This window comes from Reinekea sp. G2M2-21 (assembly GCF_015687175.1).
Classification (GTDB): Bacteria; Pseudomonadota; Gammaproteobacteria; order Pseudomonadales; family Natronospirillaceae; genus Reinekea.
The window spans coordinates 576,058-691,400 of sequence record NZ_JADPQG010000001.1; the positions used below are offsets into that span (position 1 = coordinate 576,058).

The following is a 115,343-nucleotide window of genomic DNA, read 5'->3' on the forward strand; positions in this document are numbered from 1 at the left end:
CATATTGCATCCATGGATCTGGCAACGCGAGATATTCGGGTGCTGACAGAAACGAATCTTGATGAATCACCTTCTATTGCACCAAATGGCACAATGTTGGTGTATGCGACTCAACGAGGGAACCGAGGTGTACTTGCCTGGGTATCACTTGATGGACAGGTCACGAATCAAATGAAGTCAGACTTTGGTGATGTAATTGAGCCTGCATGGTCTCCCTACTTGAACTGATCGTAAAAGCAGTTCAAGATAGGCACGATTGCGGGACTTAGAATAAAGTAACGGAACAAACAATAAACCTGAATAAATGGGATAGGAAAATGGCTAAATCCAAACTGTTAACAATTGCTGCTTTAAGCTCAGCTTTAGTCCTGGTTGCATGTGGTGGTAACACTGACACGTCTGATCAAGGTGCTTCTGAAACAACAGAACCAACGGTTGAGACGGTAGACAATCTAACGCTTGAAACTGATGATTCAATCGACCTGGTCGTTGAAGATGTAGAGCCTGTGGCCGTCATCGAAGACACGATGGACGACATGTACAACGAATTGCTGGATCTGACTTTGGTTTATTTCGATTTCGACCAGTCTAACATCCGCTCTGAGTTCGTCGAAATGCTGGACGCCCATGCTGCGTTCCTGGTAGCGAACCCTAACCAAATGGTTGTATTGGAAGGTCACGCCGATGAGCGCGGTACCCGTGAATACAACTTGGGTCTGGGCGAGCGTCGTGCTAAGCAAGTAGCCACCTTCCTGCAAATCAAAGGTGTTTCTGCTGCACAGATCGATACTGTGAGCTACGGTGAAGAGAAGCCTTTGGCAATCGGTAAAACTGAAGCGGAATACTCACAAAACCGCCGTGTGGAAATTGTTTACAAGTAAGACATATTTGATGATTAATAAGTCTCTGATAAGTGCTGCCCTATTGGGCGGCACTTTTGCGTTTATAAACCCGGTTTTCGCGGCCGGAGTACCGGTGGTTCAATCTCAGGCCGACCATGTCGCAACCTCCGCGGGTGCCGTGCCCTTGAATCGGCAACAAGAGGTGAATGCGGCAGACTCGGCACTAATCGAGTCACTTTTATTTCAATTGCAAGATTTGCAGGCGCTGGTTGCTGAACAGCGTGGCATTATTGAAGAGCTGTCGTATCAGGTTCAGGTCATGCAGCAAGAGCAAAAGGAGCGCTATGTCGATTTAGACAAGCGAATTCAAGGGCTGCAGGACAAAGTGAATAGTGGGGGTGTCGCCAGTGGGCCCACCTTAACCGTTGAAGACCAGTCTGCGTTAACCGATGAAGAAATACTGGCAGAATACAATGCTGCCAAGGCGCTGATGCTGGATAAAAAGTTCGACGAATCTATATCTCAGTTGGCTATTTTTGCCAAAAAATACCCGGCACATCCGTTAACCCCAAACGCCTGGTACTGGATAGGGGAAATATACCTGGTGCAGCGCAATACGAACGGTGCCAAGCAAGCCTTTGGGAATATCATCAATGAATATCCCGAACACGATAAAATGCCAGATTCTCTGTATAAGCTTGGTGTGATCGCGCAACAGGCCTCGGATGTCGCCTTGGCGAAACGCTATTTTGAGCGGGTTCTGAATGAATTCCCGAATACGCAGTCTGCTAAATTGGCCAAAGCGCGCCTGGAAAGCAATTAAATCTCCTGTGTCGGCAACCCCGGCACTGTTATCGTAAGTGAGTTTCTCATGACAAAAAAAGCTGTCGTTCTGCTAAGTGGCGGCCTCGATTCGTCGACCGTATTGTCAAAAGCAAAAGCAGATGGATACGAGGTCTATGCACTGAGTTTCGATTATGGTCAGCGCCATGACTCTGAACTGGATGCCGCGCGAGCCATTGCCGCCAAAGAGCAGGTTGCAGAGCATAAGATTGTGCCCATGAATTTGCGCAACATTGGTGGTTCTGCCCTGACCGATGACGCCATTGATGTACCTGAGACCGAATCTGAGGGAATTCCGGCGACCTATGTGCCAGCGAGAAATACCGTGTTCTTGTCGATCGCCTTGGGCTGGGCTGAAGTGCTGGACGCCGATGCGATTTTTATTGGTGTTAGCGCGGTGGACTACTCTGGTTATCCGGATTGTCGTCCGGAATACATAGCTGCCTTCGAAACACTGGCTAATCTGGCCACAAAACGCGGTGTTGAAGGTCGTAAGGTGGCCATTGTCACGCCGTTGATAGACCTGACAAAGGCTCAGACAGTGCAACTTGGGCATATATTAGGCGTCGATTACGCCCTGACCGTATCTTGTTATCAGGCGAATGAGCAGGGTGAAGCGTGTGGTGTGTGCGATTCCTGTCGGTTACGCAAGAAAGGCTTCGAAGAAGCCGGTGTAGCAGACCCAACCCGATACGCCGCGAAACCCTGAGGAAAAGCGCCTCTGGCCCAATATGTGGCGGATTTCTTTGGAAAAACAATAACTTGGCGATATTTTTTTTAAATAAAGGGTTGCCAAGCGACAAAATTTCCATATTATATGCGCCTCCTTCGGGTCGTTAGCTCAGTCGGTAGAGCAGTTGGCTTTTAACCAATTGGTCGTGCGTTCGAGTCGCACACGACCCACCAATCTTTTTCAGGGTTGTGGGTGAAGGAAATTTGGGTCGTTAGCTCAGTCGGTAGAGCAGTTGGCTTTTAACCAATTGGTCGTGCGTTCGAGTCGCACACGACCCACCAAATTCTTAGAAAGGAGAGCATTGCTCTCCTTTTTTACGTCGGTAAGAAATGCCGGAAGGTTGAACACTGGCATTGATGCCCTCATTAAACTGGCTATTATGTATCGCTGGTCACCACGGTCGAACCTTTCTATGACAGATTCCGCAACGCTTTCAGATTTGAAGATAAATTTTGATGTTCCGCTGACTGAGCGTGAAACAGTGATGTCTGGCGAAGAAGTGGCCAGATTGGAAGCTGAAATCATTGAACTATTGAACGCGCAAAATGCGACCTTGGTTGCGCATTATTACTGCGATCCGCTGGTGCAGGCATTAGCGGAAAAGTCTGGCGGCTTTATTGGTGATTCGCTGGAAATGGCACGCTTTGGTCGCGATGTTGAGGCTGAAACGGTCGTTGTTGCGGGCGTTAAGTTTATGGGTGAGACCGCTAAGATTCTGAGCCCCGAAAAACGTGTGTTGATGCCAACACTGGAGGCGACCTGTTCTCTGGACCTGGGGTGTCCGGTGGATGAATTTACTGCTTTCTGTGACGCGAATCCCGACCGAACTGTGGTTGTCTACGCTAATACCAGTGCGGCCGTTAAAGCACGAGCTGACTGGGTTGTCACCTCCAGTATTGCGCTGGATGTGGTGGACTACCTGGACCGGCGGGGCGAGAAAGTCCTCTGGGCGCCGGATCAGCATTTGGGCGCTTATGTTCAAAAGCAAACTGGGGCAGACGTTCTGTTGTGGAACGGTAGCTGTATTGTTCACGAAGAGTTCCGCGCAAAAGGGCTGCAAGATATGAAGGCTATGTACCCGGATGCTGCGGTTCTGGTGCACCCAGAGTCTCCTGAATCTGTTATCGCGCTGGCCGATGTTGTCGGGTCTACAACCCAGTTGCTGGATGCGTCTCAGTCTATGCCAAATCAACAATTTATCGTCGCTACCGATCGCGGCATTTTTTACAAAATGCAGCAACGCTCGCCAAAGAAGACCTTCATTGAGGCGCCTACTGCTGGACAAGGAGCTCAATGCCGATCCTGCGCACATTGCCCGTGGATGGCCATGAATGACTTGCAGCGCATAAAGCAGGAATTACTGGCGCCAGCCAATGAAGTAACGGTACCGGCGGAACTTATCGCAAAAGCCGTAGAGCCGCTGAATCGCATGTTGAACTTTGCGGATCAGTTAAAGCGCTCATAACGGCTGGTAAATTGGCTGAGCAACGTTTTTAGTAGAGCCGCTTGGTTGGTTTCCTTTTCATTTTTAAGGCTACGCCCTAAGAAGGCGATAGCCTCGGCTTCCCGGCCCGATTGCCACAGAAATTGTCCGTGCCAGTAGTAGGTCGCTGCCCGATGCTGGCATCTTTCAGCAGCTCTTTTCATGTTCTCGATGACATTCAGTGTCAAAAATTCTTTCTGCGCACGGTTATTGAGCTGATTGAATGTATCGCATACGGCAGAGCTGTCTTGGCTGATTTGCAGATTTAAAAGCTCAAAATGTGCCGGTAAAAAGCTTGGAAATATCTGAGTAATCTTCTTGAATCGTTGGGAATTGGTGGCAGTATCTGATTCTTGGCTGACCTGTTTAATCGCGTGCGCAAAGTGCAGATCGGGGTTTGCAGGATCAGACTGTATAGCCGGCAGCGGCAAATCAGCGACATCACTGTTACCCTGAACGTACGCTTTTAAAAAGAGGTAGAGTCGTTCATCTGGTTTGCTTGACGGGGCCGATGTGTTGGCGGAAAGCTTGGAAGAACGTGTATTGCCGAGCGGATGGGTCATTAAAAATTCATACGCTGAGCTGGCATTGTCATCCAGCTTCTGGAAAAAAACGCGGCCAGCTTCGGTGTCGTAGCGAGTATTGGCCATGATGCTTTGTGCGAGCTGGTCGGCTTCTACCTCCATTGCGCGGCTGAAGGTCAGACGGCTTTGTGCCGTGCCGGCAAAGGTGGATATCAATGCAGCGTTGGCTACTTCGGGGTTTTCCTGTGCAAGCAGGATTGACACTAAAATGCCCGTGGCCAGGGTCAATGCTTGCTGATTGGACTTTTGCGTCAGGCGACTGAAATGATCCAGCGCGATATGTGCCATTTCGTGCGCCAGTACGGATATCAGTTCACTTTCATTATCGGTGGCACGCCAAAGTCCGGTATGGATAGCAATGACATTGCCTGGAATGGCGAACGCATTGATGGTCGGATCCTTCAAAATGAGCGGCAAGGTCGAGTCAACGGGCGAAGGGCTGGCAAGATTGAGTTTCAGGAAGCGTTGATTAAGCCAGTAATGTGCCCAGTAATTTTGGACAATCGCATTTTGGCGATTCAGGCTCCGCACAACATAGTCCTGAAAATCAACCGATTCACTGCTTGACCAGTTCACGGGTTTGTCGCCAAAGGCAGCGAAAACAGACAGCGGAAAAGACCAAATAAACAATAACGAAACTAGCTTTCTCATAACCCGGGATAGCAGACCTGATGGATGTCGGTTAACATCATATAGTGATATTTCTCAGTAAAATTAATCAACTTGTAATTGACGTGTAAAACAATGAAGCGAACTTTAGTAGACGCACGTAAGCTGCGGTGCCCGTTACCTTTGCTGAAGTTAAAACAGGCATTAGCGCAGGTAGAGGTGGGTGACGAAGTAGGTATTGCCGCAACGGACGCGGGTTCCTGGCGAGACATTCCGGCTTTTGTTGAGCTGACTGACCATTTATTAATTGAACAGCAAAACGAAAACGACGAGTTTTGGTTTGTTGTTCAAAAAGGAGACTCAGATTGAAAATCTATAGGGTGGTATCGGACTTCCTGCATCGATATTTTTCTGATGAAGAAGCCGTCATTCTGTTTTTGTTATTCGTGATTGCCATTGCGCTGATTTACGCTTTTGGCAGTATTCTGACCCCGTTATTCGCAGCTGTGATACTTTCTTACTTGTTATCCCCGTTGGTCGACAAGTTGCAGGCTTATAAAGTCCCGCATTGGCTAGCAGTGACCATTGTCTTTCTGATCTTTTTCGGGTTTTTATTTGTTGCTCTGTTGATTCTGGTTCCAGCGTTGATTAAACAGATCAGCAGCCTGGTGAGTGACGTGCCTAGAATGATGCGCTTGTTCCAGGACCAGCTTGCACTGTTGCCAGAAAAATACCCGGATATCTTGTCTGATGAACTAGTAAGTCAATGGGTGGGAAGCCTGGATCTCAGTCAGGTCGGGCAACAATTGTCTGGCTGGTTGCCTAACGTCGTTTCATTTTCGCTGAATACTTTGCCAAGTATTATCGGCGTGCTCATTTACGTTGTTGTCGTGCCGTTGATGGTGTTTTTCATCCTGAAAGACCGCGATCGACTCTGGGCGGATTTTAAATCTTTGTTGCCTGCGCAACGGCGATTGATGAATCAGATTGCCCTGGAGATGAACCAGCAGATTGCCAACTACATTCGCGGCAAGGTGATCGAAATCATCATCGTGGGTGGTGTCAGTTTTATCACGTTCACTTTGCTGGGGCTGGATTACGCGGCATTGCTAGGCGTTTTAGTTGGTTTTTCAGTGCTCATTCCCTATATTGGGGCTACCGTAATTACCATACCGGTCTTTGCCATTGGGGTGTTTCAGTGGGGTTTTGGCCCAGATCTCTACTGGGTGTTGTTTGCCTATCTGGTGATTCAGATGTTGGACGGTAATGTTCTGGTGCCCCTGCTGTTTTCAGAAGCGGTCAATCTGCACCCCGTCTCCATTATTGTGGCCGTGCTCATTTTCGGAGGTTTATGGGGATTTTGGGGGATTTTCTTTGCGATACCTCTGGCTACCTTGGTTAAAGCCATCGTTAACGCGTGGCCAAACGCAACGGCATCCATGGCGGGGCCGGAAACGGCAGAAGAGTAATTTTCTGTGTAATGTGTGTCGCCACTAAACTTTGGTGTGGCGACCAAAGGAGAGGTAGAGGGTGGCACTCCGCCCTCAACCTGTTTTTTGCGATTTAACGCCAGCACCTGCTTCAATAAAATCAATCACTTCATGAACGTGGTTTCGCACATCAATATCCCGCCATTCTTTGATCATGATGCCGTCTTCGTTGATCAGAAAAGTCGAGCGACTCAGGCTGATAATCGTCTTGCCAAAAAACTCTTTTTCTCTGAGTACACCAAATAATTCACAAAGTCGGCTGTTTTCGTCCGAAATCAATTCGAATGGCAGAGCCTGCGCCTCTTTGAAGCGTTCGTGATTGTCCAGCGAATCGCGACTGACACCGAAAACCAGGGTGTTTTTATCTCTGAAACGGCGGTAGTTGGCTGCAAAATCCTGATTTTCGATCGTGCAGGCCGGCGTGTTGTCTTTCGGGTAAAAATACAGAATGATTTGAAACCCTGCCAGTGCGCGCAATTGCACATTTTTGTGACTCGTGGCCGGAACAATAAAGTCAGGTACCGTGTCCCCTTCTCGAATCATACATTTGCCTCCTGATGGATATTCCTTCGTTTGGTTGAAATTTGAACAGACGAAGTTTAAGTATGGCCCATAATTTGTAATTCGCCAGTATTACGTCTTGTACAAGGTAAAAGCCGCCAGTACCATTGCGCCAACGTGTTATTGAGTATGAATTATGATTACCGGCAGTATGGTTGCCCTTGTTACACCGATGCAGACCGACGGAACCATTGATTGGGACAGTCTGGCAAATCTGATTGAATTTCACATTGAAAATGATACAGCAGCGATTGTTATTGTCGGCACGACAGGTGAGTCCGCGACACTTGATATGGCCGAACATGAAAAGGTGATTCAGTACACCGTCGAAAAAAGTGCCAAACGAATACCCATAATCGCCGGAACGGGCGGTAATTCCACCTCTGAAGCCATACATTTAACCTCTGCAGCCAAGCGTGTTGGTGCCGATGCAGCCCTGATAGTGACACCTTATTACAATAAGCCTTCACAAGAAGGACTGTACCAGCATTTCAAAGCTATTGCCGAAGCGGTTGACATCCCACAGATCCTTTATAATGTGCCAGGTCGTACAGCGTGCGATTTGTTGCCCGAAACGGTTCTGCGACTAGTCGATATCCCCAATATTGTGGGCATTAAAGAAGCCACTGGAGATCTGGAACGCGCCCGTTTTCTGATTGACAACGTACCGTCCGATTTTGCGGTTTACAGTGGTGACGATGCGACAGCATTGGAATTGATTTTAATGGGTGGCCACGGCGATATCTCCGTGACGGCCAATGTGTCTCCTAAAGCAATGGCGAGCATGTGTGCGGCTGCCGCAACTGGTAATGAAGAGCTTGCTCGGCGTTTGAACGACTCGTTAATGCCATTGCACAAAAAGCTGTTCGTTGAGGCAAATCCGGTGCCGGTAAAATGGGCTTTACATCTGATGGGGTTGATACCGAATGGTATCCGCTTACCTCTGGTTTGGCTGGATGAAGAATTTCATGAAGCGGTGACCACCGCCATGATGGAATCGGGAATCATATAACCTATGAAACGCCTTACCTCTTCGTTGTTCGTTATTGTCCTGCTGGCGGGCTGTTCAGCCAAGCCGGTATTGGTGAATTACACAGCGCCAGTCGCGACACCGTCAGATTGGTACCCAATACCTGCAGATGCTCCAGCACAGGCTGAGCTGACGTCGCCAGAAGTACCGCGCATTTATCCTGAACTCGAAACATTGGCATCTGTCGCGACAGATCTGCCTTTAACAGTGGACTGGGTTAGCGATAGCCTTGGCAATCGCAGTCTTTTGCTCAACCGCCCCTCTGGCGCTACCTGGGAGTTGCTGGAATCTGCAATGGATCAGCTCGATATAGCAATCTTTGACAAAAATCGCGACGAATACCGGTTTGAATTAGCAATGGACAAACCCAGAAAAGGCTTATTCAATCTGTTCAAAACCAGTGAAGAGTTGAATGTTGTGCTTATTCCAAGGGGTAATTCCACAGTTGTTGCGGTTGAAGGTAAGGACGATATTGCGCCGGAAACGAAAGATGTTGACCGAATACTGAATCAGCTGATGAATCATTTTCAAGCGAACGGCTAGTATGCGGATTGCTTCTTTAGGCAGTGGAAGCAAAGGGAATGCGACACTGGTACAGGCGGCGGATAAAACCTTCTTAATAGACTGCGGCTTTGGCTTGAAAGAAATTGAAGGCCGGCTCAGAAACAGAGGGATCGCGCCTGAATCGTTAAGCGGTATTTTTGTGACCCATGAACATGGAGACCACATTAAAGGCGCGCCTATGCTGGCAAACCGTTACAGCATTCCTCTATGGGCGACACACGGTACTTCTCGGCATTTTAAGCGGGAAGTGCCTTCCAGTATTGTGATGATGCCGAACCAACGATTACAGGTGCACGGCGTCGACATTGAATCCGTTACCGTCCCTCACGACAGTGCTGAACCAAGCCAGTTCATTTTTAGGCACAATGGCTTGAGTTTTGGCATTCTGACTGATTTAGGTTCAATCACCAATCGTGTCAAAAAGGCCTATAACGAATGTCAGCTGCTGATGTTAGAATGCAACCACGATCCTGAGTTGTTGGAAAAAGGACCCTACCCACCCAGTTTAAAACGTCGGGTAGGGGGTGATTTTGGTCACTTGAGTAATGCGCAAGCTGCTCAGTTGCTCGGAAGCATTAACCGAACGCAATTGAAGCAGGTGTTGATTTCGCACATCAGTGAGCAGAATAACGACCCGAATTTAGCCATGGACACTCTCCAACCCGAATTGGATGGTTTCCATACAAAAGTCGAATTATTAACGCAAAATGAAGGCTGCGACTGGATTACGCTGCGCCACCGCGATTAGTCAAAGGCAAAGATAGTCCGGAAACAGAATGTGAGGCTTCACTATGGAAAAAACAGGCGTTCTTTACGCTGGTAAGGCAAAAACGGTTCATACCACGGCGGACCGGGATTTGATGGTTCTTGAATTCCGTAACGATACATCAGCCTTTGATGGGGAAAGAATTGAGCAGTTGGCAAACAAAGGTCGGGTAAATAATCTGTTTAACGCCTTTGTCATGCAGAAATTACAGGGTGCTGGCATTGAAACCCACTTTGTCAAAACCTTATCGGACCACGAATCGCTGGTGCGAAATTTAAAAATGCTGCCGGTTGAATGTGTCGTGCGTAACCGTGCTGCCGGAAGTCTGGTCAGACGATTAGGCGTAGAAGAAGGGCAGGAGTTGAATCCACCTATCTTTGAATTCTTCCTGAAAAATGATGCGTTGCATGACCCAATGGTGAATGATTTTCATATTGAAACCTTTGGTTGGGCCAGTAAAGATCAAATCGCTCAGATGAAAGATCTGACGTTCAAAGTGAATGAAGTGCTGAAATCGCTCTTCGGACAAGGTGATCTGATTTTGGTGGATTACAAACTTGAATTCGGTGTGTTTGATGGTCGGGTTATCCTGGGCGATGAGTTCTCGCCCGATGGTTGCCGGCTATGGGATGCGAAAACCATGGAAAAGATGGATAAAGACCGTTTCCGTCAGGGTTTAGGAAATGTCGTCGAGAGTTATATGGAAGTTGGTCGTCGCATTGGTGTTGAGTTCTGAATGAACCATAGATGAACGGACCGTGTACCCTGGCAGGTATTGCGTTGCAAGGTGAGCTGAATGGTTCTACATTTAACCGGGTGTACTTACTATAAATTCCTAACAGAGAGGAAATGAAAATGAATAAATGGATTGTTGCTGCTGCGATGACCCTGGCGGTGCCGATGGCTTCCGCAAAAGTCCTGATTTCGATCGATGCTGGCGCTGGCTATAACCTGAATGGCATGGGTGAAGGCAGTAATATTGCAAACGACCTGTTTGTATTGGATTCTGACACGGTTGACGCTGGTGCTCCATCTTTTGGTTTGAACCAGGAAGCAAAAAATGGTTTCTATGGCTGGGCGAAAGTGTCAGTACCTCTGTTGCCTGATGTGAAAGTTAAATATGAGTCTTTGGTATTGGAAGGTACGAACAATTTCTCTGTTAGTCAGGATGTGTTTGGTGAAACGTTCACCATGAATGGCGATATTACTTCAAAGCTGGATCTGTCCCATCTGGATTTAGCATTGACTATTGGCTTGCCTCTTCCTGTGGTCGATATCGATTTCGGCATTAACGCTCGCTCCATGTTAGGTGGCTTTAGTGCATCTGAATCGACTGGCACAACGGACCCTGTCGACGCACCATTTTCCATATCTGACAGTGGTGCACCTTTGATCATCCCAATGGGCTATCTCAGTGTTGCTGGAACCATTCCAGGCGTCGGCGTTAAAGTTGGCGGCGAAATCAGTACATTGCCACTGGGAGATACAAACTTTACCGACTGGAATGTGAAGGGCACGTGGTATGCGCCATTACCTACCAATATGCTGGTGAAGTTGGGAGTTGAAGCCGGTTTTCGCAGCTTTAACATGACAATTGGTGATTCCACCGTTGGCATGGACACATCAGACCTGGCGTCAGAAGTCAGTGTTAGTGGCTTCTTCTTAGGCGCAGCAATGCATTTCTAAGCCGGTTTGAAAGCCAATTCAGAAACCCGCCAGTGCGCGGGTTTTTTTGTGTCATTGATTTAGGGCACGCCTGAATTCAGGTTCGTTCAGTAGATCCGTCAGCAGAAAAATAAAGGCCGCTGCGTCCAGTTTGAGTGTACTTGCAACAGCCTCTATTGTTTTCTGAAGTGATTGCAAAGGGAAATCACAGGCGGTGAGATTCAGCGGTTCCATATTCCAATCAGACAAGCTGTAAGAGTCGATCGTGGTGTCATAGAGCACGGTAATATCTGTATGGCGTTTATCGGTGCGGATTTTTTTCAACAAAGAGGTCAGCTCTTCGGATGGACCTTCTAAAACTTGCACGAAACACTTGCCCGTAAAAAACAGCACGCCATGAATGTTATGAGCTGAATTATAGCCCCGGGATCTGTTAAAAATATCGTTCAGCACTTTGTCGATATCGATCCCCGGGGCGGGTTTGCTTTTGTAAGCAAGTAATTTCATGAGGGCTTTCTCTTTGTCTTAGGGATTCATGCTCACCATTGTTTCTGATTAATCAGCATAGCATCAATTAGGAATCCGTCTTCGCGCCTGTGCTAGTATTTGGCTGGTGATTGTCGGCAATTTCAATGGAGTGCCCTTATGCAGCCCGTATTGTTGAGCCAACAGGTCCGGGACACTGAGCAACGCTGGGCAAATCAACATAGGCGAGAAACCTGGCCGTTGATGGCGAGGGCTGCGACCAGTTTCGTGCGCCAATTCCTTCCGGCGATATCCCCTGGTCCCGTTCTGATGTTGGTGGGCAGTGGTAACAACGGTGGCGACGGCTACCTGATTGCCAAAATGCTCCTTGATGAGCGGGTCAAGGTCCAGTTGGTTAACCCTTTGGGTCCGCCTGCTGCCCATCTGGATGCCGCCAAAGCCCGTGAATTGTTTTTAAACGCCGGTGGTCAGGAGAACACTGAATTACCTGGCAGGACGTTTCATTGCGTGATTGACGCGTTATTTGGCAGTGGGTTATCGCGCGTTTTAAGCGATTCGATGGTTGCGCTTATAGAGCGAGTGAATGCCTTAGAGTTGCCGACTTATAGTGTGGATGTGCCCTCGGGTCTGAATGCCGATACTGGTGTTGAAATGCCGGTTGCGATCCGTGCCCGAGCAACACATTCCTTTATTGCCTTGAAGCCGGGGTTGCTGACAGCGCAAGGTCCCTCAGTGTGTGGGCAACTGACGCTCGATACACTAGGAGTGCCAGTAGATTCTGCTTGGTACTACGATACACAGGTCACTTTACCCGCTCGAGTGGGTAATACGTACAAATCGCAGCACGGAATCGTACGTGTGATTGGTGGCCGTCTGAACATGGCGGGTGCGGCCATTATCTCGGCATCCTCAGCGCTGAAGGCAGGCGCGGGGCGAGTTTATGTCTGTTGTGATCCGGTTTACTTTCCAGCTGCAATTGCCACCGCCCCTGAATTGATGATGCAGGATGATGTCACCGAGTCGACTCTCTCGGACAGCATAACTGTGATTGGTCCTGGACTTGGCCGAGATGACTTTGCAAGCCAATTACTGCAGAAGGTGATTGGGCATCCTCAGGCGAGGGGTATATTAGATGCGGACGCCTTGCGCTTGGTGGCAGGCCAGGATCTACCCTTTAATGGAGCCAACTGGGTACTTACTCCGCATGAGGGGGAGGCCGCTGCATTATTGAAATGGCCGGTTGATCAAGTTCAGCGGGATCGGGTCAAGGCAGTCCTTGCCTTGCAGGAAAAGTTTCAGACAACGGTCGTTTTGAAGGGCGCCGGGTCACTTGTCATTGCCAACGATAGTACACTGAACTTCTGCCATGCGGGGAATCCGGCGATGGCGACACCCGGTATGGGCGATTGCCTGGCCGGTGTAATCGGGGCTTTGGCTGCGCAGGGCATGCCATTAATCGCCGCTGCCAAAACGGGTGTTAATTGGCACGCAAGCTTGGGGGCAGAGTTGGCGAAAACGCGTCGAGTGGTATTAGCGACCGACATTATTCAGCGCTTAGGCGCGTTTCTCTAATTATTGGAAGGGCATGAGGAAAATTGTTTTACCTTCGCACATTCGCACCAATACCTTCGTGGGTAACGTTCGACATAGCACGATAGTGCTTTCACTTTTCCGCCTTGCCCCCTGCGCGAATGTTTTGCGCTTTACTTATCTCATGTCACACACGGACCACTAGGGTGTTGCAGACCAGGTGCCACCTAAGTTATTGGTGCATTGACCGCGGACTCTTGCCTGTTTTTCTTCGAATGTCTCAACATTGTTCGGCCGTAGTGGGTTTACATACTGAAAAATCCGCACTTCATTACTGATAATCGTGCAAACACCCAGCAATTCACCGTCATTCTGAGTCTGGTGCGCGCAGGGGGCCGGTGATTGTTCCAAAATCACGGATGACGAGTTCAGAATATCGCATTCGCCCAGAGTGGAGCCGTTTTGCGCTTCTTCGCAAAGGTTTTGCGTGTTTGCATTCATGGCCAAAGCCGGTGTGATACAGCTCCCTTCGCCGCCAAAAACGGGTTCATCGGTGTCATTTGCCCAGAGTTGGATGATATACCCCTGCGTCCGGGATAGGCCGGTAGGGTCGGTGGCGGTTATCACCCAAATCTGTTGGCCGCTGAGTTCGATGGTCGTGGAGACTATAGCGCCGTCAAAAGACTGTGTTGTTCCATCAGTCAACGTGAGCTCGTGGCGGAACGTAAGTTCGCCATTCAAACTGGAACTGCCGGAGGCATTCACGGAGACGGTTGTTGGCGCATAAGTAGGCTGACTCGGTGAGATGACCGCCGCCAAACTGATTGCGCTTCGACTGGGGACATTGGCAGGGATTCCTAGGGCATTTTGATAATCGGAATTGGACAATGTGTAGCCTTCCAGGCTGACGGAGCGGTCAAGGCGTGACAGAGGCGCCCGGGTCAGTTCATTTCCGTTGTTGTCAAACAGGATGACATCATCCTCTGTCACCACAAACTGGATATGGTCAAATAACTGGTCTAGCGCATCAATGGTTGGGTCGGCCACATAGACATCATCAAACGGGCTGCGGCCAGGTGGCCAAGCATCGCCTGCGAGGGCATCAAGCTGGTCGACAATCTGGCTCTCCACGCTGGATGAAAAAGCTTCCAAAACGCTGCCAGCGCAATCTGAGTCTTGAGCGCAAGCATCGATAGAAAGGTTCTTCTGGCTGCGCGACCAGATATCCAGAACAGTGTGCGTTCCGGGGTTGATATTCACTAGGGTGGTGGTTATGGCTTCGTCCAGTCGGTATCGACTATAAAGGCGCACGGTGGAACCGTCAGCCTCGGGTATATCCGTCCACATAAGTGAACTGTTACTTACCGTGGATGCGAGTAAATAATTGCCATCCGCATCTGCTCGGGCGCAGACATCGGCGATGCAGTTTGCCGACCAGCTGCCAGCTCTCCCTAGAGCGCTGGTGCCTGCAATGGTTCTGCTTACAGCCGGGGTCTCATCGCCGGTTGGGTCTGAGTCGGCCGCATTGCCGCAGCCGCTCATCATTGTGACCGTGTAATATAAGGCGAGGAATAGCGTCAATAACTTGTTCATATTTCAACTCTAGCAATAAACTTGCCGGTTCAATCCGACTATTTTGGTTTTTTTTGTCATTATTTGAACTCAATAACAGTCAAAGCATGAAATGGCTGTAATACTTAGCGTTCTGTATCGGGCATTGCGTCATCTCTTTCACCAGACATTCATTTAAACAACTAACAATTATTGACTGAGTTTTAAGCCGAATTGGCAGACTCAGGCTAGCAGGAGACTTTTTTATGGATTGGTGGGTTTTTATTGAAGGCCAACCGGTATTGACCGGATTTATCTGGGTAATCTTTATCATCATTCTCTTATATTTTGCTCGAAACGCGGTACATACAGCCTTGTTCCGCATTTCGAGACTGGCGGCCGCAATTTTGCGATTGCAAGCCAAAGCCTTGGCGCGCGTTATTCAGAACCTGCGGGAACGCAACCGGGAGGTTTTGCTTGAAATGGGTAAAGGACAGCTGGAACGTAAATTGAACCGCGATTTTCATCGGGTTAATGAAATTGTGACCAACGATTTAGGCAACTACCCCGATCTGCAGAAAACGATGTCGGCATTGGTCACCAAGCTAGAGGAAGACTATCACCGCTCCGCCGAAACGCCGCCTCCGTCACCGGATTGGATTGAAGCCATAGAGGCTATTGTTAATCTCAAAGAGGCGCAAAAAGGTAATCCGGTCATCGTGAAAGTTCTTGAAGACCTATACGCCAGCTTGGAAGGGCAGCAGAAGAAAACGCTGGATTCCTATCGGGATGGGGTGTCAGCCCGGCATAAGTTGCTGCATGCCATGATGCCGCAGTGGCGTAAACTGAATAATGCCGTCGAGCGGGTCGGTGGATCGATGAAAAACCTGATCATTCAGGCGGAAGAAATTGATAAAAACATGGACCAGTATCGGGAAATCAACGCGGGATCAGACAAAGCTCAGCGTATGTTGCGCGTATCGTCCCTGCGTGAGTTTTCTGTGTCCGTCTTTTGGATGGCGATTTTCGCCGGTGGGGCTTTTTTCAACTTCCACCTGATTTCCTTACCGATGTCTGAAATGGTCGGGGCAGGCTCACGTATTGGCGCTTTCACGGTCGCAGAAGTCTCAGCCTTAATGATCGTTCTCATCGAAATCGCTATTGGTATGCTGTTAATGGAAGTCCTGCATATTACGCGTATGTTTCCGGCTTTTGGTACGTTAGATGAGCGCAAGCGCCGTATTTTGTTCTGGACCTTGCTTGGCTTTATTTTTGTGTTTGCTTCCATTGAATCTGGTCTTGCTTTCATGCGGGATCAGATCGCGAGTGATAATGCCGCGCTGAGAAGTCTGTTAGTTGGAGGGGAATCGGTTGCTATTGAGTCGAGTACGGCCATTTCTACCTTTATTCCGCAAGCTGCTCAGATGTTGTTGGGCTTTCTGCTGCCGTTTGTCCTGATATTTGTCGCGATTCCTTTTGAAACGTTTGTGGAAAGTGGCCGGATATTGCTGGCTGACCTCGCAATTCAGCTACTGCATGTGGTTATTTTGGTCATGCGCTTGCTGGCGACGGCGTTGCGCTATACCACCGATATTCTGTTAGCACTGTATGACATTATCGTCAGCATTCCGTTATGGATCGAACATAAGTTGTCCGGCAGAACGGAAAAACAACCCGACACAGACACCAAAACCAAACTGGCTAAGGAAGTATGATGAAGCGTATTTTATGGTCCATCTTTTTGACACTGGTGTTGGTCTCTTGCAGCAGTGAGCAGGCAAACCCTTACCGCGGTGTGTATCTGCTGTTGGATACATCGGGTACTTATACAGAAGAGTTGAAAAAAGCACAGCAGATTATCAATTATTATCTTGGTACTCTCACCGCAGGGGACTCTTTTGCGGTTGCGCGCATCGACAGTGGCAGCTTCAGCGAAAAGGACATCATTGCGAAAGTCACCTTTGATGGCCGTCCCAGCCAGATGAACGCTCAGAAAAGAGAGTTTGCCAACGCGGTAAACAACTTCGTTGAATCGGTTGAAAGTGCACAATATACGGATATTTCCGGAGGTTTGCTGCAAGCGGTAGAGTTTTTGAATGAGACCGGAGCCGGGCAAAAGTATATTCTGGTTTATTCAGACCTTCGCGAAGAGTTGCCGGATGGCTACAAACGGGATTTTGACTATGACCTGGAAGGGTTTAACGTGTTCGCACTGAATGTGACGAAACTGCGTGAAGATAATGTTGATCCGACCATTTACCTGAATCGCTTGGGTGATTGGCAACATAAAGTGGAATCTGGCGGAGGCGTTTGGCATGTCGTCAATGACCTCGACCGTACCGAAGCGCTGGCACTGAACTGAGCGTCAGGGTCCGGTAAACCTACTGGTTTGGTTGGCTGTCAGTCGGTAGACTCCGGCAGATTTTATTGAAAATAAACACAGGGCTCAGCCCTGTTTTTTTACGAAGAAAGGATAGTGAATGAAATTTTCTAAAGTTAAGCATCTGGCCTATGTCGCCGGTCTGACGATGGTCATTACTGGTTGTGCTCAGGCGGTCGATAAAGACGTTGCACTGGATACTGACGAACAGAAGGCTGCGTATGGTATTGGTTATGGTTTCGCAGCGAACTTAAAAAGTCAGACTGAGGGTTTGGAACTGAGCACTGAAGCGCTGATCAAAGGCATTTCCGATGCGATGGCAGAAGCAGACATGGCAGTAACCGAAGAAGCCATTCAAGCATCCATTTCTGCTTTGCAAACCAAGCAGATGGAAACTCAACAGGCTGCTGCAGCAGAAAAATCTGCTGCCGCTCGTGCTGCTGGTGAAGAGTTTCTGGCCGAAAATGGCAAAAAAGATGGTGTTGTGACCACTGAATCTGGCTTGCAGTATGAAGTTATCACTCGTGGGGACAGCGACAACCGCCCAACCGCGGACAATACTGTGAAAGTGCACTACCACGGCACCTTAATCGACGGTACGGTTTTTGACAGTTCTGTTGAACGCGGTGAGCCTATCGAGTTTCCGCTCGGTGGTGTGATCGCTGGTTGGACTGAAGGTGTGCAGTTGATGGCTGTCGGTGACAAATATCGCTTCTTCATTCCAGCGAATCTGGCTTATGGCGACAACCAGGCAAGTCCTCTTATTCCGCCTGGTTCAACGTTGATTTTTGAAGTTGAATTGCTTGATGTAATCTAATCGGCAAGTGCTGATGTAAAAGCCTCCGTTATGGGGGCTTTTTTTTGTCTCACGCCTGGCCATTGGTCGTTCTGTTCCTGAAAACGAAATGAGTTATCTGAAATTCTTGCGTTGATTGAAACGAAGGCCAATCTACAATGCCATCACCTGAATCGTTAAAACGGAGTCTGAATGACAGTTCTGCAATTTGTCAGCGCGTTAATGCCAGTCCTGGCCGTATTTGGTTTGCTGGTTGTACTGCGCATGCCCGCGACCCGCGCCATGCCATTGAGCTTGCTCGCAACCGCTGCGATGGCTTTCTTTGTATGGCAGGTGCCCGCTGTGCAATTAACGGCGTCAGTATTAGAGGGTTGGGTTATCGCGCTGACTATCGTCTGGATCGTGTTCGGTGCGATCTTGTTGTTGAATACGCTGCAGTACAGCGGCGCTATCAGTGTCATACGGGCTGGGTTCACGCGCATTACCGCAGATCGGCGCATTCAAGTGGTGATTATTGGCTGGCTTTTTGTGTCCTTCCTGGAGGGCGCATCGGGATTCGGAACCCCTGCAGCGATTGTTGCGCCGCTGCTCGTGGCCTTGGGCTTTCCGCCATTGGCGGCTGTTGTTCTGGCGCTGATTGCGGACAGTTCCTCGGTGTCTTTTGGTGCCGTTGGGACCCCAGCAATTGTCGGAATTGGTCGCGGCGTGGAAGGTATATCGGCAGAGATGATTCAACAAATTTCTGTGCAGGCAATGGCGCTGGATATTCTGGTCGCCTCGTTTTTACCGCTTATCATGGTCGTGATTTTGACGCGGTTTTTCGGCCCGAATCGATCTGTTCTGGAAGGCTTGGCTGCAGCGCCATTTGCCCTGTTTGGTGGTCTCGCTTTTACCGTTCCTGCTTGGTTCGTCGCTAAGTTTTTGGGGCCGGAATTTCCGTCTATTTTTGGCGCGCTGGTCGGTATGGTGCTGACCACGGTAGCGGCAAGAGTCGGGTTTCTGATGCCCAGGAAAATCTGGTCATTTGAGCAAGACGCGGAGTCGACGTCAGCTAACATAGAGGCAGACAACATCCCGTTGTGGATGGCCTGGGTGCCTTATTTGCTGGTGGTCGCACTCTTGGTGATAACTCGATTAGACTTTCTTCCGTTGAAAGGGTGGCTGGTTGCCACAGCGGTATCTTGGCCGAACATCCTCGGTACAGACGTCAGCGTCACCGCCCATACACTATATTTGCCCGGCACGGTCTTCGTGTTGGTGTCCCTAATGACTATATTTCTGCATCGCAAGCGAATTGATCAGGTAAAGCAGGCGTGGGTGAAGTCGGTAACGTCACTAGGTCCCACCCTGATCGCTCTGGGCGCTTCAGTCCCTATGGTGCGAATCTTTTTGAATTCGGCTGAAAACAGTGCGTCTCTTTCTAGTATGCCCATTGAATTGGCCACACTGGCGGCTGAAACGTTCTCGGGTGCGTGGCCATTGTTTGCGCCACTTGTCGGCGCGTTGGGTTCTTTCATTGCAGGCAGTGCCACATTCTCCAACATGATGTTTGCAGGGTTGCAACAGTCGACCGCCGTCGAGTTGGGATTGAGCGAGCAGGTGATGTTGGCGTTGCAGATGATCGGAGCGAATGCGGGCAATATGATTTGCGTCGTTAATGTGGTCGCTGCAGCCTCCGTCGTTAATCTGGTGGGTAAAGAAGGGCAGATTATTCGGTTTACTTTGGTGCCGATGCTTTATTACAGCTTTGGTGCTGGCCTGATTGCTATGCTGTTTCTGGCTTGAATGGGCAAATAATAATGGCCGAGGTCCGCTGATGGACTTTGGCCAAGTTGTCTGAACTGCTAGATTTATGAGGCATAAAAAAGGCGTATCCGAAGATACGCCTTTTTATTTGGCTCCCCGAGCTGGACTCGAACCAGCGACCAATAGATTAACAGTCTACTGCTCTACCAACTGAGCTATCGAGGAACAACGGAGGCGTATTTTAGAGATGCGCGCCAAAGTGTCAATACCTAATTTATTGTTTTTTTTAGGTTTTTCCGAAATAAGTGGCTTGTCGGTTAATAAATATACGACGCAGGAGTAACCCTATGGTTTCGGTTCCTTCGTCCGTAATAAAGGTTCTGCCTGAGCCAAGGATTCAAACAGAGAAATCCGGCATTGTTTTTGCTCTATCTCTAACAGAGTACTTAAAACGTCAAAAATTCGATGAGGTAGGCTATGGTAACTCTGGAAATGGTGGATGCTGGTGTCAAAATCGCGGCAGGTATGATTGTCAGTGGTTTGTTGTTTCTGGTGTATTTGCGTCGTCATCAGGCGATTGACAGCCGCGCGGAGGCGGAAATTCGTCGTCGACGCGAATTGTTTGAGCAGGTAGCCGCCAATGTTGGGCGGGTACATTATGTGTATCAACACTATCTTGCCCTTGCGACTGAGTTTACTCGCTATGGTCAACACTGGCCTAAATCGCGACGCGACGAATTGGCCCGGGTAGGGGATGAACTGGCCGAGGTATTTCATGCTCTGACTGAGGCCGAAAGTACCCTGTTGTTGTTGGGTGAAAAGCGTTTGGAGCGTTCCTTACGTATTTACGGTGCCAAAATTGTGAATCTCCGCCGTCAGATCTATGCCGAAAAACAGACCCTAACCGGTGAAGAGATACATCTACTGGATGACGTTAAGAAGGAAATCTCCCAGTTGAAAGAGAGTTTCTTTGACGCTTTGAGTGTTCGATACATGCCGAAAAAGGCCGTGAATTGATGGCCGAAAAGCCCTGTAAACGCTGCCAGCAGATCCGCTACGGTTCGTTTTTGTTCGTTATTCTGCTATTGCTCGGTTATGGTTTACTGAAGACTGCAGGGTAAATGTTTCCGTTCGGGCATGTGGCTGTTGGGTACCCGTAGAAAGTACCGTGCAGAGTTAGACGGTCTTTCTCGAGGTGCCCTTCAGTATTGGGCATGATTTCTCGCTGATGACAGGGTATCATGCCGCCCCAATTTGCTTCAGCAGGCATCCGTTCGTGACGCAAGCCTTATTTGATTATCCTTCCTATTCTCCGGGATTTGGCCTGGCCAATGGCCATTTGCAGTCGATTTTACCGTCCTTGTTCCGGCAAGTTGAGGTTCCTTTTGTTCGATCGGTATTGGAATTGGATGATGGGGATTTTCTGCTGTTGGATACCCTGACCCAAACGCAAAAGGATGCCCCGTGGGTGGTTATCAGCCACGGGTTAGAAGGGTCAAGCAGGCGCCATTACGTTACCGGAATGGCGAAGCACTTTTATCAGGCAGGTTGGAATGTACAGGCCTGGAATTTTCGGTCTTGTGGCGGTCAATTGAATCGCCTGCCTCGGTTCTATCACAGCGGTGCCATTGACGATTTAAAACGGGTTATCGCTCATGTGATCACTTCCCATCAGGCTCAGCGGGTTTTCTTGGTCGGGTTCAGTATGGGGGGGAATCAAACCGTTTTGACTCTGGGTGATGCTGAGTTGCCCGACCAGGTTATTGGGGGTGCCGGGTTCAGTGTGCCTTTAGATCTAGCCAGTTGTGCCGATGAATTGGCCAGGCCGGCCCAGGCTGTCTACATGCGTCGGTTTTTGAAAGATTTGAAACCAAAGATTGCCGCCAAAGCCGAACAGTTTCCTGAACGTGTGTCCTTGGAGGGTTACGAAGAGATTAAAAGTTTTCATCAATTTGATGACCGCTATACTGCTCCGTTACATGGCTTTAATGATGCGCAGGATTATTGGACTCAGTGCTCCGGCCGAAATGCGCTTCCGTACCTTCGCAAACCAACCTTAATTGTTAATGCGGCGGACGACCCATTTTTATCGGGGCGTTGCTATGACTGCAATCTGAGCAATCGTTCGACCCATCTGTTTCTTGAAACACCGAGTAGCGGAGGTCATGTCGGCTTTGCGCGATGGAGGCTCAACAGCGAACTGTGGTCTGAACAGCGCGCGCTTGCCTTTGCTAATCACCTATTGGAGTAAACGAATTGATGTCAGCCTTGTTACTCTACTGTCGACCGGGATTTGAAAAAGAATGTTTGGCTGAGTTGACCGAAGCAGCCAGCACCAAGGGTGTATTTGGTTGGGCAAATTTGGAAACTCATTCCGGATTCGTATTGTATGAAACCGAGTCCGCCGATGTTGTTTATGACCTGGTGCCTGAGCTGGTATTCAGTCGCGATGCCTGGCCTGTTTTTTCTCGATTACATGACCTGGACCCGGTCGACCGGCTGTCGCCTATTATTGAAGCAGTCAAGGCGTTTCTCGCCGAGCAAAACTATAATCAGTTTGGCGATGTGAGTTGTGAGTTTGCGGAAGGCGATGTTTATCGGGCAACGTCGAAGTTTGCTGGAAAGTTCGTCCATCCGGTACGTCAGGCTCTGCGCAAAGCGCACCTGCTCAGTAAAAAAGAAGACTCTTCCAAGCCAGCGTTGCATCTTTTTTTCAAGGATTCATCTCAGGTTTTGATCGGTGCTGACAAACCCAGGTTACGTACTGTGTGGCCTATGGGAATCGCTCGTTTAAGGTTTCCATCGAGCGCACCAAGTCGCAGTACATTGAAGCTGGAAGAAGCCTTCATTTATTTTTTGGGTAACGATTGGCGCCAACAATTGGAAAACTGCCACACCGCTGTAGATTTGGGTGCTTCGCCGGGAGGCTGGACCTGGCAATTGGTCAATCAGAAAATGAATGTGTACGCGATCGACAACGGTCCGATGGATCAGGCGTTACTGGATACTGGGCTTGTGGATCACTTGCTTGAAGACGGCTTTGTTTGGAAACCGGCTAAAACCGTCGACTGGTTGGTATGTGATATGGTTGAGAAGCCGCTGCGGGTGGCAAAACTGATGTACGAGTGGTTACATCAACGGCATGCGCGATACGCGATTTTTAACTTGAAACTTCCCATGAAAAAGCGCTTTCACGAGTGGGCGGACATTAAGGAACAGCTCGAATCCCAGATGGCCGTTCAGCATCCGCGCGCAATACTGCGGGCCAAGCACCTGTACCACGATCGTGAGGAAATAACCGTGTTTCTTGATTTGAGGAATCAAAACGGATGACGACACCTGATTCTAAAGTGGTTCTGGATACTCGTGGATTACGTTGCCCAGAACCGGTCATGATGCTGCACCGCCAGATACGTAAAGTGGAGGTCGGTGAGGTGATTTTAGTGTTGGCAACTGACCCGGCAACTCAGCGTGATATCCCGCAGTTCTGTGAATTCTTACCTCACCTGTTATTAGCGCAGGCCAATGATCAGGGTGAATTTCAATACTGGATTCAGAAAGGTGCCCGCGACTGATTTTGCGGGCGTTGTCCATTGTGTTAGTTCGGGTCGGCAGCGGCTTTTAACGTCGTGCTTAGATCCCGGCCGCTGAAAATATAAAGTCGGATTAATAACCAGAACGCAGCGTGCGACAGTCCGGCGATCAAACCAATCCAAAAGCCGGGTGCGCCCATGGCTGGAACCAGCCAATCTTTATAGGCCAGCGCGTAACCCAAAGGAATGCCAATTCCCCAGAATGAAGCCAGCATAATGTACATCGGTATGCGAGTGTCTTTGTATCCCCGCAGGGCGCTGATCGCGACGACCTGTAAGACATCGGCAATCTGAAACATGGCTCCAAATGCCAGCAGCGTAACAGCAACCGCGATGACATCCGCTTCTTTGGTATATACCCCGGCAATGGGTTCAGCGAACAGATACAGCAAGACGGCGTAAAACACGGCGATGGCCAATATCAGTATCACAGAACTGCGTGCCCCCAATTTTGCAGACTGAATATCCCTGGCCCCAATCAGAAAAGAGATACGAATGGTCAGTGCCATGCCTAAACTGAGCGGCACCATAAACAGGATGCTGACCACATTCAGCGCAATCTGATGGCCCGCGACAACGACGGGTCCCAACGAAGCAAGCAGCAAGGCGACCACCGCAAACATCACTGATTCTACAAAGATGGTAAACCCGATCGGGATGCCAAGGTGAAGGATTTCCCGGACCATTCCCCAGGTTGGCAGCATTCTTTGTTCCCAAATATGGAAATTGCGAAACGCCTTATGGTAATGCAGGTAGGTTGACATTAACGCCAGAGTTATCCATTGGGAGATTGCCGTGGCCCAGCCACAACCTATACCGCCCATCGCCGGTAACCCAAATTTTCCAAAAATAAAAATATAATTTAGTGGTGCATTAATGCAGGCAGTCAGAATGGAAAACAGCATAAAGACCTTAGTTTGTCCGATGCCGTCGGTTAACCCGCGCAAGGTTATCAGGATAAAAATTGCGGGTAGGCCAAAGGCAAACGCCGCCAGATAGCCACTGGTGATGGCAGCGGGTTTGTCTGCCAGTTTTATCAAGGTCAATACCGGGTCTATATGAAACAGTAGCAGCATACCAATGCCGGATGCGACGATTGCTATGTACAATGCATTCCAGGTGACCGGCATAACCCGGTGCAGCTGTTTGGCGCCCATGTGACCGGAAATCATAGGTTGTGTGGCGTTCAATATACCCATCATAAACAGAAAGATAGGTACCCACAGGCTGCCACCGATGGCGACGCCCGTTAAGTCTTCGGCGCTCGCTCTGCCAGCCATTACAGTATCGATGACACCATTGGCCATTTGCGCAAGTTGACTGATTAATATCGGTGAACCTAGAGTCAGAATGGTTTTCCATTCGGTCTTCACCCGGGTCAGTAGTGGCAGTCGGGCATCACTGATCGGTTGGTGAGTTTCATCGATGGGGGTGTTGGTCATTTTGCGAAGTCTCTCTCTATGGCTCGCTAGAATAACAAAAAAACCTTTGATTTTATTTCGATTTTTGAGTCATCTCTTTATACTGCCGCGCTTTGTTTTTGTGTGAGTTATAGAAATTGATAACACATCCGCTAGCAGCTGCCCATTGGGAACCAGGTGTAGAGCAATTGTTGGCTGTACTGAATCCTTGGCTTGTCGAGCAATGGCAAACCTGTCTGGTTGCTGCAGTCAATGAACCGTATTACGCTCCTGCGGACGATGCGAACGGCTTACATCAGATCCAGTTTGCTCACGGATACTTTAACAGCGCTTTGCACGAATTGGCTCATTGGTGTGTTGCAGGAGAGCAGCGTCGTTTGTTGCCGGATTTCGGTTATTGGTATGCCCCTGATGGCCGAGACGCTGCGCAACAGGCTGCATTTGAGAAAGTAGAAGTAAAACCGCAGGCCATAGAATGGCATTTTGCCAAAGCCTGTGGTCGTCATTTCCGTGTCAGTGTTGATAACTTGTCGGGTGAACCCACAGACTCAAGACCATTCCAAGAGGGCGTTCGGGTGCAGGCCAATCAATATCTTCGCGATGGATTGCCAGCACGAGCTAATGCGCTGGTGGTATTGATGTGTCAGGCCTATGGCACAGACCGACACAAGTTTCGGTTTCAGTAGATGGCTGATGCAAAAAAAACGCGAGCCTGCGCTCGCGGTTTTTAACTTACACCTCTCAGATTTACTGGGTCAGGCCATCTTGGGCTTCAGCATCTTTTGTTTCAGCGTCTGTTAGTTCTGTTACTTCAGGTGCTTCCGTTCTTTGTTCCGCATGGGGTTCCTCAACGTCGGTTACAGATTGCTTTGCTGCCAGCCATTGTTCGAACAGTTTTATGTCCTTCGCTACCTGTGTAAAAACGACACCGATGACGAAAATGTCATCCAGGTATCCCAGCACCGGAATGAAGTCAGGGATCAGATCGATAGGAGACAACAGGTACATTAAACCAGCCACAATGGCGATGATGCTGGTCACCGGAGCCTCTTTGTAGTCTCCGGATATCCATGCTTTCACCATCTGTACCATTAACTTAAGTTGGTCCCAAACCTGTGCCAGAGGCTCTTTCAGTTCTTTGGCCTTTTCCCATGCGTTTTCGGCTACTTTCTTAACCTTATCCGGATCGTCTATAACGTCTTCGGCTTTCTGTTTCATTTTTTCAAATTGTGCTTTCAGTTTTTCTTCGTTAATCGGGGCGGTCATGGCCATCTCCTTGATTGCGTTCATGATAACTCCAGCATTGCATTTACCGTGCCCACTTGTAGAGCCCGCTATTTTGGGGGTTTCGCGAGTTATGAGTTGATCGGGTGGCGTATTTGACGAAACGATTTGGCGATTATGACAAGTCGCTATCACTCGAAAGTCGACTGCAAAAACACCGGCATTCGAGTAGTCTAGCGAGATCAATTTCAGAGGGGTGTGACGACAACATGAAAGCGGCATTTATCGGATTAGGGGTAATGGGTTACCCGATGGCGGGCCATTGTCAGCGAGCTGGCATTGAGATGACAGTCTATAACCGCACGGCAGCGAAAGCCCAAGCTTGGGCAGCAGAGTTTGGTGGTCAGTGGCAGAAAACACCGCGAGAGGCTGTTCAAAATGCCGATATTGTTTTGGTGTGTGTTGGTAATGATGATGATGTCCGTTCCGTGTTTTATGGTGATGATGGTCTGTTAGCCTCTCTCAAGGCCGGCGCCATTGTTGTCGATCACACCACAACGTCAGCGGAACTGGCGCGAGAGTTAAGCGCTGCCGTAGCACAACACGGAGGTTCATTTCTGGACGCGCCGGTGTCCGGTGGGCAGGCTGGGGCAGAGAATGGTCAATTGTCGATTATGGTGGGTGGTACACCACAGGCCTTCGCAGCAGCAGAACCGGTATTCAAGTGTTACGGCAAGGTTTGGCAATTGTTGGGAGAAGCAGGCAGTGGGCAATTGTGCAAAATGGTGAATCAAGTCTGTATTGCCGGTATTTTGCAGGGATTGTCGGAAGGGCTTGCCTTGGCGCTTAAGTCGGGTCTTGATATCCCAACTGTGCAGCAGGTTCTGGCTGGTGGGGCCGCACAATCCTGGCAGTTGCAGAACAGAGCCTTAACCATGGCCGAAGGTGAGTACGACTTTGGTTTTGCTATTGATTGGATGGTAAAAGACCTTGGTTATTGTTTGCAGGAGGCGCAAAGCAAGGGTGTCGATATGCCCGTCGCCAGCCTGGTCAGAGGGTTTTATCAGGAGTTGCAGAAACAGGGGTTGAATCGCTGCGATACCTCGGTGTTACTGAAGCGGTTGACTGACCAGTAAGGCGCGTGACCTTTGCGGCCCGATCCCTGCGGCACCTGTCATTGTGAATTCGATGTGGGTGCCGGGATTTGCCCGGGAGGCGACTGCAAAAGTCGTGAATAGCTAAAAAATAGGCTACAATCGCGCACCTATTGTCTGGTGGATAGCAAGACGGATAATTTATACGTCAATTGATGCCAGAACGAGCTCTGAAGTTCTGATTTCCAGAGTGTTCATCGCCTGTTTGCAGGTTATTAAACTAAACCCGGGTTTATGGGCTTGCAGTCTACATCGAAAATGACTCGCCCACCCCACAACGAAAGAAGTGATACTACGTGACAAACCAAAATAAACGATACCGCCGTCCCCGCTGGCATATTGCCCAATTCAAAGTTGAAGAAGTTCCCGGTAAAGTTCGTTTCCATGATCTGTTCCTGCCCATTGCTCTGATGCGTGCCATACAGGAAGTGGGCTATGAGTACTGCAGTCCGATTCAGGCCATGACATTGCCCTACGCTTTGGCCGGGCATGACTGTATTGGTAAAGCGCAAACCGGTACCGGAAAAACAGCCGCATTCCTGATTACCGCTATTACCGACCTGCTTGAGCACCGTCTGGAAGAACAATACGTCGGTGAACCCCGCGCATTGATTTTAGCACCAACACGCGAACTGGCACTGCAAATCGCCGAAGACGCGAACTCATTGACCAAATACAGCCGTCTTAAAGTAGCGGCCGTTGTCGGTGGGATGGATTTCGATAAGCAACAGAAGCAATTAACGGAACAGCGGGTAGATATTCTGGTAGCGACACCGGGCCGTTTGATCGATTTTATGAACCGTAAGGCGGTGTTTTTGGATCAGATTGAGATTCTGGTGATTGATGAAGCCGACCGTATGCTGGACATGGGCTTCATTCCAGATATCAAAACCATTGTTCGGGCTACCCCGCGCAACGAAAACCGCCAGACTCTGATGTTCTCGGCAACCTTTTCATACGACATTCTCAACCTTGCTGAGCGATGGACCAATGAGCCCGTGCGCATTGAAGTTGAACCGAAAGTAAAAACGTCGGACGATGTTGAACAGCATGTGTACCTGGTGTCGTCAGATGAAAAATATCACGCGTTGCGTCGTATTGTGTCTCAGGAAGAAGCGGACCGCGTGATGGTATTCGCTAACCGTCGCGATATTGTCCGTGATCTCACTGACAATCTGAAAGCCGATGGTATTGCTTGTCAGGCATTGTCTGGTGAAGTACCACAGAATAAGCGAATCCGTACACTCGACGGCTTTAAAGAAGGCAAATTCAAAGTGTTGGTCGCGACCGACGTCGCTGGCCGTGGTATTCATGTTGATGGCGTGTCGCATGTGATCAACTTTACGCTACCAGAAGATGCTGAAGACTACGTGCACCGCATCGGTCGTACAGGCCGCGCGGGTAAAAAAGGTGTCTCAATCAGCTTTGCCTGTGAAGACGATTCGTTCCAGATTCCGGCTATTGAAGAATACATCAAGCGGAAAATTGAACTGGAACAATTGCCTGAAGAACTGCGGTCTGACGAAGCAGTGGTTGCCTCTGAAAAGGTGAAAGCTCAGGCCAAAGTCGATAAAGCTGAAGCCGAAGCGGTTGCAGACGCTGAAGCTGAAGCTCTGGAAGCGCAGGCCGCTGACGCTCAAGTGCAAGACAACGCTGTCGATGCTGAGCCGGAAGTTGACGGTGAAGCCCCTGTGGGTGAAGTTACCCGGGTTGAAGTCCAAGACTCGGAAGACGGTCCTGAAATTACCGTTGAAGTGTTTGTGCAAGATCCCGAAGATGAAGACGACGAGACTGAGTCGTCGGATGACTCTGAGATTGCCACTGCGTCTGCTTCTGACGATGAAGCCGAACAGAAGAAAGACGAAAAAGGCAACGTTTGACCCCTATGACGTTACGCGTGGTTGCAGATGAAAACATGCCTAACGTCGACGCCTGGTTTGCGCCGATCAGCTCGACGATTGTGCGCAAGCCGGGTCGCTCCTTAACGAGTTCCGACTTGCGCGACGCTGATATCCTGTTGGTTCGATCTGTGACTCAGGTAAACGAGGCGTTATTGGCAGGTACAAACGTTAAGTTTGTCGGCAGCGCTACCATCGGTACCGATCATGTTGACCAACCCTACCTGAACCAACAAAAAATTCCTTTCCATTTCGCGCCTGGTTGTAACGCCCAGTCAGTAGCCGATTGGTTGTTGTCCGTGTTATCCCGCTTGCATCTGGATGCTGACCTTGACTGGTGGAATAAAACCATCGCCATTATTGGTGTTGGTAATGTTGGTCGCAAAGTGGTGGCGTCGCTGAATCGGTTCGGGTGTAACCTTCTGTTATGCGATCCGCTCAAACACGAACAAGGTTTGTTGCCAGAGCATTGTGACCTGAATACCGTATTGAAGTCAGCAGACGTTGTTTGTTTTCACACACCTCATACTCGCACCAGTGATTACCCGACTCATGGGCTGTTAGACGCTGATCGGCTGTCATTAATGAAGCCAGGCGCTTGGTTGATCAATGCGGGCAGGGGGCCTGTCTTTCAGTATCAGCCTTTGTTGGAGGCTGCCCGCGCCGGCTCTGTTAACCTGGTCTTGGATGTTTGGCCAAACGAACCCAGTGTAGAACAAGAGCTTTTGGATCATGTGCATTTGGCGTCTCCGCATGTTGCCGGATACAGTCTGGAAGGCAAATACAAGGGCACGGAGATGTTAGCGCAGGCAGTGAGTTCGGAATTTCATCTGAACCTGACCGCTCAGGTGGCTCCGCCGAAAATTGTACCAATTGATGCGCAGCTCTATCGCCAAGAAGATGTCCGCCGCTGGGCGAGCGAGTTGGTTTTACACGTGTATGACCCTGCGCGTGACACTGTCGCCTTGCGGGCGTCAGTACTGAATGGAGTTGTTTCGGCAGCAACATTTGATGAACTGCGAAAACACTATCCAGAAAGGCGTGAGTTGGCGTCGGTACCCGTCATCAATGTTGACAGTGAGTTAGAGGCCTGGCTGGCTCGGTTCGGTTTTGTCTGTCAGTAGTCAATAAACGGCACCCCAAAATGCTCTCCATTCTCCTACGCATAGCGATCGACGGATTTTTTGGATGTACCTTTAGATATAGTGACGGCGTGCCTGTGCGTTGAGGAGGGATTTTATCAGTGCCTCAACATCATTTGATGTTCCCTGAGTAATTGCGATATGCAATTCATCGATGAACTTCACCCCCCCTTCTACAGCATCGAAACTGGACAGCCAGCGAAAAGCATCGAGCGTTAATACGCAATGATTAAAAGCCGTTTGCCGTTCTATGTCCCCGTAACGGATTAAACCTTCTTCGCTCAGCCACAAAAAAGTATTGAAGCAGGCTAGATGTCGTTCACTGTGCAGACCGTATTCGTCTGGGGTGTCCAACCCGCTGATGTCTTCCACGTACATGGATATCTGTCGCGGAAATGCCCGGTACAGCGACAGCAGAATCCGGGCGGTATCGTTATAAAACTCAGTAATGTGAATATCCAGCATCACAAATCCTGACCTGTTAATCTTGGCGATAAGTACTGAAGAAGCGTTCCATTCGAGCGGTCGCTTCATTCAATACTTCCGTCGGGGGCAGGAACACCATCCGGAAGTGGTCGACGTCGGGGTAGTTAAAACCGCGACCGTGCACCACCAGAATTTTTTCCTGACGCAATAAATCCAGAGCCATTTGTTCGTCGTTGGACAGCGCAAATTTCTTTTTGTCCATTTTGACAAAGAGATATAGTGCACCTTTCGGTTTAACGACAGACAAACCATCGATCGCGTTAATGGCATCAACGGCCAGGTTACGTTGTTCATACATGCGGCCGCCGGGGCTGACCAGATCCTGAATGGTTTGGTAACCACCCAGTGAGGTTTGAATCGCGTATTGCGCCGGAACATTGGGACATAATCGCATACTGGCGAGCATATTAAAGCCCTGAATTAAATCGCTGGCGCGATGCTTGGGGCCGGAAACCAACATCCAGCCGGATCGCCAGCCACAGAGTCGGTAGGCTTTGGACAAGCCATTAAATGTCAGCGTTAAAACGTCTGTCGACAAGGACGACAGGCAATGAAACTCAGCGTCGTCAAAAATGATTTTGTCGTAGATCTCATCCGCGAGAATGATTAGGTTGTTCTGTCGTGCAATGTCGACCAACTCCAGCAACAGTTCTTTGGAGTAAACAGCACCGGTCGGGTTATTGGGGTTAATGATGACGATGGCTCGGGTGCGTGGTGTAATCTTCGCGCGAATGTCGTCTACATCGGGAAACCAATCTGCCTGTTCGTCGCAGGTGTAGTGGACCGCTTTGCCGCCCGAAAGCGTCACCGCACCGGTCCAGAGCGGATAGTCGGGTGATGGGACCAAGACTTCGTCACCGACATTGACGATACCCGTACAGGCTAAATGAATCAGTTCGCTGGCGCCGTTACCGAGGTAAACATCGTCGACTTCAACATTGTGCACGCGTTGCTTCTGATAATGTTGCATCACTGCTTTGCGCGCCGAATAGATGCCCTTGGATTCAGAATAACCTTCTGAATGTGGCAGGTTTTTGATGACATCGGTGATGATTTCATCTGGTGCATCAAAACCGAATGGTTTTGGGTTGCCAATATTCAGTTTTAAAATACGATGACCCTCATCTTCCATACGGGCCGCTTCATCGAGGACCGGTCCGCGGATCTCGTAAAAAATATTGGCCAGTTTGTCGGATTTCAAAATGTCTTTCATGGGTCACTCGTTGGTAAAAGTTAATTTTTGCTGAATTGTTTCAGGGTCAACCATGTTTTTATTGGCAGAATAATGACTAAAATGGGTCATCCACGTCCAAGGAATTTGAGTATAGAGTTTTGGTCGTTTAAATCCTATCGGAGAAGCTGTATGAGTGAAAAAATAATTAAGAGTGATGAGCAATGGCGACAGGAGCTGGATGAAGAGCAATATCTGGTGACGCGGCATGCCCATACCGAGAGACCCTTTACCGGAATGTACTGGGACGAAACAGCGGATGGATTGTATCGGTGTGTTTGCTGTGGAACGCCGTTATTCCGTAGTGAGACAAAATTCGACGCAGGCTGTGGTTGGCCGAGCTTTTACGAGTCACTGGACAAGTCTGCCATTGTCGAGAAGGTCGACCACAGTCATGGCATGGTGCGCACTGAAGTCCTTTGCGCAAACTGTGACGCGCATTTGGGGCATGTTTTTCCCGACGGTCCGGAACCGACGGGCGTACGTTATTGCATAAATTCAGCTTCCCTGAACCTGGAAAAAGACGACGGATGACTTTTGAACAACATTGGCAGAATGCCTTAATGCACCATCAGGATGATGCGTCGATACGGGCACGGTTTCCTTCCGTAGCCTCCGATGCTGAACTGCTGGCGCAGACAGACGCACAATATCTGAGTTTAATTTGCCGACGGGTCTTCCGGGCTGGCATGAAACACTCGGTGGTCGACAGTAAATGGCCTGCTTTTGAAGAAGCGTTTTGGTCCTTCGATCCCATGGCCTGTCAGTTAATCGATGACTCGCGTTTCGAAGAATTGATGCGCAATACCAGCTTAATTCGGCACTGGGGCAAGATGAAAACCGTACCGATCAATGCAATGATGGTCAGTGATATTGCTCGTCAGCATGGCAGTGTTGGAGCATTTCTAGCAAACTGGCCTGAACACGACATTGTTGGACTTTGGCTGTATTTAAAGAAGCATGGCGCCCATCTTGGGGGGGACGGTGCCTCCCGGTTCTTGAGAATGGTCGGCAAAGACACGTTTGTCCTTACCGATGATGTGGTCCGGGCGTTGCAAAACGCCAATGTAGTCAGCAAGAAGCCAACCAGTTTACGAGACCTTAAGCTGACACAGGAATATTTCAACCAGCTTCAGGCAGAATCTGATTTGCCTCTAAGCGCTATCAGCATGGTGCTGGCGTTATCGATCGGTCCGTCCTAAACAGCCGTTGATCAGCATCCACTGCGCTGCGTAATAGGTGATCATGATCCAGTAGCTGCGCAGCGGGATTGGATGGATGAAGCGATCAATCGCAATCAGTGAATCCGAACTGATAAATACCAATGCACCCAAAACAGCCCAGCGGACAGGATAGTGACTCTGAATTGCCATCAGGCCCATAAAAGTGATGGCAATAAGGTAAGCCAATACGGGTATCTGCAAATCGCCCAAATTTGGCAGAAGCCAGAATGCCATCACAAATACATAAAGAATCAGGGCTGACGACATTGGCCACCGATGCGCCAATCCTTGCCAACGGCGAACGAACAGGGTGGCGTAACTTAGCTGTGCCAGTAAAAAAGCGGCAATGCCGATAATAAACAAATCCAGTTCAAGCAACGTATCGCCTGTGGCACTAAATGCCAATGCAAACAATAAAAAGGGTTTCGCTGTTTGGTTAGTGTGTTTGATGACGGCCAATGCCAGAACACCGATTGGAATTATTTTCAATAACCAAGACAGACTGTTGGGGAAAGACAAGCTTGCTAAATAAAGAATGGAGAAGCCCAAAAAGGCGACGGTCAGGTGTTTTTTCATGGTGTGCTTATTATTGTGATTTGGGCGCAGAATTTACGCAATAACCGAACGGATCGCAAATCGAAACGGCTCCCGTTTAGGGAGCCGTTTGAAGAAACGGTGTTAATTCAGAATCAGAAACTCCAATAATGCTTTTTGAGCATGCAGCCGGTTTCCAGCCTGTTCAAAGACTACTGAACGAGGGTCGTCTAGCATATCTTCACTGACTTCTTCACCTCGGTGGGCGGGCAAGCAATGCAGGAATACAGCCTCTTTATCGGCAATGTCCATAAGGGTAGGGGATACCTGATAGTCCTTGAAAGCGGCCATGCGAATTTTAGTTTCTTCTTCCTGGCCCATGCTGGCCCAGACATCGGTCGTAACCAGGTGAGCGCCTTGGGTTGCTTCTTCAACTGAGCTTGTGACCGTAACCCGGTCGCCAGCTTCGTCCAGCAAGCTTTGCATTGGTTCGTAGCCGGTTGGGCAGGCAATATTGAGTTTGAAATCAAACAGCATAGCGGCGTTAATATAACTGTTGCACATATTATTGCCGTCGCCAATCCAAGTCACGGTTTTGCCTTTGATGTCGCCACGGGCCTCCGTATATGCCTGTACGTCCGCAAGTAGCTGACATGGGTGGTAATCATCGGTGAGCGCATTGATCACTGGCACGGAGCTGTATTGCGCGAATTTCGTGATTTTCTCATGCTCAAACGTGCGGATCATTACGGCATCGACCATTTGAGACAAGACACGAGCGCTGTCCTCAATGGGTTCACCACGACCCAATTGCGTATCTCTGGGTGATAAAAAAATCGCACTGCCGCCCAGTTGAGTCATGCCCGCTTCAAATGAAACACGAGTCCGTGTTGACGACTTTTCAAATATCATTCCAAGAACGCGGTTTTTTAGCGATTCGTGAATCGTCCGGCTCTTGTGCAACTGTTTCAGTTCTGTTGCCCGCTTAATGATTTGAATGGCTTCTTGAGAGGTTAAGTCACTCAGTGTTAGAAAATGTCGTATTGACATGCGCAAGCTCCATTTTATTATGGACAGGAAAACTCACAGGCTATCATGCCTTACCTCAGTCCTTCAATGCGGCCTGCGCGCGAATTCAGCTATAAAGCACACCAAAAATTGCAATAAAAAAATGCGAATGGTCCCAAGTGTCTTGAGTTGGACGTTCGTATGTATTTAGCGTGCCATTCAAGTTCTATAGCTAGGCGTGTCTCGCTGTCAATAGTTATTCCATTGACAATAGACGGAACGACGCTAGAGAGCTTGAATGTCGGGCCCGAAGGGGGCTAATGGAAAACACTACTACGGCGTTGCTCTTCTTAAAAAGATTTCGATATTCTCTACCAAGAGCGCCTTGTACTAGCGCTTTCCATTAGCTCTGGACCTATACGAACTTCTGACTCAGGATACTCGCCTTCGTCTCGGTATCTGAATGACGCTTTTTGCGTTGTTGGCTTGGCTGACTCTGGCGTCAGAGACTGAAATCCGTACAATAGGCAAAAATATCTGACTATTTTGGTAGGTTATATGAGCGACACCATCGAAAACATCAAAGAACAACTCAGCAGCAACGACATTTTGCTGTATATGAAGGGTAACCCTAATCAACCAATGTGTGGTTTTTCGGCACGCGCAGTTCAGGCGGTTATGTCCTGTGGTGAACGGTTTGCGTATGTGGATATTCTGCAACACCCAGATATCCGGGCTGAATTGCCAAAGTACGCTCAATGGCCGACTTTTCCACAATTGTGGGTGAAAGGCGAATTGATCGGTGGATGTGACATCATCACCGAAATGTTCGAAAAAGGTGAGCTGCAAGAGTTGATCAAAGAAGCGTCTGCGCCAGCCTGATTCGCGCTAGCTTGCTGATTGCATGTGTTCAAAGAGCCCCTATGGTTGTCATCCGGGGCTTTTTTACGCCTGCATCAAATGGGATTGCAGCCAGCATTTCCGTTTTCCGTTAAACTGAATCACTTTCCGCTGATTCAATCCCTGGCTGGACTTATTGATGAAACCCTTAACTGACGATCAATTGTTACGTTATGCACGCAATATCTTACTGAAACCTGTTGATATTGCCGGGCAGGAACGATTGTTGAGCTCACATGTCGTGGTGGTTGGTGCCGGTGGGCTTGGTGCGCCGTTAATACAATATCTGGCGGCTGCTGGTGTCGGTACCTTAACGATTATCGACGACGATGTAGTCGAAGAAACCAATCTGCAACGGCAAGTAATACACCGGTTAGATACAGTGGGTCGATTGAAAGTCGACAGCGCTGCCGAGTTTATAACCGGGTTAAACCCGGATGTTCGGGTGCAGTCCTATGCACAGCGGTTGACCGCAGAAAATATTTCGACATTGATACCGCGAGTCGATTTAGTCGTAATTGGAACCGACAATTTTGCCAGCCGATACCTGGTTAGTGACTTCTGCGCAGAACACAAAATTCCGTTGGTTACCGGGGCCGCGATTGGGACCAGTGGTCAGGTGACCAGTTTTGATTTCAAACATCAGGCCAGTCCTTGTTTTCGTTGTTTATATGAAGATGGCGAAGACGACAACCTGACGTGTGCGACAGCCGGTGTGTTAGGACCTGTCGTCGGTACCATCGGCTCGGTGATGGCGATGGAGGTCATCAAAATTTTACTGTCAATCGGGCAGCCTTTATTTCAACGGTTGATGACTTGGGACGCGTTATCCATGGAATGGCAAACCTTTACCTACCAAACATCGCAGCAATGCCCCGCCTGTCAAAAGAGATCTTTATGACGTCTGATCAAAAACAACGTGAACATTTTTTATTGTTGGTTGCGTTCGCCATGCCAATTGCCTTTTCGTCATGGATGGCCCTGCTCAACAATTTTACGATTGAAGTAGCGGCGTTTACGGGTCGCGAGATCGGCATCCTGCAAAGTTTAAGGGAAGTGCCGGGCTTTCTGGCTTTTACCGCCGTTTTCGTTTTATGGGTGTTGCATGAACAACGGTTTGCCGTCATTTCATTATTTTTGTTAGGGTTGGGTGTTTTCCTCACGGGTTTCTTTCCCAGTGCTTTAGGGCTATATGCAACCACGGTATTGATGTCGATTGGTTTTCACTATTTTGAAACCATTAATCAATCGCTGACCCTGCAGTGGTTGCCCAAAGACCGGACGGCGGAATTTATGGGGCAGGCGATGTCGATCAAAGCCGTTGCTGCCATCGCTTCTTTTGGCGGAGTTTGGTTTGCGATTGATTACTTTCAGTTACCGTATCAGACTGTGTACGGAATCTTTGGTGGTTTGACCTTGCTGATCGTGTTTTATATGGCTATCCGATTTCCGTTGTTTCCGGCGAAAACACCACAGTTGAAAAAATTGGTTTTGCGAAAGCGTTATTGGTTGTTTTATCTGCTGACATTTTTAAGCGGAGCCCGACGACAGATATTTGTTGTTTTTGCCGGTTTTCTGATGGTTGAAAAGTTTGGCTACAGTGCTGGTCAGGTAGCACTTTTGTTGTTGGTTAATCATTTTTTCAATATGTTTTTTGCCAAGAAAATTGGTGCCTGGATCGGGCGTATTGGTGAACGGAAAGCATTGACACTTGAGTACGTCGGCCTAGTTTTGGTTTTTACTGGTTATGCGATTGTCGAAAACGCTTGGATCGCGGCCGGTTTGTATATTGTCGATCATCTTTTCTTTGCCTTTGCGATTGCCATAAAAACTTATTTCCAGAAGATTGCCGACGATGCTGATATGGCATCAAGTGCCGGTGTCTCCTTTACTATTAACCACATCGCGGCAGTGGTATTACCTGCAGCGTTAGGTTTAGTTTGGCTCTTTTCGCCCGCTGCGGTGTTTTATCTGGGAGCGGCGTTGGCCGGTCTTTCTCTGCTGGCCAGTCAGTTAATCCCAGGGTCGCCCCAACCAGGTCGCGAAACTGCTGACTGGGCAAAACCCTCGATTGCGCAGTAGGCTAACAGGAACCCGATATGATATTGGATCATCATTTTCTCATCGCCATGCCTGAAATGGCCGACCCCATTTTTGCAGGAACAGTAACTTATATTCTGCAACACGATGAAGAGGGTGCATTTGGATTGATAGTGAATCGACCGATTAATCTCGATCTTGAATCGGTTTTCCATTCTGTCGATATCAAAAGCTTTAACACGAAAAGTGGGCAAAAACCGGTTTACCATGGCGGACCCGTGTCATCGGAGCAAGGTTTTATTCTGCATCAACCAACAGAGCGAGTGTGGGATTCAACTTTGTCGAACAATCAATTGTGCGTCACCACCAGTCAGGACATTCTGCAAGCTATTGCCTACGGTGAGGGGCCGGAAAAGTTTTTGTTTTGTCTGGGGTATTCGGGTTGGTCTGGCGGTCAACTGGAGCAGGAACTCAAGCAAAACGCCTGGCTCACGGTTGCCGCTGATTCGGATATTATTTTTGCCGACAATGAAACTGAGAAGTATCGGCAGGCGCTGACGTTATTGGGTGTGGACATCTCGGCTTTATCCGGCCATGGTGGGCTGGCCTGACCACTCATAGACAGTTCCGGCACGAATCTTTGCTGTGTTTCGCAAACCAGACTTGACCCGCCTGCGATCTGAGAAAAACGAGTTGAAGCGATTAGTCCGACCTTAATTGAAAGCGGCTGACTAATTCAGTTTGTTGTTCTGACAGCGCATTGAGTGATTCACTGTTTGTCGCGGCTTGTTCAGCACCGGCAGCAATACTTTCTGCCATGTCCGAGATATTGACAATATTCTCTGCGACCTCTTTAGCGACCGCACTTTGTTGCTCCGACGCCGTCGCAATTGATCGGCTCATATCATTGACATGAGCCAGGCTTTCAACCATGGCTTTCAGCGAGGCGTTGGTTTCTTGCGTTTGTAGAACGGATTTGTCTGCATGTTTCAGGTTGTCTTCTACCAGAGTAACGGCTTGGCTGGCTTTCTGTTGCAAGCTATCAATCATGTCCCGTATTTCGTTTGCCGATTGTTGTGAACGGTTGGCTAACGTTCTGACTTCATCAGCGACAACGGCAAACCCTCTGCCTTGTTCACCGGCACGCGCAGCTTCGATTGCGGCATTTAACGCGAGTAAGTTGGTTTGCTCTGAGATACTTTGAATGACGGTTAGAATATCGCCAATCTGTTGCGATTCTTTAGACAGTTCTTGGATGACGTCGGAGGCAGAATCCAATGAGGTTTTCAATTGGTTGATGAAGTCCAGGTTCCTATTCATGTTGACCATATTGGTCTGAGCTTGCTCCGTTACGATGGCGACTTCGCTGCTGGCATCGGCGGCATGGGTGGCCACTTCCTGAACGGCTGCTTCCATTTCTGTCACAGCGGTCGCGACCGAATCTGTTTGTGAGCGTTGTTCAATAACGTTTTTATTGGTTTCCTGACTCATTGCGTGGCTGTCAATGGCCACACTATTAATGGTTTTAGCAGATCCCTGAATTTGGCCAATCAGTTCACTCAATTGATCATTCAGGTCGTTGATGTTGCTGGCGACCAAGCCCATTTCTGATTGATATTTGGTGGTGATGCGCTGCCGCAGGTCACCAGAAGACAAGCGTTTCAGCGCCAACATGATATCCGAAAGCGGACGTTTTATTGCCAAGACGACTGTGGTGGTAATGACAACAGCAATGACGATTGAAGAGATTGCCAGCAGCGCATTGAGCCAGAGTGCGTTTTGAGCATCAGTTCGGGCGTCGGCGACCGCTTGCTTGGAAAGATTACGAATACTGCTGACCGAATTTGCCAGACTGTTGGCCGTCGTATCCATGAGCTCTGCAATGTCGGCGAGTAGTTCTTCAGACTGCTGGTTGAGCGTGACGAACTTGAGGTGCTGTTGAAACAAGCCATCTTGGCCTTCAATGGCACGGCTAAGCAAATCCCGGTAAAAAACGATGTCTTCCGCCAGACTGGGCATGTCCCGCTGAACATTAGCAACCTTCTCGTTAATCCGGCTTAAGTAACCCTGTAATTCCGTCAGGTAAGTTTGAATACCCTCTTCGTCGGTCACCGCGAGGGATTTCTGTAAGTAGATTTGTGCGCCAGAACCTTGTTTCGCAATGAAATCAATATCCCAACCGGTTTGCTGTAACCCATCGGCATCGGCGTCACCTTTGAAGTCCACCATGTCTTGTGCAAAAAACAAAAACTCACCTTCAAATCCGGTCAGTTCGTTAAACGCATTTTCACGCGCGGTAATGCGTTGGTCTTGAATCGAGAGATGCGAATCTGCTTGAACTAGTAACGTTTTACCTGTCGAAATTGCTTCATTAACCGAAGCGGCAATACTTGGGAAGCGGACGAGTTCACCCACCAGTTCATCCGAGAGGTCAATAAAATTGGCTTTTGCTTGTTCATAGTCGTTGCGAAGCCCATCCCGTTTCTCGATTGCTGCCGTATTCGCGTGCTGCATCATGGCGCGATTGGCATTTTGTAAGTGCAGTAACACCGTATTACTTTTATCCAGTAGTCCGGTGAGAGTGGAGCCAGTGAGTTCCAGCTGAGCAGCCATTTTGGCTTGCGACAGGTAGGCAGAGCCTGACAACACCAACATCAATGCTGAAACGATGCTGAAACCGATAATTACCCGCTGTATAAGTGATAACCGCATGTAAATCCTCGTTTTGGGGTAAGGTCTAAAGAATATGACTATAGTGGTATGTGTACATATCGGCCACATTATGGATTGCTTGAATACTTTGTGTAAGGACTTTTATCTGCTGATATTCAAGGTCCTTGGCGGATTAAATAGTGGTTTTCTGACCTGCCCGTGATTGCTCCCGATTCCTAATCGGTTATGCTTCAAGAAATTTTTTCAGGAGTTTTTAACATGGTTCGAATAGGTACGCCGGGCTCAAAAACAGCCAAAAAAGTGATGTTACTGGGATCCGGTGAGTTGGGCAAAGAAGTCGCCATTGAATGTAAGCGACTGGGTTTGGAAGTCATTGCCTGTGATCGTTACGAAAATGCACCCGCCATGCAGGTCTCGGATCGCGCCTACATGTTATCCATGTTAGATGGTCCCGCTTTACGTGAAATTATTGAACTTGAAAAACCAGATTACGTCGTTCCTGAAATCGAAGCGATCGCAACGGATGTACTGGTCGCGTTGGAAGCTGAAGGTGTCAATGTGGTGCCTTGTGCACGGGCAACACAATTAACGATGAACCGAGAGGGCATTCGAAAACTGGCCGCAGAGGAGCACGGCCTACCGACATCCGCCTACCAGTTCTGCTCAACACTGGAAGAGTTTCAAAAGGCTGTAGCTGCCATTGGTTTCCCCTGCGTCGTGAAACCTATCATGAGTTCTTCTGGTAAAGGGCAGAGCTTGCTGAAATCGTCAGAGGATGTGTTGCGAGCCTGGGAGTACGCTCAGGAAGGAGGGCGAGCTGGCGCTGGGCGCGTGATTGTGGAGGGATTTGTCGATTTTGACTTTGAAATTACATTGCTAACGGTCAGGCACAGTGGTGGCACATCTTTCTGTGCCCCAATCGGCCATCGGCAGGAAGATGGCGATTATCAGGAAAGTTGGCAGCCACAACAGATGTCAGCCGCTGCTACTGAGTTGAGCCAGACTATCGCCGAACAAGTCACGCAAGCGCTTGGCGGTTATGGATTGTTCGGCGTCGAACTCTTTGTCAAGGGCGATCAGGTGATATTCAGTGAAGTGTCCCCACGTCCACATGACACCGGTATGGTGACGTTGATCAGCCAAAATTTAAGTGAGTTCGCCTTGCACACCCGAGCTTTTCTGGGCTTACCGATTCCGATAATACGTCAACACGGCCCTGCCGCATCGGCGGTTATTTTGGCCGATGGAGAGAGCAAACAAGCTGCATTCAGTGGGTTAGAGAATGCATTAGTCGATGTCGATACGGAGCTTCGGTTGTTTGGTAAACCGGAAGTGCATGGCAAGCGTCGTATGGGGGTAGCACTCGCGTTGGGTGCAAATACGGACGACGCCAGACAGAAAGCTTTAACCTGTGCTGGCCAAGTCGAGATTTGCTACTAGCTGAATGGCTATTCAGGTGGTCGTAGCCGCGTGCTACAACCGCGGAGGTTTGTGATGGAAAGCTTAGCCAGAAAGTAAAAAAAACGGAACCAACGGTTCCGTTTTTTCGTTGAGATGGATCTTTACACGGCCAGAGTCGGTTGTGGTTTGCGGCGCCGGGCGGCAAAAAGGGCTGCTATACCAAAGCCAAATAACGCCAAGGTGGCCGGTTCTCGTACATTCGTGACAACCGTAAGGACGGATTCGCCAACGTAGAAATCTCCCCATAACGACGTGATGGTGACATCCAGTAATCCATTGCCGTTCAATGCCCCCAAGGCTTCAACTTCGAGATCATTATAGAAGCTGGTGCCAAACGAGAAACTGCCGGTATCAAAGTCAAAATCTTCGATGGTAAACAGGACGGCTTCAAAACTGTTCCACCATGAATCGCGATCATCGGACACCGATATAGACAACGTACCTGACACCGCACTGCCCAATACGAAGCCATCATCATTGATGTCGTGTGTGTAATCAAGGCTTTGCCAATGACCGACATACTCGTCGACTGAAATCGTGTCGACTATCGGGTTACTGAAAGCGGCGCTGGCGAAAACCACGGTCACCGCCAATGTGGCGATTTTTTTCATTAGTTTCATGTGTTGCTCCATTGATATTTAAAGTCCGTTAGGAATTTGGGATGAGCAAGAGTCGTACCGAAAGCAAAGAATGCCCGTAACATGGGGCGTATGAACAAGTGCTGGTGAAATGGGTTTGCAAGAGTGTAAAACGGGCTGACACTGTTTGAATTCTCTATAAATGATAGCCATTCTTGAGTGGGCGCTGTTTTTAGGTCATTGGATGGGTTAAGGATTCAAATAGCGTTCTAATTATTGGGATTGGGGAATTTAATGCATTAATGGGGCGTTTTTTAAGTACCGTTGAACGGCCCCAAAGATGTCTATGGTCATCCGCTGAGTTGTAAAAGAAACCGGCAGCTTATGTGATGATCGCTGCTGTTTCTTGAACCAGCCGCGTGTCCCCTGTATCCAAGCCACCGATTCAAAAATATCTCGCACATCAGCCGGGCTTCCTAGGTGAAAGCCCGGACGTAGATCGGTTAGTGTTCTTCCGCAGGCTTTTGGCTGGTCAACAGTCGGCCGAAAAAAGCGCCGATCGAATCAATATAGGTCAAGGCAACGGGTACCACGACCAGCGTCAGTAACGTTGAGCTGATCAACCCACCAATAACCGCATGCGCCATGGGCGCGTTTTGACCACTGCCGCCGTGCAGGTTCAACGCCATGGGTAACATACCGAAAATCATTGCCATGGTGGTCATAACAATAGGGCGGAATCGAATTCGGCCCGCCATAACCAAAGCCTCATAAAGGTGGAAGCCGGCTTTGCGTTGTTGGTTGGCGTTGTCTACCAGTAGAATCGCATTTTTCACCACCAAGCCCATCAACATAATAAAGCCGATAATGGAATACATGTTCAGTGTGGACCCACCGACCAGCAAACCGAGCAACACACCGACAAGGGCCATTGGCAAAGACATCATGATCGCGATCGGCTGCAGGAAGCTGCCGAATTGCGATGCCAATACAAGATAGATACAAATAATGGCCAACAACAGTGCCGACGCAGCGGCAATCGCGGTTTCGACCAACTGCTCTGTATCGCCACCGAACTGTACACGATAGCCGGACGGCAGCGGCAGTTCATCCAAAACGGCCTGCACTTTGGGGTTAATTTCCAACAAATTAGCGCCATCCAGATTGGCACTGATGACCACTTGGCGGGATAGATTCATCCGGTTCACCTGAGCCGGTCCGGTTGATGCGTTGATAGTGGCAACCTGTTCGAGATTCACCATGCCCTGCGTGCCGGTCATGCCGGAAAGGGTGATGGGTAATTTCTTCAATGTTTCAATGTTGTCGCGCGCGTCGCCTTGCAAACGTACGGCCACATCAAAGGTGTCGCCTGTGCGGTCCGTCCATTCCGTGACGGTTTCCCCGTTCACCATGGTGCGTAGTGTCGAACCGATATGCGCCAGACTGATCCCCAAGTCATTCGCCGCATCGCTGTTTACTTTCACGCCCAGAATCGGTTGAGCGCCTTCAAAGTTGGATTCCACATCGGCCAGGCCTTCAATCTGTTCCAGCCTGGCAACCAACTGCTGGCTGAGGCGATCAAGGGTGTCAAAATCGTCACCGTAGAGGTTGACCATAATCGGTGAGGCAACACCGCCAAAGCCGTTGGCAGCGCCCACTTTGAATTCAACGCCCGGGATTGCAACCAATGCCTCACGTACCATGTCAGCCATGTTGACCGCACTGCGTGCACGCTCAGTCGGTGGAATCAATTGCACCAGAATTGTGGCCGCGTTCTTTCCGGCACTGGTGGCGCCGCTGTTGATGGTGGCGTAAGTTCCTTTGACTTCGCTGTATTGGCTGACCAGATCGTGAACCTGTTTCACTTTCATACTGGTGTATTCAATCGATGCGTCGTCGGGTCCTTGCATGTCGACCTGAAACAGGCTGGTGTCGACAACCGGGACAAACTCACCACCGATTTTGGGAATCAGCGTCAAGCTGCCCACCAAAATGGCAAATGCCATAAGCAAAGTTGACTTGCGGTGCTTTAACGCCCATTGCAGCAACGTGGTGTAGCGCACGCCGAGGGCTTCGAAAAAATCATCAAAGTGTTGAATGAACTGACTAAACCAGCCCTTTTTGACGCGCGGATCAGCCGATGGGTCGTACCAGACACTCGACATCATCGGATCCAGGGTGAACGCCACGAACAGTGAAATCAGCACCGCTACAGATACGGTGACGCCAAATTGCAGAAAGAACTGCCCTAGAATGCCATCCATAAACGCAACGGGTAAAAACACCGCCACAATCGATAACGTTGTAGCCAGTACGGCGAGACCGATCTCATTGGTACCGTCTTCCGCTGCTTGCCGGTGTCCTTTGCCCATATGCAGGTGTCGCATGATGTTTTCGCGCACGACAATGGCGTCATCAATCAGCAAACCGACCGCCAGCGACAACGCCATTAAGGTCATCATGTTCAGGGTGAAACCCAGTGCCAGCAACACCATCATGGTCCCGATAATCGAGATGGGCAGTGTCAAGCCGGTTATCACCGTTGAGCGCCAGGAATTCAGAAACAAAAAGACAATAACGACAGTCAGCAGGGCGCCTTCAATCAGCATGTTCATGACCGACTCAAATGAGTTTTTGACTTCGATTGAGTTGTCCTGGACCACGTCAATGACAACACCGGGCGGCAACTGTTCCATCAACTCACTAATCTTCTTATGTACCGATTCCGCCACTTCAACGGTATTGGCGCCTTGAATTTTTACAATGTCGATCGCCAATGCCCGTTCGCCATGCAACATGGCGGCAGAGTCGACCGCGCCAATGCCATCATTTAATGTGGCAATGTCTCGCAGGTAAACGGGTTGACCCTGTTGGTAAGCCACTATCACGTCCATGAACTCATCTGGGTCGATTACTTCGCCATCGATTTGCAGAGTTTGAATGTTCAATGCTCCGGTTAAGTCACCAGCCGGGAAGTTCTGGTTTGTCTGGCGCAATGCCTGGGTCACCTGACTGAGGCTGATGCCGTAGGCGACCAGTTTGTCAGGATCCACTTCAATATTTAACTGACGGGAAACTCCGCCAATAACCGTCGCGCTGCCGACACCGGGGATAATCGACAACTCTTTGATGATGACGTTATCGACCAGAGTGGTCAGTTCGCGTGGTGCCATGTCCTGGGCGCTAACGGCCAATGACACAATAGGCATCGCGCCGGGATCGAAACGCAGGATATAAGGTTCTTCAGCGCCGGAGGGTAAAAAGCCTTTCAGCTGTGCCATTTTGTCGCGTACATCCTGCGCTGCCACTGTGGAGTCCACGTCCAGATCAAACATCATGACGACCATGGCGCGGCTGGGTACGGCCGTTGCCTGGATAGAGTCCAGGCCACTTAACGTATTGACCGAATTTTCAATGGGCTTCAGGATTTCACTTTCAACGGCTTCCGGAGAGGCGCCGGGGTACGACACCACAACCACCACAACCGGAAAATCAACGTCTGGCAAACTTTCAACAGAGAGTTTCTGATAGGAAAATAACCCAAACACCATTATTGCAGCCATGACCATGGTCGCAAACACCGGGTTATTGATGCTGACTTTGGTGATAAACATGATTAGCCCTCAATCAGTTGGACGGTGTCATTTACCTGCAAACCGGGCAAAGGCAACACGACGATTCGATCGCCACCGTTCAGACCCTGGGTGACTTCGCGCATCTGGTTTTGACCCCAGCTACCGGCAACGCTGATATCTTGTCTGACCACGGTTTCGCCGTCGATTTTAAACACATAGGGTTGGTTCTGTTCGTCGTAGCGAATGGCCGATGGCGGAATGACCAGGGTGTTGGGCTGTTCTTTCAGAGTGATCTGCCCCGTTGCAAACATGCCGCCCCGCAGCAGACCGCCGGTATTTTCCAGCACAATATACACGGGGATGGTTCGGGTGCCATTGGTTGCAACCGGGCTGATGCGGCTCACAGTGCCGGTAAAGGTGGCCGAAGGGAGCCCTTCGATGCTGATGTTAACCTTCATCCCCGTCACTATGTTGGCGCTGTCAGAGGCGGATACATTCACCCGCAGTTCCATGCGGGCGAGGTCGACAATGGTCAGTAATGGAGAACCAATGCCCACGAATTGTCCGGGCTCCGCCTGACGGAACGAAACAATGCCATTGATGGGGGCGAAAACGTTAGCATTGCGTAATTGATACTCGGTTGCCTTTATCTGGCTTTGCTGTGCTTGCAGGTTTGCCGCTTGGGCTTGAACGGTGCTTAATGCTTGCTCCAATTGTGCGGATGTCGCGATACCCTGAGCACTCATTTCCTGTGTTCGCTTCAGTTGGCTTTGTGCCAGCGCCAGTTGCGCTTGAGTCGCTTCTACGCTGCTGAGCTGCTGTTCTTTCTGGATATTCAGATTTTCAGTATCCATGGCAATTAACAATTGGCCTTTTTTCACGGCATCACCGGGGCGAACCGCGACCTGTTCTATCTGGGCGGATATCAACGCCGGCAGTTGCGCTTCAAAAAGCGGTTGGATGGTCCCCGTCACTTTGATGTTCTGACGGACGGTTTGCGCTTGAACAACTTGCGTTTCTTGTGCCGCCAGATATTTGGTGGTGACGGTCACGGGCGTTGACGCAGTTGCCTCGGCTTCCAGAGTGGCTTTGGGCTTGAGTAACGCTGCCGCAGCGAAACCGACGGCCAGCAGGAGCAAAATTAACCAAATTATCTGACCCACTCGTGAAGGTTTTTCACCTCGCTCGCGGCGTAAATCGGTTTTTGATTTTGCCCAATCCGGTTTCTCAGCGGTGTAGTCTGTGGTTGGTGTGTCACTCATTGGGATTCTCCACGGTCGGGTCGGTCTATCGGTTGATCGGCAAGTTTTTGCGCAATGTCGTTCAGAAAAATGGCGGAGCCCTGGTAAAACTTCTGCACTCCAGCAACACGTTCGCGTGCATCGGGTTGACTGTCGTCAAACAGACTCAGGCTCTGTTGGATATCTTCAGCGGCCTGCTGCATTTCTTTGCTGAGCAGGTCGAGCATGCTTTGAAAAGGGTTAGGGACAAGTTCGTAATAATCCTGTCTTTCACCGGGCACGGTGGTTAAACGTAACATGCCGCGGTCGCGTAACAGGCGCGCATTGGTACTCACACTGGCCTTGGAAACTTGCAATGTGTCGGCAATTTCCTGCAAGGCAACCGGTTCACCCCTTAAAATGAGCAAGCCTGAGATTCGGCCAGAGATGCGAGGGCTGCCGCTGCGTTGGGCAATGATGCCCATTTGTTCGATAAAGTTTCTGCTTGCGCTGTCCATGGTGAGGCCCGGTCATTCAGGTTGTTCAGTAAATACTGAACAAACTTAATGATCAATGGCCAGTAGTCACAATTCGGCTCCGTTTGGAGGGTGATCTTTCTCTTCAGGGTTGTTCGTGTATCGGAGGTTCGACATACTGCCGCAACGGCGGTCACCGAATGTCGATGTCATTTTCCCTGAAGGAATTGTGATGCTTGAAAAAGAAGATTTGTTAAATATTGCCCGGCAACCGATGCCTTTTGGTAAATACCAGGGTCGGTTATTGATTGATTTGCCGGAAGCTTACCTGCTCTGGTTTGCCAAAAAAGGGTGGCCGTCCGGAAAGTTAGGCCATTGGTTGCAGGTTGCGCTGGAAATAAAGATTAATGGTATGGAAAAAGTTGTTGAACCGCTGAAGCTTGCGCCGCAAACGCCACCGCAGCGGCCGAAGGTGCAGATTAAGTTTGATGAATAAGGCTTACCCTGACCGGTTTTTGTCTTGGTTTAGGGTGACGCTGTCGTTTCTGGTGTTAAATCGTCACCGTGACGCATCAACGAACCCGGCCGAAGCGGCAGCAGGTGTGCTATGCCGTGATGGCAATTGACACAGGTTTTATTGTTTTCAACCCAGAACACCACATCATGTTGGACTTGGGCCGCCGCAGATTGCTTTTCCAAACGCCAGTTTTCAGGGTTATGGCAATTTCGACATTCTCTTGAGTCTGTTGCTTTCATGTCTTCCCAAACAATCTGCGCCAATTCAAGCCGATGACTTTCGAAGTTTTCTAAGGTTACGGTGCCTTTCCAAGTCTCCAGAACATCGCCCAAGGCAAGAAATTTTACTCGCATTTTGGGCCAAAATTCGATCGGGACATGGCAGTCTGCGCAGCTGGCTACCACGCCGGAAGTATTTTCATAGTGAATGGACGCTTGATACTCCTCAACGATGGTATCCATACCGAGGTGACAGCTGTAACAGAATTCGTTTTCGTTGCTTAGATGAACGACCGTCTGGAAGGTTCCCAGCGCCAAGCCGCCTGCAAAGAACGCTAAGAGTGCTCCCAAGGGTAAATACAGCGTCCAACGACGATTGCTCGGATGCCAGAGACGTTGCCAACGGCTGCTCATAGAAACGCTCCTTTCACAATGCCAGAGGTCGGAGCCCGAAGGCTCCTGTCCGCTAAGGTTGTTACTCTGGCCGGGTGCTGGTATCAAATTCCGGGTCGAGGATTGAAATGGTGTCCATGAGTACCTGCACGGTATAAATCAGGTTATGCGCGCCCATACTTCGGTCTTCAACAAAGAATTTGTAATTGAACAGGGCCGCCATTTCGGCCGTGCTGCGTTCCAATTCCAGGTCCTGAATGACATTCCAATCGCCCGTCGCTGTGAATAAAGCTTGGGGTCCTTTCTGCAGCAAACCATTGCCTTCGGCATTCACCAATCTGGCAATTAAACCTTCGACTTCAACCTGGGCGGCTTCTATGGTGCCATCGCCATCGTAGTCATCACCGGCGGGCACATTAAAGAAACGGGTGCCTTTGAGTTGCTTAATGCCGGCATGGCAACTTTCACAGGGCGCAGTAAGCAGCGAGACATCGCCGTTTTCATGTCGATCCGATAAAAAGAAACTGTGACCGCCTAACGCTGGGGTGCTTCTGTAGCGTCCTTTCGGCAAGGCCATGTGGCAGTCAATACAGGAATCTTTGGCTTCTATCCTATGCCCGGAATTTTTGTAAACCTTTCCAGGGAATTCATAGGCACCGTTGCCGACAAAAAGATTTGCCTGCGGACCGTGGTGAGGTCCGAAATGACTGCTGACTTTCATGGCTAGAGTAGGTTTAACGACATTTTCCGGTGCGGTACGCGCCTGATGGCAATTCGCGCAAAAGGTACCCTTGCCAAGGTCGACCTGAACACCCGACACCAGCGTGACGGGTTTAGTGGTGCGCAATTCAAAATCGCCGTTTTCATGTGGGTTGTGACACGTAAAACAACCCGGCTGAGAGGGCCATTCGATGTAGTCACTTTCGATTTTTCCGAGTTGGGTAAACTCCAAAAAGCCTTCATGGGTATGGCATTTTTGACAGCCACCACCATTGGAGTACCAAGCGTGCGTGCCTTTTTTGGCAAACCCAAGATAGTGCCCGGAATTTAGATATTGTTCTTTGGCACCTTTTAATTGATAGCGAGGTTCGGGGCCGTGGCATGCGGTGCATTCTGCGGGAAAAGCAATAGCTTTGGCTTGCGCATCAGAACTGTACAGAATGGCAAGCAACCCCAAGAGTATCAGTAACAGGGTGTGCAACGCATGGAAGTTATGGGCGTTGTTGATCGTTTTCATAGCCTTCTCCTTCGCATATCGATGAGTCGACTATAGTCTTTTTCGTTTAAGGGCAAGAGTTTTGGGTTGATGTGGGTCAATCTTGGGCTGAATAAAATGTCTACCAATGGTAAAAATAATCAAATATTGGCTTGCCGGGTTAAAAGCGCTCTGTGGTACGCTTGCGGACATTATTTGGCCTGAACAGGAGCAAAACTTGACTGAATCGGAACAAAAAACACAACGGGTCGCGTTGGTAACGGGGTCGACGTCCGGCATCGGCAAGGCCATTGCGGAGCGGTTGGCCAACGACGGCTATCGAGTGATGTTTCATTCACGTCATTCCGTCGAAGCGGGGAACGTTTTGGCGGAGACTGTACCGAATGCGTGCTATATCCAAGCGGATCTTGCTCAGCCTGAACAGATCACTTCGCTGATTCAACAGATATTGGTTACCCATGGGCGCCTCGATGTTCTGATCAACAACGCGGCCATTAGTGCAGTGATCCCACATGGGGATATGCAGCTGGCGTCCGCCGATGTTTGGCGCAAAATGTACGACGTTAACGTGATTGCCCCATGGTTGCTGATTGCCGAAGCTGAGGCCGCCTTGCGCAATGCCGCCACTGAGCAACACAGCAGTTGTATTGTTAATGTCAGCTCGCACGCTGGCGTTCGCCCAAAGGGGGCGTCTATCCCCTATGCTGTCAGTAAGGCTGCATTGAATCACATGACGAAACTGCTCGCGGTGAATCTGTCGCCTTTGATTCGAGTGAATGCGGTGGCGCCAGGTCTGGTGGATACGCCAATGACCAAAGATTGGCATGACGCCCGAGCATTATGGCGAGATAAATCACCAATGCAGCGTGGCGCACAAGCGGAGGAAATTGCGGATATCGTCGCCATGTTGGTTCACAGTTCCTACCTTACCGGTGAGGTGATCTTATGCGATGGTGGTTTGAATCTTGTTTAGTGGAAGGTAATGGATATGACCCGGATACCGGGTCATCTTCTACTGCAACGTTTGAGCTGCCGTAACTTAAATGGAGCGTAAATGAAATACATGTTCGGTGTTTGCAATCGCATCCAACACCGATTGCGAGGGTTCCGTTTCAATATCCAAAATATTGTAGGCAATATCGTCCCGGCTTTTGTTCAGCATTTCCACCACGTTGATATTTTGGTCGGCCAGAAGATTTAGAACCTGACTGAGCACCTTGGGAACATTCTGATTGGCAAAACAAATTCGGAAGCCAGTGGTGCGTTCCAGTTCACAGGTAGGGAAGTTCACTGAGTTGCGGATGTTGCCATGCTCGATGAAGTGCACCAATTGTTGTGCACCCATGATCGCGCAATTCGCTTCCGCTTCGTAGGTGCTGGCGCCTAAATGTGGCATAGCAATCACATCGTCGCGATTGATCAGAGCCGGCGATGGAAAGTCCGTTACATAATAAGTCAGTTTGCCAGCGTCTAAAGCAGACAGCACATCATCGGTATTGACAATGGTTTCGCGGGCGAAATTCAATAACCGGGCGCCAGATTTCATGGCCGCCAACGTTCCCTGATTTATGAGATTTTCAGTCGCTTTTATAGCCGGAACATGCAGCGTCACGTAGTCACTTCGGTTCAGCAGTTGCTGCAGGTTTTCTGCTTTCTGAACCTGCGCCGGTAAACGCCACGCCGCGTCAATCGAGATGGCAGGATCATAGCCGATGACATTCATGCCCATGTGCAAGGCCATGTTGGCCACGTGGCTGCCAATAGCGCCCAGTCCGACCACGCCGAGTGTTTTTCCGGTCAGTTCCTGGCCTTTGAAATGTTTCTTTTTTGCTTCCAATAAAGGCCCCATCTGTTCATGGCTGGTGCCGGACAGCCCGGCGGTGAAGCGCATACCGGCGTAAATGCCACGTGATGACAACAGCAATCCGGCGAGCACTAACTCCTTTACGGCATTGGCGTTCGCGCCAGGGCTGTTGAACACGACAATACCTTCTTTCGTGCATCGCTCAACCGGTACGTTGTTCACACCGGCGCCGGCCCGGGCAATGGCTTTTAATTCGGAAGGGAACGTGAGTTCATTCAAATTTGCGCTGCGCACCAGAATGCCGTCCGGTTCTGCTATTTCGGAACTGATTTCATAGCGGTCGCGGGGGAATTGTTCAAGCCCTTCGACGGCAATCGTGTTGTAGGTTCGGATTTTATACATGAGGCTTCCTGTCAGTGTGACAGCTAACGCAGACATGATCTGACACCGAAAAACGTCATTCACAGAATGTCGATAATGCGCAGCTATTGTTGTTTTTGTTTTTGTTTTTGTTTTTGCGTTTTAAAAAAAAATGGCTCACGTTAGGTGAGCCATTCTTGTTCAGGCGACTTCGTTGTAAGCCCATTCCAACCAAGGCAGAAACGTTTCCAAATCAAACTTCTCAACCGTCGCACCGGCCCAGATCCGCAACCCGGCAGGCGCGTCTCGATAGGAACCAATGTCGTAAGCGACACCTTCGTCGGCGAGTAATTTAATTAATTGCTTTACTTTGTCCGCGGGCAAATCCAACGTAAAGCAAACGCTGGTGTTGGAGCGGATTTTTTCGTCCTTAGCCAGAAAGTGAATCCACGGGGTTTTGTCGACAAAGTCTTCCAGCGTGGAAAGGTTGCTCATCGATTTCTCGATTGCTTTACCCAAACCACCAATCGACTCGACCCAATTCATGGCGTCCAGATAATCGGCGACACACAGCATTGATGGCGTATTGATCGTCTCACCCCGGAAAATTCCGTCAATTAGTTTGCCATTGGCCGTCAGCCGGAAGATTTTTGGCATTGGCCAAGGTGGTGTGTAGGTTTCCAGTCGTTCAACCGCACGCGGTGACAGAATCAACATGCCGTGCGCACCTTCACCACCAAGTACTTTCTGCCAAGAGAATGTCACCACGTCGAGTTTCTCCCACGGCATGTCCATGGCAAACACAGCAGAAGTGGCATCGCAGATGGTTAAACCTTCGCGGTCATCTGCAATCCAGTCTCCGTTTGGCAGTTTTACCCCGGAGGTGGTGCCGTTCCAGGTGAACACAGCGTCGTGTTCGGGGTTTGCCTGAGACATATCAGGAAGTTCGCCGTAGTCAGCGGTGTAGGTATGCACATCCGCCAATTTCAGTTGCTTGGTGATGTCACCTACCCAACCGATACCGAACGATTCCCAACCAAACACATCGACGGGTCGAGAACCCAGCAGAGACCACATGGCCATTTCCATGGCACCGGTATCCGAAGCCGGCACCACACCAACACGATAACCCTCGGGCAGTCCGAGTAGTTCTGCGGTTCGATCGCAGACTCTTTCCAGGGCTGTTTTGCCGATTGCCGCTCGGTGTGATCGGCCCAGTGTCGATAAGTCCAATTTCGCAACATCGTAACCTGGCCGTTTACTGCAGGGGCCAGAAGAAAAGTTAGGGTTCTTGGGTTTTAACGTTGGTTTCATCTGTATTCAAGCATCCGCTGTGGGTTAGGAATTGCGAGCATTGGCTGCTCAGGATGGATGGCATCAGCAATGCATCTCTGCAGCTCAGACTTGCGGCTTTAAATGATCAACGGGGATGTTACGCCGAATACCCGGTTTATGAAATTGATCGTGCTGGCAAATTCCTGAACTATTGTTGCAAATATTGCAGTGCAGGATTGCAATGTTGGCAGGGCAACTGAGTTTCGGTGGCGGAAATAAAAAGCCTTGACCTTAAAGTCTGCTCTAAGGATTACACTCCGGGCAAAACGACGAGGGAAATTATGATGGAAAAATTAGAACTGAAAATACCACCGGTTGCCTGGGTGGTGATCTTTGCTTTGCTGATGTGGTGTGCAGCGCTCGTCACACCTGGCTGGGCTTGGTCTTGGTCTGTGCGCTTAGCCGCGTTCGCGGTCGCGTTCTTGTTGGCAGGCTTCATTGCGGTGGGTTGTCTGTTGGCATTCCGTCGTACCCGGACGACGCTAAATCCGATGGTACCCGAGCAGAGTTCAGCCCTGATCAGTGACGGTTGGTATCGTGTCAGCCGTAACCCGATCTATCTGGCCATGCTGGCGATGTTAATCGGGTTGGGTTTTCTGTTGGCCAATCCGGTGTCATTGGCACTTAGCGCAGGCTTTGTCTGGATCATGAACCGCCTGCAGATCCATCCTGAAGAAAGAGCCCTGCAAAAGATGTTCGGTGAAGACTATCGGGCATACTGCCAGCAGGTTCGTCGCTGGCTGTAATGCTGTCAGAGGCGATCCGTCAGCTGAATTTTTTCAGTTGACTGTCTGGCAGTACCCGCATGATCAACTGCATGGCTGCCCAAGGCCAGGACGGCGTATAGCTGACCGGTTTTTCTTTTTCAATGGCTTTCACTAACGCTTGGCAGCCGGTGTCAAGGTCGACGATGAAGGGCACTTTTTTTACTTTCTCATTCAGTTCCGTGCGGATGAAGCCCGGGTGGATGCAGGATACTTTTATTGGCGTGTTCATCACATCGATACGGATCCCTTCGGTTAAGGTCGTTAAGCCCGCTTTTGTTGCCGCGTAAACGTTCAGCGCGCGGCGAAAACCCCGTACCGCAGACACCGAGGAAATCGTCACCAGGTGCCCATCGTTCTGGGCGCGCAAAATCTCCATGGCCGCTTCGCACTGAGCGATGGCGGCGACAAAATTGGTCATGGCCGTTTGCAGGTTGGCATGAAAATAACCGGTGCCTAATGAGGCCCCTTTGCCCATGCCTGCATTCACGATGATGCGATCGAGCGTACCGAACTCATTTTTAAAGGCTTTGAACACAGCGAAAACGTCATCGTGATTGTTCACATCGAGGGCTTTTACGCTGACCCGAATACTGGGATGAGCTTGCTGAAGTATCGCTTTCAATTCTTCCAGCTTGTCTACGCGTCGGGCACACAGTGCCAGGTTGTGGCCGCGAAGCGCAAATTCTTTTGCCATGCCCAGGCCGAGACCGGAACTGGCACCTGTGATCAGAATGGTTTTTCTCATGTTGATGACTCACTTATAGGTAATGTTTTTCTTATAGGTCGCGTTATCCAGATGCGCGTATTCATTCACTGTGGAAACCTGAATCGTGTTGTGTCGTACAAGCAATTTGCTGATACCGGTGTTTACCAAGGACCAGTTCAATCGCATGCTCTGCTCCGCAGATAGGTGCCATTGCTGCCCGATCAGTGCCGAAATTACACCGCCAGAGGTAAACACCAAGGCGGTCTTGTGAGTACGCTCAAGGGTTGCGTTCAGCGCCAGGGTTACCCGTTGGTTAAATGCGGACCAGCTTTCGCTGTAGTGCTGTTCATTCGCCGGGTTAATCCAGTCTTTTATGGCGTGTTGAAACAGCTTAAACAGGTCGTCATCCGTGAGTGACTTGGAGGGCTGAATCCATGCCGGGTTGGCGGATCGCGCTCTTTTTATCAGCGCTTGGTGATCAAACTCATTCCAACGTGGATCGATAATTAGTTCCGCTTGTGTTCGTTCAAGCCAGGGGGTAGCGGTCTGTTGATGCCGCTGCAATGAACCACTTATCACTGTGTCAAACGACAGCCCCTTTGCAACCAGATAGTCGGCCAACCAATGACTTTGCTCGATGCCCAGCGGTGACAACTGGTCGTAATTCGCTTGTCCGAAGCTGGCTTGTCCGTGGCGGACCAGATAAATCACTTTCATGGCGCTTGCCTTATCGCTTTCCGGCAACGCCACAACAGGTAATGCACAAAAATCCAGAAATTTTTAAAGGCCGGGTTGCGTGTTTGTTTGTGGTGATAGCGGTAGTAAATCTGTTGCGCGATACCCGCGAGCCGGTACAAACCGAACACTTCGTAAAACCGAAAGTCAATGTTCGGTAAGCCTCGCGCCTGACAGTAATAATCAATGACCTGGCGTCGGGTCATCATGCCGGGTAAATGGGTGGGTTGTCGTCGGGTGGACTGCGCCAGAAAATCATCGTCAGCCTGAACCCAATAGGCGAGGGTATTGCCCAAGTCCAATAACGGGTCGCCTAAGGTCGCCAGCTCCCAGTCGAGCACCCCGAGGATTTCACTGGGTTGCTCGGGATTTAACACCAGGTTGTCGAAGCGGAAATCGTTGTGCGTCAGACAGATGGTTTCCTGCGCCGGTTTATTCTGCACGAGCCAATCAGCCACAAACTTACCTGAGGGCACATTCCAGGTTCGGGCTTGGTTATAGCGTTGCGTCCAGCCGGTAATTTGGCGGTCTATGTAGCCTTCACCTTTTGCCAGCGTTGACAAGCCTGCCTGGTGTATGTCGACACTGTGTAATTGCGCGAGGGTATCAATCATGTTCTGGCATAACTGTAATACCTCGGATTCACTCATCATCACGGAACGCGGCATATTTTTGCGTGGAATCATGCCCGTTAATTTTTCCATGACATAAAAGTCGGTGCCGATAATCGTTGCGTCCTGACACAGCGCGAGCATTTCCGGCACCAAGGCGAAGACGGGTTTCAACGCCTGCTGCAGGTGATATTCCCGCGCCATATCATGCGCCCCTTTCGCTTTTTTCCCCTTTGGTGCCCGGCGCAGAATAAGCTCTCGGTCGGGGTAGGTCAGGCAATAAGTCCAGTTGGAAGCACCACCGGCGTATTGACTGACGGCAGGTTGACCCGTCAGTCCCGGTATTTGCATTTTCAACCAGCTATCGACTGCGTTGATGTCCAGTTCCTCGCCCTGGCGCACCGGTTTTGCGGAGTCGACGTTATTGTGCCCGGTCATATCCGTATCCTTTGCGCGTGAACCGTTCGGTACGTTTGGTCATGATCCTAAAATACAAACTGGGCAGCCAACGCTTGAGTCTTAGTGCATTCCGACCTTCCCGGTGCGTCACAATCAGGAAGCGATTTTGGGCTACTGCGTCAAAGACCGCGACGGCGACCTGTTCTGCCGACACGTTGCCGGTTTGTACCAGTTTGGTCACAACATCCTGCATGGCTTTCTGCTCTTCATGCAAGGAAGTATGTAAGTTCGTACTCACGAAAGCTGGGCACAAAACACTCACGCCAACGCCGAAAGGGGCCAGCTCCAATTTCAGGGTTTCACTGAGGGCGATTACTGCGGCCTTGGTGGCATTATAGGACCCCATCAACGGCATCGATGTAAGACCCGCTTGAGAGGCTACGTTCACAATATGCCCAGATTGTCGTTTTCTGAAATCGTCGACATAAGCTTTGGTCACCCGAACGGTTCCCAGCAGATTGATGTCGAGGACCCATTGCCAGGCACTGATGGATTCGTCTGAAAAAGTTCCGGCCGTTGGCACGCCAGCACTGTTGATCAGAATGTCGACGGGCGGTAACTGAGCATCGGTAAACTGTTTCAGTTGCGTGACTTGTTCGTCACTGGTGACGTCACACTGAAAAAAGAACGCCTTACCGCCTGCGTTCTCTACGGCGGCAATGGCCGCACTCTTGTTGTCGTCAGCTCGGTCAACCAAGCATAAGGTTGCGCCGGTTTTGGCCCATTGAACGGCCATGGCCAAACCCAGACCGGATGCGCCTCCGGTGATCACCACAGTTTTCATGAGCGCGTCTCCTTCGGCAGATGCTTGGCGATTTCCAGGCGAGCGACCATATGCAGATGAACTTCGTCCGGTCCATCGGCCAAGCGCAGCATGCGCGCGGCTGCTGCATAAGACGCCAATGGGAAGTCGTCGGACACACCGGCACCACCGTGTAGTTGAATCGCCATGTCAGCGACCTGTTGCAACATGTTGGGGACCGCCACTTTAATGGCTGATATCTCGGTCATGGCTTGTTTGACTCCGACCGTGTCGATCTTCCAGGCTGCATTCAGGGTTAATAAACGCGCCTGATCGATCATGATACGGGCTTGCGCGATTTTTTCGGCATTGCCCCCAAGTTTCACCAGGGGTTTGCCAAAGGCAACCCGTTTCAAGCCCCGCTGAACGGCTAATTCCAACGCGCGTTCGGCGGCGCCAATGGCGCGCATGCAATGGTGAATACGGCCTGGACCCAATCGCCCTTGAGCAATGGCAAAACCTTTGCCCAGATCCCAGATCAGGTTGTCGCGCGGAACGCGTACCTGGTTGAATTCAATTTCACCGTGACCGTAAGGCGCATCATAATCACCGCTGGCGGTAAGCATGCGTTTGATCTCAATGCCGGGTGTATCGAGAGGCACCAATACCATGGAATGTTGCTCATGTTTGACAGCTTCCGGGTTGGACAGCCCCATGAAAATCGCGACTTTCGCGTTCGGGTGCCCCAGTCCGGTGGTCCACCATTTGCGACCATTGAGGACAAGTTCGTTGCCGTCCTGGGTGATGGTGGCCTGCATATTGGTGGCATCACTGGAGGCTACGTCGGGTTCAGTCATACAGAAGACCGAACGGATGTCGCCGGCGAGCAGCGGGGTCAGCCAGTTTTTTTTCTGGGCTTCGGAACCAAAGTGATACAACACCTCCATGTTTCCCGTATCGGGTGCGTTGCAATTGAATATTTCTGGTGCAAACAGAACTCGACCTGTCTCTTCAGCCAATGGTGCGTAATCGGTACAGCTAAGGCCCTGCCCAAGTTCAGAATCTGGCAAGAAAAGATTCCACAAACCCTGCTGTCTGGCCTTTTGTTTCAGAGCCTCTACTTCCGGTAGCAGGGACCAGGATTGCCAATCGCCTGTTGGGTTCAGCGCCCGGTTCTTATCAATGATCGTGCGTTCCATGGGCATGACGTCGTCGGCCATAAACCGCTTCAGACGGGTCAGATAATCCTGACACTGGCTGCTGTGTGAGAAGTCCATAATGTGTCCTTAATATTTTTATTAGCAATATGGTCGTTTACAGCAGTGTAGAGAAACTTTTATGATGAATGAAATGAAAGGTATTTAACTACATTGATGAATGAGGTTCATTTTTGGCGACGCTGAAGCAAATCACTCAACTGGATTTCAATTTATTGAAGGTTCTGGAAGCCTTATATCAGAACCAGAATATGACGCGGGCGGCCGAGCAGCTGAATATCACTCCCTCGGCCGTCAGCCACGCGGTTAAACGATTGCGCGAAGTACTGGACGATCCGTTGTTTGAACGTCGGGGTCATCAGATGCTGCCTACGCCGGTCTGTCGGCGGGTGGTGCCGGACGTATTGGCACTGTTGAGTCAGTTGCGAATGACATTGCAGAGTTTCGGCGATTTCGATCCAGCGTCGGTTAATCAGCATTTGCGACTGGCGATTCACGAAGCCATCGAACCGTTGTTTTTGCCGGAAATTTTAGCGCTGTTTTCTGAAACGGCACCGCAACTGCGGTTCGACAGTGTGGTGTTGGATCGCGATGTGCTGACGATGCAGTTGGAATCCGGTGAAGTTGATTTTGCTATCGACGTGGCACGGCCTCTGAGCTTTCCTATTCAACATGCGCGGCTGGTCACTTCTGAGTTTTGTTTGCTGGTGAGTGAGCGATTCTATGGTGACGACCGGATTTCGACCAAGCAGTATGGTTTAGGGCAACACATAACCGTGTCGAATAGACCCACCGGGAAGGTATTGGAAGACATCGCTTTTGCTCAGTTGGGCTTCAATCGCGATGTTCAGGTGCGCTGTCAGAATTACCGGACTGCCGTCGAAATATTGTTGCAGCAACCATTCTTGTTGACTCTGCCGCGCTCCATTGCGTCTGCCTATTTGCGGTCTGAACTGAAAGTTTTGGAATTACCCTTTAAGGTTCCCGTGGTTGAAACTCATCTTTACTGGCACGCGCAAAATCAATCTGATGGGTTGTTGAACTGGGTTGGGGAAGGCCTGTTACAGCACTTCAATACGATTTAAACGTCTGACGTCTTAAAGCAATATGCAACAGCCACAAAAAAGCCCCGTTAAGGGGCTTTTATGAATTGAGTTACTGGTGGTGCGTACTGTAGAGAAGTCCAGCTGACGCGTTCACCTTCACCGTAAAACGAATACTAAAACCCCATTGAGAGGTTTTAGTTCATTTTACGGAAAACCCGCGTTTTACCCACATTTTGAGTCGCCGCAGTTCAAGCAGGTCAGGCAACCGTCCATAACAATAGCGGCTTTGGTGCTGCATTTTTTACAGACCTGGGCATCGGGTGGGAAATCGCCATTGTCTGTTTCCGCCGCCGGCGTACTGTTTTTCGCTTCGTATTCGGCGCGTTTGTCAGCAATCAGTTTTTTCTGGTGTTCATCCAGTGAATCGTCCGCGATCATGCCGATCATCTTCAGGTGACGTTCAACCACTTCACCGATCTCAGCCACCAAAGATGGCATGAACTTGCCGCCTTTTTTGAAGTAGCCACCTTGAGGGTCAAAGACCGCGCTCAACTCGTCAACAATAAAGGTGATATCCCCACCTTTACGGAACACTGCGGATATCAACAGCGTTAACGCAACAACCCACTGATAGTGCTCCATGTTTTTCGAGTTAATGAATATCTCGAAAGGGCGGCGCTGTTCGTGTTCGGTGCCTTCATTGAGCAACATATCGTTGATGGTCACGTACATGGCGTGTTCCGACATCGGCGTCTTGATTTTATAGGTAGAGCCAATCAGCATTTCAGGACGTTGCACGGATTCGTGCATCTGAACAATACTGCTTTTCTCTTTTTCAGCTTTTTCGCTGGCTTGTTTCTCTTTGGAGACCACTTCGTAGCCAACGATTTTTTTCTCAATTTTTTTCATTGCAGTCATCCTTAAAACTTCCCGTAATAGCCTTCTTTTAATGCATCAAACAGGTTAGCCGCCGTGTGCGTTTCGCCATCGTATTCGATCATTTCGTTACCCTTCGCTTCCAAGACGGTGCCGTCCTCTAAATTGAAGCGATAGGTGGTATTTTCAAGGTCTTGTTCTTTCACAAGAACACCCTGGAAGGCTTCCGGATTAAAGCGGAAGGTTGTACAGCCTTTCAAGCCTTGCTCGTAAGCGTACAGGTAAATATCTTTAAAGTTATCGAACGGGTAGTCGGTCGGTACGTTGGCCGTTTTCGAAATGGATGAGTCGATCCATTTCTGAGAGGCCGCTTGAATATCAACATGTTCTTTGGGCGCAATACCTTCTGAAGACACGAAGTAATCCGGCAGGGCGGCGTCGGCTTCCTGACTGTAAGGCATCGCTTTTTCATTAACCAGCTTGCGGTAAGCCAGTAACTCAAAGGAAAAGACGTCGACCTTTTCTTTGGTCTTGCGACCTTCACGAATAACGTTACGTGAATAGTGGTGTGCAAAGCTTGGCTCAATACCGTTACTGGCATTGTTAGCGATTGACAGACTGATGGTGCCGGTCGGGGCAATCGATGAATGGTGGGTAAAGCGGGCGCCGGTTTGTGCCAGTTCATTAACCAGTTCAGGCGCTACCGTGGCCATTTGTTGCATGTAACGGCTGTATTTTGCGTGCAGAATTCGGCCCGCTAACTTGTCACCGACCTGATAGCCATCGCTGAGTAACTCTGGACGTTGACGGACCATTTCATGGGTGATTTCAAACTCTTCATCCATAATTGGGGCTGCGCCTTTTTCTTTCGACAATTCAAGCGACATTTCCCAGCCAGCCAGTGCCATGGTCTTGGTAATTTCTTCAGTAAAGGCAACCGATTGTTCGTCACCGTACTTCATGCGCAGCATGGTAATGGTGGAGCCGAGACCCAGATAACCCATACCGTGACGACGTTTACGTACGATTTCCTGGCGCTGACCTTCCAGGGGCAGGCCGTTGATTTCAACGACGTTATCCAGCATTCGGGTGAATATTTTCACCACTTCGCGGTATTTGTCCCAGTTAAATTTGGCGTTTTCAGTGAAGGGCTCTTCCACGAAACGCGTGAGGTTAACGGAACCCAGAAGGCAACTGCCGTAAGGCGGTAACGGCTGTTCACCGCAAGGGTTGGTAGCGCGGATCGTTTCACAGAACCAGTTGTTGTTGTACTCGTTGACCTTGTCTATCAGGATGAAGCCAGGCTCGGCAAAATCGTATGTCGACGTCATGATCACGTTCCACAGATTTCGAGCCTTTATGATTCGGTAAACACGGCAAGCGACCTGACCTTCGTCGTTTTGCAGGTAGTCTTTCTTAACGTGCCAATCTTTCCAGATAACCTGTTCCGGATTGTTCACATCCAGTCCATCACGTTTAACTTCCGCTTCAGACACTGGGAACACTAAAGGCCAGTCGGTGTCGTTTTTCACGGCTTCCATAAATTCGGTGGTGATGAGCAGTGACAGGTTAAATTGTCGTAACCGTCCGTCTTCACGCTTAGCACGGATGAAGTCGATAACATCCGGATGGCTGACATCAAACGTCGCCATTTGCGCGCCGCGACGACCGCCAGCACTGGATACGGTGAAACACATTTTGTCGTAGATATCCATAAACGACAAAGGACCAGAAGTGTAGGCACCCGCGCCAGATACGAACGCGTTGCGTGGACGTAATGTGGAAAATTCGTAGCCTATACCGCAGCCGGCTTTTAAGGTCAGACCCGCTTCATGAACCTTTTCCAGAATGCCGTCCATAGAGTCTTCAATTGTGCCAGACACGGTACAGTTGATCGTCGACGTTGCCGGCTTATGCTCTAACGCTCCGGCATTAGACACAATACGACCGGCTGGGATGGCGCCATTTTCAAGCGCCCAGAGAAATTTTGCGTTCCATTCTTCCTGCTTCTTCTTGCCTTTTTCAACAGAAGAAAGTGCATAAGCAACCCGGGCAAAGGTTTCCGTCATATCGCCGTCAACCGGATTACCCTGGCTGTCTTTAAGGCGATACTTCGCATCCCAAATGTCAACCGATGCGGGTTGGTGGTCAATGCTGATGCAGTTGTCACGTTCCAGTTGTGTGTTTCCTGTCATGGCTGAAAGGTCCTATCAATAAAATGGTTTAAAAAAGGGGCTTCAATACTTGAGCGGAAGCGTAATTTCTTCTTGTTTACCCTGCGTATAAAAAATGCCACAGATTGAGGCCGGAACAGCTCGGATCTGGTGCAGATTTGACCACAGGATATTGTGTCTCGCTTTCGCTCAGGCACTACCTATAGTGTCGAGGCGGATTCTAAAGCACAATTTGTAGTGGTGGAAGTGAATTTTCTTAGTTGGGGATGTTGACATTTCTTGAGCCTGTCAACCATGCCGGTTACGCTCAAATATATTTTTGAAAGGCCGATTTTCACGTGATTTTTCGATCATCATTAGACAATGAAGGCCCGCAAATGGGGCTCGCGTTCAGGCGATGTCGCTCTCTACTCGGTTCCGGCCTTTTTGCTTGGCACTGTATAAAGCGGCATCCGCTCGTTCGAACAGCATTTGCGGTGATTCGACCCGACTGACGGACAGTTCCGCGATGCCGAAGCTGGCGGTCAGGTAGATGTCAGGATGTTGGCCCGTGACAGGATGGCGGGGCAATCCGTCGCAGATTTCCTGTACGACCCGGGTAGCCATATCCAGGTTGGTATCGGTTAACAGGATGACAAATTCTTCACCGCCATATCTGGCGATCAGGTCCCTCTTGCGTAAATTGAGGCCGCGCAGGTAAGACGCCGCAAACACCAGACATTCGTCCCCCACGGTATGTCCGTATTTGTCGTTAATGGCTTTGAAATGGTCGAGATCCATCATCACCAACGACAACGGCTGGCCGCTCTGACGTGCCAGTTGGAAATGATGTTCGAATCGGCTGTCCAGCGATTGCCGGTTATAGAGACCGGTCAGATGGTCCGTTTCAGACAGTAATTTGACTTCCTGATGCTTCAATTCGAGGGAATCGGCTTTTTCTTCCAGCAACGTATTGCGCTTTTGCAGTTCGACCGTCTGCCGGTCGACTTCATTCTGCAAGTTGGTGGTCAGGTGCTCAGCGGTATCCAGTGCGACAATAAAACGGGACGCCTGGATCTGAGTCTGAATAAACATAAATAAGAAAAATGCGTATTCCGCTATGTAGAACGAGTATTGAGCAGACCGGGATGCATAGACATCATTCAAGATGGCCGCAATCAAGGGTAGGAAGCTGAACAGAAATGCTCGAGCGTTGGGCAACCGTAAAATCAAACCGCGGAAAATAAAGACCAGGCAAAATGAGGCAAAAAATGCCAGCGAATACTGATAGAAGCCAAGGTAGGCGGTCATTGTTGTGAGTGAGATGTTAAAGGTGACTAAGCCTAGCAGAAACAGGAAGACGTACCCCAAACTAGGGAGATAGCGCAACGCCGGAAACGGAAAGAAGGCACTGAGCATGTGCAGACCCGCAACAGCAGGCCAGACGATTAACAGATATTCAAAGCGAAGGGAGAAGTGGTGGAAATCGACCATTGGCACGAAAAAGTCAACGTAGCCTGAGGCAAATGCGGCTCTCAGCAAGCCGGTGAACGCAAAGATGGCCAGTAACAGAAGTGTGCGTTCTTTGGGCCGTTGGGCAAAAAACACCAGATTCTGGGTAATGATGTAAATGCCTATGCCGAGAATAAAAGCCCGACTGGCCAGATCTGCTATCGCTGTTTTGTAAACGTCGGCGTACTCGGCAATGGTAATGTCGCTGTACAAACCCGTTCGTACTGAATAGTAGGCTGATACATAAAACACCAGATAGCCTTCGCGGCTATTGTTCGGCAGAGAGAGCAGGTAATTCCTATTATTGAATTCCTGCTGGGTTTTGGTGGTTGCGATCCGGCCGGAACGGCCTAAAAATATGGCCTGCCCCGAGGTATCGACCCACCAGGCTTCCCAAGCTTCGCTGATATCACCAACATCGACTGTCGGGCGCAGAAACACGTCCGGTAAATTCTTGATCTTAATGAAATAGGTCATGATGCCAGTATTGTTACTGGCGTTGCTGTTCGCGACAGGCAGATCGGCCAGGTAATTCGGCAACGTGATGATTTGCGCTTGGTGATGTCCAGCCGCAATGTCATCGGTCGGTAACCATTGGCCCCAGACAAAGTTCCATTGACCACTTAAGCTGAGCTCACCCTGTTGCGTACTCAGGTTTGCGTCTATTTCTACTGGCGATTGTGCATCCGCTATCGTAGAGAACAGCAATGCCATGGCGACCGTGACGGCCAGACTGGGCAATAGTTGTAAGCTCAAGGAACACCTGAATTCTTGTTTTGGCTGTTTGTGTAGTGTGCAGTATAGCAATTTAAACAGTGTTTCCACTATAGCCGGGTGGGATTGGCGGTATTTCTCGAAGAAAAGGGGCATTTCTGCCCCGATACATGATGATCAGCCTTTGAGTTTCGACTGAATGATCTGATTGACCTGACCTGGGTTAGCCTGACCTTTGGAAATTTTCATGACTTGACCCACAAAAAAGCCCATCAGCTTGTCTTTACCCGCTTTCATTTCTTCAAACTGATCCAGATTGGCGGCAATGACTTCATCGACCATTGCTTCAATGGCGCCGGTGTCTGTTACCTGCTTCAGACCTTTGGCTTCTATGATCTGGTCTGGCGTTCCTTCACCGTCGGTCATCGCCTGGAAGACCGTTTTGGCGATTTTTCCGGAGATGGTGTTGTCTTTAATGCGCGCGATCAACTGTCCCAGGTTTTCAGGGGTGATGGGGTTGGCTTCTATCTCAAGGTTGTTTTGATTCAGGTATTTGGAAAATTCGCCCATGCACCAGTTGGCCGCTAACTTCGCATCGCCGCCGGATTTGGCGACACCTTCAAAGAAGTCGGCCATGGCTTGGCTGGCAGACAGCACATTGGCGTCGTAGTCAGTCAAGTCGTAGTCGCGGATGAAGCGGCTGACTTTTGCGTCCGGAAGTTCAGGTAAGGTGTCTCGAATCGCGTCAATATAGGATTCATCGATGACAACGGGCAACAAATCCGGGCAAGGGAAATACCGGTAGTCATTGGCTTCCTCTTTGCTGCGCATTGAACGAGCCGTTTTGGTGTCACCGTTGTACAGTCGCGTTTCTTGAATAATGGAGCCGCCATCTTCGAGGATGTCAATCTGGCGTTCAACTTCCAGATGAATGGCTTCTTCCATGAACTTGAATGAATTCAGGTTCTTAGTTTCTGTACGGGTCCCTAATGTTTCGGAACCTTTAGGGCGTACAGACACGTTAACGTCGAAACGCATGGAGCCCTGTGACATTTCGCCATCGCAGATGCCGATCGCAGTCACAATGGTGTGTAGTTTTTTGGCAAATGCGACTGCCTCTGCTGCACTTCGGATATCTGGTTCGGTGACGATTTCGATCAACGGGGTGCCTGCCCGGTTCAAGTCAATTCCACTCATGCCATGGAAATCTTCGTGCAGTGATTTGCCCGCGTCTTCTTCAAGATGGGCGTGATGGATTCGCACCCGCTTGCTTTCACCATTATCCAATAAAACGTCGACATGGCCGCGGCCAACGATGGGGGCTTCCAATTGAGTTGTTTGGTACCCCTTTGGTAAGTCCGGATAGAAGTAGTTCTTACGTTCAAAGAAAGACTGCTTGCCAATCTCAGCATCAATCGCCAAGCCAAAGGCCACCGCTTTCGCCAGCGCTTGTTCGTTAAACACAGGCAGGATGCCGGGCAAAGCCAAGTCAACGGCATTCGCTTGCGTGTTGGGCTCGGCCCCAAAAGCAGTGCTCGAACCGGAAAAAATTTTGGTTCGAGTGGAAAGCTGAACATGGATTTCCAACCCGATAACTGTTTCCCATTGCATATCAGATCTCCTTAAGCGTTCGGCTTTTTGGTGTGCCAATCAGTGGCAGTCTGGAATTGATGACCAATATTCAGCAGTTTCGCTTCGCTGAAATAATTGCCGATTACCTGTAACCCTACAGGCAGTCCATCGTGGAAGCCGCAAGGCAATGACATGCCTGGTAAGCCGGCAAGGTTCACCGACAGGGTATAAATATCCTCAAGATACATCGCTACCGGGTCCTGATTTTTGGCGCCAATGTTCCAGGCCGTCGACGGTGTCGTTGGTCCCATAATGACATCAACGTCGGCTAATGCCGTGACGAAGTCTTGCTTGATCATACGTCGCAACTGTTGCGCTTTGCGGTAATAGGCGTCGTAGTATCCTGCGGACAGGGCGTAAGTGCCGACCATAATGCGTCGCTTAACTTCGGTGCCGAACCCTTCTGAGCGGGTTCGGGTGTACATATCTTCAAGATCCTTCGGGTCTTCGCAGCGGTAGCCGTAACGCACACCGTCGAAGCGGGACAGGTTTGTCGACGCTTCGGCCGGGGCAATGATGTAGTACGCCGGAATGGAGAGCTCAGTGCGCGGCAGCGAAATTTCTTTCACTGTTGCTCCGAGCTTTTCAAACTGTTTTACGGCGTCGATGACCGCGTTGCGGATGCCATCGGACAAGCCGGAACCGAAATATTCTTTGGGCAGGCCAATTTTCAGACCGGTCAAAGGGGCGTTGAGTTGCGCTGTGTAGTCTTCTACCGGCTTATCCATAGAGGTCGAATCTTTCGGATCGAAGCCGGCAATGGTGTTCAGGATTAAGGCAGCGTCCTCAGCGGTTTGTGCCATTGGGCCGCCCTGATCCAGTGACGAACCGTAAGCGATCATCCCCCAGCGGGATACCCGGCCATAGGTCGGTTTCAGACCTGTGATGCCGCAAAACGCCGCCGGTTGGCGAATCGAACCGCCGGTATCCGTACCTAGGGCAACGGGCGCCATTCCAGCGGCAACAGCCACAGCAGAACCCCCAGAAGAGCCGCCGGGTACTGTATCGAGGTTCCATGGATTGCGTGTCGGACCATAAAAGCTGCTTTCTGTAGAAGAGCCCATGGCAAATTCATCTAGATTGGTTTTCCCCAGGCTGACCATGCCGGCGTCACTGAGTTTCTGAGTCGCCGTCGATTCATAAGGTGCGATGAAGTTATCTAACATTTTTGAACCGCAACTGGTCTTAACACCCTGTGTGCAGAAAATGTCTTTGATCGCAATCGGTACGCCGGTCAGAACCTCCGCTTTGCCGGCAGCGCGGCGTTCATCCGCGGTTTTGGCAGCGGCCAGAGCATGCTCATCCGTCACTGTAATGAATGCGTTGTATTTGGCATCTTCTGATTTGATTTTGGCCAGATAGTCCTGTGTCAGTTCGGTACTGGAAAATTCACCGCTGGCCAGGCCATCCGCCAGCTGTTTAATAGTCTTATTCAACATAAAAACGCCTTATTCGATAACCTTGGGAACCAGAAACAGGCCTTTTTCGGCCAAGGGAGCGTTTGCCTGAAGGGCTTCGCGATTGTTTTCTTCGGTCACAACATCGGCGCGCAAGCGTTGTGATGCATCGAGCGGGTTAGCCAGCGGTTCCACATCAGTCGTGTCCACGGCCTGCAATTGATCGACGAGATCCAGAATACTGGACAGACTGGAAAGGTAATCAGCCATTTCAGACTCGTCCACTTTCAGACGGGCCAAACGTGCCACTGTTTCAACCTGAGAGCGATCTAAGCTCATGGTCGGTTATCTCCTTGCTTCAAAAATGAATACAGAGCTCTAGTTGAACGGCAAGCGCCGGGCAACTGTATGAATGCTCGCATAAGATGTTGGTTTGTAAATGCCGGACGGGCGTGAATTGATTGAAAAGCACCCAATTCCCGGAAAAACCGTGATTGGGTCATACGTTATCACATTTACACCTTGCTCAAAAACCCCGCCGTTGATACATTGCGGGGCTGTTTACTAGTCTGTCACCTGTTTGAAAGCGATAATAAAATGTTTAAGAAAATCCGTGGTCTATTTTCAAGCGATTTGTCGATCGATTTGGGTACTGCCAATACTCTGATTTATGTTCGCGATCGCGATATTGTACTTAACGAACCTTCCGTTGTAGCGGTCCGCCAAACAGGTTCCACCAAAACGGTTGCCGCTGTTGGTGAAGAAGCTAAACGTATGCTTGGTCGTACACCAGGAAGCATTCAAGCTATCAGGCCTATGAAAGACGGGGTGATCGCGGATTTTCATGTCACTGAAAAAATGTTGCAGCATTTCATTGCCAAAGTGCACGAAAACAGCTGGTTCGCACCGAGTCCTCGGGTGTTGGTATGCGTCCCCTGTAAATCAACTCAGGTAGAGCGTAAAGCGATTCGTGAATCGGCTTACGGTGCGGGTGCCCGAGAAGTATATTTGATCGAAGAGCCCATGGCGGCCGCCATTGGTGCCGGTTTGCCCGTTGAAGAAGCTCGCGGCTCCATGGTGGTTGATATCGGTGGTGGTACCACGGAGATTGCGATTATCTCATTGAACGGCATTGTGTTCAGTGAATCGGTACGTGTGGGAGGTGACCGATTTGACGAAGCTATTGTTTCCTATATTCGCCGTAACTATGGCTCCCTAATTGGTGAAGCTACAGCTGAGCGAGTTAAGATTGAGATCGGGTGCGCTTATCCTGGTACCGAAATCCGGGAAATTGATGTTCGCGGCCGTAACTTAGCTGAAGGTATTCCCCGTAGTTTTACATTGAATAGCAACGAAGTGCTTGAAGCACTGCAAGAAAGTCTTTCAGCCATTGTGCAGGCTGTTAAAAGTGCATTGGAACAAACTCCACCTGAGTTGGCCGCAGATATTGCAGAGCGCGGTTTGGTATTGACCGGTGGTGGCGCTATGTTGCGAGACATAGATCGTTTGCTCAGCGAAGAAACCGGTTTGCCGGTATTGATAGCCGATGATCCGTTGACCTGTGTTGCCCGAGGTGGTGGCCGCGCATTAGAAATGATGGACGAAAGCACGTTCGATTTCTTAAGTTCAGAATGAGGAATATGCCGTGCTGAGCAGCACGGGTTCTTTCTTTAACATGGTGGTGACATGGATTAAGTGTAACCGCACCGAAAAAACGGCCTTAGTGGCCTTTTTTTTGAGTTATCGTTCTTGCTATTGTCTATGCTGACTTAAGTTTTGTTAAGCAGTATCAGAGCGATTTTCTAAACTTATCAGACTCTTGAGGGAGTTTTCTCATTAAAGCGTTATTTACGGCGGGCCCACAACACGGTTACCGGTTCGCAGTGGCAATATCAGTGTCACTGTTGTTGATGTTTCTGGACACCCGTTTTGTGCAGGTGGATCGTTTACGGCAGTCCATTTCTTATATTGTTTCACCGGTCCAATCCTTGGTTTCGTTACCCAGTGACATTGTCAGCTGGTCCACTGAAACCTTTGCAGAGCGAAACGAGCTATTGGATTCAAACCGGACACTGCGCAGCCAGATGATTATTCTGCAGCAGAAAGTACAGCAGTTGGCGGTTTTAGAAGCTGAGAATGATCGGTTACGACGCTTGCTGGACGCTACTGCACGGCTGGATTCCACCTTTATTACGGCGGAAATGGTCAGTGTCGATCCCGATCCTTTCAGTATCCAGGTCATTGTCAATCGAGGCGCAAATGACGGTGTCTATATTGGTCAAGCAGTTGTGGATGCCGATGGGCTGTTTGGTCTGGTGGTACAGGTTGACTCACTCACGTCGCGGGTCGCATTGGTAGCAGACGTTAACCTGGCGGTTCCGGTTTATGTTAACCGCAATGGGATGCGCAGTGTTGTTGTCGGTACCGGTGATCTGAAAGGCCTGGAAATGGAGTATGTACCGGACACGGCAGATATCCAGATTGGCGATATGTTAGTGACGTCTGGTTTGGGTAATCGCTTTCCGGCGGGGTATCCGGTGGCCGAAGTTGTTGCCATAGAGCATGACCCCGGTGAACCCTTTGCCCGTATTCGGGCTCGTCCGTTGGCCCAACTCGACCGCTCACGAAGCCTGTTAATGGTTTTTCAGCAGGAGTCAAAATGAAGCAAAAACCTGCTAACGGTCTTTGGTTTATCGTCATCACGTTTTTCGTTGGTTTCTACCTGGCGGCCGTACCGATGGGTCGTTTTGAAATGGCACGGCCCGATTGGGTGGGTATGTTGATAATTTTTTGGGTTCTGGTTATGCCCGAGCGTTTTGGTGTCTTCGTCTCGTTCGGTATTGGAATTTTATTTGATACGTTAGCCGGATCCAGCCTCGGTCTTTACGGTTTTGTGTATTCGGTCCTGGCCTATACAGTGTTGCTGCTGCATGCTCGCTTGAAGATGTATCCCTTGGGGCAGCAGGCAATGGTGATTTTTCTGCTGCTCGGCGTGACTCACATTATTGCGCAGTGGTTGAAGGTTTGGTTAATGTCTGTTGTGTCGGGCGAGATGCACATTTGGCCGGCATTGACTTCAGCACTTATCTGGCCGTGGGTCTATGGATTAGTGCGAACATTTCAATTGAAATTCAGGGTACAGTAATGACGCTTGTTTTAGCCTCGCAATCGCCACGACGCAGCGAACTATTGTCTTCCTTGGGCGTCGAGTTCGCAAGATTTGCCGTTGATATCGACGAATCACCGCATTTGGGGGAAACCCCTGAAGATTACGTTCACCGCCTGGCGCTGGAAAAAGCCAAAGCCGCGATGCTGGCTGGAAACTGGCCATCAGGTACCTGGGTGTTGGGGTCGGATACTACGGTTGTTGCGCAAGGGCAGATATTGGGCAAGCCGGAATCGAAATCGCATTTTACCCAGATGATGCAATTATTGTCTGATAGTACGCATCAGGTACTGACTTCGGTTGCACTGGTTTCAGAAAATCGTGACTTTGTTGACGTGGTGACGACGGATGTTTCTTTTATCAAACTTTCGCCAGAGCATATAGACGCCTATTGGGCAACTGGTGAACCGGCAGATAAAGCCGGTGGTTATGGTATCCAGGGTTACGCGTCTGTCTTTGTCAGACAGGTCGTCGGAAGTTACAGCGCGGTGGTGGGGTTGCCCCTGCATGAGACCGCCAAGATTCTTAGTAAGGCTGAGTTGCCGGTATGGCAAGGTGCTTTATTATTAAAGCCATGAGAACGAATTAACCCAAATTAGGAACAGACATGACCTCCGAAATATTGGTGAACGTAACACCCATGGAAACGCGCGTTGCATTGGTTGAGAACGGCGCCGTTCAGGAAGTTTATATCGAGCGATCACAAACCCGTGGCATCGTCGGAAATATGTACAAAGGGAAAGTGGTGCGGGTGTTGCCGGGTATGCAGGCAGCCTTTGTTGATATTGGTCTTGAACGTGCCGCTTTTATTCATGCCTCGGATATCGATCATGAACGTCACGATAATGAGTCCCACAAACCGATACAGTCATTGGTTCGTGAAGGTCAGTCGCTGGTTGTACAAGTTATTAAGGACCCGTTGGGAACCAAAGGTGCCCGTTTAACCACGGCGTTATCGATTCCGTCCCGATATCTCGTTTTTATGCCCAGTTCCAATCACATTGGTGTGTCACAACGTATTGATGGTGAAGAAGAGCGCGATCGATTACGGCAATTGGTTGAAGACAGTAAAACCGCAGAGGAAATCAATAGCGGTGGCTTCATCTTGCGCACGGCCGCAGAAGGCGCGGGGGACACTGAAATTCAGTCCGATATGAATTACCTGAAACGGGTGTTTCGGGTTCTGCAGGAACGAATGAAAGACAATAAACCGAGTACGTTGATATACGAAGATTTGCCACTGTATTTGAGGGTGGCCCGGGATATGGTACGTGCTGACGTCGAAAAGATTCGTATCGATTCCAAAGAAACCTTTATCAAAGTTCAGGATTTTGTCACTAAATACACACCCGAAGTTGTCGATCTGTTCGAATACTACCCCGGCGAACGTCCGATCTTCGACCTGTATTCAGTGGAAGATGAAATTTCCAAAGCGCTGTCGCGGAAGGTTGAACTGAAATCCGGTGGTTATCTGATAATTGATCAAACCGAAGCGATGACGACTATCGACGTCAATACCGGTGCATTTGTTGGGCATCGTAACCTCGAAGAAACGATTTTCAAAACCAACCTGGAAGCGGTCTCGACCATTTGCCGACAACTGCGATTACGCAATCTCGGCGGCATCATAATCCTGGATTTCATCGATATGGAAGACGAAGAGCATCGCCGACAAGTACATCGGATGCTCGAAAAACACCTGGAACGTGACCATGCAAAAAGTAAGGTGACGGGTGTTTCTGAATTAGGTCTTGTTGAGATGACCCGTAAGCGTACCAGAGAGAGTCTTGAACATATTCTCACGGAACACTGCAGCGTCTGTCAGGGGCGGGGTCGGCAGAAAACACCACAGACAATCTGCTACGAAGTTTTCCGCGAAATATTGCGCGAAGAACGTGCCTATAACAACGATCGGTACCTGGTTCTGGCTTCCCAGTCTGTGGTCGACCGCTTGCTTGATGAAGAATCGTCTAATGTAGCCGACCTGGAAGAATTCATCGGAAAGCCGATCCGGTTTCAGGTAGAACCGATCTACACGCAAGAGCAATTTGATGTCATTCTCCAATAATGTCTTGCTCTGTTGAGTCAGTGTTATACTGCGTGCACGACAGACGGATTCAGAATAGAGATTGCTAGGCTATGAGAGCGACCGGTTTTTGGGCAGCGGCACGTAATGCAGCGCTGAAAGTTGTCGCTTTCTGGGTGCTTGTGTTTGCAGCTTACCTTGCGCTCGGACGTCAGTTTTTTCCTTATATTGAACGATTGCAACCCGAGCTGGAAACCTGGTTGACCTCACAGTTGGGGACCGAAGTATCGATCGGTCAACTAAGTGGTGAGTGGGTACGTTTTAATCCGGTTATCCATATGCAGGATGTCCGGCTCGGCGATGCGTTGTCGGTGTCTGACATGACGTTGGCACCCGGCATTTACGAATCGATTTCTCGTGGTGGATTATCATTTATCCGTTTTGAAATTGCAGATTTTTCGGCGGAGCTCGTTCAAACTGTCGACGGCTGGCAAATGACGGGGTTGGCGACAGATACGGATCAGACCTCAATCTCGCTTCCAGATTTGCTGACTTTGCTCAGACGTCAGGAAGAAGTTTCATTTACCAACACTCATTTACGTATTTTCCCTCTGGAACTGCCATCATTTGACCTAACCTTGGATTCTGGTCGCTTAACCGGCTTTGAAGGTGAGAACGGTCTGGTTGCGCAGGCCACATTAACCGCAAACGCTATTAATATCCCGATCGAACTGCAAGTGGAAACATCCGACAACGCAGCAGGCCGCAATCGCATTTACTTCCGTCATGGCGAGATCGATATTTCACCATGGTTGAATGGCGTGAATGAGGGCGTGGAAAGCGCCAAAGTTGCAGGTGAGTATTGGGTGAATCTCAGCGGTGAACAGTGGCAAAACGCGACGGCACGTTTGTCTGTTCCGGCAATTGTTTTTCGTGGCGAGTATGACGAAATCCGTCTGCAAGAAGCAAAAATCGAATCCTATTTCGAGCGTGAGGCTAATGGTTTTGAGGCTTGGCTCAACGTTCTTGAGTATTCACTTAATGATCAGTCATTCGGATCGACACAAGCGAAGGTCAGTCACCGGGCTGATCGGCTTAAGGTACAATGGGACTCTTTGCCCGCCGAGTCCGTAGGGGCATGGCTTGCTCTGACGGATCCAAACCGTTTTTGGCAGGGCATAGCCCCCAGTGGGTTTGTGGAACAGGGCATAGTGACCATGGACCTAAACCAGCCCGATTCCATGATTTTGTCCGCTCAAGTCGCCGATTTGGCCATTCAGTCGCATCAATCTGTGCCGGGTATTTCCAACATGAACGGGGATATGCGCATCGAAGGAGCCTCTGGCGAATTGCGTTTAACAACCGAAAAAACGTCGCTGGAAATGCCGGGGCTCTATGACCGGAAACTTGATATATCGATCCCCACCTTAACATTGCGATGGAACAGCTCCAAAGATTTTGGCTTGTTTTCAGATGGCAAGGCGGTGATCAATCTGCAGCCTTTGCCGCAGGCATCGCCCATAATTCCCGTCACACTTGACTGGCGGTCTGTCTCGCCCACCAACTTGCAGCGAGTTGAGTTGGGTAGAGAAGCGACGTTTGAGATACGGGTAGCTTCGGAGTCTTTGGACAGAGAGTCTATGTTGTCACTGGCCGACAATCGTCTCGTCGATCCGAACACTGTTGCGTTGCTTAAATATCGTCTCGAACAAGCAATGTTCAAGGATGTTGCGCTGACTTATATGACCAGTACCGATGCCGAACGTCACACCGACAGTCAGTTTTTTCTCAATGCTCAGTTCGTTCAGGCTGAGATGTCCTTTCTCGACAGCTGGCGGTCGGTGACCAATATGAGTGGAAGCGTTGCCATGGATGGGCGCGGTGTCCGAGTTAGCGCGCGCGATGCTTATTACCCAGGGTTTGACTTGCCGAGATTGGGTCTGAATCTGAATTACCGTCGAGATGAATTAACGGTATCCTTCGACGGATTATCGAGCGGCGATCGCGTAATGACCTTTCTGACGTCAGGCCCGTTAAGACCAATGTATGGTGGCCGTTTAGACGATTGGTCGCTGACCGGTTCTGTTGCATTGACGGGCAAGGTTGTCATGCCGTTAGACGCACCTGAGCAGTTTAATGCACAGGTGGCTGCGCAGTTGACTGACAGCGAGTTCGTTCTGCGTGATCTGCAACTGGGTTTTACCGACGTGCAGGGTACCGTGATCTATGATACCCAGATCGGATTGCGATCTGAAGATCTGACGTTGCAGCATATGGGCTTACCACAGCAAGTCACGGTACGAGGGTTATCGTCAGATAGGGGTATTGATTTCACCATCGATGTTACGGGTGAGACGGACGTCGCCTATTGGGGGCAGCGTTTTGACGACGCCTATTTAGAGTCCATCGATGCAATCATTGAACATCAAACGCGTATCGACATCCAGCCTTCTCAGGTTCTTATCTTCAGTGAAAGTGACTTAAGGGGTTTGCAACTGGCGTTGCCGGAACCATTCTCGAAACCGGTTGAAGATGCTCTGATACTGTCACTGTCGGTCGATATGGATGCTCGTGATTGGACCGTTATTCGCGCAAATCTTGGTGATGCTCTATTTAGTTATTTTGAACTGAATCAGAATAATGTTATTCAACGGGGCACTGTCGCCATTAACCAGCCTCTGCAAGTGCGTGAAGATAATGGTGTTTACTTTGATGTAAATGTGTCATCCGCCGATGGTGACGATTGGTGGCAAACCGTGCAGGAAATAAGAAGTCTCTACGCACAGCAACAGTCCGATACCGATCAGCCTGGCTTTGAGGCTTTGATTCGGTCAATCCATATTACCGCAGATGCGCTGGACTACCTGGCACAACGCTGGACGCAGGTGGACGCAAATTTGTTGCGCAATGACGAGGCCTGGATTGTTGCGTTTTCGGCAGATGAAGGGCAGGGGCAAGTCTTGATTCCGCATTCTGAAGAAGTCATTTTCACAGAGTTGCAATGGCTGTCTTTGACCACAGGGGAAGAAGAGATTGCTTTTGAAGACAGTATAGATCCATTGCTGAACTACCATCCTAACGACGTGCCCAACATGCAGATTCAAGTCAACAAGCTGATCTGGAATAAGCGGGATATGGGTAGTTGGCGGGCAGAGCTGGAGAATGCGGAAAATCAACTGACTGTCGGGGAAATTCAGGGCGTCATGGCTGGTGCCACACTGACTGGCAATATGATTTGGCGAAATGAGAATAACAAACATCGGACTGCGTTTGTCGGATCCGTCGCGCTGGGCAATGTTCTTGATGTGCTGAATACCTGGGAGTATGCGCCGGTATTAAATAGCCGCAGTGGCGATGTGGAAATCGACGCATTCTGGCAAGGATCTCCGGCTCATTTCGACTTTAAGCGGCTGCAGGGCAAGATCAACCTAAGCTTGCGTAAAGGCGCGATATTGCAGGTAGAAGAGTACGAAGGCGTTAAACTAATTGGTTTGTTGAACTTTACCCGGGTTATCCAAAGGATCGCGTTGGATTTTTCAGATTTGCTGCAAAGTGGTATTTCTTTTGACAGTGTTGAAGGCGAGCTTTTGTTTGACCGAGGCTTTGCCCGGGTTGGTGAGAAGCTGATCATTGACGGTTCGGCGACGAAATTTAGATTTAACGGGGATGCGGATCTGTTGTCTGATGAATTGGACATTGATATGGTGTTGACTGTCCCGTTGTCATCGACCTTTCCTCTGGTGGCTTTGCTGGCTGGCGTGTCGCCGCAGGCGGCCGCTGCAATTTATGTCACCGAGCGGGTTTTTAACAATGAACTGGAACGGATAAGCTCAGCGCGGATGCACATAACGGGTTCGTTTGAAGCGCCAGAGACGAAATTTTATCGCGTTTTTGATAACAACCTGGGTGATCAAGCCCCTACCGTGGGTGATCGTATCAAAGAGGTTGTGCCCGAAGGAGTCTCTAACCCATGACGTCACAGATCCGTATGCACCTGGTGCAGATGACCAGCTCAAAAAAACTAGACGAGAACCTCACTTACATCGCAAAAGAATTGAGTTCCTTACCGGCAAACAGTGTGGATATGGTTGTTCTGCCAGAAATGTTCGCCCAGTTCGGTGTTTCGGATCAGCGTCCTTTGGCGCAAGGAGAAGAGCATTTTGACGGGAAGGTTGGTCAATTCATTCGTGATTGGGCTCGTCGGTTAAATGCCTGGGTGATCGCCGGTACGATTCCTGTCACTGTACCCGGCGATGCTCGTCCGGTTGCTAGGTGCCACGTCATCGATAACAACGGCACTTTGGTCATCCATTACGATAAAATTCATCTCTTTGATGCCTTAGTGTCAGACAGTCATGGACAATATCGCGAATCGGATTCTTATTCGCCTGGCCATGAAGCCGTCGTGTTTGATTCCCCTTGGGGCAAGGTTGGACTGGCTGTTTGCTATGATCTGCGTTTTCCAGAACTGTTCCGAATGTTGAATGATGCCGGTGCACAAGTTATCGTATTGCCTTCCGCTTTTACGGCAAAGACCGGACAGGCACATTGGGAAATCTTATGTCGTGCGCGAGCCGTAGAAAATGGCGTTTTTATGGTCGCGGTTAATCAATGTGGTTTGCATGATTGTCAGCGTTCAACCTGGGGGCATTCCATGGTTGTCGACCCTTGGGGAGACATCACGGATTTGGGTGGCCAGCAGACTAGCCAAACGGTGGTGTTGGATTTAGACCGTGTGCTTGCAGTTCGACAACAGCTTCCGGTTAACCACCATCGGCGACTCTGACAGCATTGCGAGGTTTTTTAGACATAGCGATTCAGGACTGCACTGCGCACCCATTCTCGGTTTGTCGTATTCCCAGACATGTTCAGAACTCAAAATACTGACTGCTGTAAACTGTTCCGTATTCGTTAATCTGCTCCTCAACCACACGAACGGCTAATTGATCATCGATCACAATGTTCGTCCGGCAACGCGTACCGTACTCCGTTCCGACAATGGTCTGTGCTGAAAGAATATTTTCCCATTCCTGGGGCACGCCTGTGGACGGTAACGATTGCTGTGAAGCTTGCTGGGTAGAATGCAAAACGGAATGCCCGGTCAGTTGATCGGTCGATATTTGTGAGGACTGGTCTTTCATCTGCTGTTTAGCAAGTTCGACCTTAGGCCATGGTGTATTCAATGAATCATTTGATAAGGCATGAATCCCAGGCGTAAGCCATTGGCCTTGCGGACAATGAGAACTGAACCAGAACAGGCGCAGTTGTGAGAACAGAACCAGATTGAATCCGCCGTAGGAATCCAAGTCAGCCAATACGCGTTGATGATAGTGTTCTATGCTGAAATTACCCGTCAGAAATTCGCTGACCAGTTGCCCTCGGCTTCGTGGGCGCTGCACGCCGACAAATCCGGGGCGGATGTTTGTCAGCAGAGCAAAGTCTTTATTGCGGTTAAAACCCAGCCATGTGCCACCTGCCAGTAAATCTTTGCCGGCGAGCAGTCCGTCGGCGGACCACCAATGCATGGCGTCGCTGGGGCGATTCCGGAATTCGTCGCGATTCGCGATAACCTTCAACGGCGTCGCGGAAGTGGGTGACCATTCAATGACAGCTAAGCACATATTGTTTTTTCCGTTGTTCAGGTGGCACTGTGCAATGCCAGACGATTGCCTTCAGTGTCTAGTATGACGGCGCGATAGCCAAAAGGTTCCATAGAGTGTTTACCCTGCAGAACAGTGCCACCGTTCTGAATGACCTGACTCAACGCCTGTTCTAGGCGGGCGTGGCAATTCAGGTAAGGAGTGACTGAACCACTACTGATGCTATCGGTTGCAATCAAGGTAATACCCGAACCCTGTGGACTGAGCTGCAGGGTCGCCGTTGCTTGTGCAGGCCGGCTGTCCCGAGCCGATGTCGCCAGTAAGCATTGATAGAAATTGATGGCTCGGTCAAGGTCCGTTACCGCGATATCCAGCCATAAAACAGTATTCAGGGGTGCATAGCTCATAGTGGGTCTGCGCTTGTGTATAAAAAAACGGAACGAGTGTAACAGGATTGAGGTGGCGGGTGATCCTGTGCGGATCTGTTCTGGTGAGTATCAAATCGCATTCGAGGGGTATCGGGTACCCCTCGAGCGCAATAACGAGTCGTCAGGATGCGTTGGTGGATTCGAAAATCTTATCTGCACTGGCGGCAACAAACCCTTGATACAACTTACCGCTTTCGTCGTAATAGCGTTTGGCAAATTCGTAGTAGCAGGTCGGGACGATGTGCGTTTTACCATCGGCAAATTCCATGGGTTGTTTGGAAGCCATGGTCGATGCCTGTTCCAGCAGCACGGCTGGCGACCCTTTTACTCTGCCACCGCTCTCATTGATGGAAAATCCCAGCCCCTCGATGAACTCATTCATTTCGGCAATTTCAGAGATTTTCATCAGCGCGTTCACGTCGATCGTGAAGTGGTTTGCTCGGAGTCCCATAATGCTCAACCACGCGGCGTATTCACTTTCGCTGGCCAGTATCTGATAGTCTTCGATTGTTGGTGCCTGCCATAGTCTACCTCGCCAGAATATGCTTGCATCGTTGATGTCTTCAGCTTTTACCTCATCAACCAGTTTGCGAATAATTGCCTGTGAGGGCTCGGACAGTTCCTCGACACGCAGTTCACTGATGAAAATTCTGGGCATGCCTTCCATTGGCGGAATGTAGCCCACAGCGTCAAGTTTTTTGGCTGGGAACTGATAGGGCTCATATCGGGTGTATCCGAGTTCCAGAATAAACGGTTCCAGATTTTCTAGTCGAATCGGGGATAGGTTGAATGTTCGGAAAGCGACGTGGTCATTGCTCACCGTCTCGCCTTGCTCGCGCAACGCGTTTGCAATAGTTTCAGCCTGAGGTGTACTCTGGATATAGTCTTGCCAAAGGCTGTTAAAGAATTCGTTGATATTCACTGAGGTCTCCCCGGTTGTGATTATTTTGTCGATTGGGATATGCACGGGCTAGCATACGTTTGGACCTGGAATTCAGTTATCAGGGTTACGTCGTGATCTTTTCCTAAAGAGACATGGCCCTTCTCATTTTTTACACTGTACGGGTTGGTTCTTGGGGGAAAGCTGGGGGGCGATGTTGCAGGCTATCCCAGACCAGCAGCGCAAGTGCCGTCCAGATAATCCCGAATGTAACCAATTTAGCCGGGCTGAACGACTCGTCATAAACGAAGACGGCCAATAAGAACATACCGCTTGGTCCAATGTACTGAAAGAAGCCCAACGCAGTCAGACTGATTCGATTCGCCGCCGCGGCAAAACACAATAAAGGAATCATTGTTACGGGACCGGCCAACATAAGTTTAAAGGTTGTAGACCAGTCGTGGGCAGGCAAGCTGATTGACGATATCGGTATGTTGAGCATGATAAGGGCGAAAGGAATGAGCAAGCCGGTTTCCAGAACCATTCCAATGAAGCTGTCTACTGCCAGCTTTTTCCGTACTAATCCATAGAGGGCAAAGGTTGTCGCCAGGATAATGGCGATCCAAGGCAGGCGCCCGAAATGCCAGATTTCAAAGAGCACCGCAATTACGCACAGTATTGCGGCGAGCTTTTGGGCGCGACGCAAGCGTTCAGCAAAGAATAACATCCCCAGCAAAATATTGATAAGCGGGTTTATATAGTAACCTAGGCTCGCACTGAGCATTTGATCACTGTTTATTGCCCAAATAAAAATTCCCCAATTTGCTGCGATCAATAACGTAGACAGAAACAAAAAGGTAAGGAGGCGGGCACTTCGAATCACGCTAAACAGAATTTTCAGGCGTTTTGACAACAAAACAATAACCAGGGTTAAAACAAATGACCAGATGACCCGGTGGGCAAGAATGTCCAAAGGATTAACCTGCTCAACCCACTTAAAGTAGATTGGTGCAACAGCCCAAAGGCCATATGCTGTTAAGGCGAAGGTGACACCTTGTCGGGTTTTGTGTTCCACAGTTCAGATTCTTGTCACATTGGAACTGCAAAATATCCGAACCGGGAGGATGAGATCAATTCTTTATTGATATTAATACGCTCGTTGATTGCTCGGTTGTAGTGCGACTGTCCAAAATGGGGCACAATACGGCGCAAAATTGGACGGATTTCCGGTGATGAGCCAGCTAAACCGGTGATTTTTAATGTTTAAGTTGGTTTAAGACTTGCAAGTCAACTTGTCTGACATAAAGGAAGGATTTAGCAGATGATTCGAAAGTGTTTGTTTCCTGTGGGTGGCTACGGCACTCGCTTTTTACCCGCGACCAAGGCCTTGCCAAAAGAAATGTTGCCTGTCGTCAACAAACCTCTGGTGCAATACGGCGTGGAAGAATCGATTGAGGCCGGTTTGAATTACATCGGGTTTGTAACAGGACGTGGTAAGCGCGCCATCGCTGATCATTTTGACATTTCTTATGAACTGGAACATCAGATCAATGGCTCAGCGAAAGAACAGTATTTGCAGTCAATCCGTCACGTGATGGATGAAGGCGTTTTTTCCTACACGCGGCAAAAAGAAATGAAAGGACTTGGGCATGCAATTTTGGCTGGCGAGACATTGGTGGGTAACGAACCCTTCGGTGTCGTCTTAGCTGATGACTTGTGCGTTAACGATGACGGAGAAGACAACGTTCTGGCGCAAATGGTGAAGGTTCATAAGCAGTTCCGTTGTTCCATTGTCGCGGTTATGGAAGTTCCAGATGATGAAATTCATAAATACGGTGTTATTGCTGGAGAAGCAATGAAAGACGGCTTGTACAGGGTGAGCGACATGGTGGAAAAGCCAGCGAAAGAGGACGCTCCAAGTAACCTTGCGGTAATTGGCCGTTATATTTTAACACCGGATATCTTTGATATCCTGAAGGTCACTGAGCCGGGTATTAACAACGAAATTCAGTTGACTGACGCATTAAAACAACAGGCGCAAGATGGTGTAGTGTTGGCTTATCGATTTAAAGGCACTCGCTTCGATTGTGGGTCAGTTCAGGGGTTTGTTGAAGCGACTAATTTCTGTTACCAGAATCTGTATCTGACCGGAAAAGGAAACTGAGGCAGTATAGCTGTTGGCGCTTGTTGGGTGTCTGGCATGACAAATTGGGCGAAGGAAATACCTTCGCCCAATTTATTTTTACGTCCTTGTATGTCGGTCCCTGTTCATTTCCCTGATGCACAATCCATTGTGCCTGCCGTCCCTCGGCTATCATCTCCCTTCACTCAAGCTCTTCATGCTTTGCCGCAGCGCCTTAAGTGGGTGTACTTTAACATTAGCTGGACAGCGGTGAAGTTTTATTGTCAAAGTATTGTCAGGGTTAACTGTTCGTGGCTTATAGTGCGACTATTGGATGTTGAGCCGGTCGGTCTTGATTTATAAAGGACCAGTAAGTGTTGAGCAGCCAATTCGCTAAGGCAATAAAAAGCCCGGCATTGCCGGGCTGAGTTACTTCAACTGGGTCTGCTTACAATACCAGACGACGAACGTCGCTGAGGACCTGCGTGAGATAGGTTGTGAATTTAGCAGCGTCCGCACCATTGATCGCCCGATGATCATAAGACAGCGACAGCGGTGTGAATGTGCGTGGTACAAATTCTTTACCATTCCAATGCGGTTTAACAGAATTTTTGGATATCCCGAGAATAGCGACTTCGGGTGCGTTAACGATCGGCGTGAAGGCCGTACCACCCAATCCACCCAAGCTCGATACCGTGAAACAGCCACCTTGCATTTCAGCGGGTTTCACTTTGCCATCACGCCCACGTTTGGCGAAATCAATGATTTCTTCAGCGATTTGCCAAATGGACTTTTTATCCGCATCTTTGATGACCGGCACAATCAACCCATTTGGAGTATCAACGGCTACGCCAATGTTAATGTAGTGCTTCTGCGCATAACGTTTGCCGTCAGCCAACAGCGATACATTGAATTTTGGATACTCCGCTAAACCAGAGGCGCAAGCCTTGACGATAAAGGCCAGCGGACTAATTTTCACGCCACGCTTTTCCATTTCTGGTTTAAGCGATTGACGGAAGCTCTCTGTATCGGTTACATCCGCTTCGTCGAACTGAGTGACGTGAGGAATCACCAGTGAATTTCGAACCATATTGACCGCGGTAATTTGCTGTATACGGTTCATTTCAACGATGTCGACTTCGCCGAATTTGGAGAAATCCTGATCCGGAACGGAGGGTAAACCAGCACCAGCCGTTGGTTGTTGAGGCTCCTGTAAGCGCTTTTTAACCCAACCGGCGACATCGTCTTTGATAATTCGTCCGCGTGGACCACTGCCCGGTACGAAGGCAAGATCAACACCAAATTCGCGGGCTAAGCGTCGCACAGCAGGCCCGGCGTGTACGTTTTTACTCGGCTTAGTCGGAGCTTTTTCGTAGGCATGTGCCAACACCGGTGCCGGCGGTGTTGCTGCTGCTTTAGGTTCGGACGTCGAGGATTGTGTTGTTGCCGGTGCTGGCGACTGCTTAGGCGAACTCGCAGCAGCCCCTTGGGCCTTAACGGTTAGCAGTAACACGCCCTGTGATACATCGTCCCCTTCGTTCACCGCTACTTTGATCACCTCACCTGCGACGGGAGAGGGGACATCCATAGAGGCCTTGTCCGATTCCAACACGACGATGGTGTCTTCTTCTTTCAGATAATCGCCTGGTTTTACAGCGATTTCGATAACCTTTGCGCTGTCCATACCGATATCCGGTACCTTAACTTCCTGTACTTCAGACGCTGTTGGCGGTGTCGTTGCGCTGGGTACTGGGGCTGTCGTTGCCGGACTGGCTGTGGCCGCTGCTGGAGCAGCAGATGCTGTTTTCAGTTCTAATAAAACAGACCCTTCAGAGACGCTGTCGCCTTCGGTTACTTTAATAGCGACGACTTCGCCTGCTTTTGGTGCTGGTACGTCCATTGATGCTTTGTCTGACTCCAACACTACAAGCGTGTCTTCTTCAGCAATGATATCGCCAACTTTGACGGCGATTTCAATCACATTGGCACTGTCCATGCCAATGTCCGGTACGCTGATTGTTTCCACTGCTGAACCAGCGGCAGGTGATGGCGCTTGGGCAACATCCTCGGATTTAACGGCAGTCGTCGGTTCGGCGGCTTCTGCGGCCACACCTTCCACTTCAAGGTAGATCAGTTCATCCCCTTCAGAGACGGAATCTCCTTCATTGATTTTGATCTGAACGATTTTGCCCGCGACAGGGGAGGGTACGTCCATCGAGGCTTTGTCCGACTCCAACACGATAATGGTGTCATCGACATTGACCGTATCACCGGGTTTAACGCTCACCTCGATGCAGGTGGCCGAATCCATACCGATGTCGGGTACTCGGATAATTTCAGTTGTCATGAAAAAACTCCTAAATCCGCAATTACACTGTCATTGGGTTTGGTTTGTTGACGTCCAGACCAAGCTTGTTAATTGCTTCAGTCACCACTTTTGCTTCGATCGTTCCTTCGTCTGCCAATGCTTTCAGCGCCGCAAGGGTGATCCAGTTCCGGTCAACTTCAAAGAAGTGACGCAACTGCGCACGGGAATCGGAACGTCCAAAACCATCCGTACCTAAGACATGGTAATCCTGAGGCACCCATTTGCGGATTTGGTTGCCGTAATTCTTCATATAATCGCTGGCTGAAACCACAGGCCCACGTCGCCCCTTGAGTAACTGGGTAACATACGCTTCACGCGGTTTCGCTTCAGGGTTAAGCAGGTTCTCCCGGTCTGCATCCAGACCCTCACGGGTCAGTTCGTTGTAACTGGTTACGGCCCAGACATCGACCTGCACGCCCCAGTCTTCACGCAACATTTCGGCAGCCGCTCGGACTTCCTGCATGATGGAGCCCGATCCCATCAACTGCACAGCCTTCTTACCTTTCTTGACACCGTCTTCCAGCAAGTACATACCTTTTTTGATGCCTTCAACCATGGTGTCATCGACCAAACCAGGGTGCTGGTAATTTTCATTCAGTGTGGTGATGTAGTAGAAGACATTTTCCTGGTTCTGCACCATGCGTTTCAGACCATCTTGAATGATGGTGGCAATTTCATAACCATAGGTGGCGTCATAGGTCACACAGTTCGGAATTGTGCCCGCCAGAATATGACTGTGACCATCTTGATGCTGCAAGCCTTCACCGTTCAGTGTGGTACGACCGGATGTGGCGCCTATCAGGAAGCCGCGAGCCTGCAAATCACCTGATGCCCAGGCCAGGTCGCCAATGCGTTGGAAGCCAAACATCGAATAGTAGACGTAAAACGGAATTAACTGATGGTTGTAAGTACTGTAAGACGTCGCCGCGGCAATCCAGGAGCTCATGGCACCGGATTCGTTAATGCCTTCTTGCAGAATCTGGCCTTTGATGTCTTCTTTGTACCACATGACCTGGTTTTTATCCTGCGGAATGTAAGTTTGACCCCAAGGAGAATAAATACCAAATTGACGGAACATACCTTCCATACCAAAGGTACGGGCTTCGTCCGGTACGATTGGCACAATACGATCGCCAATCTGTTTGTCTTTCATGAGCTGCGACAACATACGCACGAAACTCATGGTAGTCGAAATCTCGCGATCGCCGGACTCTTTGGTGATTGAATCGAATGCCTCCAGCGCGGGTACTTCTAATTGAGAATCCGCTTTCTGGCGACGAACCGGCAAATAACCACCCAGGCTGTTTCGGTGATTACGAATGTATTGCATTTCCGGGCTGTTTTCGTTCGGACGGTAGAACGGGATTTTGCCCGCTTCGAGATCAGCATCGCTTATAGGAACACCGCAACGATCACGGAACTGTTTCAAATCTTCAACAGACAGTTTTTTCAGTGAATGCGTCATGTTCTTCGCTTCACCGGCTTCAATTCCATAGCCTTTGACGGTATGTGCCAGGATCACAGTAGGTTGACCATTGTTGTCGTTGACCGCTTTCTGGAATGCTGCGTAGACTTTGTAAGGGTCGTGGCCTCCACGGTTCAAACGGAAAATATCGTCATCCGATAAATCCTTCACCAACTCAGCCAATTCCGGGTATTTGCCGAAGAAGTGTTCGCGGGTATAGGCACCGCCATGAGACTTGTAGGCTTGCAACTCACCGTCAACGACTTCATCCATGCGCTTCTGCAGCAGACCTTTCTTGTCGGCAGCAAACAGTTTGTCCCAATGACGACCCCAAACTACCTTAATAACGTTCCAGCCAGCACCGCGGAACATGCCTTCGAGTTCTTGAATGATTTTGCCGTTACCGCGAACCGGACCATCCAGTCGCTGAAGGTTACAGTTAATAACGAAGTTCAGGTTGTCGAGGTGTTCACGACCGGCAAGGGAAATCGCACCCAGAGACTCGGGCTCGTCCATTTCGCCGTCGCCGAGGAATGCCCAAACACGGCCACCTTTTTCGATTTTTTCATGGTTTTCCAGGTAACGCATAACGTGTGCCTGGTAAATAGCCTGAATAGGCCCCAAACCCATTGATACCGTTGGGAATTGCCAGTAGTCCGGCATTAACCAAGGGTGTGGGTAGGAAGATAAACCTTTGCCATCGACTTCGCGACGGAAGTTGTCGAGTTGTTCATCGGTGAGTCGACCTTCCACATAAGAACGAGCGTAAATACCCGGAGAGATGTGTCCTTGGAAATAAATCATATCGCCAGGGTGGGTTGCTGTAGGAGCTCGCCAGAAATGGTTGAAACCGATGTCGTATAAGGTTGCAGACGACTGGAAGCTGGAGATGTGCCCGCCCAGATCATCGCCTGATTTATTGGCACGTACGACCATGGCAACGGCATTCCAGCGAATCATCGCACGGATTTTTCGCTCCAGTTCGTTGTCACCGGGGTATTTAGGTTCTTGGTCTAAACGAATTGTGTTGCGGAATGGTGTATTGATCGCAAACGGGACATCTTCACCCGAATGAGACACTTCATCCGATAACCGCTTTAATAGAAACTGCGCGCGGTCATTACCTTCTTCGCGGACAACAGATGCCAACGCGTCAAGCCATTCCCGTGTTTCAATAGGATCTATATCGTGTTCCATAGAGTTAAACCCTCTTCCCCAATGGTAAACGGACTGCTGCCGTTATTAAGTGTGTAAAAAAAATTCAATAAAGCTTAGCAGGCTAAATTAAAACTTTCTGTGTTGAATTTGCTTCACAAGAGAGCAAATTCTTATTCCGTTATTAGCAATAATTCGGATTTAGCGAGACTTGGCTTTTGGGCGAAATTTCGCTTTTTTCGATGCCGGAACGGAAAACGGCAGCCGAAGCTGCCGTTGTTCATTAAATTGTCATGTGGGCGCCTTTTTACAGGATATTGCCGACACTTACAATCTTAAATGTGTTTGAGCCGCCGTGAACGCCCTGATGATCACCATAGGCGAGAATGACCAGATCGCCATCCTTCACGATTCCACGTTTCTTGACTTCATCTACGGCGAGTTTGTTGACCTGAGCACTGGCAAAGGAAGTATCGTCAAACGGTATGGCCTCAACGCCACGATATAAAGCAACCCGACGCTGAGTGCTTTCATGTCGGGTCAGTGCATAGATGGGGAGTCCGGAACTGATGCGCGACATCCACTTTGGCGAAGAGCCGGACTCAGTCATGCAGAGAATAGCCTTTACACCGCGCAGATGGTTAGCGGCGTACATGACGGACATGGCGATAGCTTCGTCAATTCGTTTGAACTCGCTGCCAATTCTGTGCCGTGACACGGTCGTCAGTTTGTGTTTTTCCGCACCAAGACAGATATCACTCATGTGTTTAACTGTTTCTACCGGGTAGTTACCGGCGGCAGTTTCCGCAGAGCACATGATTGCATCAGTCCCATCCAAAACGGCATTGGCCACGTCAAAAACTTCCGCCCGGGTCGGAAATGGATTGTCGATCATCGATTCCATCATTTGAGTGGCGGTGATGACAATTTTATCCAGAGTTCGCGCACGTTTAATGATGTGTTTCTGGACGCCAATCAGTTCAGGATCACCTATTTCTACCCCCAAGTCGCCCCGGGCAACCATGACGACATCCGAAGCCAGGATAATTTTATCCAGGTTTTCATGATCCAGCGTTGCTTCCGCGCGTTCCAATTTAGCCACCAATTCCGCCGTTGAGCCTGCGGCGTTGAGCAATTGTCGAGCTTCAACCATGTCTTCCGGACCACGGGGGAAAGAAACGGCTACATAGTCCACGCCAATTTCGGTGGCGGTTAAAATATCCTGTTTGTCTTTGTCAGTCAGCGCTGCAGCCGATAGGCCACCGCCCAGTTTGTTAATACCTTTGTTATTAGACAAAGGACCGCCTTGAGTCACGATGGTGTGCACCGCTTGGCCAACGACTTTTTCAACCTTGACCTTAACCCTGCCGTCGTCGAGAAGATAGACGTCACCAGGCGCACTGTCACTCGCCAGCGCCGGGTAGTCGATACCGACCCGTTCACTGTTACCATTGTTTTTGTCAAAGTCCACATCCAGGACGAATGCCTGGCCTTCAACCAGTTTAACTTTCTGATTATCCTTAAAGCGCGCAATTCGAATTTTAGGACCTTGCAGGTCGGCCAGGATAGCGACCGGTGGCAGCCCCAGTTTTTTAGTTATGGCGCGAACTTCGTCCGCGCGACGCTGATGATCTGCCGCGTTGCCGTGGGAGAAATTTAATCGAACGGTATTGGCGCCCGCCAGTATGAGTTGTTCTAACACACCTTCTTTATCGGTAGCGGGGCCTAAGGTAGTGACAATTTTTGTGCGTCTCATGACCATTATGGTGTCTCTCTTAAAAATGAAGTGACAGTCCGAATTGTGCTGTATTCGGATGGTTAACAGGAATTCTTTTCAAGCTGCGAGTCGTTGACCGCTGTTAACGTTTCGCCGAGTTATAATGCAAGATCGACTTATGTCCGATCTCAACGTAAAAAAGCCCGAATTGGGCTTTTTTAATGTCTTTCAGATCAGTCAGTCGGGCTGCTGCTAAACCGCATTTCGGCCAGTACGGTTTTTATTCGTTTCAAATGACTCTGGAATTCTGGTCCAAGCTTCAATGTTACACCTGTGGCCAATACGTCCAGAATCGTCAGATAAACAATACGTGACGTCATATTAATATAGATGTCTGTATTTTCCTGACTGTCGACGCCAAGCAGAATATGGCAGTTTTCCGCCAGGGGAGAATGCGGTGTGGTGAGAGCAATCACTGTTGCTCCAGATTCGCGAGCAATACGCGCGGTTTCCACCAGCGAAATGGTTCGCCCGGTAATGGAAATGATGACCACTACATCCCCGGGTTTTGCGGCTGCTGCGGCCATACGCTGTTGTAAGGCGTCTGTATAAGCCGAGCAGGGTGTATTTAACCGGAAAAATTTGTGATGGGCATCCATAGCCACGCTGCCAGATGCACCTAAACCGTAAAAGCCAATTCGCCGCGCCTGTGAAAGCGCATCTACCGTTCGGCTCAGCGCATTAATGTCGATGGATCGCTTGGCATCGCTCACCGCGCTCATCGTTGCTTCAAAAATCTTGCTGGTATAGTCCTCAACCCGGTCGTTTGGCTCAACGTTACGGTTGACGTAAGGCGTCCCGGTGGCCAGGCATTGCGCCAGTTTCAGTTTGAAGTCTGGAAAACCGGTACAGTCCAGGCTGCGACAAAAGCGGTTTACCGTTGGTTCTGAGACATCGGCTGACTTGGCCAAGCTGGCAATGGAGGAACGAATCGCTTTGTTTGGGTCATTTAGAATCACTTGAGCGACTTTTCGCTCACTTTTACTGAGGCAACTTGGGTTGGATTTTAAGCGATCTAGAATATTCGTTGTCATTGTAGTTTTTTTCCAAATGTACGATTGCTTCAGAATTGTAGGAAATTCACATCTTGCAGGTAAAGTGATCTAGCTTAAGTATTTTGCAGTTTTTTTGCTACAGTTGGCAGCCGAAGTAGACACTAATGGCATTACATTCAGTTTACCAGTCATTTTCAGAGTGAATTTTGTTGTCATATTGTAGTAAAATTACTTAAATTGGCAAATCTGGCTATTAATTAAACAAGATTTGTAAGGATGTTACGCACTTGGGGTTGGGTTATGCGCCCCAAGGAGCATGTTGGGCTGTTTCATGCTCAATTTTGTCGACAGTGATTTTAAAGCGGCCATTGGTCGGTTGGGTTGTTGATTCCCATTAAATCGGCTGGCTTATTGATCTGACGCAATAGGTCGGTGTGATGTAAGAGAATGTTACAAACGAAAACGACCGAACGTGGCAGAATTGTCACGTCTTGATATGAAGTCGTTCTGCCGGCATCTCCGATGATACGAGAGAGTGTAAGTCAGGCAGGATAGACGGTTTAAAACAAAAAATTAGATATGAGGAATGAAACATGGAACAGCTGGGCCTGATTGCCGATATCGGTGGAACCAATGCTCGCTTTGCTCTCACACCAATTCGGAATATTGAAGCGGGTGGCGATCTGGTGTTGGCGGAATCGGATCTGATTGCGCCTACCGCACTGAATGGGGCGGAATATGGCACTATCCTGGAGGCAATTGAGGCTTATCTGGCCGGTCCAGCCAAAGATTATCCGCGCCCTGAGCATTCCGTGATGGCGATTGCCTGCCCGACGGATCAAGATCAGATTACCATGACCAACCACACTTGGGCATTTAAAGTGTCGGAACTCAAAGCAACGCTTGGGTTTAACACCCTGAAATTTATTAATGACTACAACGCACTGGCCAATGCGATTCCTCAGCTGGATGAAAACAGTCTGATTAAGGTGGGCCGTGGTGAAGCGGTTAAAGGTAAGCCTATCGCCGTGACCGGCCCTGGAACCGGACTGGGCTTGGCGGCACTGGCGTTTAGTGATGTCGGACCGGTGACATTGGAAACCGAAGGCGGTCATGCTCATTTCGCGCCAACCAATCATGTGGAAATTGATATCCTTTCGTTTCTGTTGACCAAATATGAGCGAGTTTCTAATGAGCGTTTGATTTCAGGTATGGGGTTGGAAAACATTTATCAGGCTCTGGCCGCTAAAGCAGGTAATGAAAGCCAGCTTACCGCGCCTGAAATATCCAAAGCCGCACTGGACAAGTCAGATGCTTTATGTGAGCAGGCACTGGCCCATTTTTGTGCGATATGCGGCAGTTACGCCGGTGATGTCGCGCTGACCATTGGCGCCAAAGGTGGCGTGTACATTACCGGTGGTATCATTCCCCGGTTTATTGAGTATTTTAAGCTAAGTGATTTTCGCGCCCGTTTTGAAGCAAAAGCGCGTCTATCCGGATTTGTCGAGGATATTCCGACATTTGTCGTGGTCGCTGAACAACCTGGGTTATTGGGTTCCGCTGCTGTATTGAACCATATGTTGAACCACGCCTGATTAGACTGAACGCTCCGGCTGGTCTGTCAGTTTTTCGGCTGTTTAATTTAATTAATCAACGGAAGGACACGGCGACTCCGAGCACACTAGAAGCGACCCGCTCTTTATTTAGGCCACACGGAGTGATCTGTGTGGTTTTTTAACGTACGCAGTACTGACTCACCGAATTGATCGGCAGCAGAGGGATGCACATGTCTACTATCGAAATTGACCAGATCACAAACACTTTGGATAACTGGTTTGAATTGACCGAGAAAACCATACTCTGCCGACAGGATTCACAAACCGGGTTGTTCCCAGCCAGTACCGATGTGAATGGCCATGGCGATTATACTGACGCTTGGGTTCGCGATAACGTCTATTCCATTATGGCGGTGTGGGGGCTTTGGCTCGGGTATCGAAAATTCGATCATTTCCCCGCACGAAAAACCAAATTGGAAGACAGTACCATCAGTTTGATGCGCGGTTTGTTGACTGCGATGATGCGTCAGACTCACAAAGTTGAGCGGTTTAAATATACCCAAAATCCGTTGGATGCACTGCACGCAAAATACGACACTCAGTCTGGCCAAGTCGTCGTTGACGATGATAAATGGGGGCACCTGCAGTTAGATGCGACATCAATTTTCTTATTGATGTTGGCACAAATGACACGATCTGGTCTGGCCATTATCAAATCCGTTGAAGAAGTCAGTTTCATACAAAACCTGGTTTGGTATGTCGGGCGAGGGTATCGCACACCCGATTACGGTATTTGGGAACGAGGAAATAAAATCAACAACGGTCGTGTAGAAATAAATGCGTCCTCCGTCGGTATGGTGAAATCGGCTTTGCAAGCAATGCGGGGGCTCAATTTATTACCCGAACGAGGTGAAAAAATTGGCACCATTCATGTTATGGAAGATGAAATCGCTCGTTGCCGGACCACACTGGAAAATCTGCTACCCAGGGAATCGTTGTCTAAAGAGGTGGATGCCGCCTGTTTATCCATTATCGGTTTTCCTGCCTTCGCGATCGAAAACGAAAAACTAGTCGATAAAACGCGTCGTCATATTCTCGATAAGTTGGCAGGACCTTACGGTTGTAAACGGTTTTTATTAGACGGTCATCAGACGGTTCTGGAAGATCATGATCGTTTGCATTACGAATTGAATGAACTGCGCAACTTCGAGCACATCGAGTCGGAATGGCCATTGTTCTACGCCTTCCTGTTTTTGGAGAGCCTGTTTAAAGACGATGTTGCAGAGATGGATCGTTATCGGGAGCTACTTGATAAATTGCGGGTTGAAAAGGACGGCATGTTATTACTGCCAGAGCTTTACTACGTGGCGGCGGAACAGGTAGCTGCAGAGAAGGCCAATCCCGGCTCTCAGATCAGGCAGCCGAATAACAATGTTCCCCTAGTTTGGACTCAATCACTCTATACCTTGGGTTGTCTTGTTCATGACGGCATTCTGACCACTGCAGATATTGATCCTCTCGCGGTTCATGAGCGTGTCGGTCAGTCTTTTCAGCCTCGCGTTTCTGTCGTGATTCTGGCCGATTCAGAGACCACGAAGTCGCAATTAATAGAAGCAGGGGTTACGTCTTACACATCGTCAGATATCGAGCCGATTCGGGTGCACAGTGCCAGCGAGTTGAGTCGAGTTTTTCACGTGGTCGGGCAGAATCAGTCATTGGGTTTGACGGGCCGGCCGCAGAGAAATCCGAGAACGCTGGCGACCAGTAAGCTTTACGAGTTATCCGGGGAGACTGTTGCATTTTTACCGCAATTCATGAATCGGGATCGGTTTTATTTGGCCAGCGATAACCAATGGCTGGTGGAATTACTTAAAGCAGAAATAGCATACGTGTCTCGCCACTGGCAAGAGTTACAGGATCCTGTATTCGTACTGGACGTTAACGAGTCTATGCTCAACAATGCAAACGCAAAAGAGCTTTTACAGTTGTTTAAAGACATTGAAGCGGATGCTCTCGAATCGGTGCGTACACGGTTGGTGAATCCTTTGGTTTCCTTGCCTGAATTGACCATTGAGAAAATTGAAGATCTGAAGGACTACCAATTGCCCATCAGTTCGATTCAATTGGGTGTGCGCAGAAAAAAATGGTTACCGTTCAATCTAGGGGAAAGTAAGCCGGAAACGAAATCGGTGTTGACCCTGTTGCGACCAGAACAAGAAAGTGAAGAGTTACTGACTGAGCTGAAGGGGACCGCCAATTTATTTACCCAATGTGAACTGTTAAAGCAGCTGGTGGGGCGTCATGGCTTGGATTTCGAAAGCGGTATTGCGCCGTTAGTAACACTTCGGCTGTTAGTTACCGAGCTCTATGAAACGGCTTCTGAGCATCAACTTTGGAGTGTCATGCGCACCAGTGCCGGATTGCTGGGGAAGTACTGGAGTGGCTTAGAGGATAGCGTAGCTGAAATCTTGTCCCGACAGCGGATTATGGTTGTGGGGCGTGCCTTTTCGGATCAAGGTACTATTAGCACGCCGATTCAGAATAAAACCATTATCGAGATTATTCAGCAGAACACGGCGCAGGATCCACGTGAAGCCATTTTGAATCAAGAAATACTGATTATGCTGTCCGCCATCATGCGCGGGCAACCCGATTTACTATCCGGTATGAAAACGCTGCGCCCTGGTCATCTGGCCATGCTTATATTGGGGCAGTTGGCGGCTGAGCGATCACTGGAACCGGACTTTGCATTTGAGGCAATCGCGGCGCTGTCACCGCACGCGTTGCAGTCAAGAATCATTAATATCCTGGGGCACTATCAAGACGAGTTAGATCGTTTATTTGCCACAGAATCTCTGCACAGTCACGGCAAGGTAAACCTGAATGAAGCGCGGACCGTCAGCTCACAGGTTCCAACGCTTGGGTCTGCGCGCAACTGGATGCAGTGGCGAGAACAGCAGGGCGTAATGCCTCGTCTAGCGGATACTTTTTATGAACGGTTCTGGAACGTGCTCAAGCAATGTCGCGGGGTCGTGGTCGGTGATCGGTTTGATTCGCGTAGTCGCCTGGATGCCGCCAATGTGCTGGATTCCATGACCGCTGGCGAACCTCAGTTTGCGTTGTTGATAGAACGCTTGCTGAACAAGATTCAGTCTCCGTCATATCGTCAAATGACCATTGAGGCTCTGCAGGCCATAATGTCCTTGATGGAATCCAACCCTGATCTGAGATTAGAGGACTACCTAATTGTTGAAGTGGTCATAGCGCACGCCGTTCGGTTGAATTGGATCAATCAATATCCGGCGCAGGTCTCGAACTACAACCAATATCGAGGTCAGGCATGGCAAGCCTTTTACCAGAATCCACCGGAGCGGATTGCCAATCGCATTGTCGATGCCATGACTTATCTGATCGAGCAGGGGCACCATGAGCAGATGTCCGATGGTGGCATCGGTGAGTCGTTGAACTAGTTTGCGGTGGAAACCTCTAACTGAGGTCGAAGGAATGTGAGGTATGGCAGGAATAGGCCTAAGAAGTGGGTTGTAGGTTGATCTCAAACTACTTTCCACCCCGCTGAAAATCCTTCCTGACTTTTTAATTTCCAATGCGTGTAAGCGGTTGCCCTCCACTAAACTGAGCCGCAATTAAAACTGTCATGTATGACGTTGGTCCAGAACCAGGTCAGAAATTGTTAAGGGGTTTGCAATGGCGAATTATGAGCTTACGTCGAAAGTCGCTCATCTACGCAAGATTTCCAGGAGCTTTGTCGATTACCGCGGTGTTGAGGCTGAGGTTCCGTTTGAGAATATTGAATTAATACTGAAAGCGATGGGTTACGACCTGGATAATGATCAGAAGTTAGGTCATGACGCATGGCAGCTGGATACGCATCAATGGCACACTCTGTTGGAACCCATCACGGTCCTTTCGCCATTACGCGACTATTGGGGTATTAATGTCTATGTCAAAGACTATGAGTTAAGTAGTACGGGTAGCTGGCGAATAGAAACTGAGCAGGGTGATGTCCTTGAGGGTCAGTTCAATCTGGAGTTCTTAACGCAGACTGGCGACTATTGGATGGAAGGGGTGCAGCATGTTCGACGTATCGTACCTCTGCCGACAGATTTGCCATTGGGTTACCACACCATTCAAGTAACCGTGAATGACGCACAGATGGCTACATCGCTGATCGTGACCCCTAAGACCAGTTATCATAACGAACCCATGCATCGCGGTGACAAAACCTGGGGTACGGCAATACAGCTGTATACTCTGCGATCTCAGAATAACTGGGGCATGGGTGATTTCAGTGACCTTGCGCAGTTGATGAAAGATATGGCGGCGCAAGGTGCTGACGTGATTGGCCTGAATCCGATTCATGCGCTCTATCCGATCAGTCCCGAGCATTGCAGTCCTTATAGTCCCTCAAACCGAAGTTTTCTCAATGTTTTGTACACCGACGTAACCGCCGTCCCAGAGTTTGACGAATCAGCCGCGTTGAAGCGTAAAATCGCCAGCAAAACGTTCGCCGCACGCGTTGCACAGTTACGTGAAAGTGATGATGTTTTTTACCCAGGCGTCAGTGCACTTAAGTTTGAATGTTTTGAACTGTTGTTTGCTGCATTTAAGAAAAATCATCTTGGTCAGGGAACCGAGCGTGAGGCCGCTTTTAATCGCTTTGTTGAAGAGCAAGGTGAGCCTTTACAGAATCAGGCTTTGTTCGACGCACTTCTGGCACATTTTAAGGCGCTGGACATCAATGCCTGGGGCTGGCCTGTTTGGCCAGAGGCCTATAAAGATCATAAGTCCGCTGAAGTGGCTGAATTCGCAGCACAGAATGAAGAAGCGATCACCTACTGGATGTATCTGCAATTTATTGCCGATGAACAATTACAGCAGGTCGATCAGCTGGCGAAAGATCTAGGCATGAAAATTGGCTTGTACCGAGACCTCGCGGTTGGAGCCGATCGTGGAGGTGCTGAAGTCTGGGGAAATAAAGAAAACTTTTGTCTTGATGCAGCGGTGGGTGCTCCACCGGATGCATTGGGGCCCAATGGTCAAAACTGGGGCTTACCGCCGCTCGACCCGATTAAACTGAAAAATGAAGGATATCAGACCTTTATTACGCTTTTGCGCAATAATATGCGGGCTTGCGGAGCCTTGCGGATTGATCACGCCTTGGCTCTGTTGCGTCTGTGGTGGTGCCCGCCCGGGAAAACGGCAGCTTTTGGGGCTTATGTTTACTACGATTTGTTTGATCTTCTGGGTATTCTTAACCTCGAATCGCAGCGCAATCAGTGTATGGTTATCGCTGAAGACTTGGGGACGGTTCCGGACGAGATCACTGAATTTTTTCCGAAAGCAGAACTCTATTCAAACAAGGTCTTTTATTTTGAAATTGATGATGTGAGTTGTACCGAACCAGAGCAATACGCTCCTAAAGCCCTGGCAATCGTTTGCAACCATGATATGCCCACCGTTAAGGCTTATTGGAACAAGAGTGATCTTGATCTGCGCAAACAGCTCAATATGTTTGCCAGTGAGCAAGATTATCAGGACGAATGCGCTGCCCGTGAAAAAGCGAAGCGATTAATTCTTGAAGCGCTGGCAAAACATGGCCGCTTACCTACTGGTATTACCACCAATCCAGATGATCTTGACGAGATGACGCAAGATCTGTGTTTCGCCATTCACCAACATCTGGCCTCCAGCGCGTCGCAGATTATTGCTGTTCAGCTGGAAGATATGATGTTGATCAATAAGCCTGTCAATATCCCGGGTACCAGTGACGAATACCCAAACTGGCGACGAAAACTGTCGCAAAGCAGTGAGGAATTGTTTGAGCGAAGCGATATCCAGGCATTTTGCCAAAAAATTAACCAATTGAGAGCAAATTAGATCGCCGTTCAAGGCGAATTCTGATGTTGGTCGAAAAACAACCTGAATTAGGTCGATGCTCTGAAACCCAGGTATATCCTGGGTTTTTTATGGTTTTGAGATGACATATATCATTAACTCGCACTTTAGACTGGACATTGGTTGTATAATTACGGCTATAATGGCCTTCATCGACTGATTTCCAGATTTACGCTGAAATAAAACTACAAAACAGCGAAACAGGTGTTGATAATCCCTTGGGGTTTACATCTGCACGGTCCCAAAGCGCTGGCGCTATTGGGTAACGGTTAAGATTACGACAAAACGAGTGGAAGCTGATGGCAAGTATCAAATTTGAAAAAGTGATAAAAAGCTATGGTGATGTAAACATCATTAAAGGCTTGGATTTAGATATCCATGATAAAGAATTCATGGTTCTGGTTGGACCTTCTGGTTGTGGTAAGTCTACGACGCTACGGATGATCGCCGGCCTTGAAGAAATCACCGATGGTAAGCTCTACATTGGCGATCGTGTGGTGAACACTGTGCACCCTAAAGATCGTGATGTTGCCATGGTGTTTCAGAGTTACGCTCTGTACCCACACATGACGGTTTATGAAAACATCGCGTTCGGTTTACGTCTGCGCAAGATGGCCAAAGATGAAATCGATCGTTTGGTTACTGAAGCGGCAGAAACGTTAGGCTTGGCTCACTTGTTGGATCGTAAGCCAAAAGCTTTGTCTGGTGGTCAGCGTCAGCGTGTTGCTTTGGGTCGCGCTATCGTTCGTAAGCCTTCTGTGTTTCTGTTTGACGAGCCTTTATCAAACTTGGATGCAGAACTTCGTGTTCAGATGCGTGCCGAAATTGCGAACTTGCAAAAACGTCTGGGTATTACCTCTGTCTATGTTACGCACGATCAGGTTGAAGCAATGACTATGGGCGACCGTATTGCAGTATTGCATGATGGAAACCTGCGTCAAGTTGGCTCACCTTTGGATCTGTACGATACTCCGGCAAACGTATTTGTTGCTCAGTTCATTGGTACCCCTAATATGAACATTCTGAAAATGAATGTCTCTGAAGACGGTAAGCAGCTGGTGCACGCGGATGTCACCATCAATACTCCGGACAACTGGAAAGAAGGCGTTGAAGCCCGTAAGGGAAAAGAAGTCTTTGTTGGTTTCCGTCCTGAGCATGTGCGTGGTTCGGAAGAACATGAGTGGAAAAACACCGCCGTTATCAATGGTAAAGTGAGTATTGTCGAAACGTTGGGCCATGAAGTGGTCGTGCATATGTCTCTGGATCATGAGAAGAAAGAGTTTATCGCGAAGATGGACGTGCACAAGACGCCACAACTGGGTAGCACAGTAGAACTGCATATCAATACCGATAAGTTGCACCTGTTCGATGGTGAAACCGAAGAGCGACTGTAATCTGCCTCGGATTGCTTAGCGGAAAAAGCCGACGTTTATGTCGGCTTTTTTGTCCTTGTCGCCCGTACTTGTTTATATTTGCACAGTACTGACAAGCTGACTGTGAAAACGGGCACGCTCAATGTTAAGAGAAATGGTTACACTAGGTTGTATTCGACTTAATCTGAGGTAGGAATGAAATTTCAAATCGCGTCACCCAGTCACTATTTTACCGATCTCCGCTTACCTTGGTCCCGGCATCTGAACGATTGGCCGGAAGAGCATTTTGTCGAAGTCGCCCGTGGCATACATCGCAACGTAGTGAAGTTCATTTCCCACAAAGATCAGGTGTATGCGCTAAAAGAATTAGCGACACCCATTGCCCGCAATGAATATCGGTTGTTACGTGAACTGGAGGAATTGGGGCTGCCAGTAGTCGAGCCAGTGGGTTTGGTGACACATCGGGATGAAAACGTCAGTGCCGCGCAATCGAACGGCGCCGCACCGACCACGAGTGTTGAAAATCGTGGTTTGCTTATTACCAACTATCTTGTCGGTGCGCTTCCATATCGAATCATTATTCAGCAAGGCATTTCGCCGGAGCAAATGCATCAGATGTTGGACGCCTTGGCGGAACTGTTGGTTCGTTTGCACCTATCGGGTTTTTATTGGGGAGATTGTTCCTTTTCCAATGCGTTATTTCGCCGGGATGCTGGACTGATGGCGGCGTATCTGGTTGATGCGGAAACCGGTGAATTACTCGATGAATTGACTGATCGTCGGCGGGAATTTGATCTGGATTTAGCCCATACCAATATAGCTGGCGATTTAATGGACCTGGAAGCGTCAGTGGGCTTGCCGGGTCAATTAGACCCAGTAGATCTGGCAGATTCGCTGGTAGAGCGTTACCGAAATTTGTGGGCTGAGCTGACACGTTCAGATGTGTTTGATCCTGAAGATCAATATCTGATTGAAAAACGCATCAGCCGGCTTAACGAATTAGGCTTTGACGTTGAAGAAATGGAGATCACCACAGTTGATAACGGGAAGCAAGTTAAGATGGTCCCGAGAGTTGTGGAACACTGGCATCATAAGCGCCGACTGGCGTCGCTGACCGGCCTGCAGGTGCAGGAAAATCAGGCTCGTCGATTATTGAATAGCTTGAACCGATACCGGATTATCTTGTCTGAACAAGATGGTCGGGATGTGCCTTTGCCTGTTGCCGCCTATCGGTGGATTGCGGAAGTGTTTAACCCATCCGTACAAACCATTCCTCATGAGTTGAAAGGGGGGCTTGATGATGCTGAGCTTTTTCATGAAATACTTGAGCATCGCTGGTATCTCAGTGAAGCAAGCGGTTCAGATGTGGGAATGCCATTTGCCTCAAAGAGCTATGTCGAAAACGTCCTGAAGAAGCGCGTTTAGCTACCCCTGGCTGCGGCTACGAGAGGATATGGGTCAATGAGTCCTTTACAGTCGGGAATCTGAACTGGTAGCCGGTTTCCAGTAATCTGGACGGTAAAACAAACTGTCCTTCCAAAAACAGGGTTTTCATTTCGCCAACCGGTCTAAACATTATTTCCGGTATTTTGAAGTAAAGGGGTCTTCCCAGCTGAGTTGAAAGGGTCTTCATGAGTTTGTCATGGCGAACGGGGGCTGGTGACGTTAAATTAACTGCCCCCTCGATTTTGTGCGTTATGATGTGTTTTAAGCCACCAAGCCAATCCGTGTGATCAATCCACGACACGCCCTGCCCACCGGAACCCATAATTGCGCCAACACCTAATCGTGTACTCAGGATGAGTGGTTTCAGAAAGCCGCCAGCGGCCGAAAAAACCAAGCCAGTGCGCAGTACGGTTGTTCTCTGTGCAAAGTTGGATGCCCGAAGGGCTTCAGCCTCCCATTGCTGGCAAAGTTGGGCACTGAAATCATCTCCAGGCGGAGCCGTTTCGGATACTGCCTCGGCACCGGTACCGTAGAACCCGATCGCTGATCCGGAAATAAAGTGTTCACAAGTCACCTCATTGCGTTTCAGCGATTCAACCAGTTGATGAGTCAAGTCGATTCGGGAAGAGCGCAGTATACGTTTACGGCTAGGAGTCCATGGGAATCCGGCAATCGGGGCACCTGCCAGGTTAATCACTAACGCAAAATGTCGGGTCAGGGGACTGAGATCATCAAATGTGTTGACCTGATGATGGGCGAGGGTGTTAATTTTATGTTTTAGCGCAATGGTCGTATAGCCATCACTATTGAGCAGCTCGCAGACCGATTGGCCCAGCAATCCGGAGGCGCCAGTAATTAGTGCATAGGGTTTCGACATTGAATTTTTCTCCTGTTGCACCCACTTATACGGGCTGTTTCAAATGAACGTTCACTTTAATGAGGTAAGTTTATGGCAAATGCTCTCGAAATATCGAGTTTGGTGAAGGTATATGACAACGGCTTTACCGCATTGAAGGGGATTGACCTCACTGTTCAGGAAGGCGACTTCTTTGCTCTGTTGGGTCCTAACGGGGCGGGTAAATCCACTTCTCTGGGTATCGTTTCATCGTTAGTGAATAAAACCAGTGGTGATGTCAGAGTAAACGGCTATGACCTAGTCAACCAACGCGAGCAGGTTAAGCGAAGCCTAGGCGTGGTCCCTCAGGAATTTAATTTCAACGCCTTTGAGAAAGTGTTCGACATCATCGTGCAGCAAGCCGGTTATTACGGGTTGAATCGCAAGCAGGCTGCGGTTAAAGCCGAAGAATACTTGAAGAAACTGGATTTATGGTCAAAAAAGGACACTCAGGCACGCATGCTGTCCGGCGGTATGAAACGTCGGCTGATGATCGCCCGTGCATTGGTTCATGAGCCGAAAATTCTGATTTTAGATGAGCCGACGGCGGGCGTGGATATTGAGATTCGTCGTTCTATGTGGACTTTCTTGACTGAATTAAATCGCCAGGGCACGACAATTATCCTGACGACTCATTACCTTGAAGAGGCTGAATCCCTATGTCGAAATCTCGCTATTATCGGAAAGGGTGAGATTATTGCCCAGGGACCCACGAAAGAATTGTTGAAAGATAAGGATCGGTCAACTTTTGTCGCCGATTTTTCGCAGAGTCCTGAATCATTACCAGAAAGTTTCAGTCAATTTGATGCACAACTCACTGGCGATGGAAGTGTGGAATTTCATATCAAACGAGGAGAGAGCCTGAATCAGGTGTTCGCACTCTTCGACCAGTATAATTTACCCATATTGAGTATGCGGCCTAAGACCAATCGTCTTGAGGAATTGTTTGTGGATTTAACCGAAAATCAGCCAGAAACCGGGAGCAAAGTATGACACATCCGTATTGGGTAGCCTTTTCATCGATTGTTGTGAAAGAAGTAAGGCGTTTTCTGCGTATCTGGCCTCAGACTTTGTTACCACCTGCCATCACCATGGTGTTGTATTTCGTTATTTTTGGAAATCTGATTGGTAGTCGTATCGGGGAGATGGGCGGGTTCGACTACATGCAATTTATCGTCCCTGGTTTGATCATGATGACCGTCATTACCAACGCCTACGGTAATGTGAGTTCCAGCTTTTTTTCCAATAAATTTCAACGTTCTTTGGAGGAACTCATGGTTGCACCGGTGCCTAACTGGGTAATCTTATCCGGTTTTGTCATCGGCGGTGTTGCCCGTGGTCTGGCATGTGGGATTATTGTCATGTTGCTAAGCCTGTGGTTTTCAAAATTAGTCGTCTCCCACATATTCGTCACAATTTCCGTCATTTTGTTAACGGCTATCGTGTTTTCGATTGCGGGTTTGATTAACGCGATATTCGCGACGAAGTTTGATGATGTGACCATTGTGCCGACCTTCATTTTAACGCCATTAACTTATTTGGGTGGCGTTTTTTATTCTGTCAGTCTGTTGCCCGAGTTCTGGCAATGGGTCAGCAAGTTGAATCCGATTTTGTATATGGTTAATACCTTCCGATATGGCATTATCGGTGTCTCTGATATTCCGGTGGCAACCGCTTACGCCATGCTTGGTTTGTTCGTGATTGTGCTGGGAAGCTGGGCAATGTATTTACTTAACACTGGACGCGGTTTACGCACTTAAGGATCCGCTATGACTACACCTGAGAATTCACCACTGGGGAAAACCAGTGCCTATATTGATCAGTACGATGCAAGTCTATTGTTTCCAATTGCCCGACAGGAAAAGCGCGATGAGTTGGGCATTGAAAAGAAATTGCCTTTTCATGGCGTTGATATCTGGAATGCTTATGAACTGTCATGGTTGAATGACAAAGGGAAACCGGTTGTTGCCTTAGCGGAATTTTTTATACCTGCCAGCAGCCCGAATCTCGTTGAGTCGAAGTCATTTAAACTTTATTTGAATTCATTTAATCAAACGCGCTTTCAAAGCGTTCAACAAGTCCAGAAGTTACTGGAAAACGATCTGTCTGTCGCCGCAGGTGCCTCGGTGAAGGTCACCGTTGTCATGCTGCAACAAGCGGGTAGCAGTGCCGATATTCAGTCGATTGACGCTATTTGTATTGATGAGTTGGATGTTGAAATTTCAGACTACCAAACTAAGCCGGAACTGTTGTCCACGGAAACAGGGGTCGTTCATGAACGGTTGTGTTCGCATCTGTTGAAGTCCAACTGTTTGGTGACTGGGCAGCCGGACTGGGGCAGTGTGTTTATGGAATATCGTGGGCCTAAGATTAACCGTGAATCGCTACTGAAATATCTGATTTCATTTCGTCAGCATAATGAGTTTCATGAGCAGTGTGTCGAGCGCATTTTTATGGATCTGAAAGAGCGGTGCCATTGTGACGAGTTGACGGTTTACGCTCGTTATGTACGACGAGGCGGGCTGGATATTAATCCTTATCGTTCGGACGTTGCGGATGGGATAGCTGACAATACCAGGCTGGTACGTCAATAAAGCTTTGTCAGGAAAGGGGGGGGGGGCGTTTTGTGCCCCTTCCTGACGATTCCAATTATTGGATATCTTTGCTGGACAGCGATTTTTTGACTTTATCGAGGATGTCGAGAATTTTGTCCCGATCGTAATTTTTGATTTTTTCCATATCGAGGGACATGGAAAACCCTTCGAGATCCAGTTCAGTGAACGAGCGTCTCGCGCCCAAATCTTTTCGGAAATCAACCACTTGATACACAGGGATAGGTCGGCTGAAGCCTTTTGCCTTTATCTGGCCTTTTTCACGACACAGAATTCTATCCTGTACTAAGGAGTAAGTTTCGTAGGAAATTAAAATTTCGCTGGGTTCGGCTGAAGATTCCAATCGAGACGCTAAATTAACTTCTTTTCCGAGTAGGGTGTAGTCCATTCGGGTTTCAGCTCCGAAATTTCCAACAGTGCAGTATCCGGTATTGATGCCCATGCGTATTTCAAGGGGCTGTTGAATGCCCTGAGCTTTCCAACGTTGACGCAATACTTTCATATGTTTGCGCATTTCAATGGCCATGGCTACGCAGGCTTCAGCGTCTTTCTTCACTCCTTTGGTTTCCGGGTCACCAAAAAACACCATGATCGCATCCCCGATAAATTTATCGATGGTGCCGCCATACTTCATCACGATTTTACTCATCTCATTGAGGTAGGTGTTGATGAGTGCTGTCAGTGCTTCTGACTCCATTTGTTCAGACAGTTCACTGAACCCCTTGATGTCCGAAAAAAATATGACCAAACGTTTGCGTTGCGTTTCCAGCTTGGCATCGCGTTTACCGCTGAAAATATTTTCCCAGACCTGAGGTGACAGGTACTTTGACAGTTTACGCGATAGCGAACGGTATTTTTCATTTTGCTTGTACATTTCTAATCGCGCGGCTTTTAATCGGCGAGCAGATTGATTGGTGTAGTAGGCTGTTATGGCCACGTACAAGCCTGTGCCGAAACCAGCAATTAGTGATGTCATGAGCGGTGGTTCGGTAATTTTGAAGTCATTTAACAGATAGAATGTTGCAAAGGCACCGGTGGCCATAAAAGCAAGGCATAGCAGGTAAGCGAGGGCCTGCCCCATGGCGATAAAACTCGCGTTCGCCATAATCAGGATGAAAATGGAGGGCATGATGGGCATGCCCATGACGACAATTAGAACGCCGATCAGAAAAGCGTCAAACAGAATCAAGGTGTAACCCACCTGTTTAGGGTAGCGTCTGCGCAGAGGAAGGCTCAGATAGCGCATCATGGTTGGATACGCTAAACAAAAGGCGACAACCAGGGAAAAAAACTGGGAAATAGTTCCGGATGAGATCGTACTGACCAATGTTCCGGCCAAAGTTAAATAAATAATCGACCGCGAATTAAATTCAGCCGATATCGATAACACGGTAAAGTCATCAAATAATTCGAGTTCTTGTGTAGCGCTTTGATGTAGGCTTTTTACCGTCTTTTTTTGCGCGGATGGCCTCTTTTGGGCCTGCGGCTGTTTAGACATACTATTGCTCAACCTTTTATTATTCGTGCGCGAACTGTGCTGGAAAAGAAACTAGTGTGATAATGTACTGCAAAATGACAGCAAAATCATTGGCTTGGCGATGACTATTAAGAAAAAACTTACTTTGTTGGAAGGTCTGAAAAACCGGGTGTCACACCCTCGATTAACCGAACCAATGCCTACAGTCGAGGAGCTGGCTCATTGTTATGACGCTGCTTTCAGGGCCCCAGATCATGCCTGGTTACGTCCTTGGCGCTTTATTGAGTGTCGCGGGAATGAACGGGAGCAACTTGGAGCTATCCTGGCTAGTGGTTTGGAAAAGGAAATTCCTGGGCTATCTGAGCAGCAGATGGAAAAGGTTAAAAACGGCCCGTTGCGAGCGCCATTGGTTATTATCTGTTATGCGCACATCAGCGATCACCCCAAGGTTCCGGTTCTAGAGCAACAGATAGCCGCAGGCTGTGCCGCTCACAGTTTAATCATGGCGCTGTACGCACAGGGATATGGTGCTGTATGGAGAACGGGTGATGTGGCCTATTCGCAGTCCGTCAAAGAAGCGATGAAATTAGACGTCAATGAGCAGATCATCGGCTTTCTGTATGTTGGGACGCCATTGGCAGAAGATAAAGAGGTTCCAAAATTGGAAAAAGACGATTTTGTTACCTCACTTGCAGTGCAACTTGCGAAAAAGTAGACCGTAAGCTGTTGTTTTTACACGACAAAAGCCTTGAAATTCGCCATTTTTTTCGATAGAGTGCGCGCCTCGTTTGACAATACGCTGTTTTCTTCCGTTGTTTGTAGCTCAAACAACGGAAACAGAGTTGGCTAACGCAGCAAAACGGTGAGTTGTCCGAGTGGCTGAAGGAGCACGCCTGGAAAGCGTGTATACGAGAAATCGTATCGAGAGTTCGAATCTCTCACTCACCGCCAATTTGTCGGAGCATAGCGCAGTTTGGTAGCGCATCTGGTTTGGGACCAGAGGGTCGGGGGTTCGAATCCCTCTGCTCCGACCAACTTCCCTGAAAGAATTCAAAGAAAACGCGAGAGTCGGGCCGCCTGCGGACCAGGTCGAATCCCTCTGCTCCGACCAACTTCCCTGAAAGAATTCAAAGAAAACGCGAGAGTCGGGCCGCCTGCGGACCAGGTCGAATCCCTCTGCTGCGACCAACTTCCCTGAAAGAATTCAAAGAAAACGCGAGAGTCGGGCCGCCTGCGGACCAGGTCGAATCACTCTGCTCCGACCAACTTCCCTGAAAGAATTCAAAGAAAACGCGAGAGTCGGGCCGCCTGCGGACCAGGTCGAATCCCTCTGCTGCGACCAAATTCCCTGAAAGAATTCAAAGAAAACGCGAGAGTCGGGCCGCCTGCGGACTAGGTCGAATCCCTCTGCTGCGACCAACTTCCCTGAAAGAATTCAAAGAAAACGCGAGAGTCGGGCCGTCTGCGGACCAGGTCGAATCCCTCTGCTCCGACCAACTTCCCTGTGAGAATTCAAAGAAAAGACGAGTGTCGGGCCGTCTGCGGACCAGGTCGAATCCACTGCGCCGACCAACCTCTCAGTTAGAATCTAAACTTGCCACAATAGCAAGAAAATACGATAGACGGGCAGGCTCCCGACAAGCGCAGTTTGAACTTTAGGATGTCACTCGTCGGAGGGTCATGCAACCATCGGCGCTGTGTTCAGGGTTGTCGAGACTAGCAGGCGCCATCAGCCTTTAATGAATGCGTCAATTCGTTCCAATGGAATATGATCGCTAGTGTTGCGTCCATACCAGGTATCTTCGATTTGCCCTTTTTCGTTGATCAGAAAATCAGCTGGAACCAGTGTGACGTGAGGGTTTGGTTTTGGGCGTCCGCCTTTCATGATCCCTTTCAGAATGCGCGGAAATCGGAACAGTAGGGCTTTCCACAAAGCGCTGGCACTTTTTTCAACACCATATTTGTTGTAAATGGATAAATCTGGGTCAGAAACCAGTCGGAAAGGTCGTGGGTATCGGGCGACGTGTTCACGTACCTCATTCGCAGGCGAGCTGAATACCGCAATCACTTCAATGCCTTGTTGCTGCCATGCTTTGTATTTGTGCGTGAATTCATAGACTCGGAAGTTGCAGAAAGGACAGGCGGCGTCTCTGAAAAAACTCAGAATGACTTTTTTGCCTTTCAATTCCTGCAGTGAAAGGGCTTTTCCATAGACGTCTTTGGTGGCGAAGGTTATTGCGTTCAAGGGTGCGGTTAAGCGCATTTGATATATCCAAAATAGTAACGAAAAACAGCCTATTCGTACGCGATGCTGATAATTTCGGATGAGTTTTAGGTCGCTGAAGGTTACAGAGGTTTGTCAATTCTGGAATTATTGGTGGGAAAGTATGCCGCTAAGAGGCGTATGGGTAGCTATGTGCGTCGAAACAATATAGACGTATTTAGATAAAGTGACGTGGGCATTCATGGATTGAGCGGTAAAAGTTATGGTGCTTTAGCTGTGATGGTTGGTCCCGGATACTGCATGATTCCGGGTCCCAGAGTCCTTTCAAGAATTCCTTTTCGAGTCAGCATCCTGCTGCCTCTCCTTAAATATTCCCTAATCCTTGTATTTCTTTTATCAGCCTTCGGTTTCGCCTAAACGAATGGCTGCTCTATTGCTTTCAAGAGTTGACGGTCCAATGCCTGGTACATTCAGCAAATCTTCAACTGCGCTGAACGGGCCGAATTCTTCTCGATACTCGACAATCGCCTGTGCTTTTTTCAGACCAACACCTTTTAAAAGGTCTGCAATTTTTTCAGCACTGTCTGTGTTGATGTCGACATACAGCACAACCGCTTCAGATGAGCTTGCTGAGTCGTTGGCATCGGCAAAAACAGGTGCCGTAAACGCCAAGGTAAAGACAGCTAATAACAGGGTGATGACTTGTTTCATTTTTTCTTTGTCCTTAATTGAGTAGTGATTCGTACATTCAATGTTTTGCTACATCCTTAAAGCGAGATAAAGAATATTATTTAAATTCTTTTAAATAAAATATATATTGATAAGTATTAATATAGTGTTCCTTTGGGTGAGCATTTTGCTATTGGGCTGTTTTGTTGAGTCCAATATTGGTGTCGCGAAAAGCGTTAAGTTTTTTTCGAGAGTTCATTTGATGCGACTAATTGTTAACAATTTTGACTTGTTATTCCGTTCGATTCGTCGTATTTTGCGATTGTCTTGATAAATTGTTAACAATATGGAAATCACTCGCAGCGATAAAATTTATAAGCACCTGTTGGAGGCAATTGTCAGCGGGACTATTGCGCCCGGTAGTCGCCTGCGGGAAACCGACTTGGCTCAGGATCTGGATTGTGGACGAGGACCATTACGAGAAGCTTTGCAGCGGTTGGAAAGCCGAAAGCTGGTTAAAAAAGTGCCACATGTCGGGGCACAGGTAGTCTCTTTCGATATTGCTGAGTTGATCGAAATTTACCAGTTAAGGGAAAGCCTTGAAGCTTTGGCCTGCGAGCTGGCTGCTCAACATATGACGCAAGATGATATGGAGCATTTGCAGAGTCTGCTTCAGAGGCATCGTCAGTTTTTGACAGAGCACGATGGTGAAGCCTATATCGATCAGGATGCGGATTTAGATTTCCATTTTCAGATTATTCAATGCTCTCGAAATAGTTGGTTAATCCAATTGTTGTGCGATGAGTTGTATCACCGGGTCAGAATGTATCGGTTTCAGACCGCGCAATATCGCTCCCGGCCTTCAAAGGCTTTGCAAGAGCATCAACATATTCTAGATGCGCTGGTGAACCGAGATGGTGAACTGGCGTCCATGCTAATGAAACGTCACATTTCTGCTGCCCGACGGGCATTGGAGTCACGTCTAACAAGCGCTTTAACAGGAGAAAAAGTATGAATGCCGGAAAACGTTTTCGTCAAGCCATACACGACCATTCCATACTGCCTATTGTCGGAACAATAAATGCCTACACGGCCATGTTAGCGGAGCGCGCGGGGCACAAAGCGATTTACTTGTCTGGTGGCGGTGTCGCCAATGCCTCTTTCGGTTTACCGGATTTGGGTGTGACTTCCATGAACGACGTTGTCACGGATGCCAGCCGTATTACTCAGGCGACTGATTTACCTTTATTAGTGGATATAGACACAGGGTGGGGTGGGGCTTTCAATATTGCCAGAACCATTCGGGAAATGGAGCGTGCGGGTGTTGCCGCCGTTCATATCGAAGACCAGGTCGCGCAAAAGCGATGTGGCCATCGACCCAATAAAGAGATTGTGTCGCAAGCGGAAATGGTGGACAGAATCAAAGCCTGTGTGGATGCGCGGCAGGACAGCGACTTTTTCATTATGGCCCGTACCGATGCGTTTGCTCAAGAAGGGCTGGACGCAGCCCTTGCGAGAGCCAAAGCCTGTGTCGACGCAGGTGCCGATGGTATTTTTGCGGAAGCTGTTCATACCCTTGAAGATTATCAGGCTTTCACCAATGCACTATCGGTTCCTGTGTTGGCGAATATCACCGAATTCGGGCAAACACCGCTTTTTAATCAACAGCAATTAGCCGACGTTGGCTGTGCGATGGTGTTATATCCGCTCAGCGCGTTCCGAGCCATGAGTAAAGCAGCACTGAATGTTTATCAAAGCATTCTTGAACATGGTGATCAGAAAGCAGTCGTCGATACCATGCAAACAAGAATGGAATTGTACGATGTACTGAATTATCACGAATACGAACAAAAACTCGATGCGTTGTTCGCCAAAAATGACTGAGTTTCCGTCATAGAAAAGTTCGTAAAAAAATAAAAAAGAACGGGAGAGAAACATGGTAGCTAAATCAACCAGTACCGCCGGACTCAGAGGACAGATTGCCGGCGAAACATCACTCTGTACGGTCGGTGTGACGGGCAGTGGACTGACTTATTGTGGATACGATATTGCCGATCTGGCGGCGAATGCCAGTTTTGAAGAAGTTGCGTATCTGTTGCAATTCGGTGAGTTACCGACGCAGAAACAACTTACCGATTATCTGCAAGCGATAACCGCTCACCGTCAATTGCCTGAAGCCTTGTGTGAAATTTTGGAGCGAATTCCAAAGTCTGCTCATCCGATGGATGTTATGCGAACCGGATGTTCCGCACTGGGTACATTGGAACCTGAAAATGACTTTGCAGAACAGGATCAGCACATCATCAATATGTTGGCCAAGTTTCCGGGCATCATGGCTTACTGGTACCACTTTCATTTTCACGGCACCAGAATTTCAACCCTGTCCGAGGGACGCTCTATCGCAGAGCATTGGTTAAGATTGTTGACACAGAAGGCACCCTCAGAACTTCACATTCAGGCGATGCAGGCATCTTTAATTCTCTACGCTGAACATGAATTTAATGCATCAACGTTCGCGGCAAGGGTAGCGGCCAGTACCTTAACTGATATCTACAGCTCGGTAACGGCGGCCATTGGTACGTTGCGTGGTCCGCTTCATGGCGGCGCCAATGAGGCCGCCATGGCGCTGATCAGCTCTTTTAAAGACGCCGACGATGCCGAACAGAAGTTGATGGCCATGCTGGCACGTAAAGACAAAATTATGGGCTTTGGTCACGCTGTTTACCGCACAAGTGATCCTCGCAATGTCGTTATCAAAGAATGGTCGCGCAAGATTTCTGAACAGATTGAAGACATGACGTTATTTGATATTTCTGAGCGTTGTGAACAGGTTATGTGGCGCGAAAAGGAGCTGTTCCCCAATGCTGATTTTTATCATGCCTCGACCTACCACCATATGGGTATCCCAACCGATTTATTTACACCGATTTTTGTTATGTCACGGGTTTCCGGTTGGGCCGCTCATGTGAAAGAACAACGAGCCAATAATCGCATTATTCGCCCGAGCGCGGGTTATGTCGGTGCCGATGCCCGAGACTATATTCCAATAAACCAACGTTAAAGACCGGTGGAAACTATGAATTCACACTATCGCAAATCACTTGCCGATACCGGATTGGATTTTTTTGATGCCCGTGCCGCGGTCAACGATATTAAAGAAAATGCATATGACACTCTGTCGTATACCGCAAAAATTCTGGCGGAACAGTTGGTTCGACGATGTGAGCAGTCGTTGTTGCCAGATGCCCTCACACAATTGATCGAGCGTCGCCAGGATTTGGATTTTCCTTGGTATCCTGCACGCGTGGTTTGCCATGACATTTTAGGGCAAACGGCTTTAGTTGATCTGGCTGGATTACGGGATGCAATAGCTGAGCAGGGTGGCGATCCTTCACGGGTGAACCCTATCGTTCCGACACAGTTGATCGTCGACCATTCTCTGGCCGTTGAACATGGCGGATTTGAAGCTGATGCCTTTGACAAAAATCGGGCGATAGAAGATCGCCGCAATGAAGACCGATTCCATTTCATTGAGTGGACCAAAACCGCTTTTGAGAATGTCGATGTGATTCCGGCCGGCAATGGCATCATGCATCAAATCAATCTTGAAAAGATGTCACCTGTTGTACAAAGTCGCGGCGGTATTGCCTACCCGGATACCTGTGTAGGTACGGATTCACACACACCGCATGTTGATGCCTTAGGTGTGATTGCCATCGGCGTCGGCGGCCTGGAAGCGGAGACTGTCATGCTTGGGCGACCTTCGATGATGCGGATGCCCGATGTGATCGGTGTGAAGCTAACTGGCAAACGACAGCCGGGCATAACCGCGACCGATATTGTATTGGCATTGACAGAATTTCTGAGACAACAGAAGGTCGTCTCGGCGTATCTGGAGTTTTTTGGTGAAGGTGCTCGAGCGTTGACGATCGGTGATCGCGCAACCATTTCCAATATGACGCCTGAGTTTGGCGCCTCAGCAGGACTGTTTTACATTGATGAGCAAACCATTGAATACCTGAAGTTGACTGGACGCAGTGCACAGCAGGTCAAACTGGTTGAAACCTTCGCGAAAACCACCGGTCTCTGGGCTGATGATATGAACGGTGCGGTCTATGAACGCGTACTGGAATTTAACTTATCTTCCGTCGTTCGTAACATGGCAGGACCTTCCAATCCACATCGGCGTTTACCCACGAGTCAGTTACACGAACAGGGTATCGCCGGACAATTGGCGCAAGCTCAACGGGATGAACGTGACGGTAAATTGCCGGATGGGGCAGTTATTATTGCGGCCATTACCTCGTGTACCAATACGTCTAATCCCCGTAACGTGGTTGCTGCCGGGCTGTTGGCCCGTAACGCTAATAAACTTGGACTGGTGCGTAAACCTTGGGTTAAATCGTCCTTTGCACCAGGATCAAAAGTGGCACGGCTGTATTTGGAAGACGCTGGTTTGCTCTGTGAACTGGAGAATCTGGGTTTTGGCATTGTGGCCTACGCCTGTACCACCTGTAATGGGATGAGTGGCGCGCTGTCTCCCGACATTCAGCAGGAAATTATCGAACGCGATCTTTACACTACGGCGGTTCTTTCCGGGAATCGGAACTTCGATGGGCGAATTCACCCTTATGCCAAACAGGCCTTTCTAGCCTCGCCTCCTTTGGTCGTGGCGTATGCTATTGCCGGTACTATCCGTTTTGATATTGAGAAAGATATCCTTGGCTACGACTCAGAGGGGAAAGCGGTTTATCTGTCCGACCTTTGGCCGGACGACGAAGAAATCGATGCCATCGTGAATGCTCATGTTAAACCTGAGCAATTCAATGAAGTGTATATTCCAATGTTCAATCTGGACGCTGCACAGCGTGCTAGCAGTCCGTTGTACGAATGGCGTCCACAATCCACCTATATACGCCGGCCACCCTATTGGGAAGGCGCCTTGGCAGGCGAACGGACATTGCTAGGTATGCGACCACTGGCTGTGTTGGGAGACAATATCACTACGGATCACTTGTCACCGTCGAACGCTATCTTAGCGAACAGTGCGGCGGGGGAATATCTCACGCGTATGGGCGTACCAGAAGCGGATTTTAATTCCTACGCAACCCATCGGGGCGATCACCTGACCGCGCAACGCGCAACCTTTGCTAACCCGAAACTGCTCAATGAAATGTGTCGCGATGAGCAAGGTGACATCCTGCAGGGTTCCTTGGCGCGATTGGAACCGGAAGGTCAACAGGTGCGGATGTGGGAAGCCATAGAAACCTACATGGAACGTAAACAGAACTTAATCATTATCGCCGGAGCGGATTACGGTCAGGGATCGTCTCGCGATTGGGCCGCGAAAGGCGTTCGTTTAGCAGGCGTTGAAGCCATTGTTGCGGAAGGGTTTGAACGGATTCATCGAACCAACCTGGTGGGCATGGGCGTTTTACCGCTTGAATTTCAGAATGGTGATACCCGCCTTACGTATCGGTTAGACGGTACCGAAACCTACGATGTACTTGGCAAAATTGCACCACGAGAATCGGTGCATTTACGCGTGACCCGGAAAGACGGAGAAACTTTTTTGGTGAATGTGACTTGTCGTCTGGACACCGCGGAAGAACTTTCTGTGTACCAAGCGGGCGGGGTTTTACAGCGCTTCGCTCAGGACTTTTTGCAGTCATCAGAGGTTCAGTAAGATGGCAGATTCAGCACAGATTAAAATACCGGCGCTCTACATGCGTGGCGGTACCAGTAAAGGCGTATTCTTCGCTCTGGAGGATCTTCCTCCCTGGGCACAACAACCGGGACCTCTGCGTGATGCGTTGTTAATTCGCATGATTGGCAGCCCAGATCCTTATGCAAAGCATACCGATGGTATGGGCGGTGCTACGTCCAGCACTAGTAAGGTGGTAATCGTATCCAAGAGCAGTCGGGTCAACCACGATGTGGACTATCTGTTTGGCCAAGTCTCCATCGATAAACCGTTCATTGATTGGAGCGGAAATTGCGGAAACCTGACCGCAGCCGTAGGCAGTTTTGCCATTGAGAAACAGTTGGTGGATCTGCGCGATCAGCTTGAAAACGGCCATTTTCCGGTCCGCATATGGCAGGCCAATATACAGAAAACCATTGTGGTTCGAGTGCCGATATCCGATGGGGTTGTACAGGAAATAGGTGACTTTGAGTTGGATGGTGTTGCATTCCCAGCCGCTGAAATTGCCGTGGAATTCTTAGACCCGGCAGATGGCGAAGGCGCATTGTTTCCAACCGGTAATCTGCAGGATGAATTGGAGGTTCCCGAAGATATTGTACCGGGTGGGCGATTAAAGGTGACGCTGATTAGTGCCGGTATTCCGACCGTGTTTGTTTTAGCTTCAGATCTTGGATTAACCGGAACGGAGTTGCAGGAGGATATTAATTCCAGCCCGGAATGGTTAGAAAAGTTTGAAGTTTTGCGTGCCATTGGTGCCGTTAAAATGGGGTTAATTGCAACTCATGAAGAAGCCGCACAACGTCAACATACACCGAAAATCGCGTTTATCGGATCAGCTCAGGACTATGTTGCGTCCAGCGGAAAACCTGTGTTGGCAAAAGATATTGATTTGGTGGTCAGGGCGTTGTCTATGGGGAAACTCCATCACGCCATGATGGGCACGGCAGCCGTATCAATCGCGGCGGCTGCAGTCGTCCCCGGTACGCTGGTCAATGATGTTATCGGTCAGCAAACAATCCAGTCGGTCAGGTTTGGACACCCGTCAGGCACCTTGAAAGTGGGGGCGCAAGCGAACTTGAACAATGGAAAATGGCAAGTTGAAAAAGTTGTTATGAGTCGAAGTGCACGAATATTGATGGAAGGTGTTGTCAGAGTGCCAATGCCCGCTATCGATAGATCAAGACATAGATCGTCAGGACATTGGTCATCATTAGACATCCATTCATGAGCCCGCCTGCTGAGGCTTAGTTGTCGTGACTCACGTGCCTTACCATTGCTGGTAGCAACAGTTTTCGGGATTTGTTGAGCGATTTTCACGAATGAGCTGACGTAAAGTGTCTTGTGTTTTTTCCTATTCCAGCTAAGGTCGGTTTTTCGAATGACATTAGCTATAAGAAGACTCCCTATTCATGATTACCTCTGACGAAGCTTTGGAACGACTGCAATCTGGCAACCGGCGTTATGTCGATGGTCAATCTCGGTACAGTGAAGTTGTTAATGTGCAGCGCCGAACCGATTTGGTGGGTGGTCAGAGCCCATGGGCAATTATTCTTGGTTGTTCCGACTCCCGTGCACCAGCAGAG

At 49.3% G+C, this 115,343-nt stretch carries 100 protein-coding genes, 5 tRNA genes and 1 pseudogene (2 of these 106 only partly in view); 63 read left to right on the top strand and 43 right to left on the bottom strand.

Features of this window, described 5'->3' with window-relative positions:
- From tolB to nadA, 7 genes are all read left to right on the top strand, one after another.
- Positions 1–228, top strand: partial view of a Tol-Pal system beta propeller repeat protein TolB gene (gene tolB, locus IYN85_RS02685; protein WP_196157295.1) — the 3' portion only. It extends 1,077 nt beyond the left edge of the window; only the last 228 of its 1,305 coding nucleotides appear in the window; its start codon lies beyond the left edge, outside the window; its stop codon occupies positions 226–228.
- A gap of 89 nt (positions 229–317) precedes the next feature.
- Positions 318–881 carry a peptidoglycan-associated lipoprotein Pal gene (gene pal / locus IYN85_RS26315; RefSeq protein WP_196157296.1) on the top strand — a complete coding sequence of 188 codons (564 nt, stop codon included), beginning with the start codon at positions 318–320 and terminating at the stop codon, positions 879–881.
- Positions 882–891: 10 nt separating this feature from the next.
- Positions 892–1,665 (top strand): tol-pal system protein YbgF, encoded by a 774-nt coding sequence (gene ybgF / locus IYN85_RS02695; protein ID WP_196157297.1) that lies wholly within the window; start codon positions 892–894, stop codon positions 1,663–1,665.
- 48 nt (positions 1,666–1,713) lie between these two features.
- Positions 1,714–2,394, top strand: coding sequence for a 7-cyano-7-deazaguanine synthase QueC (gene queC, locus IYN85_RS02700; RefSeq protein ID WP_196157298.1), 681 nt, complete (start codon positions 1,714–1,716; stop codon positions 2,392–2,394).
- Positions 2,395–2,515: 121 nt separating this feature from the next.
- Positions 2,516–2,591 (top strand) — tRNA-Lys (locus tag IYN85_RS02705).
- Between the two features lie 32 nt (positions 2,592–2,623).
- Positions 2,624–2,699: transfer RNA gene (locus IYN85_RS02710), tRNA-Lys, on the top strand.
- 203 nt (positions 2,700–2,902) lie between these two features.
- Positions 2,903–3,883: a quinolinate synthase NadA gene (nadA, locus tag IYN85_RS02715; RefSeq protein ID WP_230390572.1), complete on the top strand. Its 981-nt coding sequence runs from the start codon at positions 2,903–2,905 to the stop codon at positions 3,881–3,883.
- Here nadA and IYN85_RS02720 read toward each other — a convergent pair.
- A complete protein-coding gene (locus IYN85_RS02720; RefSeq protein WP_196157300.1) occupies positions 3,865–5,136 on the bottom strand; it encodes a M48 family metallopeptidase in 1,272 nt (423 codons plus the stop codon). The genes nadA and IYN85_RS02720 overlap by 19 nt on opposite strands.
- Positions 5,137–5,229: 93 nt before the next feature.
- On the opposite strand from IYN85_RS02720, the gene IYN85_RS02725 reads away from it, so the two are divergent.
- Entirely contained in the window at positions 5,230–5,463 is a 234-nt protein-coding gene (locus IYN85_RS02725) for a sulfurtransferase TusA family protein (protein ID WP_196157301.1), read from the top strand.
- Positions 5,460–6,563, top strand: coding sequence for an AI-2E family transporter (locus IYN85_RS02730; protein ID WP_230390444.1), 1,104 nt, complete (start codon positions 5,460–5,462; stop codon positions 6,561–6,563). Before IYN85_RS02725 ends, IYN85_RS02730 begins: the two co-directional genes overlap by 4 nt.
- Before the next feature lie 75 nt (positions 6,564–6,638).
- Here the strand turns inward: IYN85_RS02730 and IYN85_RS02735 are convergent, their stop codons facing one another.
- Complete coding sequence (locus IYN85_RS02735; protein WP_196157302.1) at positions 6,639–7,127, bottom strand: peroxiredoxin; 489 nt, start codon at positions 7,125–7,127, stop codon at positions 6,639–6,641.
- A 154-nt stretch (positions 7,128–7,281) separates the two neighbouring features.
- On the opposite strand from IYN85_RS02735, the gene dapA reads away from it, so the two are divergent.
- The 5 genes from dapA (at position 7,282) to IYN85_RS02760 (ending at position 11,191) form a co-directional block, all read left to right on the top strand.
- Complete coding sequence (dapA, locus tag IYN85_RS02740) at positions 7,282–8,157, top strand: 4-hydroxy-tetrahydrodipicolinate synthase (RefSeq protein WP_196157303.1); 876 nt, start codon at positions 7,282–7,284, stop codon at positions 8,155–8,157.
- Positions 8,158–8,160: 3 nt separating this feature from the next.
- The gene (locus tag IYN85_RS02745) at positions 8,161–8,718 is read left to right on the top strand and encodes a hypothetical protein (RefSeq protein WP_196157304.1); all 558 of its coding nucleotides are present in this window, start codon (positions 8,161–8,163) and stop codon (positions 8,716–8,718) included.
- Position 8,719: 1 nt separating this feature from the next.
- Complete coding sequence (locus tag IYN85_RS02750) at positions 8,720–9,487, top strand: MBL fold metallo-hydrolase (RefSeq protein ID WP_196157305.1); 768 nt, start codon at positions 8,720–8,722, stop codon at positions 9,485–9,487.
- A 43-nt stretch (positions 9,488–9,530) separates the two neighbouring features.
- Positions 9,531–10,241 carry a phosphoribosylaminoimidazolesuccinocarboxamide synthase gene (purC, locus tag IYN85_RS02755; protein WP_196157306.1) on the top strand — a complete coding sequence of 237 codons (711 nt, stop codon included), beginning with the start codon at positions 9,531–9,533 and terminating at the stop codon, positions 10,239–10,241.
- A 119-nt stretch (positions 10,242–10,360) separates the two neighbouring features.
- Positions 10,361–11,191: a TIGR04219 family outer membrane beta-barrel protein gene (locus IYN85_RS02760; protein ID WP_196157307.1), complete on the top strand. Its 831-nt coding sequence runs from the start codon at positions 10,361–10,363 to the stop codon at positions 11,189–11,191.
- A gap of 51 nt (positions 11,192–11,242) precedes the next feature.
- Here the strand turns inward: IYN85_RS02760 and IYN85_RS02765 are convergent, their stop codons facing one another.
- Entirely contained in the window at positions 11,243–11,677 is a 435-nt protein-coding gene (locus tag IYN85_RS02765; protein ID WP_196157308.1) for a BLUF domain-containing protein, read from the bottom strand.
- Positions 11,678–11,815: 138 nt separating this feature from the next.
- Between IYN85_RS02765 and IYN85_RS02770 the strand changes: the two genes are divergently transcribed.
- Positions 11,816–13,228, top strand: a complete 1,413-nt coding sequence (locus IYN85_RS02770) for an NAD(P)H-hydrate dehydratase (protein ID WP_196157309.1) — start codon at positions 11,816–11,818, stop codon at positions 13,226–13,228.
- Positions 13,229–13,387: 159 nt separating this feature from the next.
- Here IYN85_RS02770 and IYN85_RS02775 read toward each other — a convergent pair whose 3' ends face one another.
- Positions 13,388–14,779, bottom strand: coding sequence for a hypothetical protein (locus IYN85_RS02775; protein WP_196157310.1), 1,392 nt, complete (start codon positions 14,777–14,779; stop codon positions 13,388–13,390).
- Between the two features lie 224 nt (positions 14,780–15,003).
- Between IYN85_RS02775 and IYN85_RS02780 the strand changes: the two genes are divergently transcribed.
- The 4 genes from IYN85_RS02780 to IYN85_RS02795 all read left to right on the top strand — a co-directional run bounded on the left by IYN85_RS02780 (position 15,004) and on the right by IYN85_RS02795 (position 19,698).
- On the top strand, positions 15,004–16,452 hold the full coding sequence (locus IYN85_RS02780; protein WP_196157311.1) for a hypothetical protein: 1,449 nt from the start codon (positions 15,004–15,006) through the stop codon (positions 16,450–16,452).
- A complete protein-coding gene (locus tag IYN85_RS02785; protein WP_196157312.1) occupies positions 16,452–17,099 on the top strand; it encodes a vWA domain-containing protein in 648 nt (215 codons plus the stop codon). Before IYN85_RS02780 ends, IYN85_RS02785 begins: the two co-directional genes overlap by 1 nt.
- A 166-nt stretch (positions 17,100–17,265) precedes the next feature.
- A complete protein-coding gene (locus tag IYN85_RS02790) occupies positions 17,266–17,934 on the top strand; it encodes an FKBP-type peptidyl-prolyl cis-trans isomerase (protein WP_304627151.1) in 669 nt (222 codons plus the stop codon).
- Positions 17,935–18,105: 171 nt separating this feature from the next.
- Positions 18,106–19,698 carry an L-lactate permease gene (locus tag IYN85_RS02795; protein WP_196157314.1) on the top strand — a complete coding sequence of 531 codons (1,593 nt, stop codon included), beginning with the start codon at positions 18,106–18,108 and terminating at the stop codon, positions 19,696–19,698.
- Positions 19,699–19,808: 110 nt separating this feature from the next.
- On the opposite strand, the gene IYN85_RS02800 is transcribed toward IYN85_RS02795, so the two are convergent.
- Positions 19,809–19,884: transfer RNA gene (locus IYN85_RS02800), tRNA-Asn, on the bottom strand.
- Positions 19,885–20,136: 252 nt separating this feature from the next.
- Here IYN85_RS02800 and IYN85_RS02805 point away from each other — a divergent pair.
- The 4 genes from IYN85_RS02805 (at position 20,137) to tusA (ending at position 23,234) form a co-directional block, all read left to right on the top strand.
- A complete protein-coding gene (locus IYN85_RS02805; RefSeq protein WP_196157315.1) occupies positions 20,137–20,676 on the top strand; it encodes an energy transducer TonB in 540 nt (179 codons plus the stop codon).
- Between the two features lie 259 nt (positions 20,677–20,935).
- Complete coding sequence (locus IYN85_RS02810) at positions 20,936–21,910, top strand: YheT family hydrolase (protein ID WP_370592148.1); 975 nt, start codon at positions 20,936–20,938, stop codon at positions 21,908–21,910.
- Between the two features lie 8 nt (positions 21,911–21,918).
- Positions 21,919–22,992 carry a 23S rRNA (cytidine(2498)-2'-O)-methyltransferase RlmM gene (gene rlmM / locus IYN85_RS02815; RefSeq protein WP_196157317.1) on the top strand — a complete coding sequence of 358 codons (1,074 nt, stop codon included), beginning with the start codon at positions 21,919–21,921 and terminating at the stop codon, positions 22,990–22,992.
- On the top strand, positions 22,989–23,234 hold the full coding sequence (gene tusA / locus IYN85_RS02820; protein ID WP_196157318.1) for a sulfurtransferase TusA: 246 nt from the start codon (positions 22,989–22,991) through the stop codon (positions 23,232–23,234). Before rlmM ends, tusA begins: the two co-directional genes overlap by 4 nt.
- Before the next feature lie 23 nt (positions 23,235–23,257).
- Here tusA and IYN85_RS02825 read toward each other — a convergent pair whose 3' ends face one another.
- The gene (locus tag IYN85_RS02825; RefSeq protein ID WP_230390446.1) at positions 23,258–24,694 is read right to left on the bottom strand and encodes an MATE family efflux transporter; all 1,437 of its coding nucleotides are present in this window, start codon (positions 24,692–24,694) and stop codon (positions 23,258–23,260) included.
- A gap of 167 nt (positions 24,695–24,861) precedes the next feature.
- On the opposite strand from IYN85_RS02825, the gene IYN85_RS02830 reads away from it, so the two are divergent.
- A complete protein-coding gene (locus tag IYN85_RS02830; protein ID WP_230390452.1) occupies positions 24,862–25,359 on the top strand; it encodes an elongation factor P hydroxylase in 498 nt (165 codons plus the stop codon).
- Positions 25,360–25,603: 244 nt separating this feature from the next.
- Here IYN85_RS02830 and IYN85_RS25760 read toward each other — a convergent pair.
- Positions 25,604–25,705: pseudogene (locus IYN85_RS25760) on the bottom strand (YkvA family protein); the annotation flags it as partial.
- Positions 25,706–26,052: 347 nt separating this feature from the next.
- On the opposite strand from IYN85_RS25760, the gene IYN85_RS02840 reads away from it, so the two are divergent.
- The 3 genes from IYN85_RS02840 (at position 26,053) to IYN85_RS02850 (ending at position 30,073) form a co-directional block, all read left to right on the top strand.
- A complete protein-coding gene (locus tag IYN85_RS02840; RefSeq protein WP_255533601.1) occupies positions 26,053–27,033 on the top strand; it encodes an NAD(P)-dependent oxidoreductase in 981 nt (326 codons plus the stop codon).
- Between the two features lie 314 nt (positions 27,034–27,347).
- On the top strand, positions 27,348–28,931 hold the full coding sequence (rhlB, locus tag IYN85_RS02845) for an ATP-dependent RNA helicase RhlB (RefSeq protein WP_196157322.1): 1,584 nt from the start codon (positions 27,348–27,350) through the stop codon (positions 28,929–28,931).
- A 5-nt stretch (positions 28,932–28,936) separates the two neighbouring features.
- Positions 28,937–30,073: a 4-phosphoerythronate dehydrogenase gene (locus IYN85_RS02850; RefSeq protein ID WP_196157323.1), complete on the top strand. Its 1,137-nt coding sequence runs from the start codon at positions 28,937–28,939 to the stop codon at positions 30,071–30,073.
- A 72-nt stretch (positions 30,074–30,145) separates the two neighbouring features.
- Here the strand turns inward: IYN85_RS02850 and IYN85_RS02855 are convergent, their stop codons facing one another.
- Positions 30,146–30,625: a hypothetical protein gene (locus IYN85_RS02855; protein ID WP_196158531.1), complete on the bottom strand. Its 480-nt coding sequence runs from the start codon at positions 30,623–30,625 to the stop codon at positions 30,146–30,148.
- Complete coding sequence (locus IYN85_RS02860; protein ID WP_196157324.1) at positions 30,573–31,790, bottom strand: pyridoxal phosphate-dependent aminotransferase; 1,218 nt, start codon at positions 31,788–31,790, stop codon at positions 30,573–30,575. Before IYN85_RS02860 ends, IYN85_RS02855 begins: the two co-directional genes overlap by 53 nt.
- Positions 31,791–31,940: 150 nt before the next feature.
- On the opposite strand from IYN85_RS02860, the gene msrB reads away from it, so the two are divergent.
- On the top strand, positions 31,941–32,342 hold the full coding sequence (gene msrB, locus IYN85_RS02865; RefSeq protein ID WP_196157325.1) for a peptide-methionine (R)-S-oxide reductase MsrB: 402 nt from the start codon (positions 31,941–31,943) through the stop codon (positions 32,340–32,342).
- Positions 32,339–33,010, top strand: coding sequence for a DNA-3-methyladenine glycosylase I (locus IYN85_RS02870; protein ID WP_196157326.1), 672 nt, complete (start codon positions 32,339–32,341; stop codon positions 33,008–33,010). The genes msrB and IYN85_RS02870 overlap by 4 nt, the downstream gene beginning before the upstream one ends.
- On the opposite strand, the gene IYN85_RS02875 is transcribed toward IYN85_RS02870, so the two are convergent.
- Together IYN85_RS02875 and argF are read right to left on the bottom strand one after the other, a co-directional pair.
- Positions 32,990–33,607, bottom strand: coding sequence for a lysoplasmalogenase (locus tag IYN85_RS02875; RefSeq protein ID WP_196157327.1), 618 nt, complete (start codon positions 33,605–33,607; stop codon positions 32,990–32,992). The two genes, IYN85_RS02870 and IYN85_RS02875, sit on opposite strands and share 21 nt — an antisense overlap.
- A gap of 102 nt (positions 33,608–33,709) precedes the next feature.
- Complete coding sequence (gene argF / locus IYN85_RS02880) at positions 33,710–34,615, bottom strand: ornithine carbamoyltransferase (protein WP_196157328.1); 906 nt, start codon at positions 34,613–34,615, stop codon at positions 33,710–33,712.
- A 516-nt stretch (positions 34,616–35,131) separates the two neighbouring features.
- Here argF and grxD point away from each other — a divergent pair.
- The 4 genes from grxD (at position 35,132) to IYN85_RS02900 (ending at position 38,124) form a co-directional block, all read left to right on the top strand.
- Positions 35,132–35,455: a Grx4 family monothiol glutaredoxin gene (gene grxD / locus IYN85_RS02885; RefSeq protein ID WP_196157329.1), complete on the top strand. Its 324-nt coding sequence runs from the start codon at positions 35,132–35,134 to the stop codon at positions 35,453–35,455.
- Positions 35,456–35,612: 157 nt separating this feature from the next.
- Positions 35,613–36,374: a HesA/MoeB/ThiF family protein gene (locus IYN85_RS02890; protein WP_196157330.1), complete on the top strand. Its 762-nt coding sequence runs from the start codon at positions 35,613–35,615 to the stop codon at positions 36,372–36,374.
- Complete coding sequence (locus tag IYN85_RS02895; RefSeq protein ID WP_196157331.1) at positions 36,371–37,555, top strand: MFS transporter; 1,185 nt, start codon at positions 36,371–36,373, stop codon at positions 37,553–37,555. The genes IYN85_RS02890 and IYN85_RS02895 overlap by 4 nt, the downstream gene beginning before the upstream one ends.
- Before the next feature lie 17 nt (positions 37,556–37,572).
- On the top strand, positions 37,573–38,124 hold the full coding sequence (locus tag IYN85_RS02900) for a YqgE/AlgH family protein (protein ID WP_196157332.1): 552 nt from the start codon (positions 37,573–37,575) through the stop codon (positions 38,122–38,124).
- Positions 38,125–38,215: 91 nt separating this feature from the next.
- Here the strand turns inward: IYN85_RS02900 and IYN85_RS02905 are convergent, their stop codons facing one another.
- Positions 38,216–40,225 (bottom strand): methyl-accepting chemotaxis protein, encoded by a 2,010-nt coding sequence (locus IYN85_RS02905; RefSeq protein ID WP_196157333.1) that lies wholly within the window; start codon positions 40,223–40,225, stop codon positions 38,216–38,218.
- Between the two features lie 219 nt (positions 40,226–40,444).
- Here IYN85_RS02905 and purT point away from each other — a divergent pair, with 219 nt between their 5' ends.
- Entirely contained in the window at positions 40,445–41,626 is a 1,182-nt protein-coding gene (purT, locus tag IYN85_RS02910) for a formate-dependent phosphoribosylglycinamide formyltransferase (RefSeq protein WP_196157334.1), read from the top strand.
- A gap of 122 nt (positions 41,627–41,748) precedes the next feature.
- Here the strand turns inward: purT and IYN85_RS02915 are convergent, their stop codons facing one another.
- From IYN85_RS02915 to IYN85_RS02930, 4 genes are all read right to left on the bottom strand, one after another.
- A complete protein-coding gene (locus IYN85_RS02915; RefSeq protein WP_196157335.1) occupies positions 41,749–42,267 on the bottom strand; it encodes a PEP-CTERM sorting domain-containing protein in 519 nt (172 codons plus the stop codon).
- Between the two features lie 461 nt (positions 42,268–42,728).
- On the bottom strand, positions 42,729–45,839 hold the full coding sequence (locus tag IYN85_RS02920; protein ID WP_196157336.1) for an efflux RND transporter permease subunit: 3,111 nt from the start codon (positions 45,837–45,839) through the stop codon (positions 42,729–42,731).
- A 2-nt stretch (positions 45,840–45,841) separates the two neighbouring features.
- Positions 45,842–47,062 (bottom strand): efflux RND transporter periplasmic adaptor subunit, encoded by a 1,221-nt coding sequence (locus IYN85_RS02925; protein ID WP_196157337.1) that lies wholly within the window; start codon positions 47,060–47,062, stop codon positions 45,842–45,844.
- Positions 47,059–47,538: a GbsR/MarR family transcriptional regulator gene (locus tag IYN85_RS02930; RefSeq protein ID WP_196157338.1), complete on the bottom strand. Its 480-nt coding sequence runs from the start codon at positions 47,536–47,538 to the stop codon at positions 47,059–47,061. The genes IYN85_RS02925 and IYN85_RS02930 overlap by 4 nt, the downstream gene beginning before the upstream one ends.
- Before the next feature lie 190 nt (positions 47,539–47,728).
- Between IYN85_RS02930 and IYN85_RS02935 the strand changes: the two genes are divergently transcribed.
- Positions 47,729–47,992, top strand: a complete 264-nt coding sequence (locus IYN85_RS02935; protein ID WP_196157339.1) for a DUF3820 family protein — start codon at positions 47,729–47,731, stop codon at positions 47,990–47,992.
- A 29-nt stretch (positions 47,993–48,021) separates the two neighbouring features.
- Here the strand turns inward: IYN85_RS02935 and IYN85_RS02940 are convergent, their stop codons facing one another.
- Both IYN85_RS02940 and IYN85_RS02945 read right to left on the bottom strand, forming a co-directional pair.
- The gene (locus tag IYN85_RS02940; protein ID WP_196157340.1) at positions 48,022–48,645 is read right to left on the bottom strand and encodes a NapC/NirT family cytochrome c; all 624 of its coding nucleotides are present in this window, start codon (positions 48,643–48,645) and stop codon (positions 48,022–48,024) included.
- A 61-nt stretch (positions 48,646–48,706) separates the two neighbouring features.
- Positions 48,707–49,861 (bottom strand): hypothetical protein, encoded by a 1,155-nt coding sequence (locus tag IYN85_RS02945; RefSeq protein WP_196157341.1) that lies wholly within the window; start codon positions 49,859–49,861, stop codon positions 48,707–48,709.
- Positions 49,862–49,967: 106 nt separating this feature from the next.
- Here IYN85_RS02945 and IYN85_RS02950 point away from each other — a divergent pair, with 106 nt between their 5' ends.
- Positions 49,968–50,813: an SDR family NAD(P)-dependent oxidoreductase gene (locus IYN85_RS02950; protein ID WP_196157342.1), complete on the top strand. Its 846-nt coding sequence runs from the start codon at positions 49,968–49,970 to the stop codon at positions 50,811–50,813.
- 66 nt (positions 50,814–50,879) lie between these two features.
- Here the strand turns inward: IYN85_RS02950 and IYN85_RS02955 are convergent, their stop codons facing one another.
- On the bottom strand, positions 50,880–52,046 hold the full coding sequence (locus IYN85_RS02955; protein WP_196157343.1) for a phosphoglycerate dehydrogenase: 1,167 nt from the start codon (positions 52,044–52,046) through the stop codon (positions 50,880–50,882).
- A 159-nt stretch (positions 52,047–52,205) separates the two neighbouring features.
- Positions 52,206–53,318 carry a phosphoserine transaminase gene (locus IYN85_RS02960; RefSeq protein WP_196157344.1) on the bottom strand — a complete coding sequence of 371 codons (1,113 nt, stop codon included), beginning with the start codon at positions 53,316–53,318 and terminating at the stop codon, positions 52,206–52,208.
- A 305-nt stretch (positions 53,319–53,623) separates the two neighbouring features.
- On the opposite strand from IYN85_RS02960, the gene IYN85_RS02965 reads away from it, so the two are divergent.
- Positions 53,624–54,085, top strand: a complete 462-nt coding sequence (locus IYN85_RS02965; protein ID WP_196157345.1) for an isoprenylcysteine carboxylmethyltransferase family protein — start codon at positions 53,624–53,626, stop codon at positions 54,083–54,085.
- A 19-nt stretch (positions 54,086–54,104) separates the two neighbouring features.
- Here IYN85_RS02965 and IYN85_RS02970 read toward each other — a convergent pair whose 3' ends face one another.
- From IYN85_RS02970 to IYN85_RS02990, 5 genes are read right to left on the bottom strand one after another with little or no spacing between them, the layout of a single operon-like run.
- Complete coding sequence (locus IYN85_RS02970; RefSeq protein WP_196157346.1) at positions 54,105–54,851, bottom strand: SDR family oxidoreductase; 747 nt, start codon at positions 54,849–54,851, stop codon at positions 54,105–54,107.
- 9 nt (positions 54,852–54,860) lie between these two features.
- Positions 54,861–55,529 carry a histidine phosphatase family protein gene (locus IYN85_RS02975; protein ID WP_196157347.1) on the bottom strand — a complete coding sequence of 223 codons (669 nt, stop codon included), beginning with the start codon at positions 55,527–55,529 and terminating at the stop codon, positions 54,861–54,863.
- On the bottom strand, positions 55,526–56,596 hold the full coding sequence (locus tag IYN85_RS02980; RefSeq protein WP_196157348.1) for a phosphotransferase family protein: 1,071 nt from the start codon (positions 56,594–56,596) through the stop codon (positions 55,526–55,528). The genes IYN85_RS02975 and IYN85_RS02980 overlap by 4 nt, the downstream gene beginning before the upstream one ends.
- Positions 56,580–57,401, bottom strand: coding sequence for an SDR family oxidoreductase (locus IYN85_RS02985; protein ID WP_196157349.1), 822 nt, complete (start codon positions 57,399–57,401; stop codon positions 56,580–56,582). The genes IYN85_RS02980 and IYN85_RS02985 overlap by 17 nt, the downstream gene beginning before the upstream one ends.
- Complete coding sequence (locus IYN85_RS02990; protein WP_196157350.1) at positions 57,398–58,636, bottom strand: acyl-CoA dehydrogenase family protein; 1,239 nt, start codon at positions 58,634–58,636, stop codon at positions 57,398–57,400. Before IYN85_RS02990 ends, IYN85_RS02985 begins: the two co-directional genes overlap by 4 nt.
- 113 nt (positions 58,637–58,749) lie before the next feature.
- Between IYN85_RS02990 and IYN85_RS02995 the strand changes: the two genes are divergently transcribed.
- Positions 58,750–59,661: a LysR family transcriptional regulator gene (locus IYN85_RS02995; protein ID WP_196157351.1), complete on the top strand. Its 912-nt coding sequence runs from the start codon at positions 58,750–58,752 to the stop codon at positions 59,659–59,661.
- Positions 59,662–59,844: 183 nt separating this feature from the next.
- Here IYN85_RS02995 and IYN85_RS03000 read toward each other — a convergent pair whose 3' ends face one another.
- The 6 genes from IYN85_RS03000 to gatC form a co-directional block, all read right to left on the bottom strand.
- Complete coding sequence (locus tag IYN85_RS03000; protein ID WP_196157352.1) at positions 59,845–60,531, bottom strand: NrdJb; 687 nt, start codon at positions 60,529–60,531, stop codon at positions 59,845–59,847.
- Positions 60,532–60,542: 11 nt separating this feature from the next.
- Complete coding sequence (locus IYN85_RS03005) at positions 60,543–62,693, bottom strand: adenosylcobalamin-dependent ribonucleoside-diphosphate reductase (RefSeq protein WP_196157353.1); 2,151 nt, start codon at positions 62,691–62,693, stop codon at positions 60,543–60,545.
- 369 nt (positions 62,694–63,062) lie between these two features.
- Positions 63,063–64,919, bottom strand: coding sequence for a diguanylate cyclase (locus IYN85_RS03010; protein ID WP_196157354.1), 1,857 nt, complete (start codon positions 64,917–64,919; stop codon positions 63,063–63,065).
- A gap of 135 nt (positions 64,920–65,054) precedes the next feature.
- Positions 65,055–66,488 (bottom strand): Asp-tRNA(Asn)/Glu-tRNA(Gln) amidotransferase subunit GatB, encoded by a 1,434-nt coding sequence (gatB, locus tag IYN85_RS03015; protein WP_196157355.1) that lies wholly within the window; start codon positions 66,486–66,488, stop codon positions 65,055–65,057.
- Between the two features lie 11 nt (positions 66,489–66,499).
- Positions 66,500–67,948, bottom strand: a complete 1,449-nt coding sequence (gatA, locus tag IYN85_RS03020; protein ID WP_196157356.1) for an Asp-tRNA(Asn)/Glu-tRNA(Gln) amidotransferase subunit GatA — start codon at positions 67,946–67,948, stop codon at positions 66,500–66,502.
- A 9-nt stretch (positions 67,949–67,957) separates the two neighbouring features.
- Positions 67,958–68,245: an Asp-tRNA(Asn)/Glu-tRNA(Gln) amidotransferase subunit GatC gene (gene gatC / locus IYN85_RS03025; protein WP_196157357.1), complete on the bottom strand. Its 288-nt coding sequence runs from the start codon at positions 68,243–68,245 to the stop codon at positions 67,958–67,960.
- A 258-nt stretch (positions 68,246–68,503) separates the two neighbouring features.
- Here gatC and IYN85_RS03030 point away from each other — a divergent pair, with 258 nt between their 5' ends.
- From IYN85_RS03030 to IYN85_RS03060, 7 genes are all read left to right on the top strand, one after another.
- Positions 68,504–69,541 carry a rod shape-determining protein gene (locus IYN85_RS03030; RefSeq protein WP_196157358.1) on the top strand — a complete coding sequence of 346 codons (1,038 nt, stop codon included), beginning with the start codon at positions 68,504–68,506 and terminating at the stop codon, positions 69,539–69,541.
- A gap of 200 nt (positions 69,542–69,741) precedes the next feature.
- Positions 69,742–70,569, top strand: coding sequence for a rod shape-determining protein MreC (gene mreC, locus IYN85_RS03035; RefSeq protein WP_196158472.1), 828 nt, complete (start codon positions 69,742–69,744; stop codon positions 70,567–70,569).
- Entirely contained in the window at positions 70,566–71,051 is a 486-nt protein-coding gene (gene mreD, locus IYN85_RS03040; RefSeq protein ID WP_196157359.1) for a rod shape-determining protein MreD, read from the top strand. The genes mreC and mreD overlap by 4 nt, the downstream gene beginning before the upstream one ends.
- A complete protein-coding gene (locus tag IYN85_RS03045) occupies positions 71,051–71,650 on the top strand; it encodes a nucleoside triphosphate pyrophosphatase (RefSeq protein ID WP_196157360.1) in 600 nt (199 codons plus the stop codon). Before mreD ends, IYN85_RS03045 begins: the two co-directional genes overlap by 1 nt.
- Before the next feature lie 29 nt (positions 71,651–71,679).
- Positions 71,680–73,140 carry a ribonuclease G gene (rng, locus tag IYN85_RS03050; protein WP_196157361.1) on the top strand — a complete coding sequence of 487 codons (1,461 nt, stop codon included), beginning with the start codon at positions 71,680–71,682 and terminating at the stop codon, positions 73,138–73,140.
- A 71-nt stretch (positions 73,141–73,211) separates the two neighbouring features.
- Positions 73,212–77,072, top strand: a complete 3,861-nt coding sequence (locus IYN85_RS03055; RefSeq protein ID WP_196157362.1) for a YhdP family protein — start codon at positions 73,212–73,214, stop codon at positions 77,070–77,072.
- Entirely contained in the window at positions 77,069–77,884 is an 816-nt protein-coding gene (locus IYN85_RS03060) for a carbon-nitrogen hydrolase family protein (protein ID WP_196157363.1), read from the top strand. Before IYN85_RS03055 ends, IYN85_RS03060 begins: the two co-directional genes overlap by 4 nt.
- An 82-nt stretch (positions 77,885–77,966) precedes the next feature.
- On the opposite strand, the gene IYN85_RS03065 is transcribed toward IYN85_RS03060, so the two are convergent.
- The 4 genes from IYN85_RS03065 to rarD all read right to left on the bottom strand — a co-directional run bounded on the left by IYN85_RS03065 (position 77,967) and on the right by rarD (position 81,081).
- Positions 77,967–78,719: an NRDE family protein gene (locus IYN85_RS03065; protein ID WP_196157364.1), complete on the bottom strand. Its 753-nt coding sequence runs from the start codon at positions 78,717–78,719 to the stop codon at positions 77,967–77,969.
- 17 nt (positions 78,720–78,736) lie between these two features.
- On the bottom strand, positions 78,737–79,105 hold the full coding sequence (locus IYN85_RS03070) for a VOC family protein (protein WP_196157365.1): 369 nt from the start codon (positions 79,103–79,105) through the stop codon (positions 78,737–78,739).
- Positions 79,106–79,247: 142 nt separating this feature from the next.
- A complete protein-coding gene (locus IYN85_RS03075; protein ID WP_196157366.1) occupies positions 79,248–80,048 on the bottom strand; it encodes a DUF1338 domain-containing protein in 801 nt (266 codons plus the stop codon).
- 130 nt (positions 80,049–80,178) lie between these two features.
- On the bottom strand, positions 80,179–81,081 hold the full coding sequence (gene rarD / locus IYN85_RS03080) for an EamA family transporter RarD (RefSeq protein WP_196157367.1): 903 nt from the start codon (positions 81,079–81,081) through the stop codon (positions 80,179–80,181).
- Positions 81,082–81,327: 246 nt separating this feature from the next.
- Here rarD and galU point away from each other — a divergent pair, with 246 nt between their 5' ends.
- Positions 81,328–82,170, top strand: coding sequence for a UTP--glucose-1-phosphate uridylyltransferase GalU (galU, locus tag IYN85_RS03085; RefSeq protein WP_196157368.1), 843 nt, complete (start codon positions 81,328–81,330; stop codon positions 82,168–82,170).
- A gap of 406 nt (positions 82,171–82,576) precedes the next feature.
- On the opposite strand, the gene aceF is transcribed toward galU, so the two are convergent.
- The 4 genes from aceF to hexR all read right to left on the bottom strand — a co-directional run bounded on the left by aceF (position 82,577) and on the right by hexR (position 89,927).
- Positions 82,577–84,475 carry a pyruvate dehydrogenase complex dihydrolipoyllysine-residue acetyltransferase gene (gene aceF / locus IYN85_RS03090; protein ID WP_196157369.1) on the bottom strand — a complete coding sequence of 633 codons (1,899 nt, stop codon included), beginning with the start codon at positions 84,473–84,475 and terminating at the stop codon, positions 82,577–82,579.
- 22 nt (positions 84,476–84,497) lie between these two features.
- Positions 84,498–87,158 (bottom strand): pyruvate dehydrogenase (acetyl-transferring), homodimeric type, encoded by a 2,661-nt coding sequence (aceE, locus tag IYN85_RS03095; RefSeq protein WP_196157370.1) that lies wholly within the window; start codon positions 87,156–87,158, stop codon positions 84,498–84,500.
- A gap of 265 nt (positions 87,159–87,423) precedes the next feature.
- Complete coding sequence (gene pyk / locus IYN85_RS03100) at positions 87,424–88,872, bottom strand: pyruvate kinase (protein WP_196157371.1); 1,449 nt, start codon at positions 88,870–88,872, stop codon at positions 87,424–87,426.
- Positions 88,873–89,066: 194 nt separating this feature from the next.
- Entirely contained in the window at positions 89,067–89,927 is an 861-nt protein-coding gene (hexR, locus tag IYN85_RS03105; RefSeq protein ID WP_196157372.1) for a transcriptional regulator HexR, read from the bottom strand.
- A 554-nt stretch (positions 89,928–90,481) separates the two neighbouring features.
- Here hexR and glk point away from each other — a divergent pair.
- The 5 genes from glk to IYN85_RS03130 all read left to right on the top strand — a co-directional run bounded on the left by glk (position 90,482) and on the right by IYN85_RS03130 (position 100,158).
- Entirely contained in the window at positions 90,482–91,483 is a 1,002-nt protein-coding gene (gene glk / locus IYN85_RS03110) for a glucokinase (protein ID WP_196157373.1), read from the top strand.
- A 191-nt stretch (positions 91,484–91,674) separates the two neighbouring features.
- A complete protein-coding gene (locus IYN85_RS03115; RefSeq protein ID WP_196157374.1) occupies positions 91,675–94,914 on the top strand; it encodes a glycoside hydrolase family 15 protein in 3,240 nt (1,079 codons plus the stop codon).
- Between the two features lie 235 nt (positions 94,915–95,149).
- Positions 95,150–97,342: a 4-alpha-glucanotransferase gene (gene malQ / locus IYN85_RS03120; RefSeq protein WP_196157375.1), complete on the top strand. Its 2,193-nt coding sequence runs from the start codon at positions 95,150–95,152 to the stop codon at positions 97,340–97,342.
- A 317-nt stretch (positions 97,343–97,659) separates the two neighbouring features.
- Positions 97,660–98,754, top strand: a complete 1,095-nt coding sequence (locus IYN85_RS03125) for an ABC transporter ATP-binding protein (protein WP_196157376.1) — start codon at positions 97,660–97,662, stop codon at positions 98,752–98,754.
- Between the two features lie 174 nt (positions 98,755–98,928).
- On the top strand, positions 98,929–100,158 hold the full coding sequence (locus tag IYN85_RS03130) for a DUF4032 domain-containing protein (RefSeq protein WP_196157377.1): 1,230 nt from the start codon (positions 98,929–98,931) through the stop codon (positions 100,156–100,158).
- Positions 100,159–100,174: 16 nt separating this feature from the next.
- On the opposite strand, the gene IYN85_RS03135 is transcribed toward IYN85_RS03130, so the two are convergent.
- Positions 100,175–101,056, bottom strand: a complete 882-nt coding sequence (locus IYN85_RS03135; protein WP_196157378.1) for a TIGR01777 family oxidoreductase — start codon at positions 101,054–101,056, stop codon at positions 100,175–100,177.
- A gap of 72 nt (positions 101,057–101,128) precedes the next feature.
- On the opposite strand from IYN85_RS03135, the gene IYN85_RS03140 reads away from it, so the two are divergent.
- Genes IYN85_RS03140 through queF form a run of 3 tightly spaced genes read left to right on the top strand, consistent with a single transcriptional unit; the run spans position 101,129 to position 103,668 of the window.
- Entirely contained in the window at positions 101,129–102,067 is a 939-nt protein-coding gene (locus IYN85_RS03140) for an ABC transporter ATP-binding protein (RefSeq protein WP_196157379.1), read from the top strand.
- Positions 102,064–102,834, top strand: coding sequence for an ABC transporter permease (locus IYN85_RS03145; RefSeq protein WP_196157380.1), 771 nt, complete (start codon positions 102,064–102,066; stop codon positions 102,832–102,834). The genes IYN85_RS03140 and IYN85_RS03145 overlap by 4 nt, the downstream gene beginning before the upstream one ends.
- 9 nt (positions 102,835–102,843) lie before the next feature.
- Positions 102,844–103,668, top strand: coding sequence for an NADPH-dependent 7-cyano-7-deazaguanine reductase QueF (queF, locus tag IYN85_RS03150; RefSeq protein WP_196157381.1), 825 nt, complete (start codon positions 102,844–102,846; stop codon positions 103,666–103,668).
- Between the two features lie 55 nt (positions 103,669–103,723).
- Here queF and IYN85_RS03155 read toward each other — a convergent pair whose 3' ends face one another.
- A complete protein-coding gene (locus tag IYN85_RS03155) occupies positions 103,724–105,184 on the bottom strand; it encodes an adenylate/guanylate cyclase domain-containing protein (RefSeq protein ID WP_196157382.1) in 1,461 nt (486 codons plus the stop codon).
- 100 nt (positions 105,185–105,284) lie between these two features.
- Here IYN85_RS03155 and IYN85_RS03160 point away from each other — a divergent pair, with 100 nt between their 5' ends.
- From IYN85_RS03160 to IYN85_RS03170, 3 genes are all read left to right on the top strand, one after another.
- Positions 105,285–105,878: a nitroreductase family protein gene (locus tag IYN85_RS03160; protein WP_196157383.1), complete on the top strand. Its 594-nt coding sequence runs from the start codon at positions 105,285–105,287 to the stop codon at positions 105,876–105,878.
- Between the two features lie 146 nt (positions 105,879–106,024).
- Positions 106,025–106,114 (top strand) — tRNA-Ser (locus IYN85_RS03165).
- A gap of 6 nt (positions 106,115–106,120) precedes the next feature.
- A tRNA-Pro gene (locus tag IYN85_RS03170) sits at positions 106,121–106,197 on the top strand.
- A 695-nt stretch (positions 106,198–106,892) separates the two neighbouring features.
- On the opposite strand, the gene IYN85_RS03175 is transcribed toward IYN85_RS03170, so the two are convergent.
- Positions 106,893–107,426: a peroxiredoxin gene (locus IYN85_RS03175; protein WP_196157384.1), complete on the bottom strand. Its 534-nt coding sequence runs from the start codon at positions 107,424–107,426 to the stop codon at positions 106,893–106,895.
- Positions 107,427–107,783: 357 nt separating this feature from the next.
- On the bottom strand, positions 107,784–108,098 hold the full coding sequence (locus IYN85_RS03180) for a helix-hairpin-helix domain-containing protein (RefSeq protein WP_196157385.1): 315 nt from the start codon (positions 108,096–108,098) through the stop codon (positions 107,784–107,786).
- A 304-nt stretch (positions 108,099–108,402) separates the two neighbouring features.
- Between IYN85_RS03180 and IYN85_RS03185 the strand changes: the two genes are divergently transcribed.
- The 6 genes from IYN85_RS03185 to IYN85_RS03210 all read left to right on the top strand — a co-directional run.
- Complete coding sequence (locus tag IYN85_RS03185) at positions 108,403–109,071, top strand: GntR family transcriptional regulator (RefSeq protein ID WP_230390455.1); 669 nt, start codon at positions 108,403–108,405, stop codon at positions 109,069–109,071.
- A complete protein-coding gene (gene prpB, locus IYN85_RS03190; RefSeq protein WP_196157386.1) occupies positions 109,068–109,940 on the top strand; it encodes a methylisocitrate lyase in 873 nt (290 codons plus the stop codon). The genes IYN85_RS03185 and prpB overlap by 4 nt, the downstream gene beginning before the upstream one ends.
- Before the next feature lie 52 nt (positions 109,941–109,992).
- On the top strand, positions 109,993–111,117 hold the full coding sequence (prpC, locus tag IYN85_RS03195; protein WP_196157387.1) for a 2-methylcitrate synthase: 1,125 nt from the start codon (positions 109,993–109,995) through the stop codon (positions 111,115–111,117).
- 15 nt (positions 111,118–111,132) lie between these two features.
- Positions 111,133–113,742, top strand: coding sequence for a Fe/S-dependent 2-methylisocitrate dehydratase AcnD (gene acnD / locus IYN85_RS03200; RefSeq protein ID WP_196157388.1), 2,610 nt, complete (start codon positions 111,133–111,135; stop codon positions 113,740–113,742).
- Position 113,743: 1 nt separating this feature from the next.
- The gene (gene prpF / locus IYN85_RS03205; RefSeq protein WP_196157389.1) at positions 113,744–114,988 is read left to right on the top strand and encodes a 2-methylaconitate cis-trans isomerase PrpF; all 1,245 of its coding nucleotides are present in this window, start codon (positions 113,744–113,746) and stop codon (positions 114,986–114,988) included.
- Between the two features lie 181 nt (positions 114,989–115,169).
- On the top strand, positions 115,170–115,343 hold the start of the coding sequence (locus tag IYN85_RS03210; RefSeq protein WP_196157390.1) for a carbonic anhydrase. 438 nt of this gene lie beyond the right edge of the window; only the first 174 of its 612 coding nucleotides appear in the window; it begins with the start codon at positions 115,170–115,172; its stop codon lies beyond the right edge, outside the window.

Excerpts from the sequence above, each read along its gene's own strand:
- IYN85_RS02720 (WP_196157300.1), bottom strand. The coding sequence starts at position 5,136 with ATGAGAAAGCTAGTTTCGTTATTGTTTATTTGGTCTTTTCCGCTGTCT.
- acnD (WP_196157388.1), top strand. The coding sequence starts at position 111,133 with ATGAATTCACACTATCGCAAATCACTTGCCGATACCGGATTGGATTTT.
- IYN85_RS02990 (WP_196157350.1), bottom strand. The coding sequence starts at position 58,636 with ATGGACTTCTCACACAGCAGCCAGTGTCAGGATTATCTGACCCGTCTG.
- rlmM (WP_196157317.1), top strand. The coding sequence starts at position 21,919 with ATGTCAGCCTTGTTACTCTACTGTCGACCGGGATTTGAAAAAGAATGT.
- IYN85_RS02770 (WP_196157309.1), top strand. The coding sequence starts at position 11,816 with ATGCAGCCCGTATTGTTGAGCCAACAGGTCCGGGACACTGAGCAACGC.
- rng (WP_196157361.1), top strand. The coding sequence starts at position 71,680 with ATGACCTCCGAAATATTGGTGAACGTAACACCCATGGAAACGCGCGTT.
- prpF (WP_196157389.1), top strand. The coding sequence starts at position 113,744 with ATGGCAGATTCAGCACAGATTAAAATACCGGCGCTCTACATGCGTGGC.
- IYN85_RS02725 (WP_196157301.1), top strand. The coding sequence starts at position 5,230 with ATGAAGCGAACTTTAGTAGACGCACGTAAGCTGCGGTGCCCGTTACCT.
- IYN85_RS02860 (WP_196157324.1), bottom strand. The coding sequence starts at position 31,790 with ATGAAAGACATTTTGAAATCCGACAAACTGGCCAATATTTTTTACGAG.
- IYN85_RS02750 (WP_196157305.1), top strand. The coding sequence starts at position 8,720 with ATGCGGATTGCTTCTTTAGGCAGTGGAAGCAAAGGGAATGCGACACTG.
- nadA (WP_230390572.1), top strand. The coding sequence starts at position 2,903 with ATGTCTGGCGAAGAAGTGGCCAGATTGGAAGCTGAAATCATTGAACTA.
- dapA (WP_196157303.1), top strand. The coding sequence starts at position 7,282 with ATGATTACCGGCAGTATGGTTGCCCTTGTTACACCGATGCAGACCGAC.
- pyk (WP_196157371.1), bottom strand. The coding sequence starts at position 88,872 with ATGAGACGCACAAAAATTGTCACTACCTTAGGCCCCGCTACCGATAAA.
- IYN85_RS03070 (WP_196157365.1), bottom strand. The coding sequence starts at position 79,105 with ATGAGCTATGCACCCCTGAATACTGTTTTATGGCTGGATATCGCGGTA.
- purT (WP_196157334.1), top strand. The coding sequence starts at position 40,445 with ATGGTTCGAATAGGTACGCCGGGCTCAAAAACAGCCAAAAAAGTGATG.
- pal (WP_196157296.1), top strand. The coding sequence starts at position 318 with ATGGCTAAATCCAAACTGTTAACAATTGCTGCTTTAAGCTCAGCTTTA.
- ybgF (WP_196157297.1), top strand. The coding sequence starts at position 892 with ATGATTAATAAGTCTCTGATAAGTGCTGCCCTATTGGGCGGCACTTTT.
- purC (WP_196157306.1), top strand. The coding sequence starts at position 9,531 with ATGGAAAAAACAGGCGTTCTTTACGCTGGTAAGGCAAAAACGGTTCAT.
- aceE (WP_196157370.1), bottom strand. The coding sequence starts at position 87,158 with ATGGAACACGATATAGATCCTATTGAAACACGGGAATGGCTTGACGCG.
- IYN85_RS02805 (WP_196157315.1), top strand. The coding sequence starts at position 20,137 with ATGGTAACTCTGGAAATGGTGGATGCTGGTGTCAAAATCGCGGCAGGT.
- IYN85_RS02825 (WP_230390446.1), bottom strand. The coding sequence starts at position 24,694 with ATGACCAACACCCCCATCGATGAAACTCACCAACCGATCAGTGATGCC.
- IYN85_RS03045 (WP_196157360.1), top strand. The coding sequence starts at position 71,051 with ATGACGCTTGTTTTAGCCTCGCAATCGCCACGACGCAGCGAACTATTG.
- IYN85_RS03180 (WP_196157385.1), bottom strand. The coding sequence starts at position 108,098 with ATGAAACAAGTCATCACCCTGTTATTAGCTGTCTTTACCTTGGCGTTT.
- IYN85_RS03130 (WP_196157377.1), top strand. The coding sequence starts at position 98,929 with ATGAAATTTCAAATCGCGTCACCCAGTCACTATTTTACCGATCTCCGC.
- IYN85_RS02975 (WP_196157347.1), bottom strand. The coding sequence starts at position 55,529 with ATGAAAGTGATTTATCTGGTCCGCCACGGACAAGCCAGCTTCGGACAA.
- IYN85_RS02920 (WP_196157336.1), bottom strand. The coding sequence starts at position 45,839 with ATGTTTATCACCAAAGTCAGCATCAATAACCCGGTGTTTGCGACCATG.
- hexR (WP_196157372.1), bottom strand. The coding sequence starts at position 89,927 with ATGACAACGAATATTCTAGATCGCTTAAAATCCAACCCAAGTTGCCTC.
- IYN85_RS02895 (WP_196157331.1), top strand. The coding sequence starts at position 36,371 with ATGACGTCTGATCAAAAACAACGTGAACATTTTTTATTGTTGGTTGCG.
- IYN85_RS03185 (WP_230390455.1), top strand. The coding sequence starts at position 108,403 with ATGGAAATCACTCGCAGCGATAAAATTTATAAGCACCTGTTGGAGGCA.
- IYN85_RS02870 (WP_196157326.1), top strand. The coding sequence starts at position 32,339 with ATGACTTTTGAACAACATTGGCAGAATGCCTTAATGCACCATCAGGAT.
- IYN85_RS03005 (WP_196157353.1), bottom strand. The coding sequence starts at position 62,693 with ATGACAGGAAACACACAACTGGAACGTGACAACTGCATCAGCATTGAC.
- IYN85_RS02790 (WP_304627151.1), top strand. The coding sequence starts at position 17,266 with ATGGTCATTACTGGTTGTGCTCAGGCGGTCGATAAAGACGTTGCACTG.
- prpB (WP_196157386.1), top strand. The coding sequence starts at position 109,068 with ATGAATGCCGGAAAACGTTTTCGTCAAGCCATACACGACCATTCCATA.
- queF (WP_196157381.1), top strand. The coding sequence starts at position 102,844 with ATGACTACACCTGAGAATTCACCACTGGGGAAAACCAGTGCCTATATT.
- gatB (WP_196157355.1), bottom strand. The coding sequence starts at position 66,488 with ATGCAATGGGAAACAGTTATCGGGTTGGAAATCCATGTTCAGCTTTCC.
- queC (WP_196157298.1), top strand. The coding sequence starts at position 1,714 with ATGACAAAAAAAGCTGTCGTTCTGCTAAGTGGCGGCCTCGATTCGTCG.
- IYN85_RS02785 (WP_196157312.1), top strand. The coding sequence starts at position 16,452 with ATGAAGCGTATTTTATGGTCCATCTTTTTGACACTGGTGTTGGTCTCT.
- IYN85_RS03115 (WP_196157374.1), top strand. The coding sequence starts at position 91,675 with ATGTCTACTATCGAAATTGACCAGATCACAAACACTTTGGATAACTGG.
- IYN85_RS02980 (WP_196157348.1), bottom strand. The coding sequence starts at position 56,596 with ATGACCGGGCACAATAACGTCGACTCCGCAAAACCGGTGCGCCAGGGC.
- IYN85_RS03030 (WP_196157358.1), top strand. The coding sequence starts at position 68,504 with ATGTTTAAGAAAATCCGTGGTCTATTTTCAAGCGATTTGTCGATCGAT.
- IYN85_RS02775 (WP_196157310.1), bottom strand. The coding sequence starts at position 14,779 with ATGAACAAGTTATTGACGCTATTCCTCGCCTTATATTACACGGTCACA.
- msrB (WP_196157325.1), top strand. The coding sequence starts at position 31,941 with ATGAGTGAAAAAATAATTAAGAGTGATGAGCAATGGCGACAGGAGCTG.
- IYN85_RS02965 (WP_196157345.1), top strand. The coding sequence starts at position 53,624 with ATGGAAAAATTAGAACTGAAAATACCACCGGTTGCCTGGGTGGTGATC.
- argF (WP_196157328.1), bottom strand. The coding sequence starts at position 34,615 with ATGTCAATACGACATTTTCTAACACTGAGTGACTTAACCTCTCAAGAA.
- IYN85_RS03155 (WP_196157382.1), bottom strand. The coding sequence starts at position 105,184 with ATGTCTAAACAGCCGCAGGCCCAAAAGAGGCCATCCGCGCAAAAAAAG.
- prpC (WP_196157387.1), top strand. The coding sequence starts at position 109,993 with ATGGTAGCTAAATCAACCAGTACCGCCGGACTCAGAGGACAGATTGCC.
- galU (WP_196157368.1), top strand. The coding sequence starts at position 81,328 with ATGATTCGAAAGTGTTTGTTTCCTGTGGGTGGCTACGGCACTCGCTTT.
- IYN85_RS03065 (WP_196157364.1), bottom strand. The coding sequence starts at position 78,719 with ATGTGCTTAGCTGTCATTGAATGGTCACCCACTTCCGCGACGCCGTTG.
- IYN85_RS02795 (WP_196157314.1), top strand. The coding sequence starts at position 18,106 with ATGACAGTTCTGCAATTTGTCAGCGCGTTAATGCCAGTCCTGGCCGTA.
- IYN85_RS03160 (WP_196157383.1), top strand. The coding sequence starts at position 105,285 with ATGACTATTAAGAAAAAACTTACTTTGTTGGAAGGTCTGAAAAACCGG.
- glk (WP_196157373.1), top strand. The coding sequence starts at position 90,482 with ATGGAACAGCTGGGCCTGATTGCCGATATCGGTGGAACCAATGCTCGC.
- IYN85_RS02930 (WP_196157338.1), bottom strand. The coding sequence starts at position 47,538 with ATGGACAGCGCAAGCAGAAACTTTATCGAACAAATGGGCATCATTGCC.
- IYN85_RS02960 (WP_196157344.1), bottom strand. The coding sequence starts at position 53,318 with ATGAAACCAACGTTAAAACCCAAGAACCCTAACTTTTCTTCTGGCCCC.
- IYN85_RS02855 (WP_196158531.1), bottom strand. The coding sequence starts at position 30,625 with ATGAAGCGACCGCTCGAATGGAACGCTTCTTCAGTACTTATCGCCAAG.
- IYN85_RS02900 (WP_196157332.1), top strand. The coding sequence starts at position 37,573 with ATGATATTGGATCATCATTTTCTCATCGCCATGCCTGAAATGGCCGAC.
- IYN85_RS02745 (WP_196157304.1), top strand. The coding sequence starts at position 8,161 with ATGAAACGCCTTACCTCTTCGTTGTTCGTTATTGTCCTGCTGGCGGGC.
- grxD (WP_196157329.1), top strand. The coding sequence starts at position 35,132 with ATGAGCGACACCATCGAAAACATCAAAGAACAACTCAGCAGCAACGAC.
- IYN85_RS02940 (WP_196157340.1), bottom strand. The coding sequence starts at position 48,645 with ATGAGCAGCCGTTGGCAACGTCTCTGGCATCCGAGCAATCGTCGTTGG.
- IYN85_RS03135 (WP_196157378.1), bottom strand. The coding sequence starts at position 101,056 with ATGTCGAAACCCTATGCACTAATTACTGGCGCCTCCGGATTGCTGGGC.
- gatC (WP_196157357.1), bottom strand. The coding sequence starts at position 68,245 with ATGAGCTTAGATCGCTCTCAGGTTGAAACAGTGGCACGTTTGGCCCGT.
- IYN85_RS02970 (WP_196157346.1), bottom strand. The coding sequence starts at position 54,851 with ATGAGAAAAACCATTCTGATCACAGGTGCCAGTTCCGGTCTCGGCCTG.
- IYN85_RS02955 (WP_196157343.1), bottom strand. The coding sequence starts at position 52,046 with ATGTATAAAATCCGAACCTACAACACGATTGCCGTCGAAGGGCTTGAA.
- IYN85_RS02935 (WP_196157339.1), top strand. The coding sequence starts at position 47,729 with ATGCTTGAAAAAGAAGATTTGTTAAATATTGCCCGGCAACCGATGCCT.
- IYN85_RS03145 (WP_196157380.1), top strand. The coding sequence starts at position 102,064 with ATGACACATCCGTATTGGGTAGCCTTTTCATCGATTGTTGTGAAAGAA.
- aceF (WP_196157369.1), bottom strand. The coding sequence starts at position 84,475 with ATGACAACTGAAATTATCCGAGTACCCGACATCGGTATGGATTCGGCC.
- IYN85_RS03125 (WP_196157376.1), top strand. The coding sequence starts at position 97,660 with ATGGCAAGTATCAAATTTGAAAAAGTGATAAAAAGCTATGGTGATGTA.
- malQ (WP_196157375.1), top strand. The coding sequence starts at position 95,150 with ATGGCGAATTATGAGCTTACGTCGAAAGTCGCTCATCTACGCAAGATT.
- IYN85_RS02735 (WP_196157302.1), bottom strand. The coding sequence starts at position 7,127 with ATGATTCGAGAAGGGGACACGGTACCTGACTTTATTGTTCCGGCCACG.
- IYN85_RS02985 (WP_196157349.1), bottom strand. The coding sequence starts at position 57,401 with ATGAAAACTGTGGTGATCACCGGAGGCGCATCCGGTCTGGGTTTGGCC.
- IYN85_RS02925 (WP_196157337.1), bottom strand. The coding sequence starts at position 47,062 with ATGAGTGACACACCAACCACAGACTACACCGCTGAGAAACCGGATTGG.
- gatA (WP_196157356.1), bottom strand. The coding sequence starts at position 67,948 with ATGTTGAATAAGACTATTAAACAGCTGGCGGATGGCCTGGCCAGCGGT.
- IYN85_RS03140 (WP_196157379.1), top strand. The coding sequence starts at position 101,129 with ATGGCAAATGCTCTCGAAATATCGAGTTTGGTGAAGGTATATGACAAC.
- tusA (WP_196157318.1), top strand. The coding sequence starts at position 22,989 with ATGACGACACCTGATTCTAAAGTGGTTCTGGATACTCGTGGATTACGT.
- IYN85_RS02850 (WP_196157323.1), top strand. The coding sequence starts at position 28,937 with ATGACGTTACGCGTGGTTGCAGATGAAAACATGCCTAACGTCGACGCC.
- mreD (WP_196157359.1), top strand. The coding sequence starts at position 70,566 with ATGAAGCAAAAACCTGCTAACGGTCTTTGGTTTATCGTCATCACGTTT.
- IYN85_RS03175 (WP_196157384.1), bottom strand. The coding sequence starts at position 107,426 with ATGCGCTTAACCGCACCCTTGAACGCAATAACCTTCGCCACCAAAGAC.
- IYN85_RS02765 (WP_196157308.1), bottom strand. The coding sequence starts at position 11,677 with ATGAAATTACTTGCTTACAAAAGCAAACCCGCCCCGGGGATCGATATC.
- IYN85_RS02950 (WP_196157342.1), top strand. The coding sequence starts at position 49,968 with ATGGTAAAAATAATCAAATATTGGCTTGCCGGGTTAAAAGCGCTCTGT.
- IYN85_RS03000 (WP_196157352.1), bottom strand. The coding sequence starts at position 60,531 with ATGAAAAAAATTGAGAAAAAAATCGTTGGCTACGAAGTGGTCTCCAAA.
- IYN85_RS03055 (WP_196157362.1), top strand. The coding sequence starts at position 73,212 with ATGAGAGCGACCGGTTTTTGGGCAGCGGCACGTAATGCAGCGCTGAAA.
- IYN85_RS02915 (WP_196157335.1), bottom strand. The coding sequence starts at position 42,267 with ATGAAACTAATGAAAAAAATCGCCACATTGGCGGTGACCGTGGTTTTC.
- IYN85_RS02760 (WP_196157307.1), top strand. The coding sequence starts at position 10,361 with ATGAATAAATGGATTGTTGCTGCTGCGATGACCCTGGCGGTGCCGATG.
- IYN85_RS02875 (WP_196157327.1), bottom strand. The coding sequence starts at position 33,607 with ATGAAAAAACACCTGACCGTCGCCTTTTTGGGCTTCTCCATTCTTTAT.
- IYN85_RS03060 (WP_196157363.1), top strand. The coding sequence starts at position 77,069 with ATGACGTCACAGATCCGTATGCACCTGGTGCAGATGACCAGCTCAAAA.
- IYN85_RS02905 (WP_196157333.1), bottom strand. The coding sequence starts at position 40,225 with ATGCGGTTATCACTTATACAGCGGGTAATTATCGGTTTCAGCATCGTT.
- IYN85_RS02890 (WP_196157330.1), top strand. The coding sequence starts at position 35,613 with ATGAAACCCTTAACTGACGATCAATTGTTACGTTATGCACGCAATATC.
- IYN85_RS02945 (WP_196157341.1), bottom strand. The coding sequence starts at position 49,861 with ATGAAAACGATCAACAACGCCCATAACTTCCATGCGTTGCACACCCTG.
- IYN85_RS02780 (WP_196157311.1), top strand. The coding sequence starts at position 15,004 with ATGGATTGGTGGGTTTTTATTGAAGGCCAACCGGTATTGACCGGATTT.